At 71.1% G+C, this 115,085-nt stretch carries 106 protein-coding genes, 3 tRNA genes and 1 pseudogene (2 of these 110 cut by a window edge); 33 read left to right on the top strand and 77 right to left on the bottom strand.

The window, feature by feature from the left end:
• Positions 1-1,559, bottom strand: the beginning of a protein-coding gene (locus HQ603_RS08660; RefSeq protein WP_222684125.1) for a pyruvate carboxylase. It extends 1,849 nt beyond the left edge of the window; 1,559 of the gene's 3,408 nt are visible here — the first part of the coding sequence; the start codon lies at positions 1,557-1,559; its stop codon lies beyond the left edge, outside the window.
• A gap of 36 nt (positions 1,560-1,595) precedes the next feature.
• Complete coding sequence (gene recG / locus HQ603_RS08655; protein WP_222684124.1) at positions 1,596-3,872, bottom strand: ATP-dependent DNA helicase RecG; 2,277 nt, start codon at positions 3,870-3,872, stop codon at positions 1,596-1,598.
• A gap of 276 nt (positions 3,873-4,148) precedes the next feature.
• Here recG and rpmB point away from each other — a divergent pair, with 276 nt between their 5' ends.
• The 3 genes from rpmB (at position 4,149) to HQ603_RS08640 (ending at position 6,501) form a co-directional block, all read left to right on the top strand.
• A complete protein-coding gene (rpmB, locus tag HQ603_RS08650; RefSeq protein ID WP_068100597.1) occupies positions 4,149-4,340 on the top strand; it encodes a 50S ribosomal protein L28 in 192 nt (63 codons plus the stop codon).
• Positions 4,341-4,452: 112 nt separating this feature from the next.
• On the top strand, positions 4,453-5,244 hold the full coding sequence (locus HQ603_RS08645) for an enoyl-CoA hydratase/isomerase family protein (protein WP_222684123.1): 792 nt from the start codon (positions 4,453-4,455) through the stop codon (positions 5,242-5,244).
• Between the two features lie 561 nt (positions 5,245-5,805).
• Positions 5,806-6,501: a WS/DGAT domain-containing protein gene (locus HQ603_RS08640; RefSeq protein WP_222684122.1), complete on the top strand. Its 696-nt coding sequence runs from the start codon at positions 5,806-5,808 to the stop codon at positions 6,499-6,501.
• Here HQ603_RS08640 and HQ603_RS08635 read toward each other — a convergent pair.
• The 3 genes from HQ603_RS08635 to HQ603_RS08625 are packed head-to-tail and all read right to left on the bottom strand — an operon-like array spanning position 6,498 to position 8,715.
• Positions 6,498-7,163 carry a uracil-DNA glycosylase gene (locus HQ603_RS08635; protein WP_222684121.1) on the bottom strand — a complete coding sequence of 222 codons (666 nt, stop codon included), beginning with the start codon at positions 7,161-7,163 and terminating at the stop codon, positions 6,498-6,500. The genes HQ603_RS08640 and HQ603_RS08635 overlap by 4 nt on opposite strands.
• Complete coding sequence (locus HQ603_RS08630) at positions 7,160-7,669, bottom strand: GNAT family N-acetyltransferase (RefSeq protein WP_308126424.1); 510 nt, start codon at positions 7,667-7,669, stop codon at positions 7,160-7,162. Before HQ603_RS08630 ends, HQ603_RS08635 begins: the two co-directional genes overlap by 4 nt.
• A complete protein-coding gene (locus tag HQ603_RS08625; RefSeq protein WP_308126423.1) occupies positions 7,654-8,715 on the bottom strand; it encodes a thiamine-phosphate kinase in 1,062 nt (353 codons plus the stop codon). Before HQ603_RS08625 ends, HQ603_RS08630 begins: the two co-directional genes overlap by 16 nt.
• A 183-nt stretch (positions 8,716-8,898) precedes the next feature.
• Here HQ603_RS08625 and HQ603_RS08620 point away from each other — a divergent pair, with 183 nt between their 5' ends.
• Positions 8,899-9,426, top strand: coding sequence for a DUF3515 domain-containing protein (locus HQ603_RS08620; RefSeq protein WP_222684119.1), 528 nt, complete (start codon positions 8,899-8,901; stop codon positions 9,424-9,426).
• A 3-nt stretch (positions 9,427-9,429) separates the two neighbouring features.
• On the opposite strand, the gene HQ603_RS08615 is transcribed toward HQ603_RS08620, so the two are convergent.
• Both HQ603_RS08615 and HQ603_RS08610 read right to left on the bottom strand, forming a co-directional pair.
• Positions 9,430-10,524: a D-alanine--D-alanine ligase family protein gene (locus HQ603_RS08615; RefSeq protein ID WP_222684118.1), complete on the bottom strand. Its 1,095-nt coding sequence runs from the start codon at positions 10,522-10,524 to the stop codon at positions 9,430-9,432.
• A gap of 23 nt (positions 10,525-10,547) precedes the next feature.
• Complete coding sequence (locus HQ603_RS08610; RefSeq protein WP_222684117.1) at positions 10,548-11,546, bottom strand: NAD(P)H-dependent glycerol-3-phosphate dehydrogenase; 999 nt, start codon at positions 11,544-11,546, stop codon at positions 10,548-10,550.
• 131 nt (positions 11,547-11,677) lie between these two features.
• Here HQ603_RS08610 and cofC point away from each other — a divergent pair, with 131 nt between their 5' ends.
• From cofC to HQ603_RS08595, 3 genes are all read left to right on the top strand, one after another.
• Positions 11,678-12,412, top strand: a complete 735-nt coding sequence (gene cofC, locus HQ603_RS08605; RefSeq protein WP_222684116.1) for a 2-phospho-L-lactate guanylyltransferase — start codon at positions 11,678-11,680, stop codon at positions 12,410-12,412.
• Between the two features lie 162 nt (positions 12,413-12,574).
• Positions 12,575-14,722, top strand: a complete 2,148-nt coding sequence (locus tag HQ603_RS08600) for an RNA degradosome polyphosphate kinase (protein WP_261773597.1) — start codon at positions 12,575-12,577, stop codon at positions 14,720-14,722.
• Between the two features lie 13 nt (positions 14,723-14,735).
• Positions 14,736-15,671: an NUDIX hydrolase gene (locus HQ603_RS08595; protein WP_222684114.1), complete on the top strand. Its 936-nt coding sequence runs from the start codon at positions 14,736-14,738 to the stop codon at positions 15,669-15,671.
• Positions 15,672-15,769: 98 nt separating this feature from the next.
• Here the strand turns inward: HQ603_RS08595 and HQ603_RS08590 are convergent, their stop codons facing one another.
• From HQ603_RS08590 to leuC, 3 genes are all read right to left on the bottom strand, one after another.
• On the bottom strand, positions 15,770-16,516 hold the full coding sequence (locus HQ603_RS08590) for an HU family DNA-binding protein (protein WP_222684113.1): 747 nt from the start codon (positions 16,514-16,516) through the stop codon (positions 15,770-15,772).
• 211 nt (positions 16,517-16,727) lie between these two features.
• On the bottom strand, positions 16,728-17,330 hold the full coding sequence (gene leuD / locus HQ603_RS08585) for a 3-isopropylmalate dehydratase small subunit (RefSeq protein WP_222684112.1): 603 nt from the start codon (positions 17,328-17,330) through the stop codon (positions 16,728-16,730).
• An 83-nt stretch (positions 17,331-17,413) separates the two neighbouring features.
• Positions 17,414-18,820, bottom strand: coding sequence for a 3-isopropylmalate dehydratase large subunit (leuC, locus tag HQ603_RS08580; protein ID WP_222684111.1), 1,407 nt, complete (start codon positions 18,818-18,820; stop codon positions 17,414-17,416).
• A gap of 123 nt (positions 18,821-18,943) precedes the next feature.
• On the opposite strand from leuC, the gene HQ603_RS08575 reads away from it, so the two are divergent.
• On the top strand, positions 18,944-19,645 hold the full coding sequence (locus HQ603_RS08575; RefSeq protein WP_222684110.1) for an IclR family transcriptional regulator: 702 nt from the start codon (positions 18,944-18,946) through the stop codon (positions 19,643-19,645).
• 110 nt (positions 19,646-19,755) lie between these two features.
• Here HQ603_RS08575 and HQ603_RS08570 read toward each other — a convergent pair.
• From HQ603_RS08570 to HQ603_RS08550, 5 genes are all read right to left on the bottom strand, one after another.
• Positions 19,756-19,828, bottom strand: a tRNA-Glu gene (locus HQ603_RS08570).
• A gap of 98 nt (positions 19,829-19,926) precedes the next feature.
• Positions 19,927-19,998: transfer RNA gene (locus HQ603_RS08565), tRNA-Gln, on the bottom strand.
• 109 nt (positions 19,999-20,107) lie between these two features.
• Entirely contained in the window at positions 20,108-21,124 is a 1,017-nt protein-coding gene (locus HQ603_RS08560) for a YihY/virulence factor BrkB family protein (RefSeq protein ID WP_308126422.1), read from the bottom strand.
• A complete protein-coding gene (gltX, locus tag HQ603_RS08555; protein WP_222684109.1) occupies positions 21,105-22,568 on the bottom strand; it encodes a glutamate--tRNA ligase in 1,464 nt (487 codons plus the stop codon). Before gltX ends, HQ603_RS08560 begins: the two co-directional genes overlap by 20 nt.
• Positions 22,565-23,335: a fumarylacetoacetate hydrolase family protein gene (locus HQ603_RS08550; protein ID WP_222684108.1), complete on the bottom strand. Its 771-nt coding sequence runs from the start codon at positions 23,333-23,335 to the stop codon at positions 22,565-22,567. The genes gltX and HQ603_RS08550 overlap by 4 nt, the downstream gene beginning before the upstream one ends.
• 142 nt (positions 23,336-23,477) lie before the next feature.
• Here HQ603_RS08550 and HQ603_RS08545 point away from each other — a divergent pair, with 142 nt between their 5' ends.
• The gene (locus HQ603_RS08545) at positions 23,478-24,662 is read left to right on the top strand and encodes an MFS transporter (protein WP_371831029.1); all 1,185 of its coding nucleotides are present in this window, start codon (positions 23,478-23,480) and stop codon (positions 24,660-24,662) included.
• Between the two features lie 124 nt (positions 24,663-24,786).
• Here HQ603_RS08545 and HQ603_RS08540 read toward each other — a convergent pair whose 3' ends face one another.
• The 5 genes from HQ603_RS08540 to HQ603_RS08520 form a co-directional block, all read right to left on the bottom strand.
• Entirely contained in the window at positions 24,787-25,800 is a 1,014-nt protein-coding gene (locus HQ603_RS08540; protein WP_222684106.1) for a 3-isopropylmalate dehydrogenase, read from the bottom strand.
• A 26-nt stretch (positions 25,801-25,826) separates the two neighbouring features.
• Positions 25,827-27,422, bottom strand: coding sequence for a phosphoglycerate dehydrogenase (gene serA / locus HQ603_RS08535; RefSeq protein WP_222684105.1), 1,596 nt, complete (start codon positions 27,420-27,422; stop codon positions 25,827-25,829).
• 175 nt (positions 27,423-27,597) lie between these two features.
• Positions 27,598-28,599, bottom strand: a complete 1,002-nt coding sequence (gene ilvC / locus HQ603_RS08530) for a ketol-acid reductoisomerase (protein WP_170851427.1) — start codon at positions 28,597-28,599, stop codon at positions 27,598-27,600.
• Positions 28,600-28,728: 129 nt separating this feature from the next.
• Positions 28,729-29,232: an acetolactate synthase small subunit gene (gene ilvN / locus HQ603_RS08525; protein ID WP_222684104.1), complete on the bottom strand. Its 504-nt coding sequence runs from the start codon at positions 29,230-29,232 to the stop codon at positions 28,729-28,731.
• Positions 29,229-31,154, bottom strand: a complete 1,926-nt coding sequence (locus tag HQ603_RS08520; protein WP_222684103.1) for an acetolactate synthase large subunit — start codon at positions 31,152-31,154, stop codon at positions 29,229-29,231. The genes ilvN and HQ603_RS08520 overlap by 4 nt, the downstream gene beginning before the upstream one ends.
• A gap of 244 nt (positions 31,155-31,398) precedes the next feature.
• Here HQ603_RS08520 and HQ603_RS08515 point away from each other — a divergent pair, with 244 nt between their 5' ends.
• On the top strand, positions 31,399-31,899 hold the full coding sequence (locus HQ603_RS08515; protein WP_222684102.1) for a PH domain-containing protein: 501 nt from the start codon (positions 31,399-31,401) through the stop codon (positions 31,897-31,899).
• A 43-nt stretch (positions 31,900-31,942) separates the two neighbouring features.
• Here HQ603_RS08515 and HQ603_RS08510 read toward each other — a convergent pair whose 3' ends face one another.
• Positions 31,943-32,815 (bottom strand): DoxX family protein, encoded by an 873-nt coding sequence (locus tag HQ603_RS08510; protein ID WP_222684101.1) that lies wholly within the window; start codon positions 32,813-32,815, stop codon positions 31,943-31,945.
• Between the two features lie 92 nt (positions 32,816-32,907).
• Between HQ603_RS08510 and HQ603_RS08505 the strand changes: the two genes are divergently transcribed.
• Positions 32,908-34,041 (top strand): PQQ-dependent sugar dehydrogenase, encoded by a 1,134-nt coding sequence (locus HQ603_RS08505; protein WP_222684100.1) that lies wholly within the window; start codon positions 32,908-32,910, stop codon positions 34,039-34,041.
• 14 nt (positions 34,042-34,055) lie between these two features.
• On the opposite strand, the gene gatB is transcribed toward HQ603_RS08505, so the two are convergent.
• Genes gatB through gatC form a run of 4 tightly spaced genes read right to left on the bottom strand, consistent with a single transcriptional unit; the run spans position 34,056 to position 38,450 of the window.
• A complete protein-coding gene (gatB, locus tag HQ603_RS08500) occupies positions 34,056-35,561 on the bottom strand; it encodes an Asp-tRNA(Asn)/Glu-tRNA(Gln) amidotransferase subunit GatB (RefSeq protein ID WP_222684099.1) in 1,506 nt (501 codons plus the stop codon).
• A 13-nt stretch (positions 35,562-35,574) separates the two neighbouring features.
• The gene (locus tag HQ603_RS08495) at positions 35,575-36,606 is read right to left on the bottom strand and encodes a 6-phosphofructokinase (RefSeq protein ID WP_222684098.1); all 1,032 of its coding nucleotides are present in this window, start codon (positions 36,604-36,606) and stop codon (positions 35,575-35,577) included.
• Between the two features lie 39 nt (positions 36,607-36,645).
• Entirely contained in the window at positions 36,646-38,127 is a 1,482-nt protein-coding gene (gene gatA / locus HQ603_RS08490; RefSeq protein WP_222684097.1) for an Asp-tRNA(Asn)/Glu-tRNA(Gln) amidotransferase subunit GatA, read from the bottom strand.
• Positions 38,124-38,450, bottom strand: a complete 327-nt coding sequence (gene gatC, locus HQ603_RS08485; RefSeq protein WP_222684096.1) for an Asp-tRNA(Asn)/Glu-tRNA(Gln) amidotransferase subunit GatC — start codon at positions 38,448-38,450, stop codon at positions 38,124-38,126. The genes gatA and gatC overlap by 4 nt, the downstream gene beginning before the upstream one ends.
• Positions 38,451-38,547: 97 nt before the next feature.
• Between gatC and HQ603_RS08480 the strand changes: the two genes are divergently transcribed.
• A complete protein-coding gene (locus HQ603_RS08480) occupies positions 38,548-39,198 on the top strand; it encodes an amino acid-binding protein (protein ID WP_222684157.1) in 651 nt (216 codons plus the stop codon).
• Here the strand turns inward: HQ603_RS08480 and ligA are convergent.
• The 8 genes from ligA to HQ603_RS08440 form a co-directional block, all read right to left on the bottom strand.
• A complete protein-coding gene (gene ligA, locus HQ603_RS08475; RefSeq protein WP_371831027.1) occupies positions 39,166-41,298 on the bottom strand; it encodes an NAD-dependent DNA ligase LigA in 2,133 nt (710 codons plus the stop codon). The two genes, HQ603_RS08480 and ligA, sit on opposite strands and share 33 nt — an antisense overlap.
• Before the next feature lie 87 nt (positions 41,299-41,385).
• Positions 41,386-42,420, bottom strand: a complete 1,035-nt coding sequence (locus HQ603_RS08470) for a methionine synthase (protein ID WP_222684095.1) — start codon at positions 42,418-42,420, stop codon at positions 41,386-41,388.
• Positions 42,417-43,532 (bottom strand): tRNA 2-thiouridine(34) synthase MnmA, encoded by a 1,116-nt coding sequence (gene mnmA, locus HQ603_RS08465; protein ID WP_222684094.1) that lies wholly within the window; start codon positions 43,530-43,532, stop codon positions 42,417-42,419. Before mnmA ends, HQ603_RS08470 begins: the two co-directional genes overlap by 4 nt.
• Before the next feature lie 8 nt (positions 43,533-43,540).
• The gene (locus tag HQ603_RS08460; RefSeq protein ID WP_222684093.1) at positions 43,541-44,764 is read right to left on the bottom strand and encodes a cysteine desulfurase family protein; all 1,224 of its coding nucleotides are present in this window, start codon (positions 44,762-44,764) and stop codon (positions 43,541-43,543) included.
• A gap of 51 nt (positions 44,765-44,815) precedes the next feature.
• Entirely contained in the window at positions 44,816-45,736 is a 921-nt protein-coding gene (locus HQ603_RS08455) for a lysophospholipid acyltransferase family protein (protein WP_222684092.1), read from the bottom strand.
• Positions 45,737-45,747: 11 nt separating this feature from the next.
• On the bottom strand, positions 45,748-46,644 hold the full coding sequence (locus HQ603_RS08450; protein WP_222684091.1) for a GNAT family N-acetyltransferase: 897 nt from the start codon (positions 46,642-46,644) through the stop codon (positions 45,748-45,750).
• Positions 46,645-46,790: 146 nt separating this feature from the next.
• Complete coding sequence (locus HQ603_RS08445; RefSeq protein WP_222684090.1) at positions 46,791-47,747, bottom strand: electron transfer flavoprotein subunit alpha/FixB family protein; 957 nt, start codon at positions 47,745-47,747, stop codon at positions 46,791-46,793.
• Between the two features lie 45 nt (positions 47,748-47,792).
• On the bottom strand, positions 47,793-48,593 hold the full coding sequence (locus HQ603_RS08440; protein ID WP_222684089.1) for an electron transfer flavoprotein subunit beta/FixA family protein: 801 nt from the start codon (positions 48,591-48,593) through the stop codon (positions 47,793-47,795).
• 244 nt (positions 48,594-48,837) lie between these two features.
• On the opposite strand from HQ603_RS08440, the gene HQ603_RS08435 reads away from it, so the two are divergent.
• From HQ603_RS08435 to HQ603_RS08425, 3 genes are all read left to right on the top strand, one after another.
• Positions 48,838-49,623, top strand: coding sequence for a class I SAM-dependent methyltransferase (locus tag HQ603_RS08435; protein ID WP_222684088.1), 786 nt, complete (start codon positions 48,838-48,840; stop codon positions 49,621-49,623).
• 164 nt (positions 49,624-49,787) lie between these two features.
• Positions 49,788-51,332, top strand: a complete 1,545-nt coding sequence (locus tag HQ603_RS08430; RefSeq protein ID WP_222684155.1) for a 1,4-alpha-glucan branching protein domain-containing protein — start codon at positions 49,788-49,790, stop codon at positions 51,330-51,332.
• A 1-nt stretch (position 51,333) separates the two neighbouring features.
• Complete coding sequence (locus tag HQ603_RS08425) at positions 51,334-52,584, top strand: glycosyltransferase family 4 protein (protein ID WP_222684087.1); 1,251 nt, start codon at positions 51,334-51,336, stop codon at positions 52,582-52,584.
• Here HQ603_RS08425 and HQ603_RS08420 read toward each other — a convergent pair.
• Positions 52,581-53,336 carry an acyltransferase gene (locus tag HQ603_RS08420; protein ID WP_222684086.1) on the bottom strand — a complete coding sequence of 252 codons (756 nt, stop codon included), beginning with the start codon at positions 53,334-53,336 and terminating at the stop codon, positions 52,581-52,583. The two genes, HQ603_RS08425 and HQ603_RS08420, sit on opposite strands and share 4 nt — an antisense overlap.
• Positions 53,337-53,469: 133 nt before the next feature.
• Between HQ603_RS08420 and HQ603_RS08415 the strand changes: the two genes are divergently transcribed.
• Positions 53,470-54,792: an outer membrane protein assembly factor BamB family protein gene (locus HQ603_RS08415; RefSeq protein WP_222684085.1), complete on the top strand. Its 1,323-nt coding sequence runs from the start codon at positions 53,470-53,472 to the stop codon at positions 54,790-54,792.
• An 8-nt stretch (positions 54,793-54,800) separates the two neighbouring features.
• On the opposite strand, the gene HQ603_RS08410 is transcribed toward HQ603_RS08415, so the two are convergent.
• From HQ603_RS08410 to HQ603_RS08390, 5 genes are read right to left on the bottom strand one after another with little or no spacing between them, the layout of a single operon-like run.
• Entirely contained in the window at positions 54,801-56,009 is a 1,209-nt protein-coding gene (locus HQ603_RS08410; protein ID WP_222684084.1) for a class I SAM-dependent methyltransferase, read from the bottom strand.
• Between the two features lie 4 nt (positions 56,010-56,013).
• Positions 56,014-57,024, bottom strand: a complete 1,011-nt coding sequence (locus tag HQ603_RS08405; protein ID WP_222684083.1) for a class I SAM-dependent methyltransferase — start codon at positions 57,022-57,024, stop codon at positions 56,014-56,016.
• Positions 57,025-57,062: 38 nt separating this feature from the next.
• Positions 57,063-57,842 (bottom strand): enoyl-CoA hydratase/isomerase family protein, encoded by a 780-nt coding sequence (locus HQ603_RS08400; RefSeq protein WP_222684082.1) that lies wholly within the window; start codon positions 57,840-57,842, stop codon positions 57,063-57,065.
• A 28-nt stretch (positions 57,843-57,870) separates the two neighbouring features.
• Entirely contained in the window at positions 57,871-58,653 is a 783-nt protein-coding gene (locus HQ603_RS08395) for an NUDIX hydrolase (RefSeq protein ID WP_222684081.1), read from the bottom strand.
• Positions 58,650-59,486, bottom strand: coding sequence for an ABC transporter ATP-binding protein (locus HQ603_RS08390; protein ID WP_222684154.1), 837 nt, complete (start codon positions 59,484-59,486; stop codon positions 58,650-58,652). Before HQ603_RS08390 ends, HQ603_RS08395 begins: the two co-directional genes overlap by 4 nt.
• A 43-nt stretch (positions 59,487-59,529) precedes the next feature.
• Between HQ603_RS08390 and glgX the strand changes: the two genes are divergently transcribed.
• On the top strand, positions 59,530-61,704 hold the full coding sequence (gene glgX, locus HQ603_RS08385) for a glycogen debranching protein GlgX (protein WP_222684080.1): 2,175 nt from the start codon (positions 59,530-59,532) through the stop codon (positions 61,702-61,704).
• An 88-nt stretch (positions 61,705-61,792) separates the two neighbouring features.
• Here glgX and HQ603_RS08380 read toward each other — a convergent pair whose 3' ends face one another.
• From HQ603_RS08380 to ctaD, 3 genes are all read right to left on the bottom strand, one after another.
• Positions 61,793-62,599, bottom strand: a complete 807-nt coding sequence (locus tag HQ603_RS08380; protein WP_371831026.1) for a peptidyl-tRNA hydrolase — start codon at positions 62,597-62,599, stop codon at positions 61,793-61,795.
• On the bottom strand, positions 62,596-63,840 hold the full coding sequence (serB, locus tag HQ603_RS08375; protein ID WP_222684079.1) for a phosphoserine phosphatase SerB: 1,245 nt from the start codon (positions 63,838-63,840) through the stop codon (positions 62,596-62,598). The genes HQ603_RS08380 and serB overlap by 4 nt, the downstream gene beginning before the upstream one ends.
• A 63-nt stretch (positions 63,841-63,903) precedes the next feature.
• A complete protein-coding gene (gene ctaD / locus HQ603_RS08370; RefSeq protein ID WP_222684078.1) occupies positions 63,904-65,709 on the bottom strand; it encodes an aa3-type cytochrome oxidase subunit I in 1,806 nt (601 codons plus the stop codon).
• Between the two features lie 158 nt (positions 65,710-65,867).
• Here ctaD and HQ603_RS08365 point away from each other — a divergent pair, with 158 nt between their 5' ends.
• Both HQ603_RS08365 and HQ603_RS08360 read left to right on the top strand, forming a co-directional pair.
• The gene (locus HQ603_RS08365; protein ID WP_222684077.1) at positions 65,868-66,935 is read left to right on the top strand and encodes an ABC transporter substrate-binding protein; all 1,068 of its coding nucleotides are present in this window, start codon (positions 65,868-65,870) and stop codon (positions 66,933-66,935) included.
• Position 66,936: 1 nt separating this feature from the next.
• Complete coding sequence (locus HQ603_RS08360) at positions 66,937-67,410, top strand: NUDIX hydrolase (RefSeq protein ID WP_222684076.1); 474 nt, start codon at positions 66,937-66,939, stop codon at positions 67,408-67,410.
• 389 nt (positions 67,411-67,799) lie between these two features.
• Here the strand turns inward: HQ603_RS08360 and nrdF are convergent, their stop codons facing one another.
• The 5 genes from nrdF to HQ603_RS08335 all read right to left on the bottom strand — a co-directional run bounded on the left by nrdF (position 67,800) and on the right by HQ603_RS08335 (position 72,812).
• A complete protein-coding gene (gene nrdF / locus HQ603_RS08355; RefSeq protein ID WP_222684152.1) occupies positions 67,800-68,762 on the bottom strand; it encodes a class 1b ribonucleoside-diphosphate reductase subunit beta in 963 nt (320 codons plus the stop codon).
• Positions 68,763-68,880: 118 nt separating this feature from the next.
• Positions 68,881-71,043, bottom strand: coding sequence for a class 1b ribonucleoside-diphosphate reductase subunit alpha (gene nrdE, locus HQ603_RS08350; RefSeq protein WP_222684075.1), 2,163 nt, complete (start codon positions 71,041-71,043; stop codon positions 68,881-68,883).
• A gap of 11 nt (positions 71,044-71,054) precedes the next feature.
• Entirely contained in the window at positions 71,055-71,540 is a 486-nt protein-coding gene (gene nrdI / locus HQ603_RS08345; protein ID WP_222684074.1) for a class Ib ribonucleoside-diphosphate reductase assembly flavoprotein NrdI, read from the bottom strand.
• A 99-nt stretch (positions 71,541-71,639) separates the two neighbouring features.
• Complete coding sequence (locus tag HQ603_RS08340; RefSeq protein ID WP_068100502.1) at positions 71,640-71,882, bottom strand: redoxin NrdH; 243 nt, start codon at positions 71,880-71,882, stop codon at positions 71,640-71,642.
• A 372-nt stretch (positions 71,883-72,254) separates the two neighbouring features.
• Entirely contained in the window at positions 72,255-72,812 is a 558-nt protein-coding gene (locus HQ603_RS08335; RefSeq protein ID WP_222684073.1) for an NAD(P)H-dependent oxidoreductase, read from the bottom strand.
• 94 nt (positions 72,813-72,906) lie between these two features.
• On the opposite strand from HQ603_RS08335, the gene HQ603_RS08330 reads away from it, so the two are divergent.
• Entirely contained in the window at positions 72,907-73,518 is a 612-nt protein-coding gene (locus HQ603_RS08330; protein ID WP_222684072.1) for a TetR/AcrR family transcriptional regulator, read from the top strand.
• On the opposite strand, the gene HQ603_RS08325 is transcribed toward HQ603_RS08330, so the two are convergent.
• From HQ603_RS08325 to moaA, 3 genes are read right to left on the bottom strand one after another with little or no spacing between them, the layout of a single operon-like run.
• Positions 73,507-74,286 (bottom strand): fructosamine kinase family protein, encoded by a 780-nt coding sequence (locus HQ603_RS08325; RefSeq protein ID WP_222684071.1) that lies wholly within the window; start codon positions 74,284-74,286, stop codon positions 73,507-73,509. The genes HQ603_RS08330 and HQ603_RS08325 overlap by 12 nt on opposite strands.
• The gene (locus HQ603_RS08320) at positions 74,283-74,525 is read right to left on the bottom strand and encodes a MoaD/ThiS family protein (protein WP_222684070.1); all 243 of its coding nucleotides are present in this window, start codon (positions 74,523-74,525) and stop codon (positions 74,283-74,285) included. The genes HQ603_RS08325 and HQ603_RS08320 overlap by 4 nt, the downstream gene beginning before the upstream one ends.
• On the bottom strand, positions 74,518-75,576 hold the full coding sequence (gene moaA / locus HQ603_RS08315; protein WP_222684069.1) for a GTP 3',8-cyclase MoaA: 1,059 nt from the start codon (positions 75,574-75,576) through the stop codon (positions 74,518-74,520). Before moaA ends, HQ603_RS08320 begins: the two co-directional genes overlap by 8 nt.
• Positions 75,577-75,642: 66 nt before the next feature.
• On the opposite strand from moaA, the gene HQ603_RS08310 reads away from it, so the two are divergent.
• The 3 genes from HQ603_RS08310 to HQ603_RS08300 are packed head-to-tail and all read left to right on the top strand — an operon-like array spanning position 75,643 to position 78,223.
• On the top strand, positions 75,643-76,839 hold the full coding sequence (locus tag HQ603_RS08310; protein ID WP_222684068.1) for a molybdopterin molybdotransferase MoeA: 1,197 nt from the start codon (positions 75,643-75,645) through the stop codon (positions 76,837-76,839).
• Positions 76,836-77,813, top strand: coding sequence for a bifunctional molybdenum cofactor biosynthesis protein MoaC/MoaB (gene moaCB / locus HQ603_RS08305; protein ID WP_222684151.1), 978 nt, complete (start codon positions 76,836-76,838; stop codon positions 77,811-77,813). Before HQ603_RS08310 ends, moaCB begins: the two co-directional genes overlap by 4 nt.
• Positions 77,810-78,223: a molybdenum cofactor biosynthesis protein MoaE gene (locus HQ603_RS08300; protein WP_222684067.1), complete on the top strand. Its 414-nt coding sequence runs from the start codon at positions 77,810-77,812 to the stop codon at positions 78,221-78,223. Before moaCB ends, HQ603_RS08300 begins: the two co-directional genes overlap by 4 nt.
• Here the strand turns inward: HQ603_RS08300 and HQ603_RS08295 are convergent.
• The gene (locus tag HQ603_RS08295) at positions 78,220-79,236 is read right to left on the bottom strand and encodes a CobW family GTP-binding protein (RefSeq protein WP_222684066.1); all 1,017 of its coding nucleotides are present in this window, start codon (positions 79,234-79,236) and stop codon (positions 78,220-78,222) included. The genes HQ603_RS08300 and HQ603_RS08295 overlap by 4 nt on opposite strands.
• 249 nt (positions 79,237-79,485) lie before the next feature.
• Between HQ603_RS08295 and HQ603_RS08290 the strand changes: the two genes are divergently transcribed.
• Positions 79,486-79,839, top strand: coding sequence for a histone-like nucleoid-structuring protein Lsr2 (locus HQ603_RS08290; RefSeq protein ID WP_222684065.1), 354 nt, complete (start codon positions 79,486-79,488; stop codon positions 79,837-79,839).
• A gap of 142 nt (positions 79,840-79,981) precedes the next feature.
• Here HQ603_RS08290 and HQ603_RS08285 read toward each other — a convergent pair.
• Both HQ603_RS08285 and HQ603_RS08280 read right to left on the bottom strand, forming a co-directional pair.
• Positions 79,982-80,057: transfer RNA gene (locus HQ603_RS08285), tRNA-Ala, on the bottom strand.
• A 98-nt stretch (positions 80,058-80,155) separates the two neighbouring features.
• Complete coding sequence (locus HQ603_RS08280; RefSeq protein ID WP_261773562.1) at positions 80,156-80,908, bottom strand: DsbA family protein; 753 nt, start codon at positions 80,906-80,908, stop codon at positions 80,156-80,158.
• Between the two features lie 94 nt (positions 80,909-81,002).
• Between HQ603_RS08280 and HQ603_RS08275 the strand changes: the two genes are divergently transcribed.
• Entirely contained in the window at positions 81,003-81,743 is a 741-nt protein-coding gene (locus tag HQ603_RS08275; RefSeq protein ID WP_308126421.1) for a VIT1/CCC1 transporter family protein, read from the top strand.
• On the opposite strand, the gene HQ603_RS08270 is transcribed toward HQ603_RS08275, so the two are convergent.
• From HQ603_RS08270 to HQ603_RS08255, 4 genes are all read right to left on the bottom strand, one after another.
• On the bottom strand, positions 81,660-83,003 hold the full coding sequence (locus HQ603_RS08270) for an MFS transporter (RefSeq protein WP_308126420.1): 1,344 nt from the start codon (positions 83,001-83,003) through the stop codon (positions 81,660-81,662). The genes HQ603_RS08275 and HQ603_RS08270 overlap by 84 nt on opposite strands.
• Entirely contained in the window at positions 83,000-84,640 is a 1,641-nt protein-coding gene (pgm, locus tag HQ603_RS08265) for a phosphoglucomutase (alpha-D-glucose-1,6-bisphosphate-dependent) (protein ID WP_308126419.1), read from the bottom strand. Before pgm ends, HQ603_RS08270 begins: the two co-directional genes overlap by 4 nt.
• A gap of 72 nt (positions 84,641-84,712) precedes the next feature.
• A complete protein-coding gene (locus HQ603_RS08260; RefSeq protein WP_235606477.1) occupies positions 84,713-85,354 on the bottom strand; it encodes an LON peptidase substrate-binding domain-containing protein in 642 nt (213 codons plus the stop codon).
• A 79-nt stretch (positions 85,355-85,433) separates the two neighbouring features.
• Positions 85,434-87,104 (bottom strand): carboxylesterase/lipase family protein, encoded by a 1,671-nt coding sequence (locus HQ603_RS08255; RefSeq protein ID WP_222684061.1) that lies wholly within the window; start codon positions 87,102-87,104, stop codon positions 85,434-85,436.
• 117 nt (positions 87,105-87,221) lie between these two features.
• On the opposite strand from HQ603_RS08255, the gene treZ reads away from it, so the two are divergent.
• Positions 87,222-88,997: a malto-oligosyltrehalose trehalohydrolase gene (gene treZ / locus HQ603_RS08250; RefSeq protein WP_222684060.1), complete on the top strand. Its 1,776-nt coding sequence runs from the start codon at positions 87,222-87,224 to the stop codon at positions 88,995-88,997.
• On the opposite strand, the gene HQ603_RS08245 is transcribed toward treZ, so the two are convergent.
• Positions 88,973-90,508 carry an MFS transporter gene (locus tag HQ603_RS08245; protein ID WP_308126418.1) on the bottom strand — a complete coding sequence of 512 codons (1,536 nt, stop codon included), beginning with the start codon at positions 90,506-90,508 and terminating at the stop codon, positions 88,973-88,975. The two genes, treZ and HQ603_RS08245, sit on opposite strands and share 25 nt — an antisense overlap.
• Before the next feature lie 81 nt (positions 90,509-90,589).
• On the opposite strand from HQ603_RS08245, the gene HQ603_RS08240 reads away from it, so the two are divergent.
• Positions 90,590-91,201: a TetR/AcrR family transcriptional regulator gene (locus HQ603_RS08240; protein ID WP_222684059.1), complete on the top strand. Its 612-nt coding sequence runs from the start codon at positions 90,590-90,592 to the stop codon at positions 91,199-91,201.
• On the opposite strand, the gene ilvA is transcribed toward HQ603_RS08240, so the two are convergent.
• Together ilvA and HQ603_RS08230 are read right to left on the bottom strand one after the other, a co-directional pair.
• A complete protein-coding gene (gene ilvA / locus HQ603_RS08235) occupies positions 91,189-92,427 on the bottom strand; it encodes a threonine ammonia-lyase IlvA (RefSeq protein ID WP_222684149.1) in 1,239 nt (412 codons plus the stop codon). The genes HQ603_RS08240 and ilvA overlap by 13 nt on opposite strands.
• Positions 92,428-92,550: 123 nt before the next feature.
• Entirely contained in the window at positions 92,551-92,985 is a 435-nt protein-coding gene (locus tag HQ603_RS08230; protein WP_222684058.1) for a nitroreductase family deazaflavin-dependent oxidoreductase, read from the bottom strand.
• Positions 92,986-93,136: 151 nt separating this feature from the next.
• Between HQ603_RS08230 and HQ603_RS08225 the strand changes: the two genes are divergently transcribed.
• Entirely contained in the window at positions 93,137-93,367 is a 231-nt protein-coding gene (locus HQ603_RS08225; RefSeq protein WP_222684057.1) for a hypothetical protein, read from the top strand.
• 310 nt (positions 93,368-93,677) lie between these two features.
• Here the strand turns inward: HQ603_RS08225 and dnaE are convergent, their stop codons facing one another.
• Together dnaE and rarD are read right to left on the bottom strand one after the other, a co-directional pair.
• Complete coding sequence (gene dnaE / locus HQ603_RS08220) at positions 93,678-97,211, bottom strand: DNA polymerase III subunit alpha (protein WP_222684056.1); 3,534 nt, start codon at positions 97,209-97,211, stop codon at positions 93,678-93,680.
• Between the two features lie 108 nt (positions 97,212-97,319).
• On the bottom strand, positions 97,320-98,261 hold the full coding sequence (rarD, locus tag HQ603_RS08215; protein ID WP_308126417.1) for an EamA family transporter RarD: 942 nt from the start codon (positions 98,259-98,261) through the stop codon (positions 97,320-97,322).
• A 59-nt stretch (positions 98,262-98,320) separates the two neighbouring features.
• Between rarD and HQ603_RS18875 the strand changes: the two are divergent.
• Positions 98,321-98,443 (top strand): annotated as a pseudogene (locus tag HQ603_RS18875) (DUF2256 domain-containing protein); the annotation flags it as partial.
• Complete coding sequence (locus HQ603_RS18870) at positions 98,426-98,716, top strand: DUF3253 domain-containing protein (RefSeq protein WP_308126429.1); 291 nt, start codon at positions 98,426-98,428, stop codon at positions 98,714-98,716. The pseudogene HQ603_RS18875 and the gene HQ603_RS18870, both read left to right, overlap by 18 nt.
• 12 nt (positions 98,717-98,728) lie before the next feature.
• Here HQ603_RS18870 and HQ603_RS08205 read toward each other — a convergent pair whose 3' ends face one another.
• A complete protein-coding gene (locus tag HQ603_RS08205; protein WP_308126416.1) occupies positions 98,729-99,496 on the bottom strand; it encodes an MBL fold metallo-hydrolase in 768 nt (255 codons plus the stop codon).
• A gap of 136 nt (positions 99,497-99,632) precedes the next feature.
• Here HQ603_RS08205 and HQ603_RS08200 point away from each other — a divergent pair, with 136 nt between their 5' ends.
• Positions 99,633-100,337, top strand: coding sequence for a hypothetical protein (locus HQ603_RS08200; protein WP_261773561.1), 705 nt, complete (start codon positions 99,633-99,635; stop codon positions 100,335-100,337).
• Here the strand turns inward: HQ603_RS08200 and HQ603_RS08195 are convergent.
• The 4 genes from HQ603_RS08195 to lspA are packed head-to-tail and all read right to left on the bottom strand — an operon-like array spanning position 100,327 to position 103,189.
• Positions 100,327-101,007, bottom strand: coding sequence for a SanA/YdcF family protein (locus HQ603_RS08195; protein ID WP_222684054.1), 681 nt, complete (start codon positions 101,005-101,007; stop codon positions 100,327-100,329). The genes HQ603_RS08200 and HQ603_RS08195 overlap by 11 nt on opposite strands.
• Positions 101,004-101,639 carry a hypothetical protein gene (locus HQ603_RS08190; protein ID WP_222684053.1) on the bottom strand — a complete coding sequence of 212 codons (636 nt, stop codon included), beginning with the start codon at positions 101,637-101,639 and terminating at the stop codon, positions 101,004-101,006. Before HQ603_RS08190 ends, HQ603_RS08195 begins: the two co-directional genes overlap by 4 nt.
• Before the next feature lie 3 nt (positions 101,640-101,642).
• Positions 101,643-102,569: an RluA family pseudouridine synthase gene (locus tag HQ603_RS08185; RefSeq protein ID WP_222684052.1), complete on the bottom strand. Its 927-nt coding sequence runs from the start codon at positions 102,567-102,569 to the stop codon at positions 101,643-101,645.
• Entirely contained in the window at positions 102,566-103,189 is a 624-nt protein-coding gene (gene lspA / locus HQ603_RS08180; protein ID WP_371831025.1) for a signal peptidase II, read from the bottom strand. The genes HQ603_RS08185 and lspA overlap by 4 nt, the downstream gene beginning before the upstream one ends.
• Before the next feature lie 85 nt (positions 103,190-103,274).
• On the opposite strand from lspA, the gene HQ603_RS08175 reads away from it, so the two are divergent.
• Together HQ603_RS08175 and HQ603_RS08170 are read left to right on the top strand one after the other, a co-directional pair.
• Positions 103,275-104,225, top strand: a complete 951-nt coding sequence (locus HQ603_RS08175) for a hypothetical protein (RefSeq protein ID WP_308126414.1) — start codon at positions 103,275-103,277, stop codon at positions 104,223-104,225.
• Positions 104,222-105,019 carry a sensor domain-containing protein gene (locus HQ603_RS08170; RefSeq protein WP_222684050.1) on the top strand — a complete coding sequence of 266 codons (798 nt, stop codon included), beginning with the start codon at positions 104,222-104,224 and terminating at the stop codon, positions 105,017-105,019. The genes HQ603_RS08175 and HQ603_RS08170 overlap by 4 nt, the downstream gene beginning before the upstream one ends.
• Before the next feature lie 72 nt (positions 105,020-105,091).
• Here HQ603_RS08170 and HQ603_RS08165 read toward each other — a convergent pair whose 3' ends face one another.
• The 10 genes from HQ603_RS08165 to pgeF form a co-directional block, all read right to left on the bottom strand.
• Positions 105,092-105,604 carry a hypothetical protein gene (locus HQ603_RS08165; protein ID WP_308126413.1) on the bottom strand — a complete coding sequence of 171 codons (513 nt, stop codon included), beginning with the start codon at positions 105,602-105,604 and terminating at the stop codon, positions 105,092-105,094.
• 211 nt (positions 105,605-105,815) lie between these two features.
• A complete protein-coding gene (locus HQ603_RS08160; protein ID WP_222684049.1) occupies positions 105,816-106,406 on the bottom strand; it encodes a cutinase family protein in 591 nt (196 codons plus the stop codon).
• Between the two features lie 105 nt (positions 106,407-106,511).
• Entirely contained in the window at positions 106,512-107,882 is a 1,371-nt protein-coding gene (locus tag HQ603_RS08155; RefSeq protein WP_222684048.1) for a DNA polymerase IV, read from the bottom strand.
• 15 nt (positions 107,883-107,897) lie between these two features.
• Positions 107,898-111,050, bottom strand: a complete 3,153-nt coding sequence (gene ileS / locus HQ603_RS08150) for an isoleucine--tRNA ligase (protein WP_222684047.1) — start codon at positions 111,048-111,050, stop codon at positions 107,898-107,900.
• 275 nt (positions 111,051-111,325) lie between these two features.
• Positions 111,326-111,505: a hypothetical protein gene (locus HQ603_RS08145; RefSeq protein WP_222684046.1), complete on the bottom strand. Its 180-nt coding sequence runs from the start codon at positions 111,503-111,505 to the stop codon at positions 111,326-111,328.
• A gap of 66 nt (positions 111,506-111,571) precedes the next feature.
• Complete coding sequence (gene wag31, locus HQ603_RS08140; protein WP_222684045.1) at positions 111,572-112,441, bottom strand: DivIVA-like cell division protein Wag31; 870 nt, start codon at positions 112,439-112,441, stop codon at positions 111,572-111,574.
• A 255-nt stretch (positions 112,442-112,696) separates the two neighbouring features.
• Positions 112,697-112,975 carry a YggT family protein gene (locus tag HQ603_RS08135; protein WP_222684044.1) on the bottom strand — a complete coding sequence of 93 codons (279 nt, stop codon included), beginning with the start codon at positions 112,973-112,975 and terminating at the stop codon, positions 112,697-112,699.
• A gap of 151 nt (positions 112,976-113,126) precedes the next feature.
• Entirely contained in the window at positions 113,127-113,795 is a 669-nt protein-coding gene (locus HQ603_RS08130) for a cell division protein SepF (RefSeq protein WP_222684043.1), read from the bottom strand.
• A gap of 108 nt (positions 113,796-113,903) precedes the next feature.
• The gene (locus HQ603_RS08125) at positions 113,904-114,674 is read right to left on the bottom strand and encodes a YggS family pyridoxal phosphate-dependent enzyme (protein WP_371831028.1); all 771 of its coding nucleotides are present in this window, start codon (positions 114,672-114,674) and stop codon (positions 113,904-113,906) included.
• Positions 114,668-115,085, bottom strand: partial view of a peptidoglycan editing factor PgeF gene (gene pgeF, locus HQ603_RS08120; protein ID WP_222684041.1) — the 3' portion only. 329 nt of this gene lie beyond the right edge of the window; 418 of the gene's 747 nt are visible here — the last part of the coding sequence; its start codon lies off the right edge, out of view; the stop codon is at positions 114,668-114,670. Before pgeF ends, HQ603_RS08125 begins: the two co-directional genes overlap by 7 nt.

Genomic DNA, 115,085 nt, shown 5'->3' with positions numbered 1-115,085 from the left:
TCCCGCAGGTCCTTCGCGAACCCCTCCGGCCCCAACGCCAGCAGCCGCTGCCGCGACCCGTCCGGCGGCGGCACACTCAGATCCACCTCGGGCAACTTGTCCTGCGGGTACACCGTGGTGGGGCGTTCCCCGTGCGGCTTGTTCACCGTCACCTCCGCCAGGTAGCGCAGGATCTTCGTGCCGCGGTCGCCCGAGCGCCGCGCCGACGTCAACTCCGGCCGCTGCTCGATGAACGAGGTGGTGACGGTGCCGGCCCGGAAGTCGGGATCGTCGAGCACGCCCTGCAGGAACGGGATGTTGGTCGAGACCCCGCGGATACGGAACTCCGCCAACGCCCGCCGCGCCCGCGCCGCCGCCACCTCGAACGTCCGCCCCCGGCACGTGAGCTTGACCAGCATCGAATCGAAGTACGCCGACACCTCCGCCCCCAACGTCGTCCCGCCGTCGAGGCGAATCCCCGCCCCACCCGGGGTGCGGTACGCGGTGATGCGGCCGGTGTCGGGGCGGAAATCGTTCGCCGGATCCTCGGTGGTGATGCGGCACTGCATCGCCGCACCCCGAATCCGCATGTCCTCCTGCCGCAACCCCAGATCCTCGAGCGACTCCCCCGAAGCGATCCGCAGCTGCGACGCCACCAGATCGACATCGGTGATCTCCTCGGTCACCGTGTGCTCGACCTGGATCCGCGGATTCATCTCGATGAACACGTGGTTGCCGCGCGTGTCGAGCAGGAACTCCACCGTGCCCGCGCACGAGTAGCCGATCTCCTTCGCGAAGGCCACCGCGTCCGCGCAGATCCGCTCCCGCACCGCCGGATCCAGATTCGGCGCCGGCGCCAACTCCACCACCTTCTGATGACGCCGCTGCACACTGCAGTCCCGCTCGAACAGATGCATCACATTCCCGTGCGTGTCCGCCAGAATCTGCACCTCGATGTGCCGCGGATCGACCACCGCCTGCTCGAGGAACACCGTCCCGTCCCCGAACGCCGACTCCGCCTCACGCGACGCCGCCTCGATCGCCTCCCGCAACCCCGACCGCTCCGCCACCCGCCGCATCCCCCGGCCACCACCGCCGGCGACGGCCTTGACGAACACCGGGAACTCCATGCCCTCCGACGCCGCCACCAACGCCTCGACATCCGCCGACGGCTCCGACGACGCCAACACCGGCAACCCCGCCGCCTTCGCCGCCGCGATCGCCCGCGCCTTGTTCCCCGTCAACTCCAACACCTCCGACGACGGACCGACGAACGTGATCCCCGCCCGCACGCACGCCGCCGCCAACTCCGGATTCTCCGACAAGAACCCGTACCCCGGATAGATCGCGTCCGCACCCGCCCGCACCGCCGCATCGACGATCGCCTCCACCGACAGGTAATTGCGCACCGGATGACCCGGCTCCCCGATCTCGTACGCCTCGTCCGCCTTCGTCCGATGCACCGAATTGCGGTCCTCGAACGGAAACACCGCCACCGTCTCCGCACCCAACTCCACCGCCGCACGGAACGCCCGAATCGCGATCTCACCACGATTGGCCACCAACACCTTCGAGAACATGTGCGTCAACCTACTTTCCGTACGGCCATCGGGGGGTCATGCCTTGTCGAGGAAGTCCACGCGGGTCGCATCCCACGCCGAGCGCATCATGCCCGCCAGACCGGGATGGCGGGCGAGTCCGGGATCTTCCGCCACCACGCGCTGCGCGAATTCTCGTGCGGCCATGATGATGTCGAGGTGATCGAGCACCGACAGCAGACGAAGATTGGTCCGCGTGCCCGACTGGTCGGCGCCCAGCACGTTCCCTTCCCGGCGCTGCCGGAGGTCGAGCAGGGCGAGCTCGAATCCGTCGGTCGTCCCGGCCACGGCCTCCAGACGGTTCAGGGACGGGGAACTCGGGCTCACGTCGGTGACCAGGATGCACAATCCCGGGTGCCCGCCGCGGCCGACTCGGCCGCGCAGCTGGTGCAGCTGACTGACCCCGAAGCGGTCGGCATCCATCACCACCATGGTCGTGGCGTTGGGCACGTCCACGCCGACCTCGACGACCGTGGTGCAGACCAGGACGTCGATCTCGCCGTGGTCGAAGGCCGTCATCACGGCGTCCTTCTCGTCCGCGGGCAGGCGGCCGTGGAGCAGTCCCACCCGGACACCCGACAGCGGTCCCGACCGCAGCGCCTCGAACACGTCGAGGGCGGCGGCCGTGGTCGGCGCGTTCTCGTCCTCGTCTCTGCCGACGTCCCTGTCCGAGCCGGACCGACGGGAGGACTTCTTCGCGCGGCGTGGCGGTGGAGTGTCCTCGTCCTCGCCGATCCGAGAGCACACCACGTAGGCCTGGCGCCCGGCGGCGACCTCTTCCGCGATGCGTGCCCAGGCTCGCCCCACCCACCCCGGATGAGCCCGGGCCGGGACCACCGACGTCGCGATCGGTGATCGACCACGCGGAAGTTCGCGCAGGGTCGAGGTGTCCAGGTCGCCCAGCGTGGTCATGGCGATGGTCCGCGGAATCGGCGTCGCCGTCATCACCAGCAGGTGCGGGCTGCTGTCACCACGAGCCTTGGCGCGCAACATGTCTCGTTGCTCCACGCCGAACCGGTGCTGCTCGTCGACCACCACCATGCCGAGGTCGAAGAAGGACACGGACTCCTGGATGAGGGCGTGCGTGCCGATCACGATGCCCGCGTCCCCGCTGACCACCGCGAGCAGTGCTGCACGCCGCGCGGCCGTCGACATCGACCCGGTCAGCAACACCACTCGGGTCGCGTGCTCGGGCGCACCGAGTTCCCCCGCCGTCGCCAGTGCACCGAGCTGCGCGGTGATCGACCGATGATGTTGCGTCGCGAGCACTTCGGTGGGCGCGAGCAGCGCACACTGGTACCCGGCGTCGACGACCTGCAGCATGGCGCGCAACGCCACGATGGTCTTGCCGGAGCCCACTTCGCCCTGGAGCAGTCGGTTCATCGGGTGCGGAGCGGACAGATCGGTCCCGATCTCCTCGGCGACGATCCTCTGACCGTCGGTGAGCTCGAACGGCAGAACGTCGTCGAACGCGGCCGCGAGACCGTCGCGGCGGGGCGGACAGGCCGGTGCCGGACGCGCGGCCGCCGACTGCCGACGAGTCGCCAGGACCAACTGCACGGCGGCGGCCTCGTCGAAACGGAGCCGATGACGCGCGGCCTCCGCGTCGTTCTTCGATGCCGGAAAGTGGACGGCGCGCAGCGCATGGTCCAGGGGAGCCAGCCCCTCCTGCGCCCGAACCACGTCGGGCAACGGGTCCTCGACGGCGTCGAGATCCTCGAGGACCGTGCGGGTGCACCACAGGATGTCCCAGGATTCGATGCCCGCCGCCGCCGGATAGACGGGAAGGAAGGGCAGTGCACGGATCGCCGCGTCCATGGCCTGACCCACTCCCCGACGCGGCCCCGCCGACGCGTTGCCCCGCGATACCAGATCCGACTCGTCGTCGTCGAGCACGAGATATCGGGGGTGGTTGAGACTCCAGTTCGAGCGCCAGTACTTCACCGTGCCCGAGAACATCACCCGCTGGTCTTCCTTGATGGCGTGCTTCACGCGGCTGCCGTTGAAGAAGGTGGCCTTGACGTGCTGCCCGTCGCAGTCGAGGGTGACCTCGAGCACGCTGATACCGCGCTTGCCGCGGTGGGGGAAGAGCTCGCACTTCGCCACCCTGCCGACCACGGTGACGTGATCGCCCTCGTACGGGTCGGTGGACCCCAGGCCGCTGCCCTGCGAGACGTAGCGCGACGGGACGTAGCGCAGCAGGTCCCCGACGGTGACCAGCTCGAACGACTCCTCCAGGGCGCGGGCCACACCCGTCTCGAGCACGGTGTCGAGCCTGTCGTCGAAATGTGTCACCGCACCCCTGTCCTACCGACCCTCGTACTCGACGGCCGTCCGTCGATCGCGTGGTCGGCATCCTCTCACCCGGTACCGTCACGGACGTTCGCCACGCTCCCCGTGGTCCCGGTTTGGTCCGACGGGGTGCTGGCGCTAGTCTTGCAGGGTTGCGTTCGCCGGTCCGGCATGTCCGGATGTGGTGCGGACGCGAAGCTTCACCCCACATGATGTCCTGCAGTACCGATCGCGGCGCGCCGCGTCGGTCTCACCACGAAGACCAAGGAGTTCGCGACTATGGCTGCCGTCTGCGACGTTTGCGCCAAGGGACCCGGCTTCGGTAAGTCGGTTTCGCACTCGCACCGCCGTACCAACCGTCGCTGGAACCCCAACATCCAGACCGTCCGTGCGCAGGTCGCGCCGGGCAACACCCGCCGGCTGAACGTGTGCACCTCGTGCCTCAAGGCCGGCAAGGTGGTCCGGGGCTGACGTTCCCGCACGTTCGCATCATCGGCGCTGCCCGACACCCTCGGTGTCGGGCAGCGCCGTTTCGGCGTTCCCGGCGGGTCGTCGGCGTCCGCGGTCCGGTTAGGGTCGGACGATGAGCATCGAGGAGTCAGCCCCGACCGAGCCGCCCGTCGTCGTGCAGGACGGCGTGCTCCGCGTGCGCATCGCTGCGCCCGGATCGGGCAGCGTCCTCGACGGTCGCGCGATGGACGACGGCGCCGCGGCCCTCGCCGACCTGGACCCCCGGATCGGTGCGATTCTTCTCGTCGGCGGCGACGACAACTTCTGCGGCGGGGGCGACGTGGCCGCGTTCCACGCGGCGCCCGACCGCGGCGCGTTCGTCCACCGTCTCGCCGAGCGATTCCACGACTTCGTCCGTGCGCTGGCGTCCGCGCCCGTTCCGGTCGTGGCGGGCGTTCCCGGCTGGGCCGCCGGCGCCGGGATGTCCCTGGTCTGTCACACCGACATCGCCATCGGCGGCCGCTCCACCAAGCTCCGCCCCGCGTACCCCGCCCTGGGGTTTACGCCCGACGGTGGCCTGACCTGGACGCTGCCCCGCATCGTCGGAGTGCGCCGCGCCCGCGACATCCTGCTGACCGACGCGGTGGTGGGGTCCGACGAGGCCAACCGCCTCGGACTGCTGACCCGACTCGTCGGCGACGAGGTCATCGCCTCCGAGGCGGAGCGGCTCGCCCGCACCCTGGCGGCGGGACCCACCGGCACCGTGCGCCGCACCAAGGAGCTGCTCCTGGCGTCGGCGGGCGCGAGCCTGGCGGACCAGTTGGACGCCGAGACCGCCGCCATCACGCTGTCCGCGGACTCCCCCGACGGTATCGAGGGCGTCGACGCCTTCGTCGAGAAGCGGCGGCCCGCCTTCGGCCGATGACGCGGCGACCGAGCGCCCGGATTCACGCCACGGACGCGGCCTTCCTCCCGTCCCCGTCGTTCCCCGGGTCCAGCGATCAATACGTCACCGTCGCCTTCGACACCTCGGACGCACCGGGCCCCACCCTCGACGACGTTCGTGACCTGGTGCGGCGCCGAACCGCCGGACTCGACGTCTTCGCCGCGTCCGTCGCGCCCTCCCCGTTCGGCCTCGACCATCCGCGGTGGGTCCGGACTCCGCACGACCCCGAGCGGTGCGTCACCGCGGTCGGAGCGCCGTCGCGGACGTGGCACCGGGCGCAGGACGACCTCGCCCGGATCATGACGACGCGACTCGACCCCGCGGCGGCCACGTGGCACCTGCACCTTCTCCCCGCCGTGACGGGGGTTCCGGGGTCGGAGTCGACGGCGGCGATCGTGGTGCTGCAGGTGTGCCACGCTCTCACCGACGGGCGCGGTGCGGGGGCGATGCTGCGGACGCTGTTCGGTCCGGCGGACGATCGTGCGACCGTGCCCGCGGTCCGGACTCTGCGGACGCGCCCCGGCCGCCGACGAGCGCGACGTGCCCGTCCCTCCCACCCGCCATCCGGTGTCCTTCGCGAGCGTCGCTCCCGCCGCGGATCGCGCCGCCCGGGTGCTGGTGCTCCCGGTCGATCGACTGCGCGCGCCCGGCCGCACCGTCACCGTCTCGGCCCTGACCGCGGTCTCCCTCGCCATGGAACGCGTTGCCCGCGAACGACACTCGGCGACGGGAACGATGGCCGCGCACGTCACCGTCGCACTCCCCGACGACGTGCGGTGGGGCGCGCGCAACCGGTTTCTCCCCGCGATGGTCGACCTGGCCGTCGGCGTCCCCGACGTGGCGGAGCGGGCGGCCCGCATCGCCGCGTCCCTCGAGGCCGGACGTCGACGTGCTCGTCACCCGACGATCCTGCGTCGGTACGAGACGGGCAACAGCGTTCCGAGACCCGTCATGCGCGCCGTCGGGCCGGCGCCGCGGCCACCCACGGACTCGGTCCTGGCCCACACGTCGTTCTCGAGCGTGCACCGCGGGCCCGCCGACCTGTGCCTCGGCGGGGCTCCCGTGCTGTTCACGGCCGGTTTCCCGGCCTTGTCACTGGCCAGCAGTCTGTCGCACGGGGTCTACACGATCGGAGACACCGCCACGATCTCGGTGCTGTGGTCGCCCGGGGCGCTGCCGGGCATGGACGACTACGCGGACGTGCTGCAGGAGGCCCTCGCGGCCCTGGCCGCCTAGGGCAGCCGCCAGTCGACGGGCTGCTCCCCCATCGCGACGAGGTGCTCGTTCACCGAACTGAACGGGCGTGAGCCGAAGAATCCGCGCGAGGCGGAGAGCGGCGACGGGTGGACCGACGAGACGACGGGCGTGTCGCCCAGAAGCGGTGCGGCCGTGGCGGCGTCGCGGCCCCAGAGCACGGCGACCAACGGTGCGTTCCGCTCGACGAGGGCGGTGATCGCACGGGCCGTGACCGCCTCCCATCCGGCGCGACGGTGCGACGCCGCGGCGCCGGGCCGCACCGTGAGCACCCGATTGAGCAGCAGGACACCGCGATCCGCCCAGGGCGTGAGGTCACCGCACGACGGACGCGGCAGGCCGAGGTCCGCGACGTACTCGGCGAAGACGTTGTGCAGGCTCCGCGGAACCGGCGCGACGTCGGGTGCGACCGAGAAGCTCAGTCCCACTGCGTGTCCGGGTGTCGGGTACGGGTCCTGACCGACCAGCAGGACCCGGACGTCGTCGAAGGGGCGCTCGAACGCGCGCAGCACGTTCTCGCGTGCGGGCAGCACCTCGTGGCCGGCGGCGCGCTCCGCCTCGACGAAGTCCGCCATGGCCGCCAGGCGGTCCGCGACCGGCTCCAGCGCTCGGGCCCAGCCGGGGTCGACGGGTCCGAACGTCATGGGGCACTGCCGGTGTCGAGATCCTTCACCATGCACACCGATTGCTCCTCGTGGCGGTAGAGACCGAATTTGGGCACGAGCGGGCGGTAGCCGCTCGACGTGTAGAGCCCGATCGCCTCGGGTTGGCGCAGACCGGTCTCGAGGACGAGGCGGCGGCGTCCTGCCTCCGTGGCCGAGCGCTCGACGGCGGCCAGGACCGCCCGCGCGACTCCGCGACCTCGTGCCTGCGGGCGGACGTACATGCGCTTGATCTCCGCGTCACCGGGCCGTAGTCCGTCGGCTTCCGGGCCGCCGTCGTGGGCGCGCCACCCACCCATCCCGACGGACCCCTCGGCATCGCGCACCACGAAGAGCACGCCGACGGGCGGCAGGAACTCCTCGACACGCAGCGGCGTGGAATCCGGTCCGCCGTAACGCCGGACGTACTCCTGCTGGACCTCGTCGATCATCTCGATGACGTCTGGATCGTCGAGCCGCGCGGTGCGCGGCGTCAGAAGCTCGTCCACCCGCGCGGCCCCGTCCACTCGTGTCCGTCGACGGTCACCGTGCCCCCGTCGCCGGCTCCGCCGCCGTCCCCGCCGCCGTCGGCGCGCGCCGAGCCGACGACGGTCCACCCGGCCGGCAGTGCGGCGTCCGCCGGGAACGTGGCCAGCAGGACGTGGTCCTCACCGCCGCCGAGGACCCAGTCGAGCACGTCCACACCGAGATCGGCGGCGGCGGAACGTACCGCGGCCGATACCGGCAGGCGGTCGGACTCGACGGCGAGCACGACGCCCGATGCGACGGCCAGATGGGTGGCGTCGGCGACCAGACCGTCGGAGACGTCGCACATCGCCGTCGCCCCGGCGCGCGACGCGATCGGTCCCGCGTCGTAGTCCGGCTGCGGAACCCGGTGCGCCGCCACGACATCGGCGTGCGACTCGACACCGGCGTGGGACTCGACACCAGCGTGGGACTCGAGAGCAGCGTGCGATTCGACACCGGCGGTGAGCACGGCCAGCCCCGCGGCGGACGCCCCCGTGGGTCCGGAGACCGCCAGCACGTCGCCGGGCCGCGCGCCGTCCCGGCGGACCGGGCGTCGGCCCGCGAGGTCACCGAGCGCCGTGACCGACAGGACGAGCCGGTCACCGCCCGTCGTGTCACCGCCGACGACGGCGGCCCCGGCCCGGACCGCTTCCTCCCACAGGCCCGCGTTCAGTCGGTCGATCCACGACATCGGGACGTCCGACGGGCAGGAGAGCGCGACCACGAACCCCGTGCACCGCGCCCCCATGGCCGCGACGTCGGCGCCGTTCTGCGCGATGGCCTTTCGGCCGATGTCAAGGGCGCTCGACCAGTCGCGTCGGAAGTGACGGCCCTCGACCAGCATGTCGGTGGTCACCACCACCCGCCCGTCCGCGGCGGCGAGAACGGCGGCGTCGTCGCCCGGCCCGAGCACCACCGAGTCCGGGTACGTGCGCCCCTCGGTGATGCGGGCGATCAGCGCGAACTCCCCGACGCTGCCGACCGTCTCGTCGACGGCACCGGGGGTGCCGGAGGTATCGCGACTCACGACGGCTGGTGTCCTCTCCCGAACGGGCGGGCGCGCGCTGCGCCCGTGGTGCCATCGTCGCGCACCCGGGCCGGGCGTCGGGTGCGGGGGTGGCGGTCGGCGGTCGCGTAGCGTCGATCGTCGACGGCAGGACGATCGACGACGGGTGGTGGCGCGGTGAGCAGCGGCGAGAGGGACGAGCGGATGCATCCGGCGTTGGTGGCCACGGCCATCGCGCTGCCCGTCGCGCTGGTGGTCGGGGTCATCGTCGCCGCCGTACTGGCCACGCGCGCACCGGAGCAGGGTCCGGTGGCCCTGGGCGCCGTGCCCTCCCCGCAGGCCGAGTCACCGGACTGCGCGGCGCTGATCGACGCGCTGCCCGCCGAGTTCGACTCCTTCACCCGCGCGGAACTGGTCGATCCGGCTCCGCCCGCGGCTGCGGCCTGGCAGTCGCCCGACGTCGCCGAGCCGGTGGTGCTGCGGTGCGGACTCGAGCGTCCCGCCGAGTTCGACCAGGCATCGCGGCTGGACGTGATCGACGGCGTGCAGTGGTTCCAGGTGACCGGCGACGCGCAGGGCATCGACGCGAGCACGTGGTACGCGGTGGACCGGCCCGTCTACGTCGGGGTGACGGTCCCCACAGGGACGGGACCGACACCGCTGCAGGCGATCACGGCCGCGGTGACGCAGTCGCTGCCCGCCGGCCCGATCGATCCGAACCCGGTCAACTAGGCGTCAGCGCAGGCCCGTGCCGCGTGCCAGGGCCGTCTCGACCAGCATGCCCACCAGGTCCGCGTACTCGATCCCGGCCGCCTCCCACATGCGCGGGTACATCGAGATGGACGTGAAGCCCGGCATGGTGTTGATCTCGTTGATCACCGGACCGTCGTCGGTGACGAAGAAGTCCACGCGGGCGATCCCCTGGCAGTCGAGGGCGCGGAAGGCGTCGACGGCGATCTCCCGGATCCGATCCGCGACGCCGTCGTCCAGCCGGGCGGGGATGTCGAACTCGCAGACGTCGTCGAGGTACTTCGAGTCGAAGTCGTAGAAGGCACCGTCGTGGTCGGACTCCGGCATCCGGATCTCGGCGACGACGCTCGCCCGCACCGAGCCGTCCGGCAGCTCGAGGACGCCGCATTCCACCTCGCGGCCGACCACGGCGGCCTCGACGACCACCTTCGGGTCGTGCTCACGAGCTGCGCCGATGGCCGCGTCGAGGTCGGCCCAGTCGGTGACCCGCGTGATGCCGATCGAGGATCCGCCGCGGGCGGGTTTCACGAACACCGGCAGCCCCAGCTCGTCCCGTTCCGCGGGCCCGAGGGTGGCGCGGTCGCGCCGCAACACCACCTGGCGGCCGATGGGCAGCCCCTCCGCGGCGAGCAGCTTCTTGGTGAACTCCTTGTCCATCGCCGCGGCGCTCGCGAGGACGCCGGGGCCGACGTAGGGCACACCGGCCACCTCGAACAGGCCTTGCACGGTGCCGTCCTCGCCGTAGGCGCCGTGCAGGACCGGGAAGACGACGTCGACGGCCTCGGTGACCGCGACCGGCTCCCCGTCCACCGACGTCAGGTGGCCGGGATCGGCGGCGTCGACGGTCAGCGCGAGGGGCTCCGCGGCCTCGACCGACGGCATGGTGCGGCCCGTGATGCGCAGGCTGTCCGGGTTGGAGGTCCCCCGCACCCAGGTGCCGCCGCGGGTGATGCCGACCGGCACCACGTCGAAACGCTCGGGATCGAGATGGCGCATGATGCTGCCCGCGGACACGCACGACACCGCGTGCTCGTTGCTGCGGCCGCCGTAGACGACGGCGACCCTGATGCGCTCGTTCACGTGGAGCACCGTACCTGCCGGAGTCACTCCGGCTTGTGACGCCGCCCCAGCAGTCCGTGCACCGCGCCCTGGACCGAGAGGCCCTCGTGACAGACGCGGTGGACGGCGTCGGTGAGCGGCATCTCCACGTCGTACGCCTCGGCGAGAGCGCGAATGGACGTGCAGGACTTCACACCTTCGGCGACCTGACCGTGCGCCGCCTCCTGGGCACTCTCCAGGGTGCCGCCGGCACCGAGGTGCTCGCCGAACGTGCGGTTGCGCGAGAGCGGGGACGAGCAGGTGGCCACCAGGTCCCCCACGCCGGCGAGCCCGGCGAGGGTCGACGGATTGGCCCCCAGCGCGACGCCGAGCCGGGTCACCTCGGCGAGCCCGCGCGTGATGATGCTCGCGACGGAGTTGGTGCCGAATCCCACTCCGGCCGCCATCCCGCACGCGAGCGCGATCACGTTCTTGCAGGCACCGCCGATCTCGCAGCCGATGACGTCGGAATTGGTGTACGGACGGAAGTACTTGGTGGCGCAGGCCGTCTGCAGCGCGATGGCCCGATTGGAATCGGGGCACGCGATGACCGTCGCCGTCGGCTGCTCGGCGGCGATCTCCTTGGCCAGGTTCGGTCCGGACAGCGTGCCCACCCGTGAGGGATCCGCGCCGGTGACCTGGCAGACCACCTGCGTCATGCGCATCAGGGTGCCGGTCTCGATGCCCTTGGCCAACGACAGCAGCGTCACGTCGCTCCCGATCATGGGGGCCCACTCGATCAGGTTGTCCCGCAACGACTGGGACGGCACGGCGAGGACCACCGTGCACGCGCCGTCGAGTGCGTCGGCCGCGTCGTGCGTCGCCCGAATGCCGTGCGGCAACGGCACACCGGGGAGGTAGTCGGCGTTCTCGTGCCGGTCGGTGATCGACCGGGCGAGTTCCTCGCGCCGCGCCCACATGGTGACCTCCGTGCCGGCGTCCGCCAGCACCTTCGCGAATGCCGTACCCCAGGAACCGGACCCGAGCACCGCTGCCTTCACCATGTCGAGCCTCCGAGCGTCGTCTCCCCCGATCGCGGTGGTCCGCCGACCGTGCTGCACACAGTAGCCATCGAGGAAGCCATCGGGGACCGCGTTCCGAGCGATTCCGACCACCACTGGCAGGATCGACGATCATGAGCACGCCCGCCCACCACCGTCCTCCGGTCGCGCCGGGCGACCGCGGCCTCGGGGTGCACGTCGTGCTGGCGGTCAAGGACCTGTCCGGCGCCAAGAGTCGGCTCGCCGGCGCCCTTCCCGATCCGCGCCGCGCGGACCTCGTCGTGGCCATGCTTCTCGACACCGCCGCGGCCGCGTCGGCGTCGCCGCTCGTCGTCGGGTGGTCGGTGGTGACCCCCGACCCCCGCGTGGCCGACGTCGCGGCACGCGCGGGTGCGACGGCGGTTCCCGAACCGGCGTCGCCGCGCGCTCTCGCCGGCACCGGGGTCGGTGCCTCCGGACTGAACCGGGCGTTGAGCGCGGCCCACGACGCCGTGCGCGCGGGCGGGGTGGACGTCGTCGCGCTGGCGGCGGACCTGCCCGCCCTGACGACGGCGCAGTTCGAGGCCGCGTACCGCGCCGCGTCGCCGACGGGTCGGTCGGTGGTCATCGATCACACCGGGTCGGGAACGACGGCGTTGCTCGTGCGCGGTCCGGGGGCGGCACTCGACCCGCGGTTCGGTCCCCGCTCGGCCGAGCACCACGTCGCGTCGGGGGCGGTTGCTCTGGACGGCGACTGGCCCGGCCTGCGGTTGGACGTCGACACCGAGGACGACGTGCGTCGGGCCCTCGAACTGGGCGTCGGCGACCACACCCGCGCGGTGCTGGAGAACGCCGGGTGGCCGCTCGGTGAACACCGCACACCGGGCTGACGCGGAGGCGGCGCGGGACGCCCGCGCCCCGCCCGGGTCACGCCACACCGAGTCGCGGTCGAGTGGTGACGGCGACGTCCGGTGGGGAATGATCGGGGGGTGAGCGACAAGGCGAGCGAGACCCGCGACGAACCCACCGACGACGGCACGTGGAGCGCACCGTTGGCCACGGGACGATCCGCCGTCGGGGAGGGCCGGGCGGCACCGACCGCGCCGCCGGCGGCGACGTCGGACACGGCCGTGCCCGTCGACACGCTGCCCGAGGACCGCTACCTCAATCGCGAACTGAGTTGGTTGGACTTCAACTCCCGCGTGCTCGCCCTGGCCGAGGACTCGTCCCTGCCGCTGCTCGAGCGGGCGAAGTTCCTGGCGATCTTCGCCAGCAACCTCGACGAGTTCTACATGGTCCGGGTCGCGGGCCTCAAGCGCCGTGACGAGACCGGATTGTCCGTGCGGTCGGCGGACGGACTGTCGCCGCGCGAACAGCTCTCCTTGATCGCCAAGCGGACCCAGGAGATCGCCGAGCGGCACGCCCGCACCTTCCTCGACCGCATCGTGCCGGAACTGTCGGCCGAGGGCATCGACATCGTGCGGTGGTCCGAGGTCACCGAGGACGAACGTGGCCGCCTCACCGAGTACTTCAACAGCCAGGTGTTCCCGGTGCTCACCCCGCTGGCGGTCGATCCGGCGCACCCCTTCCCCTACATCAGCGGCCTGTCGCTCAATCTCGCGGTGACGGTGAAGGATTCGACCACCGGCGGCGAGCACTTCGCGCGCGTCAAGGTGCCGGACAACGTCGACCGCTTCGTGCAGCTCAAGCGCGGCGAGCCGCAGTCGATTCCGGCGTTCCTTCCCATGGAGGAACTCATCGCGGCGCACCTCGACGTGCTGTTCCCCGGTCTGCAGATCGTCGAGCACCACGCGTTCCGCATCACCCGCAACGCCGATTTCGAGGTCGAGGAGGACCGCGACGAGGACCTTCTGCAGGCCCTCGAACGGGAGCTGGCCCGCCGACGCTTCGGTTCCCCCGTCCGACTCGAGGTGGCGGACGACATGACCGAGCACATGCTCGGACTGTTGTTGCGCGAGTTGGACGTCGATCCCGGTGACGTCATCCAGGTTCCCGGTCTGCTCGATCTGTCGTGCCTCTGGCAGGTCTACGGGGTGGATCGACCGATGCTCAAGGACGCCCCGTTCGTCCCCGCCACGCACCCCGCCTTCGGCGAGCGCGAAACCCCGAAGAGCATCTTCTCCACCCTGCGCGACGGCGACGTCCTGCTCCACCACCCCTACGATTCCTTCTCCACCAGCGTGCAGCGCTTCATCGAGCAGGCCGCGGCCGACCCGCACGTCCTGGCGATCAAGCAAACCCTCTACCGCACGTCGGGTGACTCGCCGATCGTCAACGCCCTCATCGCGGCGGCCGAGGCGGGCAAGCAGGTGGTCACCCTGGTCGAGATCAAGGCTCGCTTCGACGAGCAGGCGAACATCGCGTGGGCGCGCAAGCTCGAGCAGTCGGGCGTGCACGTCGTCTACGGCCTGGTCGGACTCAAGACGCACTGCAAGACGTGTCTGGTGGTGCGCCGGGAGGGGTCGACCATCCGGCGCTACTGCCACATCGGCACGGGCAACTACAACCCGAAGACCGCGCGCCTCTACGAGGACGTCGGTCTCATCACGGCGGACGAGGAGATCGGCGCCGACCTGACGGACCTGTTCAATTCCCTCACCGGGTACTCGCGCAAGGAGCACTACCGCAACCTGCTCGTGGCGCCGTTCGGCGTGCGGGCGGGCATCGTGGAGCGCATCGAGGCCGAGGTGCGGGCACACCGCGAGGGTCGCGAGTCCCGGATTCGCCTCAAGGCCAACGCCCTCGTCGACGAGCAGGTGATCGACGCGCTGTACTGGGCGTCGTCCGAGGGCGTCCGCGTCGAGGTCGTGGTGCGCGGTATCTGCGCGCTCAAGCCGGGCGTTCCGGGGCTCAGCGAGAACATCGAGGTGCGGTCCATCCTCGGTCGATTCCTGGAACATTCGCGCGTGCTGCACTTCCGGGCCATCGACGAGTACTGGATCGGCAGCGCGGACATGATGCACCGCAACCTCGATCGACGCGTCGAGGTCATGGCGCAGGTGCGGGACGCGCGACTGACCGCGCAACTCGGCGCGATGCTCGATTCCGCGATGGACACGACCACGCGGTGCTGGGTCCTCCAGTCCGACGGGTCCTGGTCGGCCTCGCCCGCCAGCGGCGAGACCGTGCGCGATCATCAGGTGTCGCTGATGCGCCAGCGTCGGTACACCGGGTCGTAGGCGGCCGGTTTCGATGGGCGACTCGACACGATCGAAGTCCGACGGCGTCGTGCGCGCCGCCGGCGCCGTGCTGTGGCAGGTGGATCCGACCGACGGCGAACCGCGGGTGGCGGTGGTCCACCGCCCGCGTTACGACGACTGGTCCCTGCCCAAGGGCAAGGTCGACCCCGGCGAGATCCCGGCGGTGACCGCCGTGCGCGAGGTCGCGGAGGAGACCGGGTACGCCTGCGCCCTGGGTCGGTCGCTGGGTTCGACCACCTATCCCCTGCCGCGCGGACGCACCAAGCACGTCGACTACTGGGCCGCCCGCGTCACCGGTGGGGAGTTCGTCGCCAACGACGAGGTCGACCGGATGGTCTGGGCGACACCGGCGGAGGCGCGCGACACGGTGTCCTACGACGCGGACCGCGAGGTCCTCGCCCGGTTCGTCCACGGCCCGCACCCGACGAGTTACGCGGTGCTGGTCCGTCACGCGCGGGCGGGGTCGAAGGCGCGGTACAAGGGTGACGACGCCGAGCGTCCGCTCGACAGCGTCGGCGTCACCCAGGCCGACGCGCTCGTCCCCGTCCTGAAGGCCTACGGCGGCACGTCCGTGTTCAGTGCGGAACGCACGCGGTGCGTCCAGACCGTGGCGCCGTGGGCGCGGTCGGTGGGCCTGCAGGTGGTCCCGGAGCGCGCTCTGACCGAGGAGACCTACGCCCGCGATCCCGACGTCGTCCGTCGCCGCGTGCGCGAGATCGTCTCGACCACTCCCGGCGTCCCGGTGATGTGCAGTCAGGGCAAGGTGATTCCGCCCCTGATGGAGTGGTGGGCCGAGCAGGACGGCGTGACGCTGACCCGGTCACGATCACGCAAGGCGAGCGTGTGGGTGCTCGGATTCGTCGGCGGCGTTCTGGTGACGGCCGACCATCTCGAGTCGCCACTGCCCGTGTCGGTCCGCGAGGACTGAGCTTCCCGGCCCCCCGGGACCCACACCGGACCCGAGAACGCGGCGAGCCCCGGACCTCGATCGGGTCCGGGGCTCGGGGCTCGCGGCGTACGCCGACGTTACTTGCGCGCAGTACGTTTCGCCGGGGCCTTCTTCGCGGGCGTCTTCTTCGCGGCGGTGGTCTTCTTGGCCGCCGACGTCGTCGTCTTCTTCGCCGCGGTGGTGGTCTTCTTCGCCGCCGTGGACTTGCTCGCCGTCGACTTCGCGGCCGTGCTGGTCTTCTTGGCCGCCGTCTTGGCGGGTGCGGTGGTCTTCTTGGCCGCGGTCTTGGCGGGTGCCTTGGTGGCCGTGGTCTTCTTCGCCGCGGTCTTGGCGGGTGCCTTGGTGGCCGTGGTCTTCTTCGCCGCGGTCTTGGCGGGCGCCTTGGTGGCCGTGGTCTTCTTCGCCGCGGTCTTGGCCGGTGCCTTGGTGGCCGTGGCCTTGGCCGCGGTGGTCTTCTTGGCGGCGGAGGTCTTCTTCGCTGCCGCAGTCTTCTTGGCCGCGGCGGCGGCACCGCGCTTGACGGCAGGTCCGGAGGCGGAGAGCTTCTGCCCACCGGCGATGACGGCCTTGAACTGAGCGCCCGGGCGGAAGGCGGGCACCGACGTCGGCTTGACCTTGACCGTCTCCCCGGTGCGGGGGTTGCGGGCGACGCGCGCGGCGCGGCGGCGCTGCTCGAAGACACCGAAGCCGGTGATGGTCACCGAGTCACCGCGGTGGACGGCGCGCACGATGATGTCGACGATGTTCTCGACAGCATCGGTGGCGCTGCGACGGTCCGCGCCGGTCTTCTCGGTCAGGGCATCGATCAGTTCTGCCTTGTTCATCGGTCATTCCTCCGCACACTGATGGCCCCTCGTCGGACCGACTGTGTACCACGGTAAACCGCAGAAGCGCACGAGTCCACGACCGACGCCGTTTCGGAGTGGGTCCGTAAACCGTGTCGTACCAAAGCGTGTCGCGCCGAACGGAGAAATTCGACGGGCCCATCGGCCCGCCCGTGACGGGCCGGTGCCCGCCGCGAGCGGGGCCGCGACGTCAGCGCGCGGGCTCGGGAAGGGTCGTCGGCTTGTGGCTCGGACGCGACTTCTCGAACTCGGAAATGGCGTCTACCTGGCGCAACGTCAATCCGATGTCGTCCAGACCCTCCATCAGACGCCAGCGCGTGTAGTCGTCAATCTCGAAGCGCACCACCGTGGTTCCGGCGGTGACCGTCTTGTTCTCGAGATCGACGGTGAGCTCGAGACCCGGCTGTTCGTCGAGCAATTTCCAGAGCATCTCGACATCGGGCTGCTCGACGATGGCCGCCAGCAATCCGGCCTTTCCGGAGTTTCCGCGGAAGATATCGGCGAAACGCGAGGAGATGACGACGCGGAAACCGAAGTCGGACAGCGCCCACACGGCGTGCTCGCGCGAGGATCCGGTGCCGAAGTCCGGTCCGGCCACGAGGACCGAACCGCGGTCGTAGGGCTCGGTGTTCAGGATGAAACCCGGATCCGAACGCCAGCCCGCGAAGAGCCCGTCCTCGAAGCCGGTGCGGGTGACCCTCTTGAGGTAGACCGCCGGGATGATCTGGTCGGTGTCGACGTTGCTGCGACGCAGCGGAACACCGATTCCGGTGTGCGTGACGAACGGTTCCACGATGTGACTCCTCGGACGTGCGGGGGATGGTGCGAGCGACGGCGGCGCGACGACGGACGCGCTCGGGTGTCGGGACGCGGGTGTCAGGACAGGTCGGCCGGTGCGGCCAGACGCCCCCGCACCGCGGTGGCGGCGGCGACGGCCGGGGACACCAGATGGGTCCGACCGCCCTTGCCCTGCCGCCCTTCGAAGTTGCGATTCGACGTGGACGCCGACCGCTCCCCCGGCGTCAACTGATCCGGGTTCATGCCGAGACACATCGAGCACCCCGCCTGACGCCACTCGGCTCCGGCCGCGGTGAAGATGGCCCCGAGGCCCTCCTCCTCCGCCTGGGCGCGGACCCGCATCGAGCCGGGCACCACCAGCATCCGCACACCGTCGGCCACGCGGCGTCCCTCCAGCACGGACGCGGCCACGCGCAGGTCCTCGATGCGGCCGTTGGTGCACGAGCCCAGGAACACGGTGTCGACGGCCACGTCGCGCAACGGCGTTCCCGCCTCGAGGCCCATGTACTCCAACGCCTTCCGCGCGGCCTGACTCTCGCCGGCGTCCGCCATCTGCTCCGGATCCGGCACCGAGGCGGACAGGGGGGCACCCTGACCCGGGTTGGTGCCCCAGGTGACGAACGGGCCGAGCGACGCGGCGTCGATCCGCACCTCGGTGTCGAAGGTCGCGTCGTCGTCGGTCCGCAACTGCGACCAGGCCTCGACGGCGCGGTCCCAGTCCGCGCCCGTCGGCGCGTGCGGGCGACCCCGCAGGTACTCGAACGTGGTGCTGTCCGGGGCGATCATGCCGGCGCGCGCGCCGGCCTCGATCGACATGTTGCAGATGGTCATTCGCGCTTCCATCGACAGCTTCTCGATGGCGGACCCGCGATACTCGATGACGTGGCCCTGCCCGCCCCCGGTGCCGATCTGCGCGATCACCGCCAGGATCAGATCCTTGGCGGACACGTCGTCCCCGAGTTCCCCGTCGACCGTGACCGCCATGGTGCGGAACGGCCGCAGCGACAACGTCTGCGTGGCCAGGACGTGCTCGACCTCGCTGGTGCCGATGCCCATCGCGAGTGCACCGAACGCGCCGTGCGTGGACGTGTGGCTGTCGCCGCACACGACGGTGGTGCCGGGCTGGGTCAGACCGAGCTGCGGCCCGATGATGTGCACGATGCCCTGCTCGAGGTCGCCCATGGAGTGCAGGCGGATGCCGAACTCCTCGCAATTGCGACGGAGGGTGTCCACCTGGGTCCGGGAGACGATGTCCGCGATCGGCTGATCGATGTCGACCGTCGGGACGTTGTGGTCCTCGGTCGCGATCGTCAGATCCGGGCGACGAACGGGACGGCCGGCCAACCGCAGGCCGTCGAACGCCTGCGGGCTGGTGACCTCGTGCACGAGGTGGAGGTCGATGTAGATGAGGTCGGGCTGGTCGCCCTCGCCCCGGACGACCACGTGCTCGTCCCACACCTTCTCCGCCAGGGTTCTGGGTGCCATGTCCACTCCTTCGTCGCGTCCGTCCGGCCCGCGTGCGATTCCCCGGAACGGTCGCGCTCTCCGGGGATCGTGCGTGTGCGACAGTGCGTGCAATCTCAGTATGCGAGACGCTAGTATCGCCTCATGGGACAGCATAGCGGCATCGGCGTTCTCGACAAAGCGATGGGCGTGCTGCACGCCGCCGCGCAGGGCCCCTGCTCGCTCGCCGACCTCTGCGCGGTCACCGGACTCCCCCGCGCCACCGCGCACCGCCTGGCCGTCGGCCTCGAGACCCACCGCATGCTGGCGCGGGACCAGGACGGCCAGTGGCGGCCGGGGCCGGCGCTCGCGGAACTCGCCCACACCGCCGAGGACCCCGTCGTGGAGGCCTCCGCCGCCGTCCTCCCGCGTCTGCGCGAGGCCACCGGTGAGAGCGTCCAGGTCTATCGCGTGGACGGTACGCGGCGCGTGTGCGTCGCCGCGGTGGAGCCGCCCACCGGACTGCGGGACACGGTCCTCGTCGGCTCTCGCCTGCCGCTGACGGCCGGGTCCGGCGCGAAGGTCCTGCTGGCGTGGGCGGACCCGGCGCTCCAACGCGCGGTCCTCGCCGACGCCGCGTTCGGAGAGCGAGCCCTCGCCGACGTCCGACGACGCGGGTGGGCGCAGAGCGTCGCCGAACGTGAACCCGGGGTGGCGAGCGTGGCCGCGCCGATCCGCGGGCGGGACGGTCGCGTCGTGGCCGCGATCTCGGTCTCGGGCCCCGTCGACCGCATGGGACGTCGACCGGGCGTGCGGTGGGCGGCCGATCTGCTGACGGCGGCCGCGGACGTCGAGAAGCGGATGTAGGCAACGCACGGCACCGCCGGCGTGGGTGCCGCTCGGGCCGTGGCGCGACCCGGGAAACCCCGGAAACGACACGAGGACCACTGCGCATGCAGTGGTCCTCGTGTACTGCGTAGCCCCGACGGGATTCGAACCCGCGCTACCGCCTTGAGAGGGCGGCGTCCTAGGCCGCTAGACGACGGGGCCAGGAACTTACCGTGGTGCAGATCGAGCTGGTGACTCTGGTGAAGCAACCGGACGAGCATAACCGGTGGAGACCGTCCGACGAAATCGGACATTCTCTGCTGGGGTACCAGGACTCGAACCTAGAATGGCGGTACCAGAAACCGCTGTGTTGCCAATTACACCATACCCCACTACCGCGGACCAGCCGCAGGCTCGACCCGCTCCGAGGACGTGCTCCGGAGCGCTTCGAGCCGTGGAGAACACTATCAAACAGTGTCCGGGATTCACCAAATCGGCAGGTCAGGGCCGGTCGTCGGGCGGCGTCGTCGAGTCGGGCTCGTGGAAGACCACGTCGATCTCCTCGAACCCCTTGCTGCGCTGGGCCTCGGCCTGGGCCGTGTACGCGTCCCGGTCGCCGTCGGTGAGCTCGACGTTGTCGGTGAACGGCGTCAGCAGTGCCCGCGGATGCAGGCGGTCCACCCGCACGACGTTGACCTCGATGCACAGCACCACGATCATCGCCGCGATGTAGAGGAACGCGAGCAGTCCGAGCACGATGGCGAACACGCCGTTGGTGGTGTCCGCGCCGCCGACCACCCGCTGCACGTACAGGCCGCCGAAGGACTGGAGCGCCTGCCAGAGCGCGCCCGCCAACGCGGCGCCCGGCAGCACGTCGCGCACCGTCACCGGCCGCGTGGTCCCCAGCCGGAAGGCCACCACGAACGTCGCCGTGTTGAGCAGAACGGCGGCGATCACCACGAAAACCTGTGCGACGGAACCGAAGAAGCCGGCCGCGTTGAAGCCGTTGAGAATCGTCACACCGATCACGGCGGTGCCGACGGTGACGAGGAGTCCGAAGCCGCGGATTCGTCCGGTGATCGGATCCGGCCGCTCGTTCTTCGGCACGGCCCACGCGACGTTCATCGCGTTCTGCGCGGCCACGGCGACGCCGAGCCCGCCGTAGAGCGAGCCGACCACGCCGACGACGATGGCCCCGACGCCGCCGCTGAGCCGATCGGGCTGGCCGAGTTGCTCCCCGATCAACGGGATCTGGCTCATCGCGGAGTCCAGAATCCGTTGCTGGAGATCGGGATTGCCCGCGAGCACGATGCCGAGCGTGGTCGAGAAGAGGAGCAGCAGCGGGAACAGCGAGACGAACGCGTAGTAGGCGATGAGCGCCGCGAGGTACCCGCCCTGGTCGTCGACGAACTTGTAGACGACCGCGAGCGGATATCCCACGGCGGGCCGGCGTCGTTGGAAGCGGTCCAGCCGCTCCGTGAGAGACGCCGGCCGGGCCTCAGCCGTCGAGTCGGTCACGGGCCGCACGCAGTCGCAGGAGCGAGTCGTCGCGACCCAGGAGGACCATCGATTCGTAGAGCGGCGGGCTGATGTGCGAGCCGGTGACGGCGACGCGGATCGGCCCGAACGCCTTGCGGGGCTTGAGCTCGAGCCCGTCCACCAATGCTGTCTTCAACGCCTCCTCGAGAGCCGGCGCGGTCCACTCCGGCAGCCCCTCGAGCGCGGACAGCGCCGCGTCGAGCACGGGCCGGGCGTCCGCGCCGAGGTTCTTCGCCGCCGACGCGGGATCGACGGCGAACTCCGCGCGCGGAGCGAGGAGGAACTTCAGCAGACCCCAGGCGTCCGAGAGCACGACGATGCGCGTCTGGACCAGGCCGGCGGCCTCGGCGAACACCGCGTCGTCGACCTCGACGGGATGGCCCGCCGTCTCGAGGAAGGACCGCAGGCGAGCGGCGAAGTCCGCCGGATCCAGCAGGCGGATGTGCTCGGCGTTGATCGCGTCGGCCTTCTTCTGGTCGAACCGCGCGGGATTGGCGTTGACGGATCCGATCTCGAAGGCGTCCACCATCTCCGCGAGCGAGAAGACGTCGCGGTCGTCGCGGAAGCCCCACCCCAGCAGGGCCAGGTAGTTGAGCAGACCCTCGGGGACGAAGCCCCGCTCGCGGTGCAGGAACAGGTCCGCCTGCGGATCGCGCTTGGAGAGCTTCTTGTTGCCCTCCCCCATGACGAACGGGAGATGACCGAACTCGGGAACCCGGTCCGCGACGCCGATGCGTACCAGCGCCTCGTACAACGCGATCTGACGCGGCGTCGAGGACAGCAGGTCCTCGCCGCGCAGCACGTGCGTGATCTTCATCAGGGCGTCGTCGACCGGGTTGACCAGGGTGTAGAGCGGAATGCCGTTGCCGCGGGTCAGCGCGAAGTCGGGCACGGTTCCCGCGCGGAACGTGGTCTCGCCCCGGACGAGGTCCGTCCAGGACAGATCGTGCTCCGGCATGCGCAGACGCACGACGGGCTTGCGGCCCTCCTCGAGGAACGCCGCGCGCTGCTCGTCGGTCAGATCGCGATCGGCGTTGTCGTAGCCCAGCTTCGGATCGCGTCCGGCGGCACGGTGCCGCGCCTCGACCTCCTCCGGAGTGGAGAAGCTCTCGTACGCCTCCCCCGCGTCGAGCAGCGACCGCACCACGGCGAGGTGCTGTTCGCGGCGGAGCGACTGGCGGTAGGGCTCGTAGGGACCGCCGACCTCGGGGCCCTCGTCCCAGTCCAGGCCGAGCCACCGGAGCGCGTCCAGCAGAGCGCGATACGACTCCTCGGAATCGCGCGCGGCGTCGGTGTCCTCGATACGGAAGACGAAGTCGCCGCCGTGATGGCGCGCGAAGGCCCAGTTGAACAGCGCCGTGCGCACCAGGCCTACGTGCGGAGTTCCGGTGGGCGACGGGCAGAATCGGACGCGCACGCTCACTTGTCCACCACCGGGTTGCTCAGGGCGCCGATGCCCTCGATCTCGACGGTGACCGTCTGGCCCGCGACGACGGGCCCGACACCCTCCGGCGTACCGGTGAGGATCACGTCGCCCGGCAGCAGCGTCATCACCGCGCTGACCCATTCGATGACGGCCGGAATGTCGTGCAGCAGAAGCGAGGTGCGGCTGCTCTGCTTCGTCTCCCCGTCGACCGTGGTGGTGATCGCCAGATCGCTCGGGTCGATCGAGGTCTCGATCCACGGGCCGAGCGGGCAGAAGGTGTCGTGCCCCTTGGCGCGGGTCCACTGTCCGTCGTGTCGCTGATGATCGCGGGCGGTCACGTCGTTGGCGGCGGTGTATCCGAGCACGACGTCCAGCGCACGCGCCGCGGGAACGTCCTTGCAGGGGCGACCGATGACGACGGCCAGCTCGCCCTCGTAGTGCACCTCGGAGGACGACGGCGGCCGCACGACGGCGGCACCGGGACCGACGATGGAGGTGTTCGGCTTGAGGAAGATCACCGGGTCAGCCGGCGCCTCGCCCCCCATCTCGGCCGCATGGGCGGCGTAGTTCTTGCCGATGCAGACGACCTTGCTGGCCAGGATCGGGGCCAACAGCCGGACGTCCGCCAGGGGCCAGGTGCGGCCGGTGAAGGTGGGGGTGCCGAAGGGGTGTTCGGCGATTTCTCGAGCCGTTCTGTCGTCGCCGTCGCCCTCGATGGACACGAAGGCGACGCCGTCCGGGCTCGCTACTCGACCTAAGCGCATGGCGGGAGTCTATCGACGCGGCCGAGGTCGAGGGCGGACGGCGTGGGGCCCCGGCCCGGACGCGGCGTAGGGTGACACCCGCAGACCACTCGACGGGACGGACTTCTCGCATGCTGAGACGCAGACAGGGATGCGCCACATGCTGAGTCGCAGCGCGTACACCGAGTCGACGGTGGGCCGCTGGTGCATGCTGGTGGTCGGCATGCTCGCCACGGCGTCGACGGCCCTCCTGCTCAACGGAGCGGCGTTCCTCATCCCGGCCCTGCAGGACCAGCGGGGCCTGTCCCTCGCCGCCGCCGGAGTCGTCGTCGCCATGCCGACCACCGGCATCGTGCTCACCCTGTTCGCGTGGGGAGCCGTGGTGGACCGGATCGGTGAGCGCCGGGCGCTCGTGGCCGGTTCCGCCCTCACGGCCGCGTCGGCGTTCGCCGCGGCCGCGACCACCGGCGTCGTCCCCTTCGCGGTGTTTCTCCTCCTCGGCGGCATGTGCGCCGCGAGCGTGAACTCCGCCACCGGCCGTGTGGTGGTCGGATGGTTCCCACCCCACCGGCGGGGCCTGGCGATGGGCATCCGGCAGATGTCGCTGCCCCTCGGAGTCGCGTTGTCCGCATTGACCGTTCCCGGTCTCGCCCGCGAGTACGGCGTGGCCGCGGCCATGCTGCTGCCCGCGATCGCCGCCGCGGTGTCGGCCCTCGCCTGCCTCGTGGCGGTGTACGACCCGCCGCGACCGTCCCGCGCCGCCGCGTCGAGCGCCGCGCTGCTGCAGAACCCGTACCGCGGCCGCACGGACCTGTGGCGCATCCACGCCGCGTCGGTGGCGCTGGTGGTCCCCCAGTACGTCGTGTGGACCTTCGCCCTCGTCTGGCTGATCGACCGACAGGAATGGTCCGCGGCAGCCGCGGGCGTCGTCATCACCGTCGCGCAGATCTGCGGCGCGGTCGGCCGCACGATCGCCGGCGCGGTGTCCGACCGGGTGGGCAGCAGGCTCGGACCGATGCGGGTCGTCGCCGTGCTCGTCGTGTCCACGATGGCGGCGTTGGCCGTGACCGACGCCCTGAACACCGAGGTCGCCGTCGTCGCCCTCGTGATCGCCTCCGTCGCGACGGTCTCCCCCAACGGACTGGCGTTCACCGCGGTCGCCGAACGCGCCGGCCCCTTCTGGAGCGGGCGCGCGCTCGGGGCGCAGAACACCGCGCAGTTCGTCGCCGCGTCGGCGGTGCCGCCCACGTTCGGTGCGCTGATCACGCACTCGTCCTACACCGTCGCGTTCGCCGCCTCGGCCGCGATCGCGTTGCTCGCGGTGCCGATCGTGCCCCGCGAGCGCTGACGCACGCGAGGCACCCGAGTCGACGAGGACCGGCCGAAACCGGCCAGGGTCAGTATCGCCCGACCCGGCCCGGGTCAGTATCGACAGACCCGGCCCGGGTCAATATCGCCCGACCCGGCCCGGGTCAGAGCCGCCCGATGATCCGTTCGCCGATCTCCACCGTCGACCCCGGAGCACCGGCGGTCCGCTCGGCGAGGTCCGCCGCGACGGCCGCCTCCACCCGCGCGGACGCGTCGTCCCGGCCGAGATGCGCGAGCAACATCGACACCGACAACACGGCGGCGGTCGGATCCGCGGTGCCCTGCCCGGCGATGTCCGGTGCGCTGCCGTGCACCGGTTCGAACATGCTCGGATTGGTCCGCGTGGCGTCGATGTTCGCGCTGGCGGCCAGGCCGATGCCCCCGGTGACGGCGGCGGCGAGGTCGGTGATGATGTCGCCGAACAGGTTGTCCGTCACGATGACGTCGAAGCGTCCTGGGTCGGTCACCAGGTGGATCGTCGCGGCGTCGATGTGCTGATACGCCACCTCGACGTCCGGGAACTCCGTCGCCACCTCGGTCACCGTGCGGTGCCACAGCGATCCCGCGAACGTCAGCACGTTGGTCTTGTGCAGCAGCGTCAGGTGCTTCCGGCGCGCCGTCGCACGCGCGAAGGCGTCGCGCACGACGCGCTCGACGCCGAACCGCGTGTTGACGCTGACCTCGGTGGCCACCTCGTGCGGCGTCCCGACGCGCAGGGCGCCGCCGTTGCCGGTGTAGGGCCCCTCGGTGCCCTCGCGCACCACCACCACGTCGATCGGCGGATTGCCGGCCAACGGCCCCTCGACACCCGGGTAGAGCTTCGACGGGCGCAGGTTGATGTGGTGATCGAGCTCGAAGCGGGCGCGGAGCAGCAGGCCCCGCTCGAGCACGCCGCTGGGCACCGACGGATCGCCGATCGCGCCGAGCAGGATGGCGTCGTGCTCCCGGATCTCGGCGAGCACCGAGTCCGGCAACAACTCCCCGGTCGCGTGGTAGCGACGAGCGCCGAGGTCGTAGTCGGTGGTCTCCACCCCCGGCTCGACCGCGCGCAGCACGTCGAGGGCGACCCCGATCACCTCGGGACCGATGCCGTCTCCGGCCAGAACCGCCAGCTTCATCGCGTTCCTCCTCGCGTCGTCGGTGCTCAGGACAGGTCGACGAGTTCGATCGTCGACGCGCCCACCGCCGCGGCGATGGAGTCGCGCACGTCCGCCGGCACGTCCCGGTCGACGCGCAGCAGGATCGTCGCGCCGGTGCCCTCCGCGTCCTGGCTGAGCGCGGCGGCCGCGATGTCGACGCCGGCGTCACCGAGGGCGGTGCCGATGCGGCCGAGCGATCCGGGCCGATCCTCGTAGGTCACGATCAGGTTCTTGCCCTCGGCACGCAGGTCGAAGTTGCGGCCGTTGATGTTCACGATCTTCTCGACGTGCTGCGGGCCGGTCAGCGTGCCCGCCACGTTCAGCACGGTGCCGTCGCCGTACACCGCACGGACGTCCACGACGCTGCGGTGATTGGGGCTCTCGGGCGCGGTGGTGACCTCGGCGGTCACGCCGCGCTCCTCGGCCAGCGAGGGCGCGTTGACGAAGGTCACCGCGTCCTCGATGACGGCGGAGAACAACCCGCGCAGGGCCGACAGCCCGAGGATGTCGACGTCCTCCGACGCCAGTTCACCGCGGACGTCCACCGACAGCGACGTCGGGAGTCCGTCGGCCAGAGCGCCGAGCAGCACACCCTGCTTGCGCACGATGTCCAGCCAGGGCGCGACCTCCTCGCCGACCGCTCCGCCGGAGACGTTGACGGCGTCGGGCACGAACTCGCCGGCGAGCGCGAGCAGGACGGACTTCGCGACGTCGGTGCCGGCGCGGTCCTGCGCCTCGGTGGTCGACGCCCCGAGGTGCGGGGTGACGACGACCTGCGGGAGCTCGAACAGCGGGCTGTCCGTGCAGGGCTCGGAGGCGTAGACGTCGATGCCGGCCGCGAAGACGTGACCGCTGGTGATGGCGTCGGCGAGGGCCTGCTCGTCGACCAGACCGCCGCGAGCGGCGTTGACGACGATCACGCCCTTCTTGGTGCGGGCCAGCGCCTCCTTGCCGATCAGACCCTTGGTCTCCGGGGTCTTCGGCAGGTGCACGGAGAACATGTCCGCGCGCTCGAGCAGCTCGTCCAGGGAGACCAGCTCGATACCCAGCTGCGCTGCGCGCGCCGGGGAGACGTAGGGGTCGTACGCGATGACGTGCGTCTCGAACGCGGCCAGGCGCTGGGCGAAGAGCTGCCCGATCCGGCCGAGGCCGACGACGCCGACGGTCTTGCCGAAGATCTCGACGCCGTTGAAGCCGCTGCGCTTCCACTCGTGGTTCCGCAGGGTGGCGTCGGCCGCGGGAATCTGGCGGGCGGCCGAGAGCAGCAGCGTCACGGCGTGCTCGGCCGCGGTGTGGATGTTCGACGTGGGGGCGTTGACCACCATGACGCCGCGCTCGGTCGCCGCGGCGACGTCCACGTTGTCCAGGCCGACGCCGGCGCGCGCGACGATCTTCAGCTTCGATCCGGCGGCGAGCACCTCGGCGTCGACCGTCGTCGCCGACCGCACCAGGATGGCGTCGGCCTCGGGCACGGCGGCGAGCAGAGCGGGTCGGTCCGGTCCGTCGACCCAGCGGACCTCGACGCCGTCACCGAGGGCGTCGACGGTGGACGAGGCGAGCTTGTCGGCGATGAGGACGACGGGACGGCCTGGCTGGCTCACGTGGGAACTCCCTGATCGAGTGGCGCCGGGCGGCGAATCGCGCCCGCGCGAGTGGTTCTCGTGATAGAGCGTGCTGTGTCGGGGAGGAGCCTAATGGTGGCCCTCACCCGAGTGCGGGGCACCCTCCGCTCGGACGAGCGACGGATGCCCCGCAGGGGACGAACGGGACTGCCGGTCAGGCCGTCTCGGTGATGGGGCGATCGACCCAGCTCATCAGGTCGCGCAGCTTCTTGCCGGTGACCTCGATGGGGTGCTCGGCGTTCTGCTTGCGCAGGCCCTCGAGCTCGGTGTTGCCGTTCTCGACGTTCGCCACCAGACGACGCGTGAACTCACCGGACTGGATGTCGGCCAGGATCGCCTTCATGCGCTCCTTGGTGCCGGCGTCGATGACGCGCGGGCCGGAGAGGTAGCCGCCGAACTCCGCGGTGTCGGACACCGAGTAGTTCATGCGCGCGATGCCGCCCTCGTACATGAGGTCCACGATCAGCTTGAGTTCGTGCAGTACCTCGAAGTAGGCCATCTCCGGGGCGTACCCCGCCTCGACCATGACCTCGAAGCCCGTCTTGACCAGTTCCTCGGTGCCGCCGCACAGCACGGCCTGCTCACCGAACAGGTCGGTCTCGGTCTCTTCCTTGAACGTCGTCTTGATGACGCCGGCGCGCGTGCCGCCGATGGCGCGAGCGTAGGACAGCGCAAGCGCCTGCCCCTCACCCTTGGGGTCCTGATCGATTGCGATCAGAGCCGGCACGCCCTTGCCGTCGACGAACTGCCGACGCACCAGGTGACCCGGTCCCTTCGGCGCGACCATGCCGACGGTGATGTTGTCCGGCGCCTCGATCAGATCGAAGTGGATGTTCAGGCCGTGCCCGAAGAACAGCGCGTTGCCGTCCTCGAGGTTCGGCTCGATGTCGTCCTTGAAGATCTGCGCCTGCGCCGTGTCCGGAGCGAGCAACATGATCACGTCGGCCCACTGCGAGACCTCGGCCGGCGTGCCCACGCCCAGACCCTGCTCGGCAGCCTTGTCGCGGGACTTCGACCCCTCCTTCAGACCGATGCGGACGTCGACGCCCGAGTCGCGCAGGCTGAGCGAGTGCGCGTGGCCCTGGCTTCCGTACCCGATCACCGCGACCTTGCGGCCCTGGATGATCGACAGATCGGCGTCGTCGTCGTAGAACATCTCGACTGCCACTTGTGGTTTCCTCCTCGTCGTCCCGGACACGGTGCCCGGAGAAAATCTGTTGTCTGGTGCTAGCGCGATGCGGTGCTGTCGCGCACCGCTAGCGCGATGCGGTTCTGTCGCGCACCGCTAGCGCGATGCGGTGATGGACTTGGGTCCGCGACCCACCGCCACGATCCCGGACTGGACGATCTCACGAACACCGTAAGGGTCGAGCATCCGCAGCAACGCCTCGAGCTTCGAGCGGGTGCCCGTCGCCTCGACGGTGACGGACTCCGGCGACACGTCGATCACCTTGGCGCGGAACAGGTTCACGGTCTCGATGACCTCGCTGCGCACCGACGAATCGGCGCGCACCTTGATGAGCACGAGTTCGCGTGCGACCGACGCCTCCGGCTCCTGCTCGACGATCTTGATGACGTTCACGAGCTTGTTCAGCTGCTTGGTCACCTGCTCGAGCGGGAACTCGTCGACCGTCACCACGATGGTCATGCGGGAGATGTCCGGGACCTCGGTGCCACCCACGGCGAGGGACGCGATGTTGAACCCGCGGCGGGAGAACAGCGCGGCGACACGGGCGAGGACACCGGGCTTGTCCTCGACCAGGACGCTCAGGGTGTGACTGGTGCTCACTGATCGGTACCTTTCGCGTTCTGGTCGAGAGCAGCTTCGGTGACGTCGCCGACGACGCCGGGTTCCTGCGCGGCCTCGTCGTCGTTGTCGAACAGCGGACGGATGCCCCGCGCGGCCTCGATCTCGGAGTTGCCCGTGCCCGCGGCGACCATCGGCCACACCTGCGCGTCCTTGCCGACGATGAAGTCGATGACGACGGGGCGGTCGGTGATGGCTCGCGCCTGCGCGATGACGTCCTCGACGTCCTCCTCGCGCTCGCACCGCAGACCGACGCACCCCAGCGCCTCGGCGAGCTTGAGGAAGTCCGGGATCCGGACGGCACCGTGGGTGCCGAGCTCGGTGTTGGAGTACCGCTCCTCGTAGAAGAGGGTCTGCCACTGCCGCACCATGCCCAGGTTGCCGTTGTTGACCACCGCGACCTTGATCGGGATGCCCTCGACCGCGCAGGTCGCGAGCTCCTGGTTGGTCATCTGGAAGCAGCCGTCGCCGTCGATGGCCCACACCTCGGTGTCGGGCAGGCCCATCTTGGCGCCCATCGCGGCGGGCACGGCGTAGCCCATGGTGCCCAGACCGCCCGAGTTCAGCCAGGTGCGCGGCTTCTCGTAGGAGATGAACTGCGCCGCCCACATCTGGTGCTGACCGACGCCGGCGCAGTAGACGGCGTCCGGGCCGGCCGCCTTGCCGATGGACTGGATGACGAACTCCGGCGACAGCGCACCGTCGGAGGGACGGTCGTAGCTCAGCGGGTAGGTGCGACGCACCCCGTCGAGGTAGGACCACCACTCGGACAGGTCGGTGGACGTGCCGGTGGCGCCGTCGGCACGCACGGCCTCGACGAGCTCCGCGATGACCTCACGGCAGTCGCCGACGATCGGGACGTCCGCGAACCGATTCTTGCCGATCTCCGCCGGGTCGATGTCGGCGTGCACCACCTTGGCGTCCGGCGCGAAGGAGTCGAGTCGACCGGTGACGCGATCGTCGAACCGCGCCCCCAGCGTGATCAGCAGATCGCTGCGCTGCAGGGCGGCCACCGCGGCCACCGTGCCGTGCATGCCGGGCATGCCCAGGTTCAGATCGTGGCTGTCCGGGAAGACGCCGCGCGCCATCAGGGTGGTGACCACCGGGATGCCGGTCAGCTCGGCCAGCTCGAGCAACTCCTTGTGGGAGTCGGACTTGATGATGCCGCCGCCGCAGTACAGAACGGGCCGCTCGGCCGCCGCGATGAGACGCGCCGCCTCCCGCACCTGCTTGCCGTGCGGCTTGGTGACGGGCCGGTAGCCCGGCAGCCGCATCTCCGGCGGCCACGAGAACGTCGTGTCGGCCTGCAGGACGTCCTTGGGGATGTCGACCAGCACGGCGCCCGGACGGCCCGACTCCGCCAGGTAGAACGCCTCGGCGATGGTCCGCGGGATGTCCAGCGGATCGGTGACGAGGAAGTTGTGCTTGGTGATCGGCATGGTGATGCCGGAGATGTCGGCTTCCTGGAACGCGTCGGTGCCGATGAGACCACGGCCCACCTGACCGGTGATCGCGACGACCGGGACCGAGTCCATCTGAGCGTCGGCGAGCGGGGTCACGAGGTTGGTCGCACCCGGCCCCGACGTCGCCATGCAGACACCGACGCGACCGGTGGCCTGGGCGTAGCCGGTGGCGGCGTGGCCGGCGCCCTGCTCGTGCCGCACGAGGACGTGGCGCACCTTGGTGGAGTCGAGCAGCGGGTCGTAGACCGGCAGGACGGCGCCGCCGGGGATACCGAACACGACGTCGACGTCGAGCTCCTCGAGTGCACGCACGACGGACTGGGCGCCCGTCACGCGCTCCGGCGCGATCGCGCGGCGTTCCGGTGCCGCGGGCACGGGACGGTCGGCGGGGGACGGGGTCTTGCGAGGGGCCGGGCCGGGCCGGGCTGTCGGTGCGCTCACTGTGTGTCCTTGGGTTCTCATCCGGGCAAGAAAAAACCCCCGCCAGCAGATGCTGTGCGAGGGTGGCGCGTCGTGGCTGAGCGTCGAGAAGTAGATCGGCTCAGGCGACGACGCGCCTGCCGATTACGAGGAGATCTTCACGCTTCACGTTGGTGAGGTTAAGCGTGCGATGCCGCGCCAGTCAACTACCGAACTACGAATCCCGGGATGTGGGATGGCGTGTGTGCAGTGCGAAGATGAAGGGGTGTCGTCTCCGCAGCAGTCCGAACCACCGCGCACAGTCTCCCACACCGGCGACCCCGCGCCCGACCGGTCCCCCGCGGCCGACGCCGAGGTCTTCCGCATCGACCCGCTGACGCTCGCCGCGGTGGCACTCCTGTTGTTCGGGGCGTCGTTCCCCGTCGCGGGCGCACCGACGCTCTTCTGGTGGGTGCTCGCCATTCCGGCGTTCGCCGCCTACTGGGTACTGCGTGTGCGCACCACGGTCGATCGCCGCGGACTCGTCGCCCGCCGGCCGTTCACCACCACAACGGTCGCCTGGGCCGACGTCGCAGGAATCACGTTCCCCCGCTTCGGCTTCGGCAAGGCAGCGCTCACCGGCGGTGGCACCGTGCCGCTGCCGGGGGTGACGGTGGACGATCTCCCCCGGCTGTCCGCGGCCAGCGGCGGCGCCGTGCCGGACCCCACGCCGCCGACGCCGGAACCCGAGACCGAGCCCGACGCCGGCCGGCCGGCCGAGCAGTGACGCCGGCCGGCCCAGCAGTGACGCCGGCCGGCCGAGCTGGGGATCAGGCGAAGGGGTCGGCGCCGTTGAGCAGGATCCACAGCGCCACCGCGCCGCCCACGCCGATGAGCAGGGCGACGAACGAGCCGATGAACGGACGACGCGCCCACCCGCGCGTGCCGTCGATCGCGATGCGGCCGGGTCCGGTCAGCACGATCGCGGCCGCGGCGAGGGCCAGCAGGGACTCGTACTCGACGCCGGTCGGCGCGAAGAACTGCAGACCCGGCTCGGCCACCTGACGGACCAGCCACGCGTTGATCATCACGGCGAGCACCGCGGCGCCGGCCAACGGCGTCGCCAGGCCCAGGACGAGCAGCGCGCCGCCGGCGGTCTCGCCGACGGCCCCCAGGACGGACAGCAGGCGCGCCTGCTCGTAACCGGCGCCGGACACGATGTCCTGGAATCCCGACAGACCGGGGCCGTCGAACCACCCGACCAGCTTCTGCAGCCCGTGCACCAGCACGATGGCGCCCACGCTCACCCGCAGGATCAGCAGGCCGAGATCGAGGGTGCCGCGCCGCTCCTTGACGTCCGTGGGCGCCGCGACGGGTTCGGGGGTCGCGGTGGTCTCGTACGACGACGCGGTCCCGGCCGCACCGTACGAGGACGGGGTCGCGTCCGCCACCGGGTACGCGCGAGTGGCCGTGTCGTCCAGGGACGGGGACGGGGACGAGGCGCTCGCTGGCCCGGGGTAGGTGGGGATCTTCTCCGTCGCCCCGGTGCGGTCGGCCCCCGAGCGGGACGATCCGTCGAGATCGTCGTCGGTTCGCGGCAGCGACGACGTGTCGTGACCCAGCCGTTCGGTCGGCTGGTCGTACGGGCTGGACGCCGGTTCGTATCCCGACGGGGAACGGCGCTTGTCCTCGGAGTCGCTCATGTCGGCGAGCCTAGTTCCGCACCTCCGCGACACCGGGGAAGCGGACGACGCTCGCGCCGTGTCGTGCGGGGTTCCTGCGTACCGTGGGCGTCATGACGCGCAGTACTGGAGTCGGCCGCGCCGCACGACGTTCGCTGACGGTCGGATGCGTAGTCGCGATGGCCCTGTCGGGATGCGCGCGGTTCGACGACTCCGCGTCGACGCCCTTCTCCCCGGAACCCACCTTCGGCGCCGCCGACGTCGCGCCCGAGGAGCCCGGCGCACCGGAGTCGACGTCCCCGCCCGTCACGCCGTCGGGACCGTGCGTCGACCCGGACCCCGCCGTCATCGCCACCTGTCTCGACACGCTGGGCGGACTGGTCACGCTGCCGGGTGGGGGTGCGGCGCTGGTCGCCGAGCGGATCACCGGAGCGGTGATCGAGGTGGCGCCGGGCGCCGCACCCCGGCCGGTCGCGTCGATTCCGGTGGACCCCTCCCCCGGCGGCGGGTTGATCGACCTCGCCCTGTCCCCGACCTACGCCGAGGACAGGCTGCTCTACGCCTACGTGGTGACGCCCACCGACGCTCGTGTGGTCCGGATCGCGCCGGGGGACGTCCCGAAGCCCGTCCTCACCGGCATCCCCCGCGGGACCGGTGACGTCGGCGGCGCGGTGGACTTCGTCGGCCCGTCAGAGCTGCGGGTGGCGACGGGCAGCGGCGGCGACCCGGCCGCCGCGGCGGATCCGTCGTCGCTCGCGGGCAAGGTGCTCTCGATCGTCGATCCGCGCGTCGACGGGAGCGCGGCACCCCGGGTGCTCATGAGCGGCCTCGGCCGCGCCGGCGATCTGTGCTCCGACGGCACCGGTTCGCAGTGGGTGACCGACGGCGCCGTCGACGGCGACCGACTGTCGCGCATCACCCCGGAGGGTGGGGTGGTCGGCGCGGTGTGGACGTGGCCGGACCGGCCCGGTGTCGGCGGCTGCGCGGCCGGGCCCGGCACCGTCGCGGTGTCGATGTCCGCCGCCCGCGCGGTCGGCGTGGTGGCAGTCGATCCCGAGACCGGCTCGGTGCCCACCCCGCCCACGCTGATCGCGCAGGACCGGTACGGACGGCTCCGCGGCGCGACTCTCGGCGCGGACGGGCAGATCCTGGTGAGCACCACCAACAAGGACGGCGGCGCCCCGACGCCCACCGACGACCGCGTGGTCGTCGTGCAGATCCCGGCGGGCGGCGGCGGCAGCGACTGACCGACCTCTCGGCCCTATGCGCAGGCCGCGAGCACCAGTTCCTTGACCCGCGCGGGGTCGGCCTGACCCTTGGTCGCCTTCATCACCTGACCGACGAGGGCACCGGCGGCCTGGACCTTGCCGGCCTTGATCTTCTCCACGATCGCCGGGTTCGCGGCGAGGGCGTCGGACACCGCCTGCTCGAGGGCCGAATCGTCCTGCACCACAGCGAGTCCCCGCGCCTCGACCACCGCGTCCGGGTCGCCCTCACCGGCCAGTACGCCGTCGACGACCTTGCGCGCGTTGGCGTTGGTGAGCGTGCGGTCCGCCACGAGGGCGGCGACCCGGGCCACCTGCGCGGGGGTGATGGACAGATCGGACAACGGGACACCGAGGGTGTTGGCCTGCTGCGCGAGGTACGCGACCCACCAGCTCCGCGCGGCGTCGGGGGTGGCGCCGGCATCGACGGTCGCCGAGATGAGCGGCAGCGCATCGGCGTTGACGACGTCCCGCATGACCGCGTCCGACCAACCCCACTCCTGCTGGATGCGAGCGCGGGTGATCCACGGCGCCTCGGGGATGGTGGCGCGCAGTTCCTCGATCCACGCGGCGTCGGGTGCGACGGGCTCGAGGTCGGGCTCCGGGAAGTAGCGGTAGTCCTCGGCGGTCTCCTTGCGTCGGCCCGCGGACGTGGTGCCGTCGGCCTCCTGGAAATGCCGTGTCTCCTGGCCGATTTCGCCGCCGTCGAGCAGAACTGCGGCCTGGCGGCGCATCTCGTACCGCACCGCCACCTCGACGGACTTGAGCGAGTTGACGTTCTTGGTCTCGGTCCGGGTTCCGAACTCGGCGGCGTCCTTGGTCATCAGCGACACGTTGGCGTCGCAGCGCAGCGAGCCCTGATCCATCCGGACGTCGGACACACCCAGTTCGCGGATCAACTCGCGCAGCGCCGTGACGTAGGCACGGGCGACCTCGGGTGCGCGCTCCCCGGCGCCGACGATCGGCTTGGTCACGATCTCCACGAGCGGCACCCCGGCGCGGTTGTAGTCCAGCAGCGAGTGGCTGGCGCCGTCGATGCGTCCCGTGGCGCCGCCGACGTGCAGCGACTTGCCGGTGTCCTCCTCCATGTGCGCCCGCTCGATGTCGACGCGCCAGGTGCTGCCGTCGTCGAGGACCACGTCGAGATAGCCCTCGGTGGCGATGGGCTCGTCGTACTGGGAGATCTGGTAGTTCTTCGGCTGATCCGGGTAGAAGTAGTTCTTCCGCGCGAACCGACCCCACGGGGTGATCGCGCAGTGCAGGGCCAGGCCGATGCGGATGGCCGACTCCACCGCGGCCGCGTTGACCACCGGCAGGGCGCCGGGCATGCCGAGGCAGACCGGGCACACCTGCGTGTTGGGCTCGGCGCCGAACTCGGTGGGACACCCGCAGAACATCTTGGTGGCCGTACCCAGCTCGACGTGCACCTCCATGCCGAGGACGGGATCGAACCGGGCGATCACGTCGTCGTAGTCCAGGAGCGATGCGGTGGCGACAGACATGGTCCGCAGCCTACTAGCCGAAGAGGACGCGCATTTCCTGGTAGCGCCCGGCGGGAACCGTCTTGTGATTGGCGAGCGCCTCGTCGAATCCGACCCGGGCGATGTCGGTGCCGTGCAGGGCCACCATCTGCCCCCATCCCCCGTCGGCGACGAGGTCGACGATGGCCATGCCGAGCCGCGTCGCGAGCACCCGGTCGAAGGCCGTCGGGACGCCACCACGCTGGATGTGGCCGAGAACCGTTGCCCGCGTCTCGATTCCGGTGCGCTCCTCGATGATCGGCGCGAGCCACTCGCCGATGCCACCGAGGCGGGGCCGATCGAAACCGTCGAGACCCTTGGTCGAGTGCGCCTCCGTCATCTCCGGCAGCGTGAACCCCTCCGCCACGACGATCATGGGCGCGCGGCCGCGATCGCGGACACTGGTCGCCCACGCACAGATCTGCTCGAGGCTCTCCGGCTGCTCGGGGATGAGGATGGCGTGCGCCCCGCCGGCGATGCCGGAGTGCAGGGCGATCCATCCGGCGTGGCGTCCCATGACCTCGAGCACCATGCACCGATCGTGCGAGTTGCCCGTGGTGCGCAACCGGTCGATGGCCTCGGTGGCGATCTCCACGGCGGTGTCGAAGCCGAAGGTGTAGTCGGTGGCGTCGAGGTCGTTGTCGATGGTCTTGGGCACCCCGACGATGTCGATGCCGTCCTCGAACAGTCGCTTGGACGCACTGGCCGTGCCCTCGCCGCCGATGGCGATGACGCCGTCGACCCCGAGATCGTCGAGCACGCGCTGGATGTTCTCCGCGCCCCCCTCCGGTTCCTGGTACGGCCCGAACCGGCTGGTCCCGAGAATGGTGCCGCCCTGGTGCGACAGTCCGCGAACCACACTGCGGTCCAGGGGAATCGACTCGCCACGCACCAGTCCGCGCCACCCGCCGAGGAACCCGACGAACTCCTGCCCGTGCACCGCGGTGCCCTTCAGGACGGCGCCGCGGATGACGGCGTTCAGACCCGGGCAGTCACCTCCGCTGGTCAGAATGCCGATCCTGGTCATCGCGACTCCTTCGGGAGGGGGAACGGTCGACGGTGCGGGTCAGACGCCGGTCGGGTGCGGGAACTCGCCCCGTGCGGCCTCGTACGCCGCGCCGACCCGGTAGAGCCGGTCGTCCGCCAGCGCGGGAGCCATGATCTGCAACCCGACGGGCAGTCCGTCGGCGAGGCCTGACGGCACCGACATCGCCGGGTGGCCGGCGAGGTTGGTCGGCAGCGTGCAGAGGTCGTAGAGGTACATCGCGATCGGGTCGTCGACCTTCTCCCCCAACGGGAACGCCGTCGACGGCGTGGTCGGCGAGACCAGGACGTCGACCTTCTCGTAGGCCGCGTCGAAGTCGCGCGCGATGAGCGTGCGGACCTTCAGCGCCTGGCCGTAGTAGGCGTCGTAGTACCCCGCCGAGAGGGCGTAGGTCCCGATCATGATGCGGCGCTTGACCTCTGGGCCGAACCCGGCGGCCCGCGTCATCGCCATGACCTGCTCGGCGCTGTGCGTGCCGTCGTCGCCGACCCGCAGTCCGTACCGCATCGCGTCGAACCGGGCGAGGTTCGAGGAGACCTCCGACGGCAGGATCAGGTAGTACGACGCCAGGGCGTGATCGAAGGACGGGCAGGAGACCTCGACCACCTCGGCGCCGAGCGAGGTCAGCACCTCCACGGCGGCGTCGAAGGACGACAGCACGCCCGGCTGGTAGGCGTCGGAGTGCAGTTCCTTCACGACGCCGACCCGCACGCCGCGCAGGTCACCGCCCGCACCGGCCCGCGCCGCCGCGACGACGTCCGGGACGTCGGCGTGCAGCGAGGTCGAATCGCGCGGATCGTGCCCGGCGATGACCTGGTGCAGCAACGCCGTGTCGAGCACCGTGCGGCCGCACGGCCCGCCCTGATCCAACGACGACGCGCAGGCGATGAGGCCGTAGCGCGAGACGCCGCCGTAGGTGGGCTTGCAGCCGACGGTGCCGGTGACCGCCGCCGGCTGGCGGATGGAGCCGCCGGTGTCGGTGCCGATGGCCAGCGGCGCCTCGAACGACGCGAGCGCCGCGGCGGACCCGCCGCCCGAGCCACCGGGGACGCGAGTGGTGTCCCACGGGTTGAGCGTGGGCCCGTACGCACTGTTCTCGGTCGAGGAGCCCATGGCGAACTCGTCCATGTTGGTCTTGCCCAGCAACGGGATTCCCGCCGCCCGCAGCGCGGTGGTCACCGTCGCGTCGTACGGCGAGCGCCACCCCTCGAGGATCTTCGATCCCGCCGTGGTCGGCATGTCGGTGGTCGTGAAGACGTCCTTGAGCGCCAACGGAACTCCCGCGAGCGGGGACGCGGGCTCGTCCCCCGCCGCGAGCGAGGCGTCGACGGCGCGGGCCGCGTCCAGGGCGGCGTCGTGCGCCACGTGCAGGAACGAGTGCAGGGTTCCGTCGACCTGATCGATGCGGTCGAGGTGGGCGCGCGTGACCTCCTCCGAGGACACCTCGCGCGTGCGGATGCGCTCGGCGAGATCGGCTGCCGTCAGGCGAATCAGGTCGGTCACTGCTCTTCTCCCAGAATGCGCGGCACGGCGAATCGGCCCTGCTCCGACGACGGCGCCTGGTCCAGCGCGCCGTCCTGTCCGAGGCCGGGAACGACGACGTCCGGGCGGGTGATGTTGGTCACGGCCAACGGATTCGCGGTGGGGTCGACGTCCGCGGTGTCGACCTCGGACACCGCCTTGACGTGACCGAGGATGGAATCGAGCTGACCGGCGAACTCGTCGAGCTCGGCATCGGTCAGGGCCAGGCGTGACAGGCGAGCCAGGTGGGCGACCTCGTCGCGCGAGATCGCGGCGCCGGGGGCGGTCCCTTCGGTGTCGGTCATGCGCCACAGCCTAGTTCCCGACCCGGGTTCCGTCGGAGCCGCGCCCCACGGCGCGGGCGAGTCGTGCCGTCGGTCGTCCGGTGACAGGATGACCGGCGTGACCTACCTCCTGCGCGCCCGACTCCCCGACCGCCCCGGCAGTCTGGGCTCGCTCGCCGTGGCCCTGGGCTCGGTGGGTGCGGACATCCTGTCCTTGGACGTGGTCGAACGGGGCCGTGGCCACGCCGTCGACGACCTCGTCGTGGACGTCGCACCGGGCTCGTTGCCCGACACCCTCATCACCGCCGCCGAGCAGCTCTCCGGGGTGTCCGTCGACTCCATCCGGCCCTACGCCGGGGTGCTTGACACCCACCGCGAACTCGAGCTGATCGACCGGGTGGCCACCGCCCACGACGACCGTCTGCAGACCCTCGTGGACGGAGCGCCGCGCGTGCTCCGGGTGGGCTGGAGCGTGGTCGTGGCGGCGACGGCCACCGGCACCACCACCGTCGTGGAGAGTTCCGGTGCGCCCGAGATCCGCGCGCAGTCCATGCCCTGGCTGCCCCTCGAGAACGCGCGCACGCTCGACGGCGACCAGGACGGTCTGCCGCAGTCGTGGCGGGACATGGACACCTGCGTCGCCGCGGCGCCGCTGGGCTCGACCGGTCGCGCCCTGGTGCTCGGCCGCCCCGGCGGGCCGGACTTCCGACCCTCCGAGGTGGCCCGTCTGGGCTACCTAGCCGGCATCGTCGCCACCGTCCTCGGCTGACTCACCGCCCTCGACCAGCGCCGACGCGGCGTCGGGTCCCTGCTCGAGCAGCACCGTGAAGCCGGCCTCGTCCAGGACGGGGACGCCGAGCTGCAGGGCCTTGTCGTGCTTGGACCCCGGGGACTCCCCGACCACCACGAAGGCCGTCTTCTTCGACACCGACGACGCCGCCTTGCCGCCGCGGGCGAGGATCGCCTCCTTGGCGTCGTCCCGGCTGTAGCGCTCCAGCGACCCGGTGACCACGATCGACATCCCCTCGAGGTTGCGCTCGATGGACTCGTCGCGCTCGTCCTCCATGCGCACGCCCGCCGCCGCCCACTTGTCCACGATGGCGCGGTGCCAGTCGACGTCGAACCACTCGACGACGGCCCGCGCGATGGTGGGACCGACGCCGTCGGCCGCGGCGAGTTCCTCCTCCGACGCCGAGCGCACGGCCTCGAGACTGCCGAACCGCGCCGCCAGCGCGCGGGCGGCCGTCGGCCCGACGTGGCGGATGGACAGACCCACCAGCACCCGCCAGAGCGCCTGGTCCTTGGCGCGCCCGAGGTTGTCGAGCAGCCGACGACCGTTGGCGGAGAGCGCACCCGCCTTGGTACGGAAGAGAGCGGTGCGAGTGAGCGAGTCCTCGGTCAGGTCGAACAGGTCGCCCTCGTCCTCGATCACCCCGGCGGCGAGCAGTGCGGTCGCGGCCTCGTACCCGAGCACCTCGATGTCGAACGCCCCGCGGCCGGCCACGTGGAAGACGCGCTCGCGCAACTGTGCCGGGCACGAGCGGGAGTTGGGGCACCGGATGTCGGCGTCGCCCTCCTTCGACGGGGCGAGCGTCGTGCCGCACTCCGGGCAGTGCGTCGGCATGACGAACTCCCGCTCGTCCCCGGTGCGGGTGTCGACCACCGGACCGAGAACCTCCGGAATGACCTCTCCCGCTTTGCGAATGACGACCGTGTCCCCGATCAGCACACCCTTGCGCTTGACCTCGGAGGCGTTGTGCAGGGTGGCCAACGACACGGTGGATCCTGCGACGAGGACGGGCTCCATGAACGCGAAGGGGGTGACCCGGCCGGTCCGGCCGACGTTGACCCGGATGTCGAGCAGCGTGGTGGTGGCCTCCTCCGGCGGGTACTTGAACGCGATGGCCCAGCGCGGCGCACGGGACGTGTTGCCCAGCCGCCGGTGCAGCGCCATCCGGTCGACCTTGACCACCAGACCGTCGATCTCGTGCTCGACGTCGTGCCGGTGCGCGCCCCAGTACTCCATGCGCTCGACCACCTCGTCCGCACCCTGCGCCACGACGGTGTGCGACGACACCGGCAGCCCCCACGCCGCCAACGCGTCGTACGCCGCGGACTGCGTCTGCGGCTCGAACCCCTCCAACCGGCCGAAGCCGTGGCAGATCATGCCGAGGCGCCGCCGCGCGGTGACCGCGGGGTTCTTCTGGCGTAGCGACCCGGCCGCGGAGTTGCGCGGGTTGGCGAACGGCGCCTTGCCCTGCTCGACCAGCGAGGCGTTCAGCGCCTCGAAGTCGCCGAGCCGGAAGAAGACCTCACCGCGCACCTCGAGCAGCGAGGGAACCGGGAATTCCTCGGTGCCGGTGAGGGTCTCGGGAATGTCGTCGATGGTCCGAGCATTGAGGGTGACGTCCTCCCCCGTCCGGCCGTCGCCGCGGGTGGCCGCGCGCTCGAGAACGCCGTTGCGATACACCAGGTTCAGGGCGACCCCGTCGATCTTCACCTCGCACAGGTAGGCCAGACCCGCCCCCGCTTCGGCCTCGACCCGGCCGATCCAGGCACGGAGCTCGTCGACGTCGAAGACGTTGTCCAGGGACAACATTCGCTCGAGGTGGTCGACGGCCGTGAAGTCGGTCTCGAAGCCGCCGCCCACCAACTGCGTCGGCGAATCCGGCGTCCGCAGGTCCGGGTACTGCTCCTCGAGATCCTGCAGTTGCCGCAGCAGCGCATCGAACTGCCCGTCCGAGATGGTCGGTGCGTCCCGCACGTAGTAACGGAACTGGTGGCCGCGGATCTCCTCGGCCAACTCCTGCCACTGCGCGATCACCTCGGCACTCGCGGGCACCGACGGTGGGGGCTGATTCTCCGTCACTCCCGAAGACTATCGGAGGCCACCGACACCCCCGGTGACCTGCGGTCGGGTCCCGGTGACCTCCGATCGGGCCCTGGCGACCTCCGGTCAGAGGGCGGCGGGATCCTCCGCGAACGCCGTCGCGACCTCCCGCACCACGGTGAGCGCCCGCCGCGCCCACCCCGGGGACGCTCCGGCGAGCCCGCACGCCGGCGACACCGCCACCCGATCGGTGAGGACGGAGCGCGGGAAACCCAGCCGATCGATCAGCTCGACCGCGGGCCGGGCCGCGTCCTTCCAGCTCGGCTCGCGCGCACCCGGCGCCGGATCCGTTCCCGGCAGGAGGCCGAGCACGGCGACACCCCCGGCGTCGAGGAAGGCCCCCAGGGCGTCGTACCGCGCGGGGCGCACCAGCGACACGTCGAACGCGACGGCGTGCACCCCGGCGCGCGCGAAGATCTCGAAGGGCACGTCCTCGGCACAGGAATGCACGATCACCGGGCGTCCGAGCCGACTCGACACGGCGGTGAACCGCTCGGCCACGTCGGGGGCGGGAACGGCGGGCACCCGTTCCAGGCTCGTCTGCCCGACCAGCGTGCCGGCCAGCACCGCGGCCAGGCGCGGTTCGTCGAGCTGCACGACGACGTCGGCCCCGAGGCGTCGCGCCACCTCGTCCGCGTGCGCGGCCACCCCCTCGGCGAGGGACTCGGCCACGTCGCGCGCGGCTCCGGGGTCGGTCAGCACCCGGCGGCCGCGGGCGAGTTCGACCTCCGCCGCGAGCGTGTACGGCCCGGCGGCCTGGACCTTCACGGTGCGTCCTGCGCCGCGCAGTCCGGCGAGCTCCCACTTCTCCTCGAGCACGTCGAGATCCTCGGCGAGCAGGTCGCGCGCGCGCCGAGCGGTGCCGTTCCGGCCGCCGGCCAGCCGGTAGCCCGTGGTCGACACGTCGAGGTCGAGATCGACCAGCAGCGCCCCGGTCCGGCCCACGGTGTCGGCGCCGAGGCCGCGAGCGGGCAGCTCCACCACGTGGGGCAGGTCCGGGAGTTCACCGAGCACGGTGGACACGGCCTCACCGATGTCGGTACCCGGCCACGATCCGATGCCCGTGGCACGGCCGGCCACGGGTGGGGTCGGGGTGGTCACTCGGCCGATCGATCGCCGGCGACGACAGGCGCCGCCGAGACCGTGGCGGCGATGGTGCCGCTGCCGATCACGACGTCACCGGCGGGGTCGGGACGGTAGAGCACGGCGGCCTGACCGCGCGCCACCCCGGTGAGCGGGGTGTGCAGGGTGATCTCGAGGGCGTCCTCGCTCACCCGCGAGGTCGCCGGTGCGAGCCCACCGTGGGCGCGCACCTGCACGACGCAATCGACGTCGCCGACGGGCGCGTCGCCGGAGGTCCACACGGGCGACCCGGCGGTGATGCCGTGGACGTTCAGCCGCTCCGCCGACCCGACGCGCACCGTGCCCGTCTCCGGCTCGATCGCGGTGACGTATCGCGGCTTGCCGTCAGGAGCCGGACCCGGCAGCCCGAGCCCCTTGCGCTGACCGACGGTGAAGCCGTGCACGCCGTCGTGCTCGCCGAGCGTGTCTCCCGTCTCCGCGTCCACCACGGCGCCGGGACGGACACCGATGCGGGCGCCCAGGAAAGCCCGGGTGTCGCCGGAGGGGATGAAGCAGATGTCGTGACTGTCGGGCTTGTCCGCGACGGCGAGCCCGCGGGTCGCCGCTTCCTCGCGGACCTGCGCCTTGGGGGTGTCGCCGATCGGGAACATCGAGCGCGAGAGCTGCCGGGCCGTCAGCACGCCGAGCACGTAGGACTGGTCCTTGTCGGCGTCGACCGCTCGGCGCAGCACCCCGTTCTCGAGGCGGGCGTAGTGACCGGTGGCCACGGCGTCGAATCCCAACGCCTCGGCCCGGTCGGCCAGGGCCGCGAACTTGATCTTCTCGTTGCACCGCAGGCACGGGTTCGGCGTCTCGCCGGCGGCGTAGGCCGCGACGAAGTCGTCGATGACGTCCTCCCGGAACCGCTCCGCGAAATCCCAGACGTAGAACGGGATTCCGAGGACGTCCGCGGCACGACGGGCGTCGCCGGCGTCCTCCTTCGAGCAGCATCCGCGCGACCCGGTCCGGAGAGTGCCCGGCGCGGTGGACAGTGCCAGGTGGACGCCGACCACGTCGTGTCCGGCGTCGACCGCTCGTGCGGCGGCCACCGCGGAATCGACTCCGCCGCTCATGGCAGCGAGAACTCGCATCGTCTGTCCTAACCTCGGGATCGACCGGACGACGCCATGCCGGCGGCCCTGGCTCGCTCGACCACCCGCGGCAGCGCGGCGAGAGCGGCATCGACGTCGGCGTCGGTGGTGGTGTGGCCCAACGAGAATCGCAGGGAGCCCCGCGCGTCGTCGGGATCGACACCCATCGCCAGCAACACGTGCGACGGGCGGGGAACGCCGGCCGTGCAGGCCGACCCGGTGGAGCACTCGATGCCGGCGGCGTCGAGCAGCATCAGCAGCGAATCGCCCTCGCAGCCCCGGAAGGTCACGTGGACGTTGCCGGGCAGGCGACGTTCGCCGCTGGCGCCGTTGATCCGCGCGTCGGGGATCGCGGCCACGATGCCGTCGGCGAACCGGTCACGCAGGGCGCTCAGGCGAGCCTCGGTGTGCGGACGGTCCGCGACGGCCACCGCCAGCGCCGCGGCCATCCCCACCGCACCGGCGACGTCGGGAGTACCCGACCGCACGTCGCGCTCCTGTCCCCCGCCGTGCAGCAGCGGCTCGCACGCCACGGATCGGCCCAGCAGCAGCGCGCCCACGCCCTGCGGACCGCCGAACTTGTGCGCGGCGATGGACAGGGCGGACAGCCCGCTCCCGGCGAAGTCGACCACCCGGCTGCCGACGGCCTGCACGGCGTCGCTGTGCATCGGGACGTCGAACTCGGCGGCGACGGCGGCGAGCTCGGCGATCGGCATGACGGTGCCGACCTCGTTGTTCGCCCACATGATGGACACGACCGCGACCTCGTCGACATGCTCCTCGAGGGCTCGGCGCAGGGTCGCCGGCGCCACGGTGCTGTCATCGTCGACGGGCAACCAGGTGACGGACGCGCCCTCGTGCCGTTCGAGCCACTCGACCGCGTCCAGCACCGCGTGATGCTCGACGGCACTGGTGATCACGCGGGTGCGGCGCGAATCCGCCGCACGTCGGGCCCAGAAGATGCCCTTGACGCCCAGGTTGTCGGACTCGGTGCCGCCGGAGGTGAAGATCACCTCGGACGGGCGGGCTCCCAGCGCGGCCGCCACGGATTCCCGCGATTCCTCGACGCGCCGACGGGCCGCGCGGCCGGACCCGTGCAGCGACGACGCGTTGCCGCGCGTGCCGAACACGTCGACCATGGCCTCGATCGCAGCCGACACCATCGGCGTGGTGGCGGCGTGATCGAGGTAGACCGTGGGCCGCGCGGGGCGCGACGAACCGGGATCCGTCATGACGGCGACCAGTTTAGCCGCTACCGCGGGTGCCGCCGCGCGTGCCGATCGTCACCCGGCGCGCAGGACCTCCCCGTGACGAGCAGCGGCGCGGTCGACGACGACCGGCGGAACCCGACGCGAGGTGACGCGCAACGGGGGGACGGCAACGAGGTCGCCGGTACCGCGCACCACGGATTCGGCCCGGCGCGCGAGGTCGCGTCGATCACTGCCGACCGCGTCCAGGTCGGCGCCCGTGACGACCTCCGCGCGGACTCCCCGCAGGCGCAGGATGCGGGACATCGACTCCCCGATCCCCTCGGCCCCGACGAAGGCGGTGGCGGTGCTCGGCGCACCCGTCCGCTCCCGATAGGCGATGCCGACCGGGCGCACGGTCGCCCCCGTCTCGATCGCTGCCTGGAACAGAGCCGGACGGAACCGGCCGTAGGCCGTCCCGCACCACGTGGTGCCCTCGGGGAACACGACGACGGTCGCTCCCCCGCGCAGCGCGTCGGCGACCTCGTCGACGGTGTCCGGCAACGTGCGAAGCCGGTCGCGGGCGATGGGAACGACCTTCACGATGCGGGCCAACAGGCCGAGGACGGGCCAGTCGACCAGGTCGGCGCGCGCGACGAACCGGCACGGGAAGCACGCGGCCAGAACCAGGATGTCCGTCCAGGAGACGTGGTTCGCGACGATCAGGGTGCCGACGCCCGAATCGGCGGGCTGGACGTCCGGCCTGTCGTCGGCCGGCCGGACGTCCGGCCTGCCGCCCCGCCGGTCGAGACCGATGCCCAGCGCGGCGAGCAGTCCGCGCGCGCCGAGGCGGGCGGCGGCGCGACGGCCCGGCGCCGGCAGCACGCGGCCGGCGAGCAGGAGGGGAAACACCAGCAGGAGGGCGCCGACGAGGACGCAGCGCACCACGACGCGCAGGGTGCCGGCGGTGGCCACCGGCGCCGTGCGGCATCCGGTGCCGCAGGGGCTGGCCGGCATCCAGGCGTGCGTCACCGGTCGCCGCCGGACGCCGGGGTGCGTTCCGGCACCGCACCGGCCGCCGATCGCAGCCGCTCGAGGTACCGCACGTTGGCGTCGTCCATGTGCAGCAGCGCGACGAAGTCCGCCACGCCGAACTCGGGGTCGTGGGCCGGTTCGCCGCAGATCGACGCGCCCATGCGCAGGTAGCCGCGCAGCAGCGGCGGCACCACGGTCCGCACGGGGGGCGCGATGTCCTGCAGGTCGACCCCGTCCACGCGCACCGTGGTGCGGGGGTACGCCCGCCGGGCGCTGCGATGGCGAGCCGCCACCAGATCGCGGACCCCGCGCACGTGCGCGCCGACCGGCGCGCCGTCGCCGAGGTCCATGGGCACCGAGACGCAGCCCATCACCCGGTCGTGTCCGCCCAGGTCCAGGTAGCGCAGGATGCCGGACCACATCAGCGCGAGCACGGCGCCGCTGCGGTGCTCGCGCTCGACGCAGGCGCGGCCCATCTCGACGGTGCCGAGTTCGAAGGCCCGCAGTTCGCTGATGTCGAACTCGGTGGCGGTGTAGTAGCCGCCGGCGCGTTCCGCACCGGCGGGCGTGAGCATCCGGTAGCAGCCGACGACGGCGTCGGTCTCGTTCTCCACGACCAGCAGGTGGTCGCAGTGCTCGTCGTAGCGGTCGACGTCGAGGCCGTCGGCGAAGGACGCCGCGGCGAAACCGGGTTCCGAGCCGAAGACGTCGGCTCGGAGTCGTTGGGCGGCCCTGGCGTGGTCCGGGGAGGCGCCGACGAGGAGGGAGTAGTGCCGATCCGCGAGGAGCACTCGCGTGTCGGGTACCGCGAGCAGAGCTCGCGTAGCGGGTGCTGAGAGCAGCGATCGCGTGTCGGATGGTGACGTCGTCGAGATCGATCGAACGGTCATGGCCCGAATCTGTCGCGCCCGAACGTCCGTGCGGCCACACCCGTGTGCCGTGTTCGTGGCAGGTACGTGACCATTCGTGAAACGAGCCGGGCCCCGTCACCGGTGGAGGTGACGGGGCCCGGCCGACGAGCGGCTGCGACGCGAGATCAGCCCTTGCGCTTCTTGACCGCCTCGGTCAGCTGGGGTGCGACGTCGAACAGGTCGCCCACCACGCCGTAGTCGGCGATCTCGAAGATGGGGGCTTCCTCGTCCTTGTTGACCGCGACGATGGTCTTGGACGTCTGCATGCCGGCGCGGTGCTGGATGGCGCCGGAGATGCCGAGGGCGACGTAGAGCTGCGGGGAGACGGTCTTGCCCGTCTGACCCACCTGGAACTGGCCCGGGTAGTAGCCGGAGTCGACGGCGGCGCGGGAGGCGCCGACGGCGGCACCGAGCGAATCGGCGAGCTCCTCGACCACGGAGAACTTGTCGGCGCTGCCGACACCGCGGCCACCGGAGACGACGACGGACGCCTCGGTGAGTTCCGGACGGTCGCCGCCGACGATCGGGTCGCGCGAGACGACGCGGACGACGGCCTCTTCCTGGGCCGGGACCTCGACGTCGACACGCTCGCCGGCACCGGCCTGCGGCTCCGCCTCGATCGCACCGGGGCGGACCGAGATGACCGGCACGTCGCCGTTGGTCTTGGCCTCGACGGTGAACGCGCCACCGAAGATCGAGTAGGTGGCGGACTTGTCGGCGCTGACCGACACGACGTCCTGGTGGAGACCGGCGCCCAGGCGAGCGGCCAGACGTCCGGCCACCTCCTTGCCCTCGATGCCACCGGAGGTGATGATCGCGGCGGGCGACGCGGACTCGGCCAGCGAGGCGAGCACGTCGACCTTGGGGGTGACGAGGAAGCCGTCGACGTCGTCGGACTCGGCGACGTAGATCTTGGCCGCACCCGCCTCGGCGAGTGCGTCGGCGATCGCGTCGGTGGTGCCGGGCGCGCCGGTGACGACGGCCGCGGGCTCACCGAGAACCCGTGCGGCGGTGATGAGTTCGGTGGTGACCTTCTTCAGTGCCCCGTCGGCGTGCTCGACGAGGACCAGTACCTCTGCCATGTGACTGACTCTCCTGTGTTCGGGCCGTGCGATGGACGGGGGTGACTAGATGATCTTCTGCGAGACCAGGTAGTCGGCGACCTTGGAGCCGCCGTCGCCCTCGTCGGTGACGCGCTCGCCCGCCGTCTTGGGGGGCTTGGGGGTGACGTTGGTGACCGTGGTGCCCGCGTTGTCCACGCCGACCGTCTCGGGCTCGACGCCGATGTCGGCGAGGGTGAGCACCTGCACCGTCTTCTTCTTGGCGGCCATGATGCCCTTGAAGGACGGGAATCGCGGCTCGTTGATCTTCTCGGTGACCGAGACGATGGCGGGGAGCTCGGCCTCGAGGCCGAAGACGCCCTCGTCGGTCTCGCGCTCGCCGGAGACCTTGCCGTCGGCGACGACGAGCTTGCGCATCTGCGTCAGCTGCGGGATGCCGAGGTACTCGGCGATGATCGCCGGGACGGCGCCGATGCGGCCGTCGGTGGCCTCGTTGCCGGCGATGACCAGATCCGCGGCCTCACCGTTCTCGAACTCCACCTGGCCGAGCGCGGCGGCCAGGGCCCACGCGGTCTGGATGGCGTCCGACCCGTGCATGGCGGGGTCGTTGACGTGCACGGCGCTGTCCGCGCCCATCGACAGGGCCTTGCGGATGGCCTCGGTGGCGCGGTCGGGGCCGGCCGACAGAACCTTGACCTCACCGCCGTCGCGCTCCTTGATGAGCAGCGCTTCCTCGACGGCACGCTCGTTGATCTCGTCCAGCACGGCGTCCGCGGCCTCGCGGTCCAGCGTGTAGTCGCCGTCGGAGAGTTTGCGCTCGGACCACGTGTCCGGGACCTGCTTGATCAGTACGACGATGTTCGTCATGGGTCTGCGTCGACCTCCTGTGTCGTGTTGGTGACGATCCGGTCCGATCACTACCCACCGGTAGGTCGACGGTGCTGCCCGACGTTCCCGGTGCGTGCGGTGGGTGCATCCACATCCTGCCGCTGTGCTGTGGACGTTACCCCATCCAGGGTTACTGATCGGTAACTTACTCCTCCGTCAGATATTTTCAAGCCCTCGTCCCCACGTGCGAGGGTGTGTCGTGTCACGAACTACGCTCGCCCGGATGAACGACGCGACACCGGCAGGGCCGACACCGAGTGGGGACCCGCTCCCGCTCACGGGCGAACGCACCGTCCCCGGGATCGCCGAGGAGAACTACTGGTTCCGACGCCACGAGGTCGTCTATTGGGACATCGCGCCGCGGTGCGCCGGCCTGACCGTCCTCGAGGCCGGACCGGGCGAGGGCTACGGCGCGGCGGCCATCGCCGAGTCCGCGCGCCGAGTGATCGGTGTCGACTACGACGTCGCCGCCGCCGAACACATCGCCGGCCGGTACCCGACAGTCGACATCACCCGCGGCAACCTCGTCGACCTGCCCGTCGCGGACGCGGCCGTCGACGTCGTGGTGACGCTGCAGGTGATCGAACACCTGTGGGACCAGGACCGCTTCGTCCGCGAGTGCCGGCGCGTCCTCGCGCCGGGCGGCATGCTGATCATGAGCACGCCCAACCGCATCACCTTCTCCCCCGGCCGCGACACGCCGCTCAACCCGTTCCACACCCGCGAGCTCGACCCCACCGAACTGACCGACCTGATCGTCGCCGGCGGATTCTCGGTGGACTCGCTCACCGGGGTGCGGCACGGGCCGACCCTGCGCGAGCTCGACCGACGCCACGGCGGCTCCTTCGTCGACGCCCAGATCGAGCGCGCGCTGGCCGGCGAGCCCTGGCCGGACGAGCTGACCCGCGACGTCGCCGGCATCACGGTCGACGACTTCGAACTCACCCCCGACGATCTCGACGCGAGCCTCGACCTGGTGATCGTCGCGCGCGCACCGCTCGCTCCGTGACCGATTCGAGCGCGGGGCGCTCCGTGACCGATTCGAGCGCGGGGCGCTCCGTGACCGACTCGAGCGCGGGGCGCTCCGTGACCGACTCGAGCGCGGGGCGCTCCGTGACCGACTCGAGCGCGGGGCGCTCCGTGACCGACTCGACCCCGCGGCCCGTGCCCGGGATGTTCGCCCTGGTGCTGCACTCGCACCTGCCGTGGCTGCCCCACCACGGCCGGTGGCCCGTCGGCGAGGAGTGGCTCTACCAGTCGTGGGCCGGGTCCTACCTGCGCGTCGTCGACGTCCTGCGTCGGCTCTCCGCGGAGGGCCGGACCGACCTGCTGACCCTCGGCGTGACCCCCGTCCTCGCCGCCCAGCTCGACGATCCGCACGCTCTCGACGGCATGCATCACTGGCTCGGCAACTGGTCCCTGCGCGCCGCCGAGGCCGCGGCGTCACGGGACGCGGACCGTCGCGCGGCGGGTCACCGCGAGTACGGCGAGGCGGCGCACGCGCTCGCCGAGTTCGAGACGCGGTGGCGCCACGGCGCGTCGCCCGTCCTGCGACGCCTGGTCGACGACCACGCCGTCGACCTGCTCGGCGGGCCCCTGATGCACCCGTTCCAACCGCTGCTCGATCCGCGACTGCGGACCTTTTCGCTGCGCGAGGGTCTGCGCGACGGCGCTCGCCGTCTCGGCCGCACGCCCGCCGGCATCTGGGCACCCGAGTGCGCCTTCACCATGGGAATGGAGACCGGTTACGCGGCGGCCGGGGTGAGCCACTTCCTGGTCGACGGACCCGCGCTGCGCGGCGACACCACGCTCGGCCGTCCCGTCGGTGACACCGACGTGGTGGCGTTCGGGCGCGACCTTCCCGTCAGCTACCGCGTGTGGTCGCCGAAATCCGGCTATCCCGGCCACGCCGCGTATCGCGACTTCCACACCTACGACCACGAGAGCGGGCTCAAGACCGCCCGCGTCACCGGCCGCTCGGTCGCCGGTCCCGACAAGGCGCCCTACCGGCCGGACCTCGCCGCCGGGGCGATCGCGGACCACGTGCGGGACTTCGTCGACGTGGTTCGCCGCCGCCTGCAGGACGAGCACGACCGCACCGGCCGCCCCGCCCTGGTGACCGCGGCCTTCGACACCGAACTGTTCGGCCACTGGTGGCACGAGGGGCCGGACTGGCTCGAAGCGGTGCTGCGGGCGCTGCCCGCGGCCGGCGTCGAGATGGGCACGCTGTCCGGGGCGCGCGCGGCCGGATACGTGGGCGAGCCGGTGGCGCTGCCGGACACGTCCTGGGGGTCGGGCAAGGACTGGCGCGTCTGGGCCGGCGAGCAGGTGCAGGACCTGGTGCAACTGAACGCCGAGGTCACCGCGACGGCCCTCGGCTCAGTGGGCACCGTGGGCACCGTGGGCATCGTCGGGGCCGCCGAGCGCGACCGGACGGCCGACCAGATCCTGCGTGAAGCGCTGCTCGCGGTGTCGAGCGACTGGGCGTTCATGGTGAGCAAGGACTCCGCGGCGCAGTACGCCCGCGATCGCGCCCACAAGCACGCCCACGCCGTCCGGGAGATCGCCGCCGCGCGCACGGCCGGACGACCGGACGTCGCCGCCCGGCTCGCCGCCGGGTGGAACGCCGCCGACGGGCTGTTTCCCGACCTCGATGCCCGTAGGCTCCCGACGAGCGAACACCGGCCCGAGGGGTCACCGGTCGTCGGGAAGGGGTGAGATGAGAGTCCTGCTGGTCTCCTGGGAGTACCCGCCCGTCGTGGTCGGGGGCCTGGGACGGCACGTGCACCATCTCGCGACCGAACTCGCCGCCGCCGGTCACGAGGTGGTGGTCCTCGCCCGCCGCCCGACGGGCACCGACGGCTCCACCCACCCCACCGAGGCCGTCGTGGCCGACGGAGTTCTGGTGGTGGCGGTCGCCGAGGATCCGGCGCACTTCGCGTTCGGCGTGGACATGATCGAGTGGACCCTCGCGCTGGGTCACGCGATGGTGCGCGCCGGACTCGCCCTGTCGAAGCCGGGCGTCGGCGAGGGGTGGGTGCCGGACGTCGTCCACGCCCACGACTGGCTGGTCGCCCATCCGGCGATCGCCCTGGCCGAGTTCTTCGACGTGCCGCTGGTGACCACGTTCCACGCGACCGAGGCGGGCCGGCACAGCGGCTGGGTCTCGGGCCGGGTGAACCGTCAGGTGCACTCCATCGAATGGTGGCTCGCGCAGGAGTCCGACGCCGTGATCACGTGTTCGGCGTCGATGGACGACGAGGTCGCCCGCCTCTTCGCCCCGCCCGGCCCGATGCACGTGGTGCGCAACGGAATCGACACCTCCACGTGGACCTTTCGTCCCCGCGACACGGTCGGACGTCCTCCCGCCCTGCTGTACGTGGGTCGCCTCGAGTACGAGAAGGGCGTGCAGGATCTCATCGCCGCGCTCCCCCGCCTGCGCCGGACGCACCCCGGCACCACCCTGACGATCGTCGGCGACGGCACCCAGCGGGACCACCTGATCGAGCTCGCTCGCACACACCGCGTGCGTCGTTCCGTGGTCTTCGCCGGTCCGGCCGATCACGACGGCGTGCTGGACCACCTGCACCGGGCCGACGTCCTCGTCCTGCCCAGCCGGTACGAGCCGTTCGGCATCATCGCGCTCGAGGGAGCCGCGGCCGGCATTCCCGTCGTCGCCTCCACCGCGGGCGGGCTGGGCGAAGCCGTCACCGACGGGGTCACGGGTCGCTCCTTCGCCCCCGGCGACGTGGCCGGGCTCGCCGCCGCGGTCCGGCGCTCGCTGGACGAGCCGCAGCGCACCCGCGCACTCGTCGACGCCGCCCGCGAGCGCCTCACCGCCGACTTCTCGTGGTCGACGGTCGCCCGCGAGACCGCCACGATCCTCACCGCCGCGAAACGTCGCGTGCGCACCCCGTACGCGCGACCGCACGTCGTCGAACGGCCGCTGCCGGAACGGGATTCGAGCTAACCCGGCAGGTCGGTGGTCCCCGCCGCCTTCTTGCGCGCGATGTCCTCGAGCGCGGCCACGTACTTCGCGCGGTCCGCCGCGCCCGCGTCCCAGTCCGCCTTGCGATTGCGCACAACGCGGGCCGGGGCGCCCACCGCGATCCCGTAGTCGGGCACGTGGCCCTTGACCACCGCGTGCGCGCCGAGGACGCATCCCCGACCGACGACGGTCTCGCGCAACACCGTCACCTTGGCGGCGATCCAGGTGTCGGGCCCGATCCGCACGGGCGACTTCACGATGCCCTGGTCCTTGATGGGGACGGTGACGTCCTCGGTGCGGTGGTCGAAATCGCAGATGTAGCACCAGTCGGCGACGAGCGTGGAGGCACCGATCTCGATGTCGAGGTACGTGTTGACCACGTTGTCCTTGCCGAAGACCACCTTGTCGCCGATGCGCAGCGACCCTTCGTGGCACCGAATCGCGTTGCCGTCACCGATGTGCACCCACCGCCCGATCTCGAGGCGGGCCAGTTCCGGCGTCGCGTGGATCTCGACGTTCCGGCCGAGGAAGACCATGCCGCGCAGAACGACGTGCGGATTGGCGGCCTTGAACTTGGCCAGGCGGTAGTAGCGCACCAGATACCAGGGCGTGTACGCCCGGTGGGCGAGAACCCAGCGCAGCGACGCGAGGGTCAGGAACCGGGCCTGATCGGGATCGCGTCGCCGCGAGCCACGCCACCGCGACCGCAGTGGGGCGTTCCACATGCTCGTCATGACCGGTCACCCTAATCGCCGCGGATCGACGGACCGCACACACCGGCCGCGCTCCGAGTCCGGCCGGACCCCGGGCCGGGGCGGTCGGTCCGATAGCATCGCGATGCCCCGATCCGACCCCGCAGGAGCCTGCATGCCCGACGAGTACCCGCACCGGACCCGACGCCCGGTGCGCGCTCGGTCGGCGATCGCGCTGGTGGCCGCCGCCGGTCTGATCGCGGCGTGCGGAACCGGCGACGGACCGGTCGACATCTTCGGCGACGGCGGCTGGCGCGGCGGCCTGTCGGACGCGCACAACAGCGCCTCGGTGGCTCCGGACGGCAGCCGCGACCTCGCCCTGGAGTGGACGCGTCCCCTCGGTGCGGAGATCGCCACCCGGCCCTCGATCGCCCCCAACGGACAGATCACGGCGTCGATGGCGGCGTCGGGCAACTGTCCTCTCGGCTCCTTCCAGGGCGAGTCGGGTCGCAAGCGGTTCTGCAACGGCCTGGGCCCGTCGGGGGTGTCCTCCACTCCCGTCGCCGACACCGCGTCGAACCTCTACGCGGGCGAGGACGGCGCCGTGGTCTCGGTCAACCAGAACGGCCAGACCCGGTGGCTCGCACCGGTGTACGGCGTTCCGCGCACACCCCAGTTCCTGCCCGACGGCAACCTGCTCGCGATCACGCAGTTCGGTCAGGTGAATGTGCTGTCGAACCAGACCGGGCAGGCGGCCGCCCCCGTCCTCGACCTCGTGCCGACCCCGGACGTGCTGGCCGCGCCCGACACCGCACTGCGCCCCGCCGACGACGGACTGGTGGCCTGCCTCGGCGGGGGCCCGTCCTGCCCGGTCGCCGCGGCGCCGGCGGTCGATCTCGCCGCGAGCGTCGTCTACGTGGTCCTGTGGCGGGACGGCGCGATCGCCCCGCAGGTGGTCGCCCTGAAGTACACCGCCGGGCCCGAGCCGAGCTGGTCCGAGGAGTGGTCCTCGGAGCTGCTCCCGACCGCCGTCACGTCGAGTCCCGTTCTCTCCCCGGACGGTTCGCGTCTCTACACCACCGACGTCGAGGGTTCCGTGCGCGCGTACGACACCGCCGACGGCCGGGAGGTCTGGACCTACTTCGTCGGCGACCGCGCGCCGGGCAGTGTGGCCGTGGCCCCGGACGGCACCCTGGTGCCCTCGGGCGGGGCCGGCGCCACGCTGCGGGCGGTCCGCGACGCCGGTGACACCCCGGACGTGGTGTGGGAGCGCACCGATCTCGTGCAGGCGGGTGCCCCCGCCGTGGCCGGCTCCACCGTCTACGCGGTGACCGGCACCGACGAGTTGTCGCTCACCACCGTCGATCTCGCCACCGGGGAGACCGTCGACACCGACGCGCTGCCCGGCGCGGCGGGCTACAGCCCCGGTGTGGTCGTGGGGCCGGACCGCGAGGTCGTCGTTCCCGTGGGCCTCGGGACGCTCTACTCGTTCCGCTGATCGCCGGCCTACTGGATCGACCGGGCCTGCCGAATCGACCCGGGCGGCGGGGTCCGCTCGTCGCCGACGGTGCGAGGTCCGCACACGAACGCGACCGCGGTGCGCCCGATCCGGGTGATCACCAGCGACAGTGGAGTCGATCCGCGCAGCGCGAGTCTCGGTCGCAGCACCGCCGGGTCGACGTCCACGCCGCGCACCAGGATCTCGAGGGAGCCGCAGTCCCGGCGCGCGAGGTCCTTGCGTAACTGCTTCTCCTGCATCGGCAGTCGCTCCAGGATCTCGAACCCCGACCTGTCCGGCGGAATGCGGTCGCCGGTGAGATGCGCGATGCGCGGGTCGAGTTGCCACAGCCCGTGACGGGCGGCGTAGTGGCGCACCAGCCCGGCGCGCACCACGGCGCCGTCGGGATCGACGATGTATCGCCCCGGCGCGCGGTCGTCGATGTCGTCCGGATCCGTGTCGACCACCGTCGTCGGAGGCCGTCCCGTGCGCAGGACGGTCGCCCGTCGCCGCACCGCGGGATCGGCCACCCCACCGATCCACAGACACGCCTCGCGCACGGCGCCGTCGAGCGAGACCACCTCGATCTCCGCGTCGTCGGGCAGTCGAGCGAAATCCAGGCCCGGCGCGCACTTCACCACCAGGTCGCGCCCGGCGTAGGCCGAGAGCAGGTGCGGCAGAGGGGGTTCGAGCGCCGCGGGGTCGCGGATGCGGCGGCCACCGGCACGCCGTCCCGGGTCCGCGATCACCACGGTGCCGCGGGTCACCGGGGTCAGCGCGTCGGCGCGCAGAACCGGGACGTCGGGGACGTTGTGCGCGGCCATCGCCAGACGCACGGGGTCGAGGTCGCTGCCCACCACCGACGCCGCCGTCGCCCGCAGCGCGTGCAACTCGGTGCCGATCGAACAGGTGACGTCGTGGATCGCGCGACCGGCGAGCCGACGCGCGCGGTGCGCCGACACCGCGTCCGGGGTGGCCTGCTGGACGGCGTCGTCGGTCAGCAGCCAGGACCCGGCCGCCGCGAGCTTGGTGCGCGCCCTGCGCCGGACCGTCACCGTCTCCACCAGCGCGGGGGCGTGCGCGCCGAAGCGTGCGCGCACCCGCGCCAGGTCGCCGACCAGGGAGGCCGGGGTCAGGGCGTACCCGTCGACCTCGGCGAGTGCCTCCGCGGCACCCGTCAGGTACTCGACGTCGGCGAGGTCGAACGCGTAGCCCACCGAGTCAGTCGGTGGCGAGCGGCTTGGTGCCGGTGATCATGACGTTGTAGAAGTAGCCGCGCGGCACCACGTGGTGGAGCACCTTCTCGTCGAGCCAGCTGAGCGACTTCCAGCCGGTGAAGGCGAACCGCGCCCATCCCCAGCCGAGCTTCTCCGCCGGCACCGCGGCCTCGAACGTGCGCACCGGCCACCCGAGCAGGGCGGCGGCGAACTCCTCGGTCTTCGCCTGCACCCCGTCGGCGCCGGCCGCGGTCGCGATCGCCTCGAGTTCCGCCGGGTCGAACGTGTGCAGGTCGACGACGGCCTCGAGCGCGGCGGCGCGCGAGGACTCGTCGAGTTCCTGCTGCGGGCGACGCCAGTCGGCGAGGAACGGCAGCTTGGTCACGCGCGTCGTGGCCTCCCACGTCGCCCGGCCGAGCCAGCGCGCGTAGAAGTTGCCGACGGTGGTCGGCTCGCCCGCGAACACGAAGCGGCCGCCGGGCTTCAGCACCCGCAGCACTTCCCGCAGGGACTGCTCGACGTCCGGAATGTGGTGCAGCACTGCGTGACCGACGACGAGGTCGAACGTGTCGTCGTCGTACGGGATGGTCTCCGCGTCGGCCACGCGCCCGTCGACCGGCAGACCGAGGTTCTCGGCGTTGCGCAGCGCGACCTTGACCATGCCCGGCGACAGGTCCGTCACCGAGCCGGTGGCGGCGACTCCGCTCTGCATGAGGTTGAGCAGGAAGAAGCCGGTGCCGCAGCCCAGCTCCAGCGCCCGCTCGTACGGCAGCGGCTGATCGCCCGCCACCGCGTCGAAGCGGCCGCGGGCGTAGTCGATGCAGCGCTGGTCGTAGGAGATGGACCACTTGTCGTCGTACGTCTCGGCTTCCCAGTCGTGGTAGAGCACCTGGGCGAGCTTGGTGTCCGAGCGTGCGGCCGCCACCTCCTCGGCACTGGCGTGCGGCCGAGGTGCCGGGTCGGTGGTCGCGTCGGCCGAGGAATCGGCCGGGATCGGGTCGTGACGAACGGTCATGAAAACAGAGCCTAACCGGTGCCCCGCGGCCGCCGACGTCAGTTCCCGGTGAACTCGGCCTTGCCGGGGCCGTTCTCGAGGAAGGACGACATGCCGATCGACCGGTCGTCGGTGGCGAACAACGACGCGAAGACGTGCGCCTCGATCTTCAGCCCCGTGGCGAGGTCGGTGTCGAGGCCCTCGTCGATCGCCGCCTTGGCCGCCGCCAACGCGCGCGACGCCCCGCCGACGAACTGGCTCGCCCATGCGCGCGCGGCGTCGTACACCGCATCGGGAGCCACCACCTCGTCGACGAGTCCGATGCGCAGCGCCTCCTCCGCGCCGACGAACCGGCCGGTGAAGACCAGGTCCTTGGCGCGGCTCGGTCCGATCAGGCGGGCGAGCCGCTGAGTGCCGCCACCGCCCGGAATGACGCCGAGGAGCACCTCCGGCACGCCGAGCTTGGCGTTGTCCCCCGCGATGCGCCGGTCGGCACCGAGGGCGACCTCGAGGCCACCGCCCAGGGCGTACCCCGTGATCGCCGCGACCGTCGGCTTGGGAATCGACGCGACGGCCCCCAGGCCCGCCTGCAGCTGCCCGATCGCGTCGGTCATCTGCTGGGCGCTCATTTCGGCCATCTCCTTGATGTCCGCACCCGCGGCGAAGACCTTCTCGCCGCCGTACACGATCACCGCACGCACCGACTCGTCCGCCGTCGCCGCCGCGGCGACCTCGCGCAACTCCCCCTGCACCTGCCGGTTGAGCGCGTTCATGGGCGGGCGGGAGAGCCGGATGGTGCCGATACCGCCGTCGACGTCGAGTGTCACGAATTCAGCCATGGCGGTGAGGCTACCGGGGGTCGCGCCCTCAGGCGAAGGCCGCGTAATAGCGCTCCGCGCCTGGGAATTCGACGCGGCGGTGCTCGCCGTCGCGCACGAGGACCGGCTGTACGGGGTCGAGGTGGTACGGCGCCGCGAAGGCCTCGGCCACCGTGGTGTGCTCGGCCAGATCCGCGAGGGTCGACCAGGTGGGCGGCATCATCGTGCGGGCTCGGGTGCGCAGATCCGCGACGGCGTCGACGGGTCGGAACCAGCCGGCGTCGACGGCTTCGCTGGTGGCGTCGTCGGCTCGCTGCCCGCTCGGCACCGCGGCGAGGAAGAACCGGGTGTCGTAGCGGCGCGTGGTCTCCCCTTCCGGGGTGATCCACCGAGCGGCCGGCCGGAGCAGATCGGCGCGGACGGACAGTCCGGTGTCGGCGAGGAACTCCGAGAACGCGATCTCGCGGGACTCGACCGCCCGTCGACCCGCCGCGTACGCGGTGGTGTCGGCGACGACCGAGTGCTCGTCCGGTCCGGCGAGCAGGATGCCGCATTCCTCGAACGTCTCCCGCACCGCGGCGAGGACCAGGGCACGGGCGGTCGGGATGTCGGTACCGAACTGCTCGGCCCACCACGACGGCGCGGGCCCGACCCAGGGGTCCTCGCCCGTCGGCGCGGTGCGGTCGGACGCGTCGACGCCGCCGCCGGGATAGACCGTCATGCCCGCGGCGAAGGCCATCGCCTTCACCCGGCGCTGCAGGAACACCTCGAGGCCGTGCTCGCCGTCCCGCACCAGGACGACGGTCGACGCGTCGCGAACCGGCACGCTCATCGGGCGCGGCGGTGCGACGGGCCGCGGCGCTTGCGGCGGGCGAAGAAGCGGTCGTCCGCCCGGTCGAGCGCGATCGCCTGACTGAAGGCCGTCGAGAGATTCTCCTCGGTGATGACGTCGTCGATCAGTCCCTGCGCGACCACGCCGCCCTCCTTGAGCAGCATGGCGTGGGTGAAGCCCGGCGGGATCTCCTCGACGTGGTGCGTGACCAGGACGGTCGCCGGAGCGTCGGGATTCATCGCGAGCTCGGTGAGGATCGCGACCAGATCCTCGCGACCACCGAGGTCGAGGCCCGCAGCGGGCTCGTCGAGCAGGAGCAGTTCCGGGTCGGTCATGAGCGCCCGCGCGATGAGCACTCGCTTGCGCTCCCCCTCGGACAGCGTGCCGAAGGTACGGCGGGCCAGGTGCTCGATACCGGCGCGCTCGAGCATGTCGATCGCGCGCTCGTCGTCGACGGCCTCGTACTCCTCGCGCCATCGGCCGAGGACCGCGTAGCCGGCGGAGACCACCAGATCGGACACCACCTCGTCGCCGGGGATGCGCCCGGCCAGGGCTGCCGACGACAGCCCGATGCGCGGCTTGAGCTCCGAGATGTCCACGTGCCCCAGGGTTTCCGCCAGCACGTGCGCGGTGCCCTCGGTCGGATACAGCTCCGCGGCGGCGATCTTCAGCAGCGTCGTCTTGCCCGCTCCGTTGGGGCCGAGCACCACCCACCGCTCGTCGAGTTCGACGTTCCAGGTCACCGGGCCGACGAGCGTGGTCGACCCCCGGCGGACGGAGACGGAGTCGAGTTGGACGAGCAGGTCTGGATCAGGTTCGGACACGGCGTCCATCTTGTCGCACGCCGGAGGGCTCGACACGGCAGGATTGCCTCGCGTGTCGCACGAACGCCCGTCCCCCCGCACCCACTCGGCCCCCGGCCGCACGCATTCGGCCCCCGGCCGCACGCATTCGGCCCCCGGCCGCCCCTTCCCGCTCGGCGCGCACCCGGTCGAGGGCGGCGTCTCCTTCGCCGTCCACGCTCCCGAGGCCACCGCGGTGGACGTCTGCATCGTCGACGAGGGCGGCGCCGAGACCCGGCACCGCCTTCCCGAGCGCACCTACGGAATCTGGCACGGCGTCGTGGCCGAGGCCGGCGTCGGCACGCGCTACGGGCTGCGCGCCGACGGCCCCTGGCACCCGGAGACGGGGCGCCGGTTCGACCCGGGCAAGCTGCTGCTCGACCCGTACGCGCGGCGCATCGTCGGCGGTCTCGGCGACGCGCAGGCCCTGCTCCCGTACGACGACGAACCGTTCGGTCACCGGTCCCACCGCGACTCCCTCGGGCACGGTCCGCTGGCCGTGGTCACCCCGGCCGTCGACCGGCGCGGTCGGACCCGACTCGAGACCGACTGGGACGCGACCGTCGTCTACGAGCTGCACGTGGGGTCCTTCACCGCGGCCCACCCCGACGTCCCGGAATCCCTGCGTGGGACGTACGCCGGGCTCGCGCATCCGGCCGTCGTCGCGCATCTGACGGATCTCGGCGTCACCGCCGTCGAACTGCTGCCGGTGCACGCCTGCCTCACCGAACCGGGCGTCCGGGCGCGCGGCATGCGCAACCATTGGGGCTACTCGACGGCGTCCTACTTCGCTCCCGAGCCGCGCTACTCCTCCGTTCCCGGCGGCGAGGTCGAGGAGTTCCGGGCCATGGTCGACACGCTCCACGACGCCGGCCTGGAGGTCATCCTCGACGTCGTCTACAACCACACCTGCGAGGGCGGCGTCGACGGCCCCTCCCTCTCCTGGCGGGGACTCGACGCCCCCGGCTACTACCTCCTCGACGAGCGTGGCCGCGACGTCGACCTCACCGGCTGCGGCAACACGCTCGACGCCGCGTCACCCGCCGTCGTGCGGATGGTGTGCGACTCGCTGCGCTACTGGGCCGACGACCTCGGTGTCGACGGATTCCGCTTCGACCTCGCGTCCACGCTGGGACGCCCCGGCGGGTGGCGCTTCGACCCGCGGGCTCCGCTGCTCAGCGCGATCGCCGCCGACCCCGTGCTCTGCCGGACCAAGCTCATCGCCGAGCCGTGGGACGCAACGGGACCCGGCTATCAGGTGGGCGGCTTCGGCGGCGTGTGGAGCGAGTGGAACGACCGCTACCGCGACACCGTGCGACGGTTCTTCGCCGGGCAGGGCGGGGTGCGCGAACTCGCCTCCCGGCTGGCGGGATCCGAGGACATCTTCGGCGCGGACGGACGCCGGCCGTGGGCGTCGATCAATTTCGTCACCGCGCACGACGGGTTCACCGCCCGCGACCTCGTCTCCTACGAGCGCAAGCACAACGAGGCCAACGGCGAGTCCAACCGCGACGGCTCGGACGGCAACCACTCCGTCAACCACGGCGTCGAGGGGGACACCGACGACCCGGTGATCCTCGCCGCCCGTGACCGGCACGTGCGGGCGCTGCTGTCGGTGCTCGCCCTGTCCACGGGCACGCCGATGTTCCTGGCGGGCGACGAGTTCGGGCACACCCAGCACGGCAACAACAACGCCTACTGCGTTCCCGCCGACACGCCGGCTGCCGACGCGCACGCCGTGCGCTGGGACGGCCGCGACACCGACCTCGCGACCACGATCGCGCGCGCGCTCCGCTGCCGACGGACGGCGCCGGTGCTGCGTCAGCAGGAGTTCTTCGCGGGGCGACGCACGCCGACGGGCGAGCCGGATCTGGTGTGGTTCGACGCCGCCGGGAACGAGATCGTGGGCGACGCGTGGCACGACGACACGGCCCGCACCCTGCAGGCGTGGGTGGACGGATCCGACGTGCGCATCCCGGGCTCGCGGGGTCGGTCCTTCGAGTCGGCGTTGCTGGTGGTGCACGCCGGCGGATCGGCGGGCATCGTGCTCCCCCACCACGACGCCGTGACGCCGGAGTCGGTCTACCTGCCGGTGTTCGACTCCGCGTCGCGGGACGGGCGACCGCTCGACCCGGACGGGCAGGAGCCGGGCAGTGTGGTCGCGGTGGCGGGGCCGATCGTCCTGGTGTACGTGACCGCGGCGCGCTGAGCGCCGCCATCGACGCAGCGGCGCGCTGAGCGCCGCCATCGGCGCAGCGGCGCGCTGAGCGCCGCCATCGACGCAGCGGCGCGCTGATTCAGGCGATGCTGCGCAGGTCCGCGAGCACCGTCATGGAGCCGGGCGCCACCTCGGTGTAGCCGGCGTCGCGCACCCCGACGACGTCGTCGCCGCGGACGATCAGCGCGGACCACCGACCCGCGTCGGCGATGCGCACGTCGGTCGGGCAGCCACGATCGAACCACCGCTCGACGGTCTCGAACGGCAGACGTCCCGCGGCGAGCATCACCGCGTGGCCGACCTGCGCGGCGGTCTTGCCCACGGTCATGTCGAGGGCGCCGTCGACCCACAGCTCGAGGGCGTCGGGGTCGGGCGCGTCGGTGCCGTCGTCGGGCGGCAGGTCGGTGCCCTCGACCTGGAGCTTGCGCAGGCGTGGATCGAGGTCACGCAGTCGGCAGGGCACGTGGACGCGCGCCGACGCCCCGTCGACGGTGGTGGTGATGCCGTCGACCTGCTGCGCCGCCGTCCACTGCGCGCCGCGGGCGCGACGGGAGACCTTGCGAATGCGGGCGTCCAGCCAAGCCGTGTACTCGTCGTGCCACGGCCCGTCCGGTCCCACTCGCGGGTCGAGACACACGAGAGCGGTGGCGGTGGCCGCGGCGCGGAGCAGCGCCGATCGCGCCGGCGGATCGGCCTTGGGGATGTGCAGCACCATCGGCATCGCGCGGACGTCGCCGGGGTCGTCGGGGTCACGGCGGCTGCCGAACCGGTCCGACGCCTCGGCCATCCGGACGAGTGCGGCGTGCCGGTCGACCGGCGACGTGGCGGGCTCGGGCACGGCGCCGGCCTCGGTCGCGGCGTCGGCCTCGTGGTCGGGCTCGATCACGGGATGGGGATGCGCCGGACCAGGCCGTCGACGGTGTCGGCGGCCTCGATCTCGCTCCGGGTGACCCCGAGGACGAACAGCAGCGCGTCGAGGAACGGGGAGGACAGAGCGGTGTCCGCCACCTCCCGCAGGGCGGGTTTGGCGTTGAACGCGACGCCGAGTCCCGCCGCGGTGAGCATGTCGATGTCGTTGGCGCCGTCGCCGACGGCCACGGTCTGCTCCATCGGCACCCCCACCTCGGCGGCGAACTGCCGCAACGCCACTGCCTTCTGCGCGCGGTCGACCACCTGCCCGGTCACGCGACCGGTGAGCGTACCGTCGACGATCTCGAGGGTGTTGGCCTGCACGAAATCGAGCTCGAGCTCGTGCGCGAGGCCCTCGATCACCTGACGGAAACCGCCGGAGACCACACCACAGTGGTAGCCGAGGCGTCGCAGCGTTCGGATCGTGGTGCGGGCGCCCGGGGTGAGTTGCAACTCTGCGGCGACCTCGTCGATGACCGAGGCGTCGAGTCCGGCCAGCGTCGCCACGCGGCGATCGAGGGACTCCGCGAAGTCGATCTCGCCGCGCATGGCGGCCTCGGTGACCTCGCGGACCTCGTCCTCGACGCCCGCGCGTGCCGCGAGCATCTCGATGACCTCACCCTGGACCAACGTCGAGTCGACGTCGAAGACGATGAGGCGCTTCGCGCGTCGGGCCAGGCCGGCCCGCTCCACCGCGACGTCGATGCCCACACCGGCGGCGACGGTGGCGAGCGAGGTGCGCAGACGCTCGTCGGCGTCGGTCACCGCGTGGTCCACCGACACGTGCAGCTCGAGGCCGGTGACCGGGTAGTCGGCGATGCCACGAATGGAATCGATGTTCGCGCCCTGGCGGGCCAGCTCGCTGGACAGCACGCTGATCGCGCGCGCCGTGACCGGCCGGCCGAGCACCACCACGACGTGCGTCGACAGTGGTGCGCGTCCGTGCTCGCTGCCGACCTCCACGTCGACGTGCACGCCGACGGTGGCCATCGCCTCCTCGAGGTGCTCCTGCACCGCTTCGACGTCCCCGGGGCACTCGCCGAGCACCCCGAGCGTCAGGCGGCCGCGGATGACGACCTGCTCGACGTCGAGGACGGCGACGTCGTGGCGCGCGAGGGTGGCGAACAGGACGGACGTGACGCCCGGCTTGTCGCCACCGGTGACGGTCACGAGTATCGATGTGGATCCCCGGCCGGACGCCGGCTCACTGCTGGTCACGAGAACCCCTTTCCAGCGAAAAGCCCCTCGCCGTGACGGGAGGGGCTTTCGCGTCGAACAGTGTCAGTGCTGGCGGCCGGAATCCGGATCGCGGTCCGCCGACGACTCGTGGTCGCTAGTGGCGATCGGTGCCCGACGAGCCTTCTCGAGCGTTTCCGTGGTCTTGCCGCCGCCGTGGCCGGGGCCCACGTGCGCCTCGGCACGCATGCGCTCGACCATGTGCGGGTAGTGCAGCTCGAACGCCGGGCGCTCCGAGCGGATGCGCGGCAGCTCCACGAAGTTGTGGCGCGGCGGCGGGCAGCTGGTGGCCCACTCGAGCGAGTTGCCGTAACCCCACGGATCGTCGACCGTGACCGGGTCGCCGTAGCGGTAGCTCTTGAAGACGTTCCACAGGAACGGCAGCGTCGAGGCACCGAGCACGAACGCACCGACCGTCGAGATCGAGTTCAGCACCGTGAAGCCGTCGGAGGGCAGGTAGTCGGCGTAGCGACGCGGGAAGCCCTCGGCGCCGAGCCAGTGCTGCACCAGGAACGTGGCGTGGAAGCCGATGAACGTGGCCCAGAAGTGCCACTTGCCGAGCGCCTCGTCCATCATGCGACCGGTCATCTTGGGGAACCAGAAGTAGATGCCGGCGTAGGTGGCGAACACGATGGTGCCGAAGAGCACGTAGTGGAAGTGCGCGACCACGAAGTACGAGTCGGTGACGTGGAAGTCGATGGGCGGGCTGGCGAGCAGCACGCCGGACAGACCACCGAAGAGGAACGTCACCAGGAAGCCGACCGAGAAGAGCATCGGCGTCTCGAAGGTCAGGTGCCCCTTCCACATGGTGCCGATCCAGTTGAAGAACTTCACACCGGTGGGCACCGCGATGAGGAACGTCATGAACGAGAAGAACGGCAGCAGCACCGCGCCGGTGGCGTACATGTGGTGCGCCCACACCGCGATGGACAGCGCCGCGATGGCGATGGTGGCGTAGATCAGACCCGTGTAGCCGAACAGCGGCTTACGCGAGAAGACCGGGAAGATCTCCGAGACGATGCCGAAGAACGGCAGCGCGATGATGTACACCTCGGGGTGACCGAAGAACCAGAACAGGTGCTGCCACAGCAGGACACCGCCGGTGGCCGGATCGAACAGGTGCGCGCCGAGGTGACGGTCGGCCGCCAGACCCAGCAGCGCCGCGGTGAGCAGCGGGAAGGCCAGGAGCACCAGGATCATCGTGACGAAGATGTTCCAGGTGAAGATCGGCATACGGAACATGGTCATGCCGGGCGCACGCAGGCAGATGACCGTGGTGATCATGTTGACGCCACCGAGGATGGTGCCGAGGCCGGACAGCGCCAGGCCCATGATCCAGAAGTCGGCGCCGATGCCGGGCGAGTGCACGGCGTCGGTCAGCGGCGTGTAGGCCGTCCACCCGAAGTCGGCGGCACCGCCGGGGGTGATGAAGCCAGCCGAGGCGATGAGCGCACCGAAGAGGTAGAGCCAGTAGCTGAACGCGTTCAGACGCGGGAACGCCACGTCCGGCGCGCCGAGCTGCAGCGGCATGATGTAGTTCGCGAACGCGAAGACGATCGGCGTCGCGTACAGCAGCAGCATGATGGTGCCGTGCATGGTGAAGAGCTGGTTGTACTGCTCGTTCGACAGGAACTGCAGGCCCGGCAGGGCCAGCTCCGCGCGCATGAGCAGCGCCAGGACACCACCGAACAGGAAGAACCCGAACGAGGTGACCATGTACATGATGCCGAGCGTTTTCGGATCGGTGGTCGTCACCATCTTGTGGATGAACGAGCCCTTGGGCCCCATGCGGGGCGGGTACGGCCGCGAAGCCGTCAGCTCGGGGACTGGCTGGGGCGCTAGGGCAGTCACTGATCCTCCTGAATGCGCGTCTCCCCGCGCGAGCGGAGTGGACGCAGGTTTGTGCGCTACATGGATCGTAACCCCCACGGCCTACATGTGAAGCGCGGGTCCTACTCGGTGTCGTAGGTCGTCCGTCACGCCGTGTCCCCTCCAGTAGGGTCACCGCCATGCTCCGTCGCTCCCGTCGTCGATCGGCCGCACTCGTCCTCACCGTCGGAGCCGTGGTCACGACGGTCACGGCCTGCGGCGACACCGGCGGGGACGACGCGTCGAGCATCGTCCGGACGACCACCAACGTGGCCGGCGCGGGGGTCGTCGGGATCGAGCGCGACACCGTCGGCCTGTGCGCTCTCCCCCAACCCGTCGACGCGTTCGGCCGGCAGGGTGACCAGCGCATCGTGGTCGGCAGCGGGAGCACCGTCACGGTGCCGGCCGATCCCCGACGCATCGTCGTGCTGTCGATGGAGGCGCTCGACGCGTCCTGCGCCGTCGGCACGTGGGAGCAGGTCGTGGGGGCGCCCACCGTTCCGCTCGCGCCCACCGCTCCCCCGTCGGCCCTCCCGCGCCCCGATTACCTCGGCACCGGCATCGCGCAGATCGCGCCCGTCGGCCCCGAATCGGCACCCGACGTCGAGGCGGTACGAGCCCTCGCGCCCGACGTCATCATCGGCACCGACGACCTCGACCCGGCCCTGCGCGACCGACTCGGCGACATCGCTCCCACCGTCCTGACCCGCCAGGCGTCGTCGTGGACCGACCGGACCGTCCTCGCCGCCACGGCGATGGGGCGTCGGGACGCGGCGGCGCGCGCCGTCGACGACTACCGCGCCCGCGCGCAGGACGTCGGGCTGCGGCTGAACAGCCGACTGACCGAGGCGTCGGTGGTGCGCTTCCACGGCGACGGCGCCGACGTCCTCGGCGACGACAGCTTCGCGGGCCAGGTCCTGACCGCCGCCGGCGTGCGACGACCCGGACCCCAGCAGGGTCCGACCGCTCCCCTGCCCGCCGACGACCTCTCCGTCGCCGAGGGCGATCTGATCTACGTGGTCTTCGACGGCCCCGACGGACTCGAGTACGGGCGGTCCGTCATGGAGAGCGACGCGTGGAAGGACCTCGGCGCCGCCACCGACGGACGCGTCTTCGCCGTCGACGACGCCGCCTGGTCGGGCGACGGGGTCATCGCCGCGCGCACGATCCTCACCGACCTCGAGAACTCTCTCAACGGGTACGTCTGACGTGCCGGTCCCCGAGTTCATCCTCGACCTGCGCGAGAAGATCGGCCACGCCCCGCTCTGGCTGTCCGGCGTCAGCGTCGTCGTCCTGGATGCCGACGATCGAATTCTGCTGACCCGCCGCGTCGACAACGGTCGCTGGGCCGTCGTGTCCGGGGTGCTCGAGCCCGGTGAGGAGCCCGGCCCGGCCGCCCTGCGCGAGATCGCCGAGGAGACGGGTGTGGTGGCCGAGCTCGTTCGGCTGACCAGCGTCGACGTGACCGAGCCGATCGTCTATCCCAACGGCGACCACACGCAGTACCTCGACCTCTGCTTCCTCGCCCGGCACGTCTCCGGTGAGGCTCGGGTGGCGGACGACGAGAACACCGACGTTCGCTGGTTCGACGCGAGTGACCTGCCGGCCGACCTCACCGACACCTCCCGGCTCAGGATCGACAAGGCCCTCCACCACGGCCCGGAGGCCTGGTTCCGGCGGTAGGTCCGCGCACCCGCGCAGGTTCCCGCCACCCTGGTATGCGATTCTGCCGCACTATCGGACGGAGTTCTGCGGATCCGCGGGATCGGGGCGAATCGTGTGGCGAAACTCGCGCCCTGGGCGCGGCGACAGGACACCGCCGGAACCTGCCGCCGCGACTGAGCACCTGCGCAGGTTCCCGCCACCCTCACCGGTTGCAACCCGTGCACATGGCTACAACCTGCGCAGGTTCCCGCCGGGGGTCCGCGAGTTCTGCCGCACTATCGGCCGAAGTTCTGCCGATCCGCGGGATCGGGGCGGATCGTGTGGGGAAACTCGCGCGCCGACCCCGACCCCCGACACGCGAAACGGGGCACCACCGGACCGGTGGTGCCCCGTTCACGAGCAGGGAATCAGAAGTCCCAGTCGTCGTCCTCGGTGTTGACGGCCTTGCCGATGACGTAGGAGCTACCGGAGCCGGAGAAGAAATCGTGGTTCTCGTCCGCGTTGGGCGAGAGCGCCGACAGGATCGCCGGGTTGACGTCGGTCTCGTCCTTGGGGAAGAGCCCCTCGTAGCCGAGGTTCATCAGCGCCTTGTTGGCGTTGTAGCGGAGGAACTTCTTGACGTCCTCGCTGAGCCCGACCTCGTCGTAGAGGTCCTGGGTGTACTCGGTCTCGTTCTCGTACAGCTCGAAGAGGAGGTCGAAGGTGTAGTTCTTCAGCTCCTCGCGCTCGGCGGCGGACCGCGTCTCGAGCCCGCGCTGGTACTTGTAGCCGATGTAGTACCCGTGCACCGCCTCGTCGCGAATGATCAGGCGGACCAGGTCGGCGGTGTTGGTGAGCTTGGCCCGCGAGGACCAGTACATCGGCAGGTAGAAACCCGAGTAGAAGAGGAACGACTCGAGAAGAGTCGAGGCGACCTTGCGCTTGAGCGGGTCGTCGCCCTGGTAGTAGTCCATGACGATGGACGCCTTGCGCTGCAGGTTGGGGTTCTCCTCCGACCAGCGGAACGCGTCGTCGATGTCCCGCGTGGAGCACAGGGTGGAGAAGATCGACGAGTAGGACTTGGCGTGCACCGACTCCATGAACGCGATGTTGGTGTACACCGCCTCCTCGTGCGGGGTGATCGCATCGGGGATCAGCGACACGGCGCCCACGGTGCCCTGGATCGTGTCGAGCAGCGTCAGGCCGGTGAAGACCCGCATGGTGAGCTGCTTCTCGTGCTCGGTGAGGGTCTGCCAGGACGGGATGTCGTTGGACACCGGCACCTTCTCGGGGAGCCAGAAGTTGCCGGTGAGGCGATCCCAGACCTCGGCGTCCTTGTCGTCCTGCACGCGGTTCCAGTTGATCGCGGACACGCGATCGATGAGCTTCACCATGATTTCCTACCTGCTGAGTCGACCCTGTTTCGCGGCCGCACCGCGATGCTCGTGACCGGGCGTGACACGCCCTCACCGACCTTCTCTCCGACCCTACCGGGCACGGAGCCACCTGCTAGAGCATGCAGCTGACGCAGCCCTCGACCTCGGTGCCTTCGAGAGCCATCTGCCGCAGCCGGATGTAGTACAGCGTCTTGATGCCCTTGCGCCACGCGTAGATCTGCGCCTTGTTGATGTCGCGGGTGGTGGCGGTGTCCTTGAAGAACAGCGTCAGCGACAAGCCCTGATCGACGTGCTGCGTGGCCGCGGCGTAGGTGTCGATGATCTTCTCGTACCCGATCTCGTACGCGTCCTGGTAGTAATCCAGGTTGTCGTTGGTCAGGTACGGCGCCGGGTAGTAGACGCGGCCGATCTTGCCTTCCTTGCGGATCTCGATCTTCGACGCCACCGGGTGGATGGAGCTGGTGGAGTAGTTGATGTAGGAGATCGACCCGGTCGGCGGGACCGCCTGCAGGTTCTGGTTGTAGATGCCGTGCTCGCGCACCGACGCCTTCAACTGCTCCCAGTCGGCCTGCGTCGGGATGTGAATTCCGGCGTCGGCGAACAACTCTCGCACCCGCGCGGTCTTCGGCTCCCACACCTGGTCGGTGTACTTGTCGAAGAACTCACCGGAGGCGTACTTCGACGCGGAGAACCCACCGAAGGAGGTGCCACGCTCGATGGCGAGGCGGTTCGACGCGCGCAGCGCATGGAACAGCACCGTGTAGAAGTACATGTCGGTGAAGTCGATGCCCTCCTCGCTGCCGTAGAAGATGCGCTCGCGAGCGAGGTACCCGTGCAGGTTCATCTGCCCGAGGCCGATGGCGTGAGAGTTGTTGTTGCCCTCCTCGATCGACGGCACCGAGGTGATGTGCGTCTGATCGGAGACGGCCGTCAGGCCGCGGATGGCGACCTCGATGGTCTGCGCGAAGTCCGGCGAGTCCATCGTCTTGGCGATGTTCAGCGAGCCGAGGTTGCACGAGATGTCCTTGCCCACATGGCTGTAGGACAGATCGTCGTTGAACGTCGACGGCGTGGAGACCTGCAGGATCTCCGAGCACAGGTTGGAGTGGGTGATCTTGCCGTCGATCGGATTGGCCCGGTTCACCGTGTCCTCGAACATGATGTACGGGTAGCCCGACTCGAACTGCAGCTCGGCGAGGGTCTGGAAGAACTCGCGCGCCTTGATCTTGGTCTTGCGGATGCGCTTGTCGTCCACCATCTCGTGGTACTTCTCGGTGACGTTCACGTCCGCGAAGGGCACACCGTAGATGCGCTCGACGTCGTACGGCGAGAACAGGTACATGTCCTCGTTCTTCTTCGCCAGCTCGAAGGTGATGTCCGGGATCACCACACCCAGCGACAGCGTCTTGATGCGGATCTTCTCGTCCGCGTTCTCGCGCTTGGTGTCGAGGAAGCGGTAGATGTCGGGGTGATGCGCGTGCAGGTACACCGCACCCGCACCCTGCCGGGCGCCGAGCTGGTTGGCGTAGGAGAACGAGTCCTCGAGCAGCTTCATGATCGGGATGACGCCGGACGACTGGTTCTCGATGCGCTTGATCGGCGCGCCGGCCTCACGAATGTTGCTGAGCAGCAACGCCACTCCGCCGCCGCGCTTGGACAGCTGCAGGGCCGAGTTGATCGAGCGACCGATGGACTCCATGTTGTCCTCGATGCGCAGCAGGAAGCAGGAGACGGGCTCGCCGCGCTGCTTCTTGCCCGAGTTGAGGAACGTCGGCGTCGCCGGCTGGAACCGGCCGGCGATGATCTCGTCGACCAGGTGCCGCGCCAGCACCTCGTCACCGGCGGCGAGGGTCAGCGCCACCATGACGACGCGATCCTCGAACCGCTCGAGGTAGCGCTTCCCGTCGAACGTCTTCAGCGTGTACGAGGTGTAGTACTTGAACGCGCCCAGGAACGTCGGGAACCGGAACTTCTTGGAGTAGGCGTGGTCGAGCAGGGTCTTGACGAACGACCGCGAGTACTGCTCGAGCACCTCGGCCTCGTAGTAGTTCTCCTCGACCAGGTAGTCGAGCTTCTCGTCCAGGTTGTGGAAGAAGACGGTGTTCTGGTTGACGTGCTGCAGGAAGTACGCCCGCGCCGCCTCACGGTCCTTGTCGAACTGGATCTCCCCGTTCGGCCCGTAGAGGTTCAGCATCGCGTTGAGCGCGTGGTAGTCGAGATCCGATGCGTCGGATCGGGACGTCGCCGGGGACGTGTCCGTGACGGTCGGGGCCATGGGCGTAACTCCTACGGGGTGGCGGTGATGATGCGGGTCGTGTCAGCGGGCCGGGTGGCGCCACTCGGGTTCTCACCGTCGTGGCGGTCCCAGAACTGGGCGAGTCCCTCGCGGACGCGGTCGACGTCCTCGGGAGTGCCCATCAACTCGAAGCGGTAGAGATAGGGAACGTGGCACTTCGCGGCGATCACGTCACCCGCGAAGCAGTACGACTCCCCGAAGTTGGTGTTGCCGGCCGCGATGACCGCGCGGATCAGAGAGCGGTTGTGGGGATCGTTGAGGAACCGGATGACGGGCTTGGGGACGTACGACGTGTCGCGTCCCGTGGCCGTCAGTCCGCCGCCGTACGTCGGCAGGACCAACACGTACGGACGGTCGACGTGCAGTGCCGCGTCACGCGACGAGATCGGGATGCGCGTCGCGGGCAGATTCAGTTTGCGGACGAACCGGTGGGTGTTCTCGGACGCGCTGGAGAAGTAGACCAGGGACTCGGTCACGCTTCTCACCTCCCGCACGACGACGACGGACACCGATGTCCACGTCGACCCGCGGGGCCGACCGGACTACTGATCGCCCTCCGGGACGACCGGGGCGCTTCAGGCAGCGGCGGTGACGATCGACTTGATGCGATCCGGGCGGAAGCCGGACCAGTGCTCGTCGCCGGCGACGACGACGGGGGCCTGCAGGTAGCCGAGCGCCATCACGTAGTCGCGGGCCTCGGGGTCGAGCGAGATGTCCACCACGTCGTACTCGACACCGGCGTTGTCGAGGGCGCGGTAGGTCGCCTTGCACTGGACGCACGCGGGCTTGGTGTAGACGGTGACGGTGGTGGCGCTCATCGGGTGTCCTCGTTCTCTCGCGTGACGGGTGTCGCGTGCTGGCGGTGCGGGTGTTCGGACGGTGCGGTGTTCGGACGATGCTGGTGACGCGATGCTGGTGCCGACCACAGAGCCTCCGACCCCCCGACGTCGGCCCCGAGAGGCCGTGCCGGTGTCGGTCGACGACACCCCGCCCGGAGGCCTGGCGTCCCCGACTCGCGGGCCGGAGCCGTGGTGGCCTCTCGTAGTTCCAGACACTACACCTGGTGTCCGACAGAGCAAGGCAACACCACAACTTGTAATGACAGTCGTGGAATTACCTGGGCCGAACCGGGAAATCACGGCGTGTCGCGACGGGTGGGCGCGTCGCGGCGACGCGCCCACCCGGCGTCGTCACGCGTCGACGAGCGCGGCGTCGAGAGCGGTGACCACGGCAGCGACGTCGCCCGCGATCTGTGAGTTGTCACGGGGGTGCTTGCCGTCGATGGCGGAGAGGATGCTGCCGATGGCCAGGTCGGCGTCGTCGAGCACGGTGGCCCCGGCGATGCGCGCGGCCTTCGCCGTGTCGTCCTTGGCCCAGCGGGCGGCGTTCGCGCTCGGCGAGGAGCTGATGACCGCGGTCGGCTTGCCCTTGATCGAGCCGGCACCGAACGGACGCGACGCCCAGTCGATGGCGTTCTTCAGCACGGCGGGAATCGTGCCGTTGTACTCGGGCGTGAGCAGCAGCACGGCGTCGGCGTCGACGACGGCCGTCCGCAGGCGATCGACGGCCGGGTGGGCGGTGAGGGCGTCGGCGTTGTCGATGTCCTCGTTGTAGAAGGGGAGGTCGCCGAGGCCCTCGAAGATGTCGACCACGACGCCCTCGGGCGCGACGGACGCGGCGGTCTCGGCGAGGCGGCGGGTGACGGACTCGGCACGGAGGCTGCCGACGAGGGCGATGACGCGAGACATGGTGGTCCTTTCGCAGACGGTGATCGATCCGGGAGTACCCCGACGAACAACCGGACCATAGTCCACTTTTGTTCCGCATGCGTAAGCTGACGGTGTGACAGACGCCCTGCTCCCCCTGGCGAACGGCGACACCGAACGCTGCGACGCGGCACGAAACCGCCGGTTGCTGCTCGATGCGGCCGTGGCGCTGGTCGACGAGCGCGGCCCCGACGGGCTCACCATGGACGCCGTCGCCGCCCGTGCCGGTGTGGGCAAGGGCACAGTGTTCCGCCGCTTCGGCAGCCGCTCCGGACTGATGCTGGCCCTGCTCGACCACACCGAGACCGCCCTGCAGCAGTCCTTCATGTTCGGCCCCCCGCCCCTCGGCCCCGGCGCCCCGCCGCTCGACCGCCTGCTCGCCTACGGGCGCGCGCGCTTCGGTGTCGTCGAGGTCCAGGGCGAGCTCCTACGCGCCGCCGAGAACTCCGGCTCGTCCCGCTTCGCCGCCCCCGCCTGGGCCGTCGGCTTCACTCACGTCGCGGGACTGCTGCGGGCCGTGCCCGTCGAGGGCGACGTCGAACTGCTGACCTACGCTGTTCTGGCCCCGCTCGAAGCCACCGTCGTGCTCCACCAACTGCGCGACGGCCGCATGACGCCCGAGCGCCTCGTGGCGGGCTGGGAGGACCTGGTCCTGCGTGTCACCCGACCGGCCGGGTCACCCGAGTAGGCGCACCGTCTCCGCCGCGGCCGTCGCCAGCGACTCGCCGTAACTGCGTCCGTGCCCGGCCGCGTGCACGGCGAGCGGGTGCAGCTGATGGATCGGCGTGCGGTCCTCCCACCCGTCGTCGAGCGTGCCCACGTCCCGATATCCGTCGTGGATCGCGGTGAGGAACGGGCAGCCGAACAGGGCGAGCATCGCCAGATCCGTCTCGCGATGACCACCGTGCGCGGCCGGGTCGATGAGCACGACGCCGTCCGGCGACCACAGGACGTTGCCGGTCCACAGGTCGCCGTGGACGCGGTCGGCGCCGCCCACCGGATCGACGACGCCCGACGCCACGAGCGCGCAGGCTCGCTCCACCAGGGCGGCCTCGTCGGCGGTCACGGTGCCCGCGTCCACCGCCACCCGCAGGTACGGCAGCACCCGCTCGGCCGCGTAGAACTCGCCCCACGACGCGTGGACGGTCGACGTCATCGTGCGGTTGCCGATGAAGAGGGTCCCGTCGATGCCGTCGGGTGGGCAGCCGAACCCCCGAGCGCCGGCGGCGTGGGTGCGCGCCAGCATGCGCCCGAACTCCTCGGCCGCTTCGCGCGTCGGCCGCGCGGAGGGAACGCGTTCCAGGCGAATGTGCTCGCGGTCGACCTCGATCACCCGCGCGGTCCGCGCTCCCCCGTCGGCCAACCACGCCAGACCGGCCGCCTCGGCCGGAAAGAAGTTCGGATGGGCGTCCGCACGCCGCTTGACGACGTCGTCCGGAGACTCGCGGAGTGTCATCCGCCCGCGAACGGCGGCAGGACGTCGACCCGCGGACCGACCGTGCGGGCGTCGTCGCGGATCATCTCGTCGCCGACGAGGAAGACGGCGACGTCCAGGACGGGCGTGAGCCGCGCGCCGTGGCGTGCGGACAGCAGGGCCTTGAGTTCGCCGACGGTGAGGTCCGGCGTCGCGTCGAGCGTCTCGGCGGAGGTTCCGGCCGCGTCGGCCGCCCCGGCGAAGTAGCGCACCTCAACCACCGATGGCCCCCATCGATCGCTCCGGCGGGACGAAACCCGCGTCGTCCATGCCGTGGCCGGCGCTCTTCTCCCACATCGCGCCGCGCCAGAGGTCGGCGATCTCGGCGTCGTCGGCGCCGCGGCGCAGCACCGCGCGCAGGTCGGTCTCGACGTCGCTGAACAGGCAGGATCGGACCGTGCCCTCGGCGGTGAGCCGGGTGCGGTCGCAGTCGGAGCAGAAAGATCGGGTGACGGAGGCGATGATGCCGACCGTCGCCGGACCGCCGTCGACGGTCCACTCCTCGGCGGGTGCCGACGGGTCGGACCGGCCGATCTCCGTCAGGTCGAATCGTTCGCGCAGGACGGCCAGCAGTTCCGCGGCGGGCACCATGGTCGAGCGGGCCCACTCCCGGTCGGCGTCGAGCGGCATCTGCTCGATGAACCGCAGCGCCACTCCCCGCTCGAGGCACCACGCGAGCAGGTCGGCCGCTCCCGCGAGCGTCTCGCGCATGAGGACGGCGTTGATCTTGACCGGCGCCAGACCGGCGGCCAGCGCCCCGTCGATGCCGGCGAGGACGGCCGGGAGCCGGTCGCGCCGGGTCAGCGCGGCGAAGTGCGCGCGGTCGACCGTGTCGAGGGAGATGTTCACGCGCCCGAGCCCGGCCTGCACGAGTGCCGCGGCGCGGCGGTCGAGACCGATGCCGTTGGTGGTCATCGACAGCGCCACGTCGGGCGCGGCGGTCGCGGACCGGGCCACGATGTCGACGATGTCCTTGCGCACCAACGGTTCCCCGCCGGTGAACCGCACCTCCCGGACGCCGAGTTCGCGGTGCGCGACCCCGACCAACCGGGCGATCTCGGCGGCACTCAGCACCTGCTCCGCGTCCAGCCCGGGCAGTCCCTCGGCGGGCATGCAGTAGGTACAGCGCAGCGAGCACTTCTCCGTGACCGAGATGCGCAGGTCGCGAGCCACGCGGCCGAAGCGGTCCAGCAGGACGGGGACGTCCGGGCGGTCGGCCGCGAGGGAGCGCTGACCCGGCAGTCGGGGAATCCCCATGCTCACCACTGTCACCGGTCTCACCTCCTCGTTCCGTCTCGGCTGTCTCGTCCGAGTATGCCCGGCTCCTACGATGAACCGATGACGCAGGGGCACAGCACACGTTCGGTGGCCGATCACGCCGCTCTGGTCGACCGGCTGATCCGGACGGCACTGTCCCGCCGCGGGCCGGACACCGTCGCCGTGGAGGATGCCCACGGACGCGTCGCCCACACCGATCTGCGCGCGCTGATTGACGTTCCGAGCTTCCGCAACTCGCAGATGGACGGATACGCGGTGGATGCTGCCGCGGTGGCCGAGGTCCCGGTCGAGCTCGACGTCACCGGAGTGGTCGCCGCGGGAGACGACGGCGGCGACGCGCACGTCCCCGGCACGGCCCGCAAGATCATGACCGGCGCGCCCGTCCCCCGCGGGGCCGACGCGGTCGTCCCCGTGGAGGACACGGAGGCCGTCGGTGGTCGTGTGCGGATCGGGCGGTCCCGGCGATCCGGCGAGTACGTCCGCGAGCAGGGCAGCGACGTCCGAGTGGGCGACGTCGTCGTCCCGGCGGGGACACGGCTCGAGGCGCGCCACGTGGGCGCGATCGTCGCCGTCGGTCACGCGAGCGTGGCGGTGCGGCCTCGCCTGCGCGTGGCGGTCGTCGCCACCGGAGCCGAACTGGTCGCGCCCGGAACGGAACCCGGCCCGGGGTGCCTCTACGACTCCAACGGGCCCACCCTCGCCGCCGCCGCGATCGCCGACGGCGCGGAGGTGACCGTCCGGACCCGCAGCACCGACTCCGCCGAGCACTTCGCCGCGGTGCTCGACGACGCGCTGACGCGGGCGGACGTCGTCGTCACGTCCGGTGGGGTGTCCATGGGCGATTTCGAGGTGGTCCGCGACGTCCTGGGACCGCGCGGCGGCACCTTCGGCCACGTGGGCATGCAGCCGGGCGGGCCGCAGGGCTGGACCGACCTCGACGGCACGCCCGTGATCAGCTTCCCCGGCAATCCGGTGAGCACCCTGGTCTCGTACCTGATCTTCGCCCGGCCGGTCCTCCGTGACCTCGCCGGACTCCCGGCACTGCGTCCCGACGACGCGATCCTGGTGGACGCGGTGCGCTCGATCCCCGGCAAGCGTCAGTTCCTGCGCGGCCGACGCACCCCGGGCGGGATCACCACCTCCGGCCCCGGCTCGCACCTGGTGGCCTCCCTGGCCGCCGCCGACGTCCTCGTCGACCTGCCCGAGGACACCACCGAGGTCCCCGCCGGCGCCACTGTGCGAGTGTGGCCCCTGTGAACGAGTTCGGTCTGTCCCACGTCGATTCCGACGGTCGCGCGCGGATGGTGGACGTCGGCGCCAAGCGGGAGACGACGCGCGTCGCCGTCGCCGCCGGGGTGCTGCGGACGACGCCCGAGGTGGTCGCGCTGGTGCGCGCCGACGGCCTGCCGAAGGCCGACGTTCTGTCCACCGCGCGGATCGCGGGCATCGGCGGGGCGAAGAAGACCTCCGAGTTGATCCCGCTCTGCCATCCGTTGCCGCTGACGTCGGTGTCCATCTCGTTCGACCTCGCCGAGGACACCATCGCGATCGAAGCGACCGCGGGCACCACCGGCCGGACCGGCGTGGAAATGGAAGCGCTCACCGCTGTCGCGGTGGCCGGTCTGACGTTGCACGACATGGTGAAGGCGGTCGATCCCGCCGCGGTGCTCGACGGAATCCGGTTGCTGCGCAAGGAAGGCGGCAAGCGCGGGGTCTGGACGCGCGAGGAGCCCGCCCTGCCGCCCGCGCCGTTGGGCGACCGGACCGCGGTCGTGGTGGTCGCGTCCACGGCCGGCGCCGCGGGCACCCGCGAGGACACCACCGGACCCCGCCTCGTCTCCTGGCTCACCGAGCGCACGTTCGACGTCCGTGGGCCGGTGGTGGTGGCCGACGCCGACATCGCGGCCGGACTGCAGGACGCGCTGGACGGCGGACCCGCCCTGATCGTCACCACCGGTGGCACGGGTGTGTCCCCCACCGACGCCACGCCCGAGGCGACGCGCGCGATCCTCGACCGCGAACTGCCCGGCGTCGCCGAGGAGATTCGCCGCGTGGGACTGGGCGCGACCGTGCACGCCTCGATGAGCCGCGGGCTGGTCGGTGTGGCCGGGCGCACGGTGGTGGTCAACCTGCCCGGGTCACCGGGCGGCGTGAAGGATGGCCTGTCCGTCCTCGACCCGATTCTCGATCACCTGATCGCGCAGGTGCGCGGCGGAGGAGCACACGAATGACGTCCGTTCTCGCCCGAATCTCCGCCGAGCCGATCGATCCGGCGACCGTGTCGGACTTCGTCGCCGGACCGACTCACGGTGCGGTGCTGGTGTTCTGGGGCGTCGTCCGCGATCACGACGGCGGTCGCTCGGTGTCCGCGCTCGAGTATCAGGCCCACCCCGACGCGGAGGCGTTCCTGCGTCGTTGCTGCGAGGACGCCGCGGCGGCGTCCGGGTTGCCGACGGCCGCCGTCCACCGGGTCGGCGACCTGACCATCGGTGACACGGCGCTCGTCGCGGCCGTGGCCGCCCCGCACCGCGCCGCCGCGTTCGACGCGTTGGAGACCCTGGTCGACCGCATCAAATCCGAGGTGCCCATCTGGAAGCGGCAGCGCTTCCCCGAGGGCACCAGCGAGTGGGTCGGGCTCTAGATCTCCTGGTTCCGCAGGTAGCGGTGGACGACGAGCATCTCCTCGTCCGTCGCGGGGCGATCCCGTAACACGCCCTGGAGTACCGCGTCGACGTCGTCGTCCATGCCCGCGCCGAGGAACACCAGAGCCGTGCTCCCCCGCGCCGGGGCCCGTTCGATCACGATGTGCCGCCCGACGGTCTGCACGAGGAACCGGCCACGGCCCGTCGTGAAGCGGACGAAGCCCTTCGACCGGTAGAGACCCGCCGGCGGGTCCTCCAGCAGCGCGATCAGGGCGCGCGGGTCGACGTAACGCGACGTCTCCACCGCCACACTGCGGTAGGTGTCGTGCAGATGCTCGTGGTCCGCGTCGTGGTCGTGGTCGTCCTCGCGGAGGAGGTCGTCGAGGCTCAGCTGGCGGGGCCCGTCGTCGTCCGTCCGCTCCGGCGGGTCGAGCAGCAGGGCCACGTCGACCCGGCCGTGCTCGGTGATCACCACCGGCGCGCCCGGGGCGTGCCGACGGACCAGGTCACGCATCTCGGTCCGGCGGGCGTCGTCGACCAGGTCGCTCTTGTTCACCACCACCAGATCGGCGAGCGCCAGGTGGTGGCCCAGCTCCGGGTGCCGGTCCACCGAGTCCGTCATGTTCACGGCGTCCACGACCACGACGAGCCCGCCGTACCGCACTCCGGGGTGCGTACTGCCGAGCACCATCCGAATGAGAGCGCGCGGCTCCGCGAGTCCACTGGCCTCGATGACGACGGCGTCGACCGGGGAGCTCGGTCCGGTGAGCGTGCCGAGCATCTCGTCCAGGTCCTCGCTGTCGACGGCGCAGCACAGGCACCCGTTGCCGAGCCCGATCACGGAGTCGACCTGCCCGGCCACGAGCATGGAATCGATGTCGATCGAGCCGAAGTCGTTGACGATCACCCCGAGGCGGATGCCGCGATTTCGGCGGAGGACGTGATTGAGCATCGTGGTCTTGCCGGAGCCGAGGTAGCCGGCGACGAGAACGACGGGAACCGTACCGGGCATGCGACGAGGATACGGGGCGGCGTTCTCCCCCGTGCGCCGCGTCGCCGGTCTCTGGTCTCTGCCTCGCAAATGACCGCCGTGCCATTGTCGTCCGCGAATCGTGATCCGATCGAGACAGGAACAGAGCGTCGACCGATCGGCGCTATTCGACTGTCGGACAGACGGTTACGGCGCGTCGAGGCCCCTTCACCCGGAATGTCCGAAGCGTGTAGTCTGCCCGAAACAGCCGGGTCGACGAAGGAAGCGCGAATGGCGAAAAAGGTCGTGATCGAACTGGTCGACGATATCGACCGGAGTCCCCTCGGCGAGGACGGTGAACACATCGTCTTCTCGATCGACGGCGTCGACTACGAAATCGACCTCGGCCCGGACAATGCCGCGGAATTCCGCCGCACCCTCGGCCGCTACGTCGAGCACGCGACGCGGGTGCGGTCCGCCGGCACGTCCGCGGCGCGCTCGACGGGACGGGCCAAGACCGGCCGGCGTTCGCCGGAATCGGCCCGCGCCGTGCGGGAGTGGGCCGCCGGAGCGGGGTACACCCTCGCGCCGCGGGGGCGCATTCCCGCCGAGGTGCAGCAGGCGTACGAGGCCGCCCACGCCTGACCCGACCTGCCGGACCGCACACCACCGCGCCCGATTGGCGGGATCCCGCCCGTTCGCCCTACCCGTGTGCCGCTGAGCAGGTCCTGGCCGGCCCCGCATACGACGACACCCCCTCTCGAACCTCGAGAGGGGGTGTCGGTGATGGTGGAGCTAAGGGGACTCGAACCCCTGACCCCCACACTGCCAGTGTGGTGCGCTACCAGCTGCGCCATAGCCCCGGATCACCCAACGAGTTCGTCCGGTGAACACTGGAGAAAAAGTTACACCATGCCCATCGGGGCGCCAAATCGCCTGGCCGCTGCCCAATCACACCCGGTCAGCCGAGGTTCGCGACCCACTCGCTGTCGGTGGTGTCGACGACGGCGCCGTCGACCACGACGGTCGGCGTCCCGCGTGAACCGGTGGCCGCGAGGGCCTGGCTGCCCGTGGCCGCGCTCTGCGCCGCGGCGTCCACGCGGGAGCCGTCGGTGATGCAGGAGACGGCCTCGTCCGACGCGCCGGCATCCCGTGCGGCGTCGGCGAGCTGGGCGTCGGTGTGATCCTCGCCGCCCCGCTCCTTCGGCTGGAATTCCGCGGCGAAGAGAGCGCTGTGGAAGGCCGAGAACGCGATCGCATCCCCGCTGGACGCCACGCACTGCGAGGCCGCGACGGCGCGCGTGCTGTAGGTTCCGCTGGCCGAGAGCTGATTGAGGAAGTCGAGCATGTGATAGCGGACGGTGATCGCGCCCTCGTCGATCTTCTGGGCCAGTTCCTGACCGTGGGTCTGCTCGAGCTCGGCGCAGTACGGGCACATCGCGTCCTCGTAGACGTCGACGGTGCGGGTGGCCGAGGGCAGCCCCACCGCGATGACCCCGTCCGCATCCACGGAGGCGACGACGTCGGGGTTCTTCACCGAGCCGTACCCGTCGGCCCGCGGGCTGGTCCGGGAGTTCTGCCACAGCACTCCCCCGATGACGACGACCGCGATCACCAGCAACGCGAGGCCGCCCAGCACGTAGGTGGAGGCGGACGACGACTTCTGCGGGGTGTACTTCGACGACCCGGGGTTCTTCGCGTTCACGGCGTTCATGGTGCCACGGGGGCCTGATACCACCCTGAAAGCGCAGCTGAGGGTAGCCGACGCTTGCTGGCAGCGCAGCGGAACCGGGCGTAGTTTCTCGGCAGTGACCACAGCTCAGGACTCCGACGGATCGGCCCCGATCGTTCCCCACGACGTCGACCACTCCCACGCCGACGTCTCCGGCGGGTGGCTCCGTGCGGCGACGTTCGGTGCCATGGACGGTCTGGTGACCAACACCTCGCTCATCGCGGGCGTCGGCGGTGCGGGCGTCACGACGCACACCCTGGTCCTCAGTGGCGTGGCGGGCCTGGTGGCCGGCGCGTTCTCGATGGCGCTGGGCGAGTACACCTCCGTGACCACGCAGAACGAGCAGATCGACGCCGAGGTGGTCACCGAGCGCGCCGCGTTCCGGAAGTACCCGGACGCCGAGGAGGCTGAGCTGGTGGACATGCTCACCGACATGGGCATGACTCGGGGCACCGCGACCACCGCCGCCCGCGAGATCCACACCGACGCCGACCGCGCCGTCGATCTGCACATCTCCCGCGAGCTGGGCATCGACCCGCACGAGAAGCCGTCGCCGTGGGTGGCCGCGGGCTCGTCGTTCGTCCTGTTCTCGGTCGGCGCGATCATCCCGCTGATCCCGTTCCTGCTGGGATTCGCCTCGCTCGCCGCGGGACTCGCGTGCGGCGGCGTCGGCCTCCTGGCTGCCGGCGCGATCGCCGCGCACTTCACCGCACGGTCGACGGTGCTGGGCGCGCTACGGCAGCTGGTCCTCGGCGGACTGGCCGTCGCCGCGACGTACGCGGTCGGCTCGCTCATCGGGGTCGGCCTGGCGGGCTGACGCCGGGCCGGTCGTCCGGGGATCGTCGGTCGGCTCCGCTGCCGGGTCGGCCACGAGCGGTCGTCCGATGGTGTCGGGCACGACCGACCAGCCCACCGCGGCGACCAGCAGAATGGCCCCGGACGTCCCGAAGGCCCACGCGTAGGACAGCTCCTCCACCAGCACACCGGCGACGAGCGGTCCGATGACGGACCCGACGTCCATCGCCATCTGGAACGCCGCCAGCACCGGACCGCCCCGCGCCCGCGACCCCACGAGGTCGGCCACCGCCGCCTGCTGGGTCGGCGTGATCAGACCCGAACCGACGCCCGCCACGAAGGTGAGCACCAGGAACACGACCGTCGACCCGGACACCCCCATACCGGCCGTCGTCGCGCCGCAGACCGCCAGGCCGGCGATCAGGAAGGGCTTGCGGCCGTACCGGTCCGACCACCGACCCGCCGGGACGAGCACCACGGCGTTGCCGACGGCGAACACCGCCAACGCGATGGCCGCCATCGAGTCCTCTTGGTTCAGTGCACCGACGACGAAGAGCGGCACGATCGCCGTCCGTACCCCGAACACGGCCCAGCCGTTGGCGAAGTTGGACAGGAGCGCCGACCGATAGATCGGCGACCGGACCGCGTCGGCGAACCGTACGGCGACGGGCGCCGACTCGAGGTCGACGTCCTTGACCGGGCTGCGCAGGCCGACCGCGACGACGGCCGCGGCGATCACGAGCGTCACGGCGTAGAACACGAACGGCGCTCGCAGACCGCCGATCTCGAGGACCACCCCGCCCACGAACGGTCCCAGCACGGTGCCGGCGAGGAAGCTCGACGCGTACATCCCCGACACCCGGCCGCGCCGGTCCGGCGGCGCGATGCGGATCAGGAGCCCGAGAGCCGACACGGTGAACATGGTGGAGCCGATGCCGCCGAGCGACCGGAACAGCAGCAGTTGCCAGTACGTCTGCGCCACGGCGCACAGTCCCGTCGAGACGGCGACGACGGTCAGCCCGGTGATGTAGACCCGTCGTTCACCGATGCGCTGGACGAGCGCGCCGGACGCGGGCGCGAACAGCAACCGGGTGGCGGCGAACGCGCTGATGATCGCCGTCGCCGCGAACTCGGTGACCCCGAAGTTCCGGGCGAAGCCGGGCAGAGCCGGAGCGACGATGCCGAAGCCCAGCGCGATGACGAACGCCGCCGAGATCAGGATCCGAATGTCCCGATCGGTCGAACCGCGAGCCGCCGAGCTCGGGGACTCCGGCCGGGTCACGCTCCGGACAGCACGGACGACACCAGCTCGCGCGCCGCCGCCTGCACCTCGGCGAGATGATCGTCGCCGCGGAACGACTCGGCGTAGATCTTGTAGACGTCCTCGGTGCCGGACGGGCGCGCGGCGAACCACGCGCTGTCGGTGGTCACCTTCAGCCCGCCCAGCGCCGCCCCGTTACCGGGCGCCGTGGTCAGCGTCGCGGTGATGGGCTCGCCGGCCAGCTCGGTCGCGGTGACCTGCTCCGCCGACAGCTTCGCCAGCACGGCCCTCTGCTCCCGCGAGGCGGGGGCGTCGGTGCGCGCGTACGACGGGGCGCCGTGGCGGTCGGCCAACGCGGCGTACCGCTGCGACGGGGTCTCGCCGGTGACGGCGGTGATCTCGGAGGCCAGCAGCGCCAGGACGATACCGTCCTTGTCGGTGGTCCACACGGACCCGTCGCGCCGCAGGAAGGACGCGCCGGCACTTTCCTCCCCGCCGAAACCGAGTGTCCCCGTGACCAATCCGTCGACGAACCACTTGAACCCGACGGGCACCTCGACCAGCCGACGGCCGAGCGCGGCCACCACGCGATCGATCATGGACGAACTCACCAGTGTCTTGCCCACCGCGGTGTCCGCCGACCAGTCCGGTCGGTGCGAGAACAGGTAGTCGATCGCGACCGCGAGGTAGTGATTCGGGTTCATCAGGCCGCCGTCGGGCGTGACGATGCCGTGTCGGTCGGCGTCGGCGTCGTTCCCGGTGGCGATGTCGTACCGGTCGCGCACCTCGATGAGCGACGCCATCGCGTTGGGCGACGAGCAGTCCATGCGGATCTTGCCGTCGGTGTCGAGCGTCATGAAGCGCCACGTGGCGTCGACGAGCGGGTTGACGACCTCGAGGTCGAGCCGGTGACGTTCGGCGATCGCCCCCCAGTAGTCGACCGCTGCTCCGCCGAGCGGGTCCGCGCCGATGCGCACGCCGGCGGACCGCACGGCGTCGAGGTCCAGGATGGACGGAAGGTCGTCGACGTACGTCCCCAGGTAGTCGTACTTCTCGGCGGACTGCGCCAGCGCCCGCGCGAGCGGCACGCGCCGCACGGACGAGACTCCCTGCCGCAGAATCTCGTTGGCGCGTGCGGCGATGACCGACGTCGCATCGCTGTCGGCGGGACCGCCGTTGGGCGGGTTGTACTTGAATCCGCCGTCGCGGGGCGGATTGTGCGACGGCGTGACGACGATGCCGTCCGCCTGCGCCGCGGGACCGGATGCGTTGTGCCGCAGGATCGCGTGACTGACGGCCGGCGTGGGGGTGTAGCGATCCGACGAATCGATCAGCACGGCAACGTCGTTCGCGGCGAGCACCTCGAGCGCCGAGGCCCAGGCCGGCTCGGACAGCGCATGGGTGTCCCGGCCGAGGAACAGCGGCCCGGTGATGCCCTGCTCGGTGCGGTACTCGACGATGGCCTGCGTGGTGGCCACGATGTGGTCCTCGGTGAACGCCGCGTCGAGGCTCGATCCGCGGTGCCCGGACGTGCCGAACACCACCTGCTGATCGGGGTTCTCGGGGTCCGGCTTCTGCGTGTAGTACGCGGTGACCAGATGCGGAAGGTCCACCAGATCGGACGGCTCCGCGCGTCGTCCCGCTCGCTCGTGCGCCACGTTCGTTCTCCTCGCTGCCGACGACTCCGGTCGGACCTGTCGACCCCTGTCGACCTGTCGAATTCCTCGACCCTATCCCCGCGAGAACTCGGCGACGGCAGTGACGTCCTCGACCGCCGACGCCAGTACCCGCAGCCGCTCCCCCGGCGTCTCCGCCGTGAGGACCTTCGCGCGGTCCGCCGACCCCAGCGGCAGCGACGACGCGAACTCCCACAGGGACGTCGGCTCGCCGTACGCCCCGGCCGGATCGAGCACCGGCGTCTCCGGCGGCGGCAGGTCACGGCGTTCGGAGATGTCGCGCAGGACGTCGAACAGTCGCTCGGTGAGGTCGCGCACCTGCTGGTACTGCTCGTCGCGGGCGGGCTCGTGGTCGGAGTCCGGCCAGTCCTCGACGGTGGCGCGCGGGTACGGATCGTCCGGCAGCCACTCGAGGACGCGAATGCGGTGGAGTCCGGTGCACTCGAGCACGTACCGACCGTCGGGCGTCTGCACCGCCTGGTCGACCCGGACCATGACCCCCGCCGTCCCGCGGACGTCGCCGCCGCCGACCTCGTGGCCCCGCTCGATCAGCACCACCCCGAACTGCGCGTCGCCGACGACGATGTCCTCGATCATCGCGCGGTACCGCGGCTCGAAGACGTGCAGCGGGAGCGCATCACCGGGCAGGATCACGCTGCCGAGCGGAAACATCGGCAGCGGCGAGTGGGTGGTCACCCTCTCCACTGTGCCACTGCAACCGCCCGGATCGTGTGCGGAAATCCGTGGACAGCACGGACTACTGCACACGATCGGGTCAGGAGACGCCCGCCCAGAACCCGCACCGGTGGACGTCGGCGACGTCGGTGACCGGCCCGGCGCGGTCCCGGTCGAACTGCAGGGCGGGGTGGCCGGGCGCGCCGGAGTCCGGCCACGCGGGCAAACCGGGGCCGTTGGGGTCGCCGGTGTGCGCGAAGGTCGCCCAGGTCCGCTTCATGCGGTCGGCGAGGGCAGCGGCGGAGCCCGTCCACGGCACCGGGATGCCGCCCAGCCGGGAGAACAGGTAGGGCACGTCGGCGGCGTGGAACGCCCCGGGCAGCAGCGGACCACCGCGCGCGAGCGGCGCCTCGGTGAAGCGGTACTGCCAGACCCGCGCGCCACCGGCTCGGGCCGCGTCCGCCGTGACGACGGTCGGGCACGCGAACAGCGAATCGGTCCACACCGCGGACAGGGCGTCGGCCGGCGTCGGGTAGGCGTCGACGGGGTACGTGGCCAGGATCGCGTCCGCGTCTTCCGGATAGACCTCACGCACGGACGCGGCGACACTCTCGGCCGTGGGCACGCGCCCGGCGAGGTAATCGAAGAGGACGACGAAGGCGCCACCCTCCTCGGAGTTGCTGCCCATCAGGATCGGGACGTCGGCGGAGGCACCGGCCCGCAGTGCACCCTCCGGCGTGTCCGTGAGCACGACGCCGTCCACCACCGGTGTCCACGTCGCGTTCGGGCTCGTGAACCGGTGCGTGGTGGACTCCAGCAGCCGGTCGACCGGGAGGCCCCGCAGGCAGGCGAGTCGCCCCGGACCGTCGCCGCATCCCATCTCCTCGGCGAAGGCGGCGCCGCGAGCGAAGGCGACCTCGCGACTCGGGGGCACGAGCGGGCTCCGCGAACACGGCCCGCTCTGCACGATCGCCTTCCGGAACAGTCCGGCCGAGCGCGGCGACGCCAGGTGCGTGCACACGCTCATCCCGCCCGCGGATTCGCCGAAGATCGTGACGTTCGACGGGTCACCGCCGAACGCGGCGATGTTGTCCCGCACCCACCGCAGCGCGAACTGCTGGTCTTCGATGCCCTGATTGCCCGTCGCCCCACCGGATTCGGCGGCGAGCTCGGGCAGGGCGAGGAATCCGAACGACCCGACGCGGTAGTTCGGGATCGCGACGATGACGTCCCCGTCGCGCACCAGCTGGGACGGCGAGTCGTACTGCGTGGTGTTCCCGACGACGAACGCGCCGCCGTACAGGTACACCATCACCGGGAGCGATCGGCCCGCGGCGTTCGGCGGAACGTAGAGGTCGATGCCGAGGCAGTCCTCGGAGTTCGTCGGCAGCACGGGAATCGGCGGCAGCACGGGGTTCGTCGGCAGCACGGGGTTCGGAGGCAGGTCCGGCAGCGGCACCGCCTGCGGGCACTGATCGTCGTGCCGGATCGCCTCCCGGACGCCGGTCCATCCTGGCGCCGGCCGCGGCGAGGCGTACCGGTCGGCGACGGCCATCGGCACGCCGAAGTACTGGTCGATGCCGTCCCGCGAGAATCCGGAGATCGCGCCACCGGCCACCGTCACGACCGGGACGGCGGACGCCGGCGCTGCCGTGAGCGTCGACGCCAGGGCCAGGGTGGCCACGAGGACGCTGAGACGGCGCAGCAGAACAGAACCCGACAGAACAGAGCGCCGAACGGAACGCGGCAGAACGAGACGCGGCAGCACCATGATTTCCCCCCGGAACACGGTCCCCGACGAACCGCGGTGCGCTCACCGTAGCGCGACGTCGGTCATAGCGGACGGTGTTCGGGTGTGGACGAGCCGTCGCCCGGGTACCGGGGACGCATGAGCCCCTCCCCGTCCTCGGACACCGCCGCCACCCGCACGTTCTCCGTGTGGGCGCCGACCCCCGACCGCGTGCGTCTGCACCTCGACGGCGAGCTGCACGAGATGCGCGAGACGGACGGCTGGTGGTCGGTCGACGCGCCTGCGGCGGACGGGGCGCGCTACGGCTTCGTCCTCGGCGACGACGACGCCGTGATCCCCGATCCGCGCTCGCCCCGCCAGCCCGACGGGGTGCACGAGCCGTCGGCGGTGTTCGACGTCGACCGCACCGCGTGGACGGACGACGGCTGGACCGGTCGCCGGTTGGCGGGTGGGGTCCTCTACGAACTGCACATCGGCACGTTCACCCCGGAAGGCACGTTCGACGCCGCGATCGACAAGCTCGATCACCTGGTCGACCTGGGGGTCACCTTCGTCGAGGTCATGCCGGTCAACGGTTTCAACGGCACCCACAACTGGGGCTACGACGGCGTCCTCTGGTACACGGTGCACGAAGGGTACGGCGGCCCGGCCGGGCTGCAGCGCTTCGTCGACGCCTGCCACGCCCGCGGGCTGGCCGTCGCGCTCGACGTGGTTTACAACCACCTCGGCCCGTCCGGCAACTACCTCGAGAAGTTCGGTCCGTACCTCGCCGAGGGCGCGAATTCGTGGGGGCAGACCGTCAACGTCGCCGAGAGCGGGTCGGACGTCGTGCGCCGCTACATCGTCGACAACGCCCTGCGCTGGTTCGACGAGTTCCACATCGACGCCCTACGACTCGACGCCGTCCACGCCCTTGCCGACACCACCGCGGTGCACATCCTCGAGCAGCTGGCGGTCGAGACCGAATCGCTCTCCGCGCACGTCGGGCGCCCGCTGTCCCTGATCGCCGAGAGCGATCTGAACGACCCGACGCTCATCACCCCGCGCGCGGGCGGCGGCTACGGATTGACCGCCCAGTGGGACGACGACGTCCACCATGCGGTGCACGCGGCGGTGTCCGGCGAGCGGCAGGGCTACTTCGGCGACTTCGGTTCGATGTCCTGCCTCGCCACGACGTTGAGCCACGGCTTCTTCCACGCGGGAACGTTCTCCTCGTTCCGTGGCCGGGTCCACGGTCGACCAGTCGACCCACGAGTGCTGCCGGCCAGTTCCCTGGTCGCGTACACCACGACCCACGACCAGGTGGGCAACCGCGCGGTCGGTGACCGGCCGGGTCACTACCTCACCACCGGTCAGCAGGCCGTCAAGGCCGCCCTGATCCTGTTGTCCCCCTTCACCCCGATGCTCTTCATGGGCGAGGAGTTCGACGCGTCGTCACCGTTCCAGTTCTTCACCTCGCACCCCGAACCAGAACTGGGCAAGGCCACCGCGGAGGGACGCAAGGCCGAATTCGCCTCGCACGGCTGGGATTCCGACGACATCCCGGATCCGCAGGACCCGGCGACCTTCGAGCGCTCGAAGCTGAACTGGAGCGAGGTCACCGAGGGAAAGCACGCAGCCTTGTTGGAGATCTACCGCAGCCTGCTCGCCCTGCGCGCCGAGCGGCCCGAGTTCACCGACCCATGGTTGACGAACGTCCGGGTGGACCACGACGAGGACGAGCGCTGGATCGTGGTGCACCGCAAGCGCGTCGGGACGCCGGGGCGAGGGACGGCGCTGGTGTGCAACCTGTCCGACGCCCCGGTCACCGTCCCCGTCGGCGGCACGCCGGTGCTGTGGTCGAGCGAATCGACCAGCGACCGCACCGGCTCGGCTACGACGCTGCCCGGTCACTCCTTCGTCGTGCTCACCTGACCCGACCGTCGGCGCAGCGCCCGGGCCACCAGCACCGCGTTGGTGAGCAGGACGGCCGCGGTGACCGTCGCCGCGGCGTGCATGCCGTCCACGAACGCCGCGTGCGCCGAGGCTCGCAGCACGTCCCCGACCTCACCGGACAGCGACCCGGCCAGCGCGACGGCCTCCCCCAACGTCTCGCGGGCGTGCCCGGCGTTCTCGGCGGTCAGGCCTGTGACGTCGACGCCGGAGCGGAAGATGCCCAGGACGACGGAGCCGAGGACGGCGACACCCAGCGCGATGCCGAGCTCGTACGCCGTCTCCGACACGGCCGAGGCGGCGCCGGCACGCTCGGGACGCACCGAGCCGACGACGAGGTCGGACGTCAGGGTGAGGGCCAGGCCGGCGGCGACCCCGACGGCGACGAAGGCCACGACGAACGTCAGGCGGCCGTCGACCGTCCCGAGCCGCGTCAGCACCAGCGCGCCGACCGCGCCGACGAGCAGGCCCGCGGTGAGCACCGTGCCGGGCTGCCACCGCCGGACGAGGTAGGCGGCGAGCAGCGAGGCCGCCATGTTGGCCGCGGTGCCCGGAATCAGGAACAGGCCGGCGGCCAACGGTGACAGCCCCAGCACCGACTGCAGGTACTGCGAGCCGAAGAACAGGACCCCGGCGAGGGCGAAGATCGACAGCAGGTTGGTGACCACGGCGGTCGAGAACCGCCGCTGCGCGAACAGGCTCAGGTCGATCATCGGCGCGGTCGAGCGACGCTGCCGTCGCACGAACGCCCACCCGGAGGCCAGACCGACCAGGGCGATCGGCGCCAGTTCCCCACCGAGACCGTGCGCAACGGCCTCCTTGACGACGTACACCAGCGGCACGATGGCCACGATGGACAGCACTGCGCTCGGCAGATCGAACGCACCCGGCGCGGGATCCTTCGACTCCGGGATCGCGACCGGACCGGCGATCACGAGCACGATCATGACCGGCACGTTGATCAGGAACACCGACCCCCACCAGAAGTGCTCGAGCAGCACGCCCCCGATGACGGGACCGGCCGCGGCGCCGCCGCCCGCCATCGCGCCCCACACGCCGATGGCGAGAGTCCGCTCGCCCGGGTGCGCGAACATCGACCGGATGAGCCCGAGCGTCGCGGGCATGAGCGTGGCCCCGGCGACGCCCTGCACGACCCGAGCGGCGATCAGCATGGCGGGGTCGACCGCGAACGCGGCCACCACCGACGACAGCCCGAAGCCCACCGAGCCGATCAGCAGCAGCCGGCGACGCCCGATCCGGTCCCCGAGCGTGCCCATGGTCACCAGGAGACCGGCGAGCACGAACGAGTAGATGTCGATGATCCACAGCAACTCGGTGCCGGTGGGTTGCAGATCCGCGCTGAGGAACGGCAGCGCGATGTCGAGCACCGTGCCGTCGACGGCGACCAACATGACCGCTCCGGCGAGGACGCAGAGGCCCACCCAGTCACGACGCGTGGCGCGCGCGGCCTCGGGGGCGACGAACGACGACACGGATGCTCCTTCCGACCGTCCAGCCGGTACAGCGGACGCGAGCGAGCATAGCAGTGACCGTCCAGCCGGTACAGTGAGCTCATGGCCACGGCGACGCGGGACCGCATTCTGGACGCCCTCGAGGAGATCCTGGTGCGCGACGGCACCGACAAGGCCACCCTGGACGCCGTCGCGGCGGGCGCCGGGGTGTCCAAAGGTGGTCTGCTCTATCACTTTCCGAGCAAGGACGCGATGATGGCGGCCATGGTGCGGCGCCTGGCCGAGCGGGCCGAACGCAAGCGCCTCCAGGCGGCGGACGCCGGTGCGTCCCTGGCCGAGTGGTACCTCTCCCCGCCCGCCACGCCGTCGACGTCCCGCCGCGGTGCCGACGTCAACTCCGAGCCCGACTCCGGTCCCGCCTCCGAGCCCGACCTCGATCCGGACGATGCCCTCGAGATCGCGCTCTTCCGCTCCACCCTCGCCGCGTTCCGCAGCACCGACGGCGCACCGGGCGCGGTCCAGGATGCCGTCGTGGAGATGATGGGGATGTACGACCGCGTGCTGCAGGACGAGTTCGACGATCCCGTGCACGCGGAGATCGTGCGACTGGTGGGCGACGGGCTGTACCTGGCCGCCCTGGTGGGGCTACCGGGACCGGATCCCGACCTGCATCGACGGGTGGTCGAGCGGCTGCTCGGCGATCAGGTCAGGTAGCGGTAGGCGGGCGTCCCCGGCTCGAGGTGCTCGACGTGCATCGGCGACGCCTCCATCCGCTCGAGCAGCGCCGACAGTCCCCCGGCCGCGCCCAGCTCGACACCCACCAGCGCCGCCCCCGTCTCCCGGTTGTTGCGTTTGACGTACTCGAACAGGGTGATGTCGTCGTCCGGACCGAGCACCGAATCGAGGAACGTTCGCAGCGCGCCCGGCTCCTGGGGGAAATCGACCAGGAAGTAGTGCTTCAGACCGCGGTGCACCAGCGAGCGTTCCAGGATCTCGCCGTACCGGGACACGTCGTTGTTGCCGCCCGACACCAGGCACACGACCGTGGCGTCGGCCGGAACGTCGGTGGCCCGCAGCGCGGCCACCGCGAGGGCACCCGCCGGCTCGGCGATGACACCCTCGCTCTGGTACAGGTCGAGCATCGCGGTGCAGATGGCGCCCTCGTCGATCTGGACCACCTCGATCTCGCGGGCGGACAGCACGGCGTACGGGAGCGCGCCGATGCGCCGAACCGCGGCGCCGTCGACGAACGGGTCGATCTCGTCGAGAGTCACCGGACCGCCCGCCATCAGCGCCGCGGTCAACGACGCGGCACCGGAGGGCTCGGCCGCGACCACCCGCGTGTGCGGTGATCGCTCGGCGAGGTAGGTCGCGATGCCGGCGGCACAGCCGCCGCCGCCGACCGGAACCACCACGACGTCGGGCGGCGTGTCCAGCTGCGCGAGGATCTCGGCCGCGATGGTGCCCTGCCCGGCGGCGGTCCGCGGATCGTCGAACGGCGGCACGATGGTCGATCCGGTCCGGCCGACGTCCTCCGCCGCCGCCGCGGCGGCCGCGTCGAACGTCGAGCCGACGCTGATCACCTGGACCAGGTCACCGCCGTGGAACGCGATGCGGTCGCGCTTCTGCCGCGGCGTCGTCGTCGGGACGTAGATGCGGCCGCGGATGCCGAGCATGCGGCAGGCGAAGGCGACGCCCTGCGCGTGGTTGCCGGCGCTGGCGGCGACGATGCCGGCCGCGCGCTCCGCCTCCGTCAGCTGCACCATGAGGTTGTAAGCGCCACGCAGCTTGTAGGACCGCACCCGCTGCAAGTCCTCGCGCTTGAGGAACACGCGGGCACCCGTCGTCGCCGAGAGTCGGTCGCACCCCTCCAGCGGAGTCACCGTGGCGATGTCACGCAACCGCTCGACGGCGGCGTCGACATCGGCCGCGGTGGGCATCCCGACGGTCGGGGACGGCGCCGTCGACGTCGCGGAGACCGACGCGGGTCCGGAGGTGGTGCTCACGATCACGCGGACCATGCTGCCACGTCGAGGTGACCCCACCTGCACGGGTCGGAGGGCTCAGCGAGGCTCGAGGACGAAGACGGGAATCTCGCGGTCGGTCTTCTTCTGGTACTCGGCGTAGTCGGGGAAGGCCTCGACCGCCCGATCCCACCACTCCTGCTTCTCCGCGCCGTGCACCTCACGCGCGGTCATGTCCCACTTCTGCGTCTTGTCCCGCAGTTCCACGTGCGGCTCGGCCAGCACGTTGTAATACCAGACCGGGTGCTTGGGGGCCCCGCCCAGCGACGCCACCGCGGCGTACTTCCCGTCGTGCTCGACGCGCATGAGCGGAGTCCGCCGGAGCTTCCCGCTCTTGTTGCCCACCGTGGTCAGGAGGATGACGGGCCGGCCGTTCAGCTCGGTCCCCTCCGTTCCGCCGGAGTTCTCGTAGAGGTCCGCCTGCTCGGCGGCCCAGGTGGACGGGCTCGGTGCGTACTCACCTTGTAGCGGCATGGTTCCAGTAGACACAGCCGTGCCCGCGACGGCAACCGAATCGGCCGTCAGCAGCCGCGATTCGCCGAGTTCGGGCCACCGAACTTCTTTGTCCGTGTACGCTGGGGCGCAGAGATCGGACCACCGTGCTGCTGAACTTCGGGAGGCGACCATGACCGCGTTCGATGCCGGCGCCGTGCGGCGCCACACACCCGTTCGGACGGTCGATCTGGCGGGAACGCCGTGGCCGGTGTGGAAGCTCGAGGCCCTCGTGGTCGGCCTCGTCCTGGCCGTGGCCGTCGGGTCGGTCACGGTACTGCACGTCGGCGTGCTCGCCGGGGCCGCGGCGGCCGTTCTGCTCTGGGTCACCCTGCCGATGGCCGAGCGCACGCGCCGCCTCTGACGGCACCGACCGCGCCACCACCTCCGACACGGACGACGGCGCCCGCTGCCCGATGACCGGGGGCGGGCGCCGTCGTCGTCTCGAACTCGGTCGAGCCGGGAGGAATCAGAGGCCGAAGGGCAGTACACCGGGGGCCAGGTAGAACCCGCTCGACCCGGCGGCGATGCCGCCGATGCCGCCGAGAATCAGATTGATGAAGTCGGTGATCACAGGGGCGTCCTTTCGTCGATGTGATGTCGTGCGTAGAGGTGATGTCGTGCGTCGAGGTGACGGCGTGCGCCGACGCCTCGACGGTACCGACGGGGAGTGCTCAGGCCGTGAGGCAGCCCGGCCCCAGCAGCGCCTTGAGGTCGCCCATGAGCGCCGAGGACGGGGTGACCCGCAGCTTCTCGTCCACCTTGAGCACCGTCACGCGATCTCCGCTGAGCAACCGCAGGTGCACGTCGGAGGTTCCGGGATGGCTCGCCAGCACCCGCTTGAGCGCGCCGACCTTGTCCGCCGTACACAGCCGGGTGGGGAGGCTGACCGCGAGCGGCTTGGCCACGCCCACCGCGGACAGATCCGGCACCGCGAGATCGTTGGCGATGAGCGAGATGCGATCGTCGCGGGCCGACACACGGGCCTTGACCAGCACCACGGAGTCCTCCGCGACGTCGGCCCCGAACACCGAGTACGCCTGCGGGAAGAACAGCACCTCGATACCGCCGGAGAGGTCCTCGAGCTGAGCCGACGCCCACGTCAGGCCGTTCTTGTTCACCCGCCGGTTCACCGAAGCCAGAATGCCGCCCACCGTCACCTGCGTGCCGTCCTTGAGACCCCCCTCGAGGATGGTGGGAATCGCGGTGTCGGACTGCGCGGCCAGCACGTGCTCGACGCCGTTGAGCGGGTGGCCGGAGACGTAGAGCCCCAGCATCTCGCGCTCGAGCGCCAGCCGATGCTTGGTGTCCCACTCCTCGTCGGGAATCCGCACGTTGAACACGCTGGTGATCGACTCGTCGGCGTCGACCCCGCCGAACAGGTCGAACTGGCCGATGGCCTCGGCCTTCTTGGTGCCCAGCACCGAGTCGATGGCGTCGGCGTGCACCAGCACCAGACCCTTGCGGGGATGACCGAGGGAGTCGAAACCTCCGGCCTTGATGAGGGATTCGGTGACCTTCTTGTTGCACGCGGTGGCGTCGATCTTGGCCAGGTAGTCCGAGAAGTCGGTGAACTTCCCCTTCTCGGTCCGCGCCGCGATGATCGACGACACCACGTTGGCACCGACGTTGCGCACGGCGCCCATGCCGAATCGGATGTCCTCGCCCACCGAGGCGAAGTTCTGCTCGGACTCGTTGACGTCGGGCGGAAGCACCGTGATGCCGAGCTTGCGGCAGTCGGCCAGGTAGACCGCAGCCTTGTCCTTGTCGTCGCCGACGGACGTCAGCAGACCGGCCATGTACTCGGCCGGGTAGTTGGCCTTGAGGTACCCGGTCCAGTACGAGACGAGCCCGTAGCCCGCGGCGTGCGACTTGTTGAACGCGTAGCCGGCGAACGGGAGGATGGTGTCCCACAGCGCCTTGATGGCGGGCTCGGAGAAGTTGTTGCCCAGCATGCCTTCTCGGAAGCCGGCGTAGGCCTCCTCGAGCACCGAGAGCTTCTTCTTGCCCATCGCGCGGCGGAGGATGTCGGCCTGACCGAGCGAGTACCCCGCGACCTTCTGAGCGATCTGCATGATCTGCTCCTGGTACACGATGAGCCCGTAGGTGTCCTTCAGGATCTCCGCGAGCGGCTCCTCGAGCTCGGGGTGGATCGGGGTGACCTCCTGGCGACCGTTCTTGCGGTCGGCGTAGTCGTTGTGCGCGTTCATGCCCATCGGTCCCGGTCGGTACAGCGCGAGGACCGCCACGATGTCCTCGAAGCCCGTGGGCTGCATGCGGCGCAGCAGGTCGCGCATGGCGCTGCCGTCGAGCTGGAACACGCCGAGGGTGTCACCGCGGGCGAGCAACTCGTACGTCGCGGGATCGTCGAGGCCGAGCGTGTCGAGGTCGACCTCGATACCGCGGTTGGCCTTGATGTTGTCGATCGCGTCGCCGATGACGGTGAGGTTGCGCAGACCGAGGAAGTCCATCTTGAGCAGGCCGATGGCCTCGCACGACGGATAGTCCCACCCGGTGATGATCGCGCCGTCCTGCGGCCGCTTCCACACCGGAATGGCGTCCGTGAGCGGCTCGGAGGACATGATGACCGCGCAGGCGTGGACGCCGGCGTTGCGAATGAGCCCCTCGAGACCGCGGGCGGTGTCGTAGATCTTGGCGACGTCCGGGTTCGACTCGATCAGCGAGCGCACCTCGGCGGCTTCCTTGTACCGCTCGTGCGTCGGATCGGTGATGCCGGCGACCGAGATGTCCTTGGCCATGATGGGCGGCGGCAACGCCTTGGTGATCTGGTCCGCGATGGCGAAGCCGGGCTGACCGAACTGCACGCGGGCGGAGTCCTTGATGGCCGCCTTGGTCTTGATGGTGCCGAACGTGATCACCTGTGCGACACGGTCGCTGCCCCACTTCTCGGTGGCGTAGCGCACCATCTCGCCGCGGCGGCGATCATCGAAGTCGATGTCGATATCGGGCATCGACACACGCTCGGGGTTGAGGAAGCGCTCGAAGAGCAGCCCGTGCGGAAGCGGGTCGATGTTGGTGATGCCCATCGCGTACGCGACGAGCGACCCGGCGGCCGAACCACGGCCGGGCCCGACGCGGATGCCCACCTCGCGCGCATGCTTGATGAGGTCACCGACGACGAGGAAGTACGCCGGGAACCCCATCTCGAGGATGACGGCGATCTCGTACTTCGCACGGTCGCGGTACTCCTGCGGAACGCCGTCGGGGAAGCGCCACTCGAGTCCGCGCTCGACCTCCTTGGTGAGGAAGGAGCCCTGGGTCTCGCCCTCCGGCACCGGGAAGATCGGCATGCGGTCCCGGTGCTCCCACACGTCGTCGTAGGACTGCACGCGCTCGGCGATGAGCAGCGTCGAGTCGCACGCGCCGGGCACCTCGGAGTCCCACAGCGCGCGCATCTCCTCCGCCGACTTGAGGTAGTAGCCGTCGCCGTCGAACTTGAAGCGGGTGGGATCCGACAGCGTCTTGCCCGTCTGGATGCACAGCAGCGCCTCGTGATTGGTCGAGGCGTCCTTGGTGACGTAGTGACAGTCGTTGGTGGCGAGCGGCGGAATGCCGAGCTGCTCGCCGATGCGCAGCAGGCCCTCCCGCACGCGACGCTCGATGGACAGCCCGTGGTCCATCAGCTCGAGGAAGAAGTTGTCCGGGCCCCAGATCTCCTGCCACTTGGCCGCGGCCTCGAGCGCCTCCCGCTCGTGCCCTAGACGCAGGCGGGTCTGGATCTCCCCGGACGGGCACCCGGTGGTCGCGATGATGCCCTCGGCATGGGTGGCGATGAGCTCCTCGTCCATGCGGGCCCACTTGCCCAGCTGCCCCTCGATGGAGGCGAGCGACGAGAGCTTGAACAGGTTCCGCAGACCGGTGGCGTTCTCCGCGACCATGGTCATGTGGGTGTAGGCGCCGCTGCCCGACACGTCGTCCGACTTCTGACTGCGGTCGCCCCACAGCACGCGCTTCTTGTCGAAGCGCGACTCCGGCGCGATGTACGCCTCGATCCCGATGATCGGCTTGATGCCGGCCTTCTTGGCCTCGTTGTAGAACTCGCTGGCCCCGTACATGTTGCCGTGATCGGTCATCCCCACCGCGCTCATGCCCAGGCGCTGCGCCTCCGCGAACAGCGGCGCGATCTTCGCGGCGCCGTCCAGCATGGAGTACTCGGTGTGATTGTGGAGATGAACGAAGTCCGACACGGGAGTCACTCTAGGGCGTCCCGCCGACACGTTTCGCCGTACACGCGGGCCGGTGCGCGAGTGACGGAAGGGACGGCCGAGGACCGGCCGACAGGAACGTGCGCGCCGTCACCGACCGGGGTCGGCGACGGCCGCCTCGGCGGGCACGGTGGCCACCCGGTGGGACCGCATCCGCCGGATCGAGCCCACGGTGAAGACCACCAGTGCGCACCAGATCAGGGCGAACCCGATCCACCGCGAGGCCGGCATGTCCTCGTGCAACACCAGCACGCCCCAGGCCATCTGCAGGCCCGGCGTCAGGTACTGCAGCAGTCCGAGCGTGACCAGCGGGATCTTCTGCGCGGCGACTCCGAACAGCAGGAGCGGCACGGCCGTCACCGGGCCGGCGGTCAGCAGCAGCGCCGCGTGCCACGGCCCCTCCGAGAACGCGCCCGCTCCCCCGCTCACGCCGAGCCAGACGAGGAACACCACCGCGACCGGCGCGGCCACCAGACCCTCGGCCGTGAGCGACGTGGTGGGTTCGAGCGGCACGATCTTCTTCATGACGCCGTAGCAGGCGAAGGACAGGGCGAGGGTCAGCGCCACGACCGGCGGCCGCCCGTAGTCGATCGTGAGGACGACCACGGCGATCGCCGCGAGGGCCAGCGCCGCGATCTGGGACCGCGCCAGCCGCTCACGGAAGATCACGACCCCGAGGAGCACGCTGACCAACGGGTTCACGAAGTACCCGAGTGCCGCCTCGACCACCCGACCCGACGACACCGCGTAGATGTACGTGCCCCAGTTGATGGCGATGAACGTCGACGCCGCCGCGACCACCGCCCACGTCCGCGGCGTCAGCCCGCGCAGCGTCCCGAGCCGACCCAGCACCGTCATGACGACGGCCATCAGCACCAGGGTCCACACGATGCGGTGCGCGAGCACCTCGAGGGCGCCGGCGAAACTCAGCAGACCGAAGTACGCGGGGAACAGGCCCCACAGGCCGTAGGCGCCGACGCCGGCCGCCGTGCCCACGGTGGTGGTCGATCGCGGGTCCGACTGTCGTTGCACGCGCTCACGGTATCCCCGGCCGCGCGTCACCGACGACGGGCAGGGGCACAATCGAGGAGGTGGCCCACCGCAAACGCGAGACGACGACCGTGCCGGACAAGACCTGCGCCGTGTGCGGTCGCCGGATCGAATGGCGCAAGAAGTGGGAACGCGATTGGGACTCGGTGAAGTACTGCAGCGACGCGTGTCGTGCCGACGCGCGCCGCGCACCCGAGCACGATCTCGAGGGCGAGATCGGTCGCCTGCTCGACGCCCGCGCGCGGGACTCGTCGATCTGCCCGTCCGACGTCGCCCGCGCCGTGGCACCCGACGACTGGCGTCCGTTGATGGAGCCGGTGCGCCGCGCCGCGCGGCGACTCGTCGCGCGCGGCGAGGTGGAAATCACGCAGGGCGGGTCGGTGGTGGACCCGTCCACCGCGAAGGGCCCCATCCGGATTCGTCGGCCGCGCACCTAGATCCGGTCGGCGTCAGGCCACCCCGGCGAGTCGACGCGCCCGATCGACGGCCGCGTCGACCGACCCGCGCAGCACCGGGCCGTGCCCGGGAATCAGGACGCCAGCGTCCCGCCCGGTGAAGGCGTCGAGGGCGGCGATCTCCCCCTCCCGGTCGTGCGCGAAGAGGTTCGGCAACATCTGCGCGCCGACGTGGCGGCACAGCGCGTGCCCGGTGATCAGCGCGTCCCCGGTGAGCAGCGCGCCGGCGCCGGGCAGGTGGTAGGCCGTGTGTCCCGACGTGTGGCCGGGCGACGGGACGGGCACCGGCGCCCCCGGCAGGTCCAACGCTCCCCCGGTCCCGACGACGGCGTCGAAGCCGTCGGCGTCGGGCACGGCGCCGGACCGCGTTCCCCCGGCCCGCGTGATGCGCAGCGCCCACGACGCGGCGCCCGGCCGCCAGATGTTGCGAACGACGTCGGCGGGACCGGCCTGCTCGAGATACTCGCGCCGCGCGTGCCGCGCCTCGACCGACGACGTCAGCACCGGCGTGCCGTACGTCGAGGCGAAGTGCGCGGCACCCCCGATGTGGTCGATGTGGGCGTGGGTCAACAGGATTGCGCGGACGTCCTCGGGGCGACGCCCGAGACGCGCCAGCGACTCGACGACGGCACCGACGTACCGCGGGTACCCGGAGTCGATCAGCGTGACGTCGGTCCCGTCCACGAGAAGGGTCCAGTTGACGTCGGGCCCGGTGGCCACGTGGACGCCGTCGGCGACGGTCGTCACGGTCGGAGTGCTCACGACCGACGAGTATGGCCGTCCGCGGCGGCAGGCGCAGGCGTATCCCATGACGTTGGTCACCCTCACCACCAAAAGCCGCTGGCGACAGCGGGTCCGGCCGTGGGGGGCCCCGCGGGTCTGACTACTCTCGGTCGACGTGATCGACTCCGATTTCACCAGCTCCGTCTCCACCGGTTCCGACTCCCTCCCGCACGGCTCCGACACCCTCACCGTGTCTCGCAGCGACCACCACGCACCGCGGAAGTGGAGCCCCGGCGGGTGTGTCTGGTGCGGTAGCCGTGAGGACGTCCAGGACTTCGCGAACGAGCCGCGCTGCGCCGAGTGCCGTGCGCACGAAGCGACCATCGACGCCGCCCGCCGGTTCCTCGGCATGTACGGACTGCGCCCCCTCGGCGGCGCGGTCACCTCCGACGACGAGGAGGAACTCGAGCACCGCACCGCCGCGCGCAGCGCCCGCGCCGTACTCGAGCGCATCCGTCTGCCGAAGCGCCCGGCCGCGGCCGATGTTCGCAAGTCGTCGTCGCGCGCCGGCGCCGCCGCGGCGCTGCGCCCGACGCCGTCGCACACGTCCACCACCTCGCGCACGGAGGCTCCGCGCGCCGCCGCGTCGCGCACCACACCGCCGGCCGGCGCGGTCACCGGGGTCGACGTCGCCGCCCTCGCGGACCGGGTGGCGGGACTGCTGGACCAGCTGAGCGCCATCGATGCCGGCATCGCGGACGCCGAGGCCTCCACCGGGTTGCCCGCGCGCGCCCGGCTGAGCGATCTCACCCGCCAGCGGGCCACCGTCCTGACCACCCTCGCGGCCCTCGAGAAGGCCCGACGCGGCGTCAGCGGCTGACCGCAGCCACCGCCCGCTGCACGTCGTCGGTCGGCGGCGAGTCCACCGTCGGCGGGGTGTCGACCAGCCGCGTCGCCGCCGCCTTCGGTCGCGCGAGCAGTTCGCGACCGCACTGCCGGATCGCCGCCCACCGCGACACCTCGACGGGTGCGTCCACCCCGTCCGCGTCGATCCCGGCGTCCCGACACTGCGCCAGAGCCCGGGCCGTGTGCATCCCCTGGCTGACCACCAGCGCTCGCGTCACCCCGTAGGTGCGGGCCGCCCGCAGGCACGAGTCCCGCGTGTTCAGCCCGAACGGATCCGCCACCAGGCGTGCGGGATCCACGCCGCGCGCGATCAGATCGTCGGTCATCGCCGCGATCTCGTCCCCGGAGTCACCGGACCCGTTGCCGGACAACAGGAGTACCTCCACCCGCCCGAGCTCGACCAGGCGCGCGGCCGCCGAGGTGCGCGCGGCGAGGTACCGCGCCGGCGCCCCGTTCTCCACGCGCGCACCGAGGACCAGGGCGACCGGCGCGGACGGAGCCTCCTCCACACCGTGCACCCGGCCGCGAGCCGTCAGTTCGATCCACGCCGAGCTCGCCACGATCGACCCGAGCACCGCCGCCGCGGTCAGCATCGCCGCCGCCCGCACGGTGCGCACCCCGCCACGTCCCGACCGCCGGGTCATGCGGGCGGCACCGGACCGTCGTCGGGCACCACGGCGGTGCCCTCCCGCTCCGGCCACAGCGGGGTCACGGCGAGACGCGCGAACGCCGCGGCGGGCGGTGCGACCTCGACGCCGCGGACCCCGTCCGCGTCCGCGACCCGCCGCAGGTCGGCCGCCGTCCCCCGCACCAGAACACCTGCCACACAAGCACAATCACCGAGCAGCCGAGAACGCACGGCCGCCGTGACCGCCTCACCCCGCGCGTCCCGACCGGGTCCGAGTCGGCCGGCGGCGTCGCGCACCGCACGGGTCAGCACCGATTCCGTGTCCGGCACCGCCACCGTGAGCAACGGCGTCTGCACCCGATCCAGCGGAACGTGGACGTACACCACGGACACCCGCACGTCGCCGACGAGACCGCGGATCTCGTCCGCTCGCACCGACCGAACCGGGGACACCAGCGCCCACCGCTCCTGCCCGTCGTCCTCGGCCGGCGGGCCGATGCGGGCGAGATAGTCCGCCGCCGTCTCGTCGGTCGACGGACCGAGCGTGTCGGTCGCGCTCGGAGCGCGGGAGGCGGGCGTCGTCACGCCGAGGACGAGCACGAGGGCGGCGATCGCGACCAGGGCGAGCGCCGACCCGATCCGTGCCACCGGTCAGCCCGCTCGCAGAACGTCCAGGGCGTGCTGCAGGTCCGCCGGATAGGGGCTGGTGAACTCCACGTACCGACCGTCGGCCGGGTGCGTGAAGCCCAAAGCCCGCGCGTGCAGCCACTGCCGTTCGAGGCCGAGCCGGGCGGCGAGCGTCGGGTCGGCGCCATAGGTGAGGTCACCGCAGCATGGGTGGCGGAGAGCGGAGAAGTGCACCCGGATCTGGTGCGTCCGTCCGGTTTCGAGGTGCACGTCGAGCAGGCTGGCCGCCTGGAACGCCTCGACGGTGTCGTAGTGCGTGATGCTCGGCTTGCCGTCCGCGGTGACCGCGAACTTCCAGTCGTTGCTGCGGTGCCGGCCGATGGGTGCGTCGATGGTGCCGCTGCTCGGATCCGGATGTCCCTGCACCAGAGCGTGATAGCGCTTGTCGATGGTGCGCTGCTTGAACGCGCGCTTGAGCACGGTGTACGCGTGCTCGCTGGTCGCCACCACCATCACGCCCGACGTGCCGACGTCGAGACGGTGCACGATGCCCTGCCGCTCGTGCACTCCCGACGTCGAGATGCGGAACCCGGCGGCCGCGAGACCGCCGATGACCGTCGGTCCGGTCCACCCGACCGAGGCGTGCGCCGCGACACCGACGGGCTTGTCGACCACCACGATGTCGTCGTCGGAGTAGAGGATCTCCATGCCCTCGACGGGCTGGGCCTCGATGGTGAGCGGCCGCGCCGGCTCCGGCAACTGCACCTCGAGCCACGAGCCGCCGCCGAGGCGATCGGACTTGTCGACGGCCGTGCCGTCGACACTGACCGAGCCCTCCTCCGCGAGCGTCGCGACCACGGTGCGCGACAGGCCCAGCAGCCGCGCCAGGCCCGCGTCGACCCGCATGCCGTCCAGCCCGTCGGGAACCGGCATGGACCTCACTTCCCTCATGCCGTCGCTCCCGACTGGTCCGAGCGGCCGCCGGCCTCGGTGCCGCGGGCCCCGGTGTCGGCCTCGGCGTCGGTCTCGGGGTCGGGGTCGGTCTCGTCCCGACGACGCGAGCCGTCCGGCTCCACCCCGAACAGCGACAGCGCCACGAGCAGGACCGCGCCGCACACGATGGACGAGTCGGCGACGTTGAACACCGGCCACCACCCGACGGACACGAAGTCGACGACGTGGCCCTGCAGGGGGCCGGGCGAGCGGAAGAAGCGGTCGATCAGGTTGCCCAGCGCGCCGCCCAGGATCAGGCCCAGTCCCAGCGCCCACCACGGCGAGCGCAGCGTCCGGCCGATCCTGACGACACCGATCACCACGGCGACGGCGACCAGCGTCAACACCCAGGTCATGCCCGTCGCGATGGAGAAGGCGGCCCCCGGATTGCGGTACAGCACCAGCTCGACGGTGTCGCCCACGATGCTCACGGGGCGACCCGGCTCGATGAGGGCGACGGCGGCGATCTTGGTGAGCAGGTCGGCGGCGAGCACGACGGCGGCCACGGTCAGCAGTCGCCTCGTCCGGAGAGGACGGGTGGCGGTGGGTTCGTCGGTCACGTGTTCATTGTCCCTCACGGAGCGAGCGGTGCTCACCCGAGCGGAGCCTGCGGATCGAGCAGTACTCACCGAGCGCTCAGGTTGCCTGGCTAGCCTGGGTCGCGTGAGTGTGCGCGCGTCCACCCGGTTTCGTCGGCTCCGACCCGGGTTCTTCCGTCCCCTGACCGTCGCACTGACGGCGTCGGCGTTGGTTCTCGTGTCCGCGTGCGGGTCGGACGACGATTCCGCCTCGAGCGAGGACGTCACCCCGACCACCAGTGCGGTGACGCTCCCCGTGTCGGCGTCGACGACGACCCTGGTGGATGCGGGTGCGGAGCCGCGCAGCGTCCTGACCCGGGAGGTGTCGGACGAGCCGCAGTCGGTGACGTTGGTGACGTCGTCGTCGATCGGGCAGAAGATCGATGCGGCGGAGTCCCAGGACTTCTCCACCCCGGAACTGACGATGCCGCTCGAGGCGACCGCGTCTGCCGACGGGGACACCACGACCGTGTCGATGACGCTCGGCGCCGTGACGTCGCCCGACGCGACGCTGCAGGCGGCGCTGCCGCCGACCGAGGGATCCACGGCCGGGTTCACCACGTCGGCAACGGGGGCGGTGACCGCTCTCACCATCGATCCGGCCCCGGAGGCCCGCGACATCGCCCGGTCCGCGGTGGAGCAGGCCCTGTCGCAGGCGGTGTATCGGGCGGTGCCGTTCCCGACGGAGCCGATCGGCGTCGGTGCGCGGTGGACGGTGACGCAACAGGTGGTCAGCGGCATCGCGCTGACGCAGACCACGACGGCGACGCTGCGGTCGATCGACGACGGCGTCGCGCAGATCGACGTGGAGATTACACAGGCGCCGGAGAGCCCCGTCTGGGAGTTGCCGGACAACCAGGGCACGCTGAACATCGAGACGTTCGTCATGACCGGCGGTGGCTCTCTGACCGTGGACACCTCGCGACCGTTGCCGGTCGCCGGAACGGTCACGGTGGGCGGTGACCAGGTGTATCGCGACGCGAACAGCGCCACGTCGCTGTCGCAGACCACCGCCAACACGATCACGTGGCGATGACCGGTTCGGCGCGCCGTCGGTCGGTCGCCGCTCTCGCCGCGTGCACGTCGCTGGCGCTGCTGACCGGGTGCGGATCGGGCACGTCCGGGACCGACGAGAACGGCGATTCGACGACGGCGGCCACGACACCGCCGGCACCGCCCCGCGTGGATCTCGCACCCTTCGAGGGCGTCCCGGCGCCGACCGTGCCGGCGGGGGCCACGCCGATCACGGACAACGCCTTCCTGGCCGGGCGTCTGCTGACGATCGCGGATCTGCCCGCCGGATGGACGGGATACGACCTGCCGCCGCTCGACCCGTCCTCGCCCGGAGCGAGCGCCGAGGACCGCTCGAGCACGGACCCGGCGGACTGCGGAGCGGTTCTCGCGCCGATCGCGACGGCGGTACCCGGCGGGGTCAGTGCCGCGTCGGTGACCTACGGCGGTCCCGACTTCTCGTCGCTGGATCAGGATGCGGCGTCGTACGACGGCGACGGCGCCGCCCGGGCGTTCGCGTCGATCCAGGACACGCTGGCCCGGTGCGGGGAGTTCAGCGGCACCGACGCCGACGGCGTCCGCGTCGACTATCGGGTCGGGGCGTCGACCCTGTTCACCGGGGCGTATGCCACCGCTCCGGGTGACGCCACCGTGGCGGCGCGGCTGCAGGTCACTAGCGACGGGGTCGAGCTCACCACGGATGCGGTGATCACGCTCGTCGGCGCGTCCGTCACGCAGACGGTGGCCACGGGCCTCGAGCCGGTGGATCCGCAACTGGTTCGCGCTCTGGCCACCACCGCGGCCGACCGGTTGCGCTGACGACGCGCCGCCGAGACGAACTCGGGCCCCGGCACCGTCAGCGGTACCGGGGCCCGAGTGGGGCGAGACGACTCAGGCCGGGCAGGCCGGCGAGGTCAGCTGCGCGAGCGAGACGATGGCGCACGCGTTGTCACGCGAGAGCTTCCACTGTCCGTCCTCGGCCACGTACGCGACCTGGAGGGGGTTGACCTGGCCACCGAGGTCGATGGTGGCGTTGGAGCTCAGGGTGCCGTCGCCGAGATCGGTGACGTCGAGCACCTCGATCTTGGCGTTGTTCACGCGGGCGGCCTCCGCCACCTTGTTGATCAGCTCCGGATCCTCCTCGGCGCCCTGGACGTAGGAGACCTTCTGCTCCAGCGGCACGTTCGGATCCAGGCTCTCCTGCAGACGCTGGTTCAGCTCGGCGGCGGTCGGCACGGGGGGCAGGTCGCCGGCCGGGGCGGCTGCGCTCACGGACGTCGAGGCCGACGCCGTCGTGGTGGTGGCGGTGTCGCCACCGTCGTCCGAGCTGCAGGCCGTCATGGTCAGGGCGGCGGCGACGGCCATGCCGGCCACCAGTGCGCGTCCGGTGCGGGGAAGCTTCACGCGTCAGTCCTCTTCTGTCGGGGGTATCGGTCGACATCACGATCGGGAATCCGATCGCCGATGGTCGTCGAGCGTCGATCGGTGACCTTACCGACCGGTTCTGAGGAAACGGTAAAGCTCGCCGGGCAGGCCCGCCCCGTCCGGACGGGCGCGGTCAGCCGAGGCGAGAGGCGGCGAAGGTCGCGCCCTCGTCCGTCGCACCCCGCAGGGCTTACGTCAGGTGGGCGACGGTGTTGAAGCCGCCGATCTGGCAGACGGGATCACCGACGTTGCAGAAACTGCGGGCACGCGGACCGTAGGTGGGACTGGCGGACTCGATGGTTCGACCGAACAGGCCCAGCGGATTGCCGAACACGACGACGGCCTTCACCCGATCGGCCACCTCGGCGGGAATCACCGCTCCACCGACGCTGCTCGGGGTGCGCAGGCCGACCGCGTTGCTCACGACGGTGGCACCCTGCGAGTACCCGCCGATGACGAACTGTGTCGACGGACAGGCGGCCGCGACCGAGGTGAGATGCGCGACCAGGTCCCGCGAACCGGGACCCGCGCTGGCCTGAATGACGTCGGCGGCGTAGTTCACCGCGTAGGTGCCGACGGACCGCCCGCCCAACTTCGTGACGAGACTGTCGACGAACGGCCGGCCGGTGATGCCGAGGCCGGGGAACTCGCCGGTGCCGCGCGCGAAGGAAACGTCGACGTCGGAGCAGGGCGCGGCGTCGGCCACCGCGGTGGGAACCACGAACGCTGCGGCGGCCACGGACACCGCCGCGCACACGCGAGCCAGAATGCGAACCGTCATGTCGAAACCGCTCTCCCCGATGAGAGGTGAACCGGGTCACACTACCGAACTCGACCCTCGTCCACAGTTCCCGTCGGGAAGCGCGCGCCTCCACGACGACGCCCGTCAGGCCAGGCTGTCCAGCGGATCGGCCACCGTGAGGTGGGCGTCGTCGCCGGCGAACGTGCGCGCCGCGCCGGGTCCGGTGCTGCGGGTCTCGAACCGAACCGTCACCACACCGGGTCCGGCGCCGTGGGCGGCGCCCTGGACCCAGCCGTGGCCGAAGTCGTCGTGCCGGACGTCCAGACCCGGCCGCCACACCACCATCTCGCCGGCGCTGATCGCCTGGTCGGGCCGGCTGACGTCGCTGGTGGTGACCGCGCCGTCCTGGTCCAGCTCGGGAAAGAGCGATTCCTGCCGCACCGTCGACAGCCCGGCCAACCCCACGCCGACGAGTCGGATGCTGCCGAGCTCGCGCGGATCGAGGGCCTGTCGCCGCGCGGTGGCGACGATGGTCGCCAGGTCCGCCGTCGCGTAGGGCAGCGTCGCCGAGCGGGTGACGATGCTCATGTCGGACTTGCGCAGCTTGAGCACGACCGTGCGGGCCGCGCGACCGTCCTTCAACAGACGGGCATGGGCTGCCTCCGCACTCGCGGCGATCGCCGCGCGGAGCCCGTCCAGATCCACGATGTCGGCGGCGAACGTCGTCTCGGCACTGACCTGTTTGGCCTCCGCCCGCTCGGTCACGGGCCGGTCGTCGATACCGCGGGCCAACCGATGCAATCCCGGGCCGACGGTCGACCCCAGCACCGACGCCGCCTCGGCTTCCGGCAGCGCGGCGAACGCACCCACGGTGAGCACGCCCAGCCGGCGCAGCTTCTCCTCCGCGACGGGCCCGATACCCCAGAGCTTGCGGACGGGCAGCGTCGCGAACAGCGCTGCCTGCTCGTGCGGCGGGACCACGGTGATGCCGTTCGGCTTCGCCAGTCCCGAGGCGATCTTGGCCACCTGTTTGCCCGAGCCGGCACCGATCGACGCGACGAGACCCGACGCGTCCCGCACGACGTCGCGCAGCCGGCGACAGAACGCCTCCACCTCGGCGGTGGTCGCGCCGGCGAGCTCGGCCGGTTCGCCGAACGCCTCGTCGAGCGAGAGTTGCTCGATGACGGGGACCACGGTGCGGACGGCGTCGAACACGGAGGCCGACAGCACCGAGTAGACCGCGCCGCGCGGGGGCACGACCACCGCGCCGGCGCCGACGAGCCGTCGGGCCTGGTGCATCGGCATCGCGGACCGTGCCCCGAACACCCGTGCCTCGTAGCTGGCTCCAGCGACCACCCCGCGGCCACCCGACCCGCCGACGAGCACCGGCCGACCCCGCAGGGTCGGCCGGGTCAGCTGCTCGGCGGAGGCGAAGAACGCATCCATGTCCAGATGGAGCACCCAGCGCCGGCTGCGGGCGGGCGCCGACGGGACGCCGATCGGGTCGGGAGTCATGTCATCGGTCGAGACTCACGCCTTCGCCAGTGCCGCGCGAACACCGTCCCCGAGCTCGACCGCGTCGGCGCCCGGGTCGTCGACCGCGAGGTCCACGGCGAGGATCTCGCCCGCGATGAGGTCGCGGTGGGCGTCGAACCACGCTCGCCGCGCGGCCGGGACGTCGACGCGCACGACGATCCGATCGCTGACCTCGAAGCCCGCCGACCGACGCGCGTCCTGCAACTCACGGATGCGGTCCTTCGCCCAGCCCTCGGCCTCGAGGTCCTCGGTCACCGCGGAATCCAGGACCACCAGACCGCCGTTGCCCGGCAGTGCCGCCGTGGAGTCGGGCTCGGCGGCGACCAGACGACGCGTGTACTCCTCGGGAAGCAGTGCGACGTCCGAGCCGTCGTCGACGGTCACGGTCACGGCGCCGTCGGTCTCGGACCACCGGCCGGCCTTGACCGCCTTGATGACGGCCTGGACGGCCTTCCCGAGACGCGGTCCGGCGACCCGGGCGTTCACCACGAGCTCGAACCGGCCGTGCGCGTCGACGTTCTCCGTGAGCGCGACGTGCTTGACGTTGACCTCGTCGGCGATCAGATCGGCGAACGGCGCGAGCCGCGCCGCGTCGTCGGCCGCGACGGTCAACTCGGGCAGCGGCAGACGCACGCGCAGGTTCTGCGCCTTGCGCAGCGACAGCGCCGCGCCGCACACCGAGCGCACCTCGTCCATCGACGCCACCAGCTCCGGATCCGCGGGCAGGTCGTCCGCCGCGGGCCAGTCGGCCAGGTGCACCGATCGACCACCGGTCAGACCGCGCCAGATCACCTCGCTGATCAGCGGCAGCATCGGCGCCGCGACGCGGGTGAGCACCTCGAGCACGGTGTGCAGGGTGTCGATCGCGTCGGCGTCCTCGTCCCAGAAACGCTGCCGCGACCGGCGCACGTACCAGTTGGTGAGGGCGTCGCAGAACAGTCGCAGCTCGTCGCACGCGCCCGCGATGTCCACCGCCTCGAGCGCGTCGGTGATGACGCGGGTGCTCTCGGCGAGCTTGGCCAACACGTACCGGTCGAGCACGTGCGTCGAATCGGTCCGCCACGTCCCCGGCGTCGAGGCGTAGAGCTGCAGAAAGCTCCACGCGTTCCACATCGGCAGCAGCGCCTGCCGCACGCCCTCGCGGATGCCCTGCTCGGTGACCACCAGGTTGCCGCCGCGCAGGATCGGCGAGGACATGAGGAACCACCGCATGGCGTCGGAACCGTCGCGGTCGAACACCTCGTTGACGTCCGGGTAGTTGCCCTTGGACTTGCTCATCTTGAGCCCGTCCTCGCCCAGCACGATGCCGTGTGCGGCGACCGTGCGGAACGCCGGACGATCGAACAGGGCCGTCGCCAACACGTGCAGGGTGTAGAACCATCCGCGGGTCTGGCCGTTGTACTCGACGATGAAGTCGCCCGGGTTGTGGCCCGGCTCGCCGCCCGTCCCGTCGAACCAGTCCTTGTTCTCGAACGGGTAGTGCACCTGGGCGAACGGCATCGACCCCGATTCGAACCAGCAGTCCAGCACCTCCGGAACGCGGCGCATGGTGGAGCGGCCCGTCGGGTCGTCCGGGTTGGGACGAGTCAGCTCGTCGACGAACGGCCGGTGCAGATCGGTCGGACGCACGCCGAAGTCCGCCTCGAGTTCGTCGAGACTGCCGTACACGTCGGTCCGTGGGTAGGCGGGGTCGTCGGACACCCACACCGGAATCGGACTGCCCCAGTACCGGTTCCGGCTGATGTTCCAGTCGCGGGCACCCTCGAGCCACTTGCCGAACTGACCGTCGCGGATGTGCTCCGGCACCCAGGTGATGTCCTGGTTGAGCTCCACCATGCGGTCGCGGAAGCGCGTCACCGACACGAACCACGACGGCACCGCCATGTAGATCAGCGGCTGACCGGACCGCCAGCTGTGCGGATAGGAGTGCTCGATGGTCTCGTGCCGCACCAGCTTTCCGGCGGCCTTGAGGTCCTTGATGATCACCGGGTTGGCGTCGAAGATCATCAGTCCCTCGTAGGGCGGCACCATCGCGGTGAACTTGCCGCCGGCGTCGAGCGGCTGCACCACCTCGATGCCGTTGGCCGTGGCGACGTCCATGTCCTCCTCACCGAAAGCCGGTGCGAGGTGGACGATTCCGGTACCCGAGTCCGTGGTCACGTAGTCCGCGGACAGCACGCGATGCGCGTTCGGATGTCCGAGGAAGAAATCGAACGGGGGTGTGTAGGCCAACCCGACCAGATCGGCGCCGGTGTGCTCGGACACCACGGTGGGCGACTCGCCGAACTCCCGCGCGTAGTGCGCCAGCCGGTCCTTGGCGAGCACGACGCGGCCACCCTCGCCGTCCTCGATCTGGACGTACTCGATGTCCGGACGGACGGCCGTCGCGAGGTTCGACGGCACCGTCCACGGCGTCGTCGTCCAGATCAACGCGTCCGCCCCGTCCAGCGGCGAGCCGGGTGCGGACAGGGTCATGCGCACGGTGACCGCCGGATCCTGACGCATCTTGTAGGCGTCGTCGAGCCGGGTCTCCTGGTTCGACAGCGGCGTCTGCTCGTACCAGCTGTACGGCAGGACTCGGAAGCCCTGGTAGATCAGACCCTTGTCGTAAAGCTCCCGGAACGCCCACATGACCGACTCCATGAAGTCGAGGTCGAGCGTCTTGTAGTCGTTGTCGAAGTCCACCCACCGCGCCTGACGGGTGACGTAGTCGCGCCACTCACCGGTGTAGCGCAGCACCGACTGCTTGCAGTACGCGTTGAACTCGGCGAGCCCCATCGTGTCGATCTGGCTCTTGTCGGTGATGCCGAGCTGCTTCTCCGCCTCGAGCTCCGCCGGCAGCCCGTGGCAGTCCCAGCCGAACCGCCGCTCGACCTTCTTGCCGCGCATGGTCTGGAAGCGCGGAACGAGGTCCTTGACGTACCCCGTCAGCAGGTGGCCGTAGTGCGGGAGCCCGTTGGCGAAGGGCGGACCGTCGTAGAAGACGTACTCGTCGGCGTCGGCGCGGGCCTCGACCGACGCGCGGAACGTACCGTCCGCGTCCCAGCGGGCGAGGACCTGCTGCTCGAGGTGCGGGAACCGGACGCTGCCGTCGCCGGTCTCGTACGCCACGCGGGGATAGCCGGGGCGGGACTGGTCGGTGCTCATGGCGGAACTCCTGTGCCTGTGTCGTCACGGCACGGGGACGAACTGTCGGACGCGCCCGGCGCCGAAGCCGCGGTACCACCCCGCTTGGCCGCCGACCCCGCTGGGGCGGCGACCCACTCTCGGTCGAGCTGTGACGGGCTCGTCCCGTCCGGTTCTACTGAGCGCGGCCCCGATCGGCTCGGTGCGGCGCCGTTCTTCCGGACAGCTCCCCGGTGATGGCCGGATCGTCGCTGGTGACGCTGTGATCGTGCGATGTACGAACAGTGGAAGGGAGTCTACCGCCAACGACGACGGGGTAATCCCCGTCGACCCGACAGCAGGCCGAGGAGCAACAGGATCGCGCCGGCGAGGCAGACCGCGATGCAGGCCCACGCCCACACCACCGACCCGGTGACGAGGGACACGACCAGCAACGCGAAACCGACACCGGCCGCGACCAGCGTCAGGACCAGCACGGACTCACCCCGTCGATTCCCATCCCCCCGACCTCACCGGCCGTCGCGGCCGGTGAGGTGGTCACGTCAGTTGTTGCCCTTGGCGTACGACGACTGCCCGAAGGACGACGACCCCTGGCCGTTGTCCTTGGTGAACGGATCCTGGCCGCTGTCGACCGGCAGCGCGGACGAGCGCTGGTCGAGCTCCTGCAGCTGGGATTCCAGGTACGACTTCAGGCGCACGCGGTACTCGCGCTCGAACGTCTTCAGACGCTCGATGCGCTCCTCGAGCACGGACCGCTGCTGGTTGATGGTCGCCATGATCTCGGTGTGCTTGCGCTCGGCATCGCTCTCGAGAGCGTCGGCCTTCTCCTTGGCCTGGCGCAGCTGGGTCTCGGACCGCGTCTGGGCGTCGGCGAGCAGCGCGTCGGCCTTCTGGCGGGCCTCGGAGACAAGCGACTCGGCCCGGCTCTGGGCCTCGCTGACCAGGCGGTCCGAGTTGGCGCGAGCGGATCCGAGCAGCTGCTCGGACTCGGTCTTGGCGTCGCCGGTCAGACGGTCCGCCATCTCCTGCGCGAGGCCGAGGATCTTGGCGGCCTGCATGTTGGAGTCGCCGCCACCCTGAGCGGCGGCCGCGGGAGCTGCGGCGGGAGCCGGAGCCTGCACCACGGGGGCCGGCTTGGGCGGCTCGGGACGCGGCGCGGGCGCCGGGGTGGGCGCAGCGGCCGGGGCGGGAGCGGCGGCGCTCTGCCGGGAGGACGACGACTTGGCGTCGGCGAGCTCCTGATCGAGCTCACCCACGCGCTGACGCAGGTCGGCGTTCTCCTCGATCAGGCGCGACAGCTCCTGCTCGACCAGGTCGAGGAAGGCGTCGACCTCGTCCTCGTTGTAACCGCGCTTACCGATGGGCGGCTTGCTGAACGCGACGTTGTGCACATCGGCGGGAGTCAGCGGCATGGAAGGATCCCTTCACGCGTCTCGAGAGCGGTGGAGCATCGACTAGCGACTACGCGGACAGTTCGGTCGTGGACGACGGGTGTCGCCTCCGACGGCAACTCGCGTCCGGGGTGGGACACGCAGTCACGGGGTGGACAGGGGCCCGGCGAGCGATCGCGACGATCACCGCTCGGCGGGCGATTTCAGTTGTAGAACACAAACGACGGGGCCGAGTATGTCCCTGACGGATCATTCTGTCACACCCGACGCGCAGGATCACCCGGCGCTCTGCACCACGCGCATCAAGATGAACACGATGAACAGCAACACCATGATGGACAGATCCAGGCGAACGCCGCCGAGGTTCAGCGGCGGGATGATCCGGCGCAGGAACTTCACCGGCGGATCGGTCACCGTGAAGATCGCCTCGAGGATCACGACCATCACGCCGGTCGGATGCCAGTCCCGCGCGAACGACCGGATGAACTCCACCACGACCCGGCCGATCAGCAGGAGCCAGAAGAGGAACAGAACGAAGTAGAGAACGGCGAACACTCAGCTCACCGACCCCGCGCAGTGCTGGGCGACACCGCATCGCCCTACGGACCTCGGTGACACGATCACGGTTCGATTCCTCGACTTGTTCACGGTTCCACTCTGCCAGTCGTCACCGCCGCGCCGCCGATCGGGCGGATCGGCCGGGCGCTCACTGCTGGTTGTAGAAGCCGTTCTCGGCGATGCGACGACGCTCCTCGGCGGAGACGTCGACGTCGGCCGGCGAGAGCAGGAACACCTTGGTGGCCACCTTGTCGAACGAGCCACGGAGCGCGAACGCCAGACCCGCGGCGAAGTCGACGAGCCGCTTGGCGTCGGCGTTGCTCATCTCGACGAGATCCATGATGACGGGCGTGCCGTCGCGGAACCGCTCGCCGATGGTGCGGGCCTCGCCGTAGTCGCGCGGGCGCAGGGTGGTGATGGTGGACACGGGACCCCCGTCGTCGACGGACACGGAACGGCGCGGCTCGGGACGCGGCTCGGACCGCGTGTCCATCGCCAGGGCGCCGCGAGTGGACGGTCCGGTGGACCGCAGACCGCCGGCGCGGCCACCGGCGCTGCGCGAGGACAGCGGAGCGACGTGCGAGGGGCGTCGCGGTGCGGCGTCCTCGTAGTCGGCGTACTCGTCGCCGCGGCGGGCGCCGGCGTAGGCGGGCTCGGCGTCGTACGCGGGCTCGGCGTCGTAGTCGTCCATCGCTCGCCCGTACCCACCGCGCGACGACCGCGCCACGGGGGCGTCGGTGTCGTCGAGGTAGTCGTCCTCGTACTCGTCGAGTGGGACCATGCCGAAGTAAGCCTTGACTTTGTGGAGCGTGCTCATCGGTCGACCTTCCTTGGCGTGGTGATGCAGTGCGGGGCGAAGCGGTGGGGCGAACCACCGGTGCCCCAGTGACTCGTGTGAATCTCGAGGTTCCTGTGGTTCATGCCGTCAAGGCGAGGTTACGGGCCGGGGGCCGAGGATCGCGGTTCCGACACGCACACACGTGGAGCCGTGTCGCACCGCCTCCTCGAGGTCGCCGGTCATCCCCGCCGACAGGCCGGTGGCGGACGGGTGCGACCGCAGAAGCCACTGGTGGAGACCGGCGAGATCGGCGAACGCGGCGTCCGGATCGGACTCCAGGGGCGGCACCGCCATGAGGCCCGCGAGCGTCAGACCCGACGCCTGTGCGACCGCGTCGGCCACCGCGTCCAGCTCGCCGCGATCCACGCCGCCGCGGTGGGTGTCGCCGTCCAGACTCACCTGCACGTACACCTCGAGGTCGGTGTCGCGGACGCCGTCCTCCCGGGCCCGATCCACCCCACGCTGCAGGGCGTCGACGAGACGCAGGCTGTCCACGGAATGCACCGCATACGCCCACTGCGCGACCGCGCGGGCCTTGTTCCGCTGGAGGTGGCCGATCATGTGCCACCGGACGTCGTCGCCGGGAGCCTCGCGCAGAGCCGTCACCTTGGGTGCGGCGTCCTGCTCACGCGACTCGCCGAACTCGCGGCAGCCGAGGTCGCGGAGAATCGCGACGTCCGACGCCGGGAAGAACTTCGTCACCGGGAGCAGCGTCACTCCGCTCGGGTCCCGATCGGCCGCGCGGCACGCGTCGAGAAGGCGGGACCGCACGGCGTCGAGGTGCTCGGTGAGGTAGGCACGACGGTCGGTGTCCCCACCCGCTACACCCCCGCCCGTGGCCTCCCCGCCCGTCACGATCGCGCTCCGCTCGTGTCCATCCAGATCACACCCGCGTGCCGCCCGGTCGGGGCGCCGCGCCGGTGGCTGAACAGGGTCCGATCGGTGATGGTCTCCCGCGGATCGACCGCGACCCCGGCGACGCCGGCCTCGAGCAGTTGTCGACGCAGGCCCGCGCGGATGTCGAGCCCGGGGGTGCCCTTGCGCGTGCGGGTCGCGCTGCCGGGCAGGTGCGCCTCCACGTCACGCTGCATCGCCGCCGGGACCTCGTAGTCCTCGCCGCCGGCCGCGGGTCCGAGGAATCCCTCGATGCGCGACACCGACGCACCTGCCGCGACCATCGCGTCGAGGACGCGCGGGACGATGCCGACGCGGGCGCCGATCCGCCCGGCGTGCACCGCCGCGATGACGCCCGCGTGATCGTCGGAGAGC

This window comes from Rhodococcoides corynebacterioides (genome assembly GCF_019834675.1).
Lineage (GTDB): Bacteria > Actinomycetota > Actinomycetes > Mycobacteriales > Mycobacteriaceae > Rhodococcoides > Rhodococcoides corynebacterioides_A.
The sequence above is the reverse complement of the archived record's forward strand: the minus strand, read 5'-3'. Positions and strand labels throughout refer to the sequence as shown.

What these genes read in the sequence shown, in the direction of transcription:
- HQ603_RS08575 (WP_222684110.1), top strand. Translation starts at nt 18,944, where the DNA reads ATGGGACAGCATAGCGGCATCGGCGTTCTCGACAAAGCGATGGGCGTG.
- leuC (WP_222684111.1), bottom strand. Translation starts at nt 18,820, where the DNA reads ATGGCACCCAGAACCCTGGCGGAGAAGGTGTGGGACGAGCACGTGGTC.
- cofC (WP_222684116.1), top strand. Translation starts at nt 11,678, where the DNA reads ATGAGCACGCCCGCCCACCACCGTCCTCCGGTCGCGCCGGGCGACCGC.
- HQ603_RS08590 (WP_222684113.1), bottom strand. Translation starts at nt 16,516, where the DNA reads ATGAACAAGGCAGAACTGATCGATGCCCTGACCGAGAAGACCGGCGCG.
- HQ603_RS08495 (WP_222684098.1), bottom strand. Translation starts at nt 36,606, where the DNA reads ATGACCAGGATCGGCATTCTGACCAGCGGAGGTGACTGCCCGGGTCTG.
- HQ603_RS08645 (WP_222684123.1), top strand. Translation starts at nt 4,453, where the DNA reads ATGAGCATCGAGGAGTCAGCCCCGACCGAGCCGCCCGTCGTCGTGCAG.
- HQ603_RS08130 (WP_222684043.1), bottom strand. Translation starts at nt 113,795, where the DNA reads ATGAGCACGCTCCACAAAGTCAAGGCTTACTTCGGCATGGTCCCACTC.
- HQ603_RS08415 (WP_222684085.1), top strand. Translation starts at nt 53,470, where the DNA reads ATGCCCGACGAGTACCCGCACCGGACCCGACGCCCGGTGCGCGCTCGG.
- HQ603_RS08435 (WP_222684088.1), top strand. Translation starts at nt 48,838, where the DNA reads ATGAACGACGCGACACCGGCAGGGCCGACACCGAGTGGGGACCCGCTC.
- ilvA (WP_222684149.1), bottom strand. Translation starts at nt 92,427, where the DNA reads ATGCCCACCGCGGCCGATGTCGACGCCGCCGTCGAGCGGTTGCGTGAC.
- HQ603_RS08230 (WP_222684058.1), bottom strand. Translation starts at nt 92,985, where the DNA reads ATGCCGCTACAAGGTGAGTACGCACCGAGCCCGTCCACCTGGGCCGCC.
- HQ603_RS08450 (WP_222684091.1), bottom strand. Translation starts at nt 46,644, where the DNA reads ATGACCGTTCGATCGATCTCGACGACGTCACCATCCGACACGCGATCG.
- HQ603_RS08455 (WP_222684092.1), bottom strand. Translation starts at nt 45,736, where the DNA reads ATGCCGGCCAGCCCCTGCGGCACCGGATGCCGCACGGCGCCGGTGGCC.
- treZ (WP_222684060.1), top strand. Translation starts at nt 87,222, where the DNA reads ATGAGCCCCTCCCCGTCCTCGGACACCGCCGCCACCCGCACGTTCTCC.
- HQ603_RS08620 (WP_222684119.1), top strand. Translation starts at nt 8,899, where the DNA reads ATGCATCCGGCGTTGGTGGCCACGGCCATCGCGCTGCCCGTCGCGCTG.
- HQ603_RS08430 (WP_222684155.1), top strand. Translation starts at nt 49,788, where the DNA reads ATGTTCGCCCTGGTGCTGCACTCGCACCTGCCGTGGCTGCCCCACCAC.
- HQ603_RS08300 (WP_222684067.1), top strand. Translation starts at nt 77,810, where the DNA reads ATGACGTCCGTTCTCGCCCGAATCTCCGCCGAGCCGATCGATCCGGCG.
- HQ603_RS08365 (WP_222684077.1), top strand. Translation starts at nt 65,868, where the DNA reads ATGCTCCGTCGCTCCCGTCGTCGATCGGCCGCACTCGTCCTCACCGTC.
- HQ603_RS08280 (WP_261773562.1), bottom strand. Translation starts at nt 80,908, where the DNA reads ATGAACGCCGTGAACGCGAAGAACCCCGGGTCGTCGAAGTACACCCCG.
- HQ603_RS08225 (WP_222684057.1), top strand. Translation starts at nt 93,137, where the DNA reads ATGACCGCGTTCGATGCCGGCGCCGTGCGGCGCCACACACCCGTTCGG.
- HQ603_RS08295 (WP_222684066.1), bottom strand. Translation starts at nt 79,236, where the DNA reads ATGCCCGGTACGGTTCCCGTCGTTCTCGTCGCCGGCTACCTCGGCTCC.
- HQ603_RS08610 (WP_222684117.1), bottom strand. Translation starts at nt 11,546, where the DNA reads ATGGTGAAGGCAGCGGTGCTCGGGTCCGGTTCCTGGGGTACGGCATTC.
- nrdE (WP_222684075.1), bottom strand. Translation starts at nt 71,043, where the DNA reads ATGGCCCCGACCGTCACGGACACGTCCCCGGCGACGTCCCGATCCGAC.
- ilvC (WP_170851427.1), bottom strand. Translation starts at nt 28,599, where the DNA reads ATGTTCTACGACGACGACGCCGATCTGTCGATCATCCAGGGCCGCAAG.
- HQ603_RS08445 (WP_222684090.1), bottom strand. Translation starts at nt 47,747, where the DNA reads ATGGCAGAGGTACTGGTCCTCGTCGAGCACGCCGACGGGGCACTGAAG.
- HQ603_RS08510 (WP_222684101.1), bottom strand. Translation starts at nt 32,815, where the DNA reads ATGAGCGACTCCGAGGACAAGCGCCGTTCCCCGTCGGGATACGAACCG.
- HQ603_RS08170 (WP_222684050.1), top strand. Translation starts at nt 104,222, where the DNA reads ATGACCGGTTCGGCGCGCCGTCGGTCGGTCGCCGCTCTCGCCGCGTGC.
- HQ603_RS08255 (WP_222684061.1), bottom strand. Translation starts at nt 87,104, where the DNA reads ATGGTGCTGCCGCGTCTCGTTCTGCCGCGTTCCGTTCGGCGCTCTGTT.
- HQ603_RS08240 (WP_222684059.1), top strand. Translation starts at nt 90,590, where the DNA reads ATGGCCACGGCGACGCGGGACCGCATTCTGGACGCCCTCGAGGAGATC.
- HQ603_RS08160 (WP_222684049.1), bottom strand. Translation starts at nt 106,406, where the DNA reads ATGACGGTTCGCATTCTGGCTCGCGTGTGCGCGGCGGTGTCCGTGGCC.
- HQ603_RS08340 (WP_068100502.1), bottom strand. Translation starts at nt 71,882, where the DNA reads ATGAGCGCCACCACCGTCACCGTCTACACCAAGCCCGCGTGCGTCCAG.
- gatC (WP_222684096.1), bottom strand. Translation starts at nt 38,450, where the DNA reads ATGACCGACACCGAAGGGACCGCCCCCGGCGCCGCGATCTCGCGCGAC.
- HQ603_RS08395 (WP_222684081.1), bottom strand. Translation starts at nt 58,653, where the DNA reads ATGAGCGTGCCGGTTCGCGACGCGTCGACCGTCGTCCTGGTGCGGGAC.
- HQ603_RS08505 (WP_222684100.1), top strand. Translation starts at nt 32,908, where the DNA reads ATGACGCGCAGTACTGGAGTCGGCCGCGCCGCACGACGTTCGCTGACG.
- HQ603_RS08635 (WP_222684121.1), bottom strand. Translation starts at nt 7,163, where the DNA reads ATGACGTTCGGACCCGTCGACCCCGGCTGGGCCCGAGCGCTGGAGCCG.
- gatB (WP_222684099.1), bottom strand. Translation starts at nt 35,561, where the DNA reads ATGTCTGTCGCCACCGCATCGCTCCTGGACTACGACGACGTGATCGCC.
- HQ603_RS08390 (WP_222684154.1), bottom strand. Translation starts at nt 59,486, where the DNA reads ATGGACGCCGTGTCCGAACCTGATCCAGACCTGCTCGTCCAACTCGAC.
- HQ603_RS08425 (WP_222684087.1), top strand. Translation starts at nt 51,334, where the DNA reads ATGAGAGTCCTGCTGGTCTCCTGGGAGTACCCGCCCGTCGTGGTCGGG.
- HQ603_RS08440 (WP_222684089.1), bottom strand. Translation starts at nt 48,593, where the DNA reads ATGACGAACATCGTCGTACTGATCAAGCAGGTCCCGGACACGTGGTCC.
- HQ603_RS08335 (WP_222684073.1), bottom strand. Translation starts at nt 72,812, where the DNA reads ATGTCTCGCGTCATCGCCCTCGTCGGCAGCCTCCGTGCCGAGTCCGTC.
- HQ603_RS08185 (WP_222684052.1), bottom strand. Translation starts at nt 102,569, where the DNA reads ATGAGGGAAGTGAGGTCCATGCCGGTTCCCGACGGGCTGGACGGCATG.
- HQ603_RS08310 (WP_222684068.1), top strand. Translation starts at nt 75,643, where the DNA reads ATGACGCAGGGGCACAGCACACGTTCGGTGGCCGATCACGCCGCTCTG.
- mnmA (WP_222684094.1), bottom strand. Translation starts at nt 43,532, where the DNA reads ATGCGAGTTCTCGCTGCCATGAGCGGCGGAGTCGATTCCGCGGTGGCC.
- wag31 (WP_222684045.1), bottom strand. Translation starts at nt 112,441, where the DNA reads ATGCCGCTGACTCCCGCCGATGTGCACAACGTCGCGTTCAGCAAGCCG.
- HQ603_RS08595 (WP_222684114.1), top strand. Translation starts at nt 14,736, where the DNA reads ATGGGCGACTCGACACGATCGAAGTCCGACGGCGTCGTGCGCGCCGCC.
- ileS (WP_222684047.1), bottom strand. Translation starts at nt 111,050, where the DNA reads ATGAGCACCGACCAGTCCCGCCCCGGCTATCCCCGCGTGGCGTACGAG.
- HQ603_RS08405 (WP_222684083.1), bottom strand. Translation starts at nt 57,024, where the DNA reads ATGACCGTTCGTCACGACCCGATCCCGGCCGATTCCTCGGCCGACGCG.
- HQ603_RS08290 (WP_222684065.1), top strand. Translation starts at nt 79,486, where the DNA reads ATGGCGAAAAAGGTCGTGATCGAACTGGTCGACGATATCGACCGGAGT.
- HQ603_RS08420 (WP_222684086.1), bottom strand. Translation starts at nt 53,336, where the DNA reads ATGACGAGCATGTGGAACGCCCCACTGCGGTCGCGGTGGCGTGGCTCG.
- HQ603_RS08325 (WP_222684071.1), bottom strand. Translation starts at nt 74,286, where the DNA reads ATGACACTCCGCGAGTCTCCGGACGACGTCGTCAAGCGGCGTGCGGAC.
- HQ603_RS08540 (WP_222684106.1), bottom strand. Translation starts at nt 25,800, where the DNA reads ATGAAGCTGGCGGTTCTGGCCGGAGACGGCATCGGTCCCGAGGTGATC.
- HQ603_RS08155 (WP_222684048.1), bottom strand. Translation starts at nt 107,882, where the DNA reads ATGACTCCCGACCCGATCGGCGTCCCGTCGGCGCCCGCCCGCAGCCGG.
- HQ603_RS08400 (WP_222684082.1), bottom strand. Translation starts at nt 57,842, where the DNA reads ATGGCTGAATTCGTGACACTCGACGTCGACGGCGGTATCGGCACCATC.
- HQ603_RS08195 (WP_222684054.1), bottom strand. Translation starts at nt 101,007, where the DNA reads ATGACCCGGCGGTCGGGACGTGGCGGGGTGCGCACCGTGCGGGCGGCG.
- HQ603_RS08550 (WP_222684108.1), bottom strand. Translation starts at nt 23,335, where the DNA reads ATGCGCTTAGGTCGAGTAGCGAGCCCGGACGGCGTCGCCTTCGTGTCC.
- rpmB (WP_068100597.1), top strand. Translation starts at nt 4,149, where the DNA reads ATGGCTGCCGTCTGCGACGTTTGCGCCAAGGGACCCGGCTTCGGTAAG.
- HQ603_RS08460 (WP_222684093.1), bottom strand. Translation starts at nt 44,764, where the DNA reads ATGACGGATCCCGGTTCGTCGCGCCCCGCGCGGCCCACGGTCTACCTC.